This window comes from Paenibacillus sp. FSL H8-0259, assembly GCF_037963255.1.
Lineage (GTDB): Bacteria > Bacillota > Bacilli > Paenibacillales > Paenibacillaceae > Paenibacillus_AQ > Paenibacillus_AQ phytohabitans.
The window spans coordinates 6053369-6168711 of sequence record NZ_CP150147.1 but is presented as its reverse complement, the minus strand read 5'-3'; the positions used below and the strand labels follow the sequence as shown (position 1 = coordinate 6168711).

Sequence of the window (115343 nt, the reverse complement as noted above, 5' to 3'; positions counted from 1 at the left end):
TTGCCAGCCATCAGCCGCAAATTGCCGCCTTCGGGGATCTGATCGGCACTGTCCTGGGAATGGCTATTGAAAAGGTGAGCGGCTGGGTGCAGACATTAATACCCTATTTGCAGGAATTTGGTGCTCAGGCTGCGGCTCTTTGGCCGGACATCCAAAACATAGCCGGGCAGATTTACGAGGTCGGTAAAGCGATTGTGGAGTGGGAGCCATTCATTCCGATTGTCTCCGGCATTGCAGCAGCATTGTTGACCTACAAAACGATTATGTTCACGGTGTCCACGGCAACCAAGATTGCGGGATTAGCTACGCAAACCTGGGGCGGGATCACGAAGGCATTCACGGCCGTGCAGACAGCGTTTAATGCGGTCCTTGCCATGAACCCGATTATGCTTGTCGTCTTGGCGCTGGTTGGGCTGGGTGTGGCCCTGGTGGTCGCCTACAAGCGTTCCGATAAGTTCCGGGCCTTCATGGATAAGATGTGGGCGGGGATCAAGACGGCGACGATGGCCACTTTGAATTTCTTCAGGGTTACGATTCCGAAGTACTTTATGATCGCCTTCAATGCAGTCACTTCATTCGTTAAAAAATGGGGGATCACGATTCTGGCCGTCTTGGGTGGACCGTTTACTATGATTGCTCTCCTGGTGTATAAAAATTGGGACAAGATCAGAGCAACCACAGTGTCCATGCTTACAGCGGTGCGGGACAAAGTCCGGGAGATTTGGAACAAGATCACCGACACCATATCCGGCGCGGTAACAAACGTCAGGGGCGTGATTAAGGGGGCCTGGAACAAGGTATTTGATACCACCAACTCCCTCATGACGAAGGTTTGGAATAAGATCACCGGCATATGGGACCAGATTGTCAGTGGGATCAAGGTTAAAGGCGTGAGTCTTTTAACGGCAGTTACTGACCTGTGGGGCAATGTGACGGGGTTCTTTGATGGGATCAACCTTTTCGACATTGGCGAAAACATTATTCAGGGATTAATTAATGGTGTCAGCTCTATGACTTCAACTCTCATTTCTAAAGTTGAATCTATGGGGAAAGATTTTATGAGTTCCGTAAAAAGAACATTTGGATTTAAGGCTACTGCGAATGTTTCTGTAGATACTGATGCGGTTTTAGGTGCAAAACCGGATGGGAGTCATGCCAAGGGGCTTTCGTATGTTCCATGGGATGGATATATCGGAGAACTACACAAAGGGGAACGCGTCCTAACTGCAAAGGAAAACGAAGAGTATTCCAGGTACACGCCTGAGAATGCTCCAGCGCGAACCACTAACAACACGAGCAAAGCAGAAGTGAATCCGGTGATTCATATCAATATACAGGGACAAGCGGATAATCAGACAATTGCCAGCTTGCGGGCGGCGATCCGTGAAGAAATGCAAGATATACTGGAATCCGCATCCCGAATTATGGGAGGGGAACTGAGTGGCGCTAATTGATGGGAAATACATCACGGTAGAAGAAGAGTCTCCAGATTTCCCGGTTGTCGCCACGGAGCAGCCCGTGGAGAAAGGTATTTCCCTGGTGGACCATGTACAGGCGCAGGCCCGCACCATATCCCTGTCGGGTGTGATTTCAGGTCCGGACGCTGCGAAAACCCGGGCCTATCTCATCACGGCCAAGGATAAAGGCCAGATTGTGAAGTATGTCGGACGAAATGCGTTTACTGGCATTATCACCGGATTTTCAACGCCGACAAGTTACAAAACGGCGGACGGCATGACCTTTACGATGGAACTGCGCGAGATACGGATTGCTACATCTTCCTATGTCGATACGCTGCCGCCTCCCATTAAGGCGCAGGCTGCACCGATTGTAAACAGTGGCACCAAGCAGACCAAGGATAAATCCAGCACTGGCAAGCCTAAAGATGGCGCTGCCGCCAAGGATAAGGACAAGGATAAGGTCGAAAAGGTCAAATTCAAGTCCGGCAGCAAGTGGGGGACAGGTAACATCAAATGAGGTGAGTTATGGAATATATTGAAATTGAGAAAGATCTTATCCCCTATCGGTTTGATATCTCCATTGCGTCTGAGATATTTACATTTGAGGTACATTATAATCCAGACTACGATTTCTTCACTGTAGATCTGGAACGCGATGGGGAGGTCCTGGTATACGGGGAAAAGCTGGTTTATGGTCAGACGCTATTTTATGATGTTCAGGATCAGCGTTTTCCGAACCTGCCTATCGTTGTGTGGGATCAGTCGGAACAGAGCAAGGAAGCAACCTGGGAGACGCTCGGTGTGAGCGTCTTTTTGTATGTGTGGGACGGTGAAACAGATGGCTAAAACAAACTTTGGCCGAGTTGCAGAGATCATGACCGGCAATATGTCCTTTGCCCTGAGCAAATATACGATGGAAGGCAACATCCCCTTTGACAATGACGCATTGCCGAACGAATCAGAACTGCGAATTTGGAATTTGGCACAGACTACGATTAATAACATCAAGCGTAACGGGGTGCTGATGGTCAATGCAGGCTATACCGGGGATATTGGCCTGATCCTCCATGGACGCATATCGGTGGTGCGGACGCGCTGGGAGGGCGTAGACAAGGTAACGACAATTAATGTCCTGGATAGCGAGGATCTGAGCAAGCGGGAGGTTACGGAAATCGTCTTCGCCAAAGGAACACTTGCCAGCGCGATCATTAAGCAAATGGCCGGATACATCGGCCTGCCGGTGGCGCAGCTCACACTTAACCAGGATTACCGTTACCAGGCCGGATACACCGCAAAGGGCAAGGTCACCGACATTATTACGGAGGTCTGCAAGGACTGCGGCACATCCTGCTATATCAATCAAGGCAAGCTCTATGTCCGCAACTTGCGCAGCGGCGCGGATGCGGTCTTTGCGCTGTCTCCGGCAACTGGGCTGATCGGCAGCCCGGAATACTTCGAGGATAACGGAATCAAGGGATACAAGATTCAGGCGCAGCTGCAGCGCCGGATTACCACGGCTTCGGTGATTAATCTAACCTGCCGGGAGTGGTCCGGTAAGCTGCACGTCCGCAGCGGGAGCCATAAGTTTTCAAACACAGGTGATTTCATTACAGAGGTGGAGGCGATCATGTGAGTAAAACAGACCCGGCCGGAGCGCTGGCCCGCATATTGGATCGAGATAAGGCAAAGCAGTCGGACAGTATCAACGTCGCGCTTCCCTGCAAGGTGATCAGCTTTGATCCTGTGACACTGACGGCCTCTGTGCAGCCTTTGCTTAAACTGTCCGGATCCGAACCGGCGCAGATCCTGTCTGTACCTGTCACCGGGCAAAAGATGAAATTTGAATTGGATATCGGCCAGGGTCCCCAAGAGTTTGAAACGGTCATGCGCCCGGCACTAGAACAGGGCGACACCGTATATGTTGTTTTCGCCGATGCTGAGATTAAAAACACACTGACCGGGCAGATCGCGGCTCCGGACACGAGCAGACGGCATAGCCGGATGGATGCGGTAATCGTGGGGGTGATGCCATGCAGTCTTTAAAATTGGATGATTCTGGTGATCTGATATTTTTAAGTGGGGAGCTGCAACTGATAACTGGCCCGGATGAGATTGCCCAATGTTGTGAGTTGGCTTTAGGCACCAACAAGGGCGAGTGGATACTAGATCCGGATATGGGTATTGATTTTGCCCGGATCACCGGCAAGGGAGTCACAGAAGAAGAGATCCGCGACGAGCTGACGTCGGGGGTGCTGCAAGAGCCACGCATCCAAACCGTGGACACTGTGAACGTCACCTTTGACCGACAGCGCCGTACAGCCACAGCAAACTTTACGGCGATGGCAGTCAACGGGGATGTTATTAAAATCGAGGGGGTAGATACCGTTGTTGGATAGCACAGGCTTTAAGAGGATGCGATTTGACGACCTTTTTGCGCAAATGGAAGATAAGGCCAAAGAGGCATTCGGGGATACGGTTAATACCTCTGTTCGGTCACCGCTGGGAATCATCCTTCGGATATTCGCTTGGTTTCTTGCCATCATCTGGAGTACAGCCGAGGACGTATACAATAGTGGATACATCCCGACGGCCACGGGAAACAACCTGGACCGGCTAGGGCCGCAGGTCGGGATATCCCGCACTCTGGCGCAATGGGCTACTGGTGAGGTGAGAATAACCGGTACGCCTGGATATGTCGTGCCTGCGGGCTTCCGGGCGGCAACGGCCTCCGGGGTTGTATTTGAGACACTAACCGATGTGACGCTGATTGGCGGTTCCGGCTCGGTGGCCGTCGAGGCACTGGAAGCTGGCTCCGGCGGCAATTGGGGAGCTGGGATGATTACCGTTGTTGTCAATCCCGTGCCGGACGTTTTCAGCGTGACCAATGCTGCACCCACCAGCGGAGGACGTGAGAAGGAGACGGACGCCGAGTTCCGCAACCGTTTTGACCAGTCTGTCGCCGGTGGTGGCGCGGCGTCGGTGGATGCGCTGCGCGGTGCGCTGCTGCGGATGCCCTCCGTACGTGCAGCAACAATCATTGAAAATACCCGCATGACGGCAGACAGCGCCGGACGGCCTCCGAAGTCTTTTGAGGCGTATGTATTGGGCGGTGACGAGCAGGAGATTGCACAAACCATTCTGACAACCAAGAGCGGCGGTATCGAGCCACACGGAGTAATCAGCAAACAGGTGGAGGATCTAAGCGGCCAGATTCATACCATCAAATTCTCCCGTGCCGCCGAAGTTGCTATTAAAGTATCGGTTGCTGTTTATAAAAATGATCGGTATCCGGCTGACGGTGATGAGCAGGTGAGAAGTGCAATTATCCGGTATATTGGCGGGACAGATGCGGCCGGTTCTTACTATAACGGCCTATCCATGGGAAGCCCCGTAGTATATACGCGATTAATCAGCGCGGTATACAGCGTTGAGGGCGTTGAGGATGTGGTGTTAACCGTCGGCAAGGTAGCGGGCCTCCAAGGAAGTAGCAACGTGGATATCCAGCCTTATGAGGTCGCACAGACCACAGCGGCACATATTGAGGTGGTAAGTGATGTTTAGCCTTAAAGATATGCTGAGACGTTTTGCCGATACCTACAACAAAAGTCCGAATAGCAACTTGGGCAAACTTATCGGCATCCTTCACGGAGAGCTGGCGGCGCTAGATGATACCTTTACTCATATCCGCGAGTGGCGCAGCATCGACAATGCTCAGGGTACGACGTTGGACCGCATTGGAACTAACGTCGTGCAGCCGCGCGGGGCTGCCACGGATGAAGTGTACCGAGTGCTGCTTAAATCCAAAATCGCCCGTAACTTGTCCAAAACGGATATCAATACGATTATCACGGTACTGGCAATAGCTCTGGATTGTGATTATAGCGATATAAAGATTCAGGAGAAATATTCGGACCCGCTGGAGCCGGAGCCTGCAGCAATAAATTTGATTCGTGTGCCGGTCAGGCGGCTGAATGAGGTCGGGATGTCACCGCTCCAGTTTGCACGCATTATACAAAAAACGGTAGCGGCTGGCGTTAGGGTGGCTCAGATCGAGCTGGCCGGAACGTTCGCGCTGTCTTCGCAATATGCTGTCCTTGAAACAAGCCCTCTGGGGTTAGGGAACCCGGAGATGACAACCGGCGGCGAGCTGGGAGAGGTATATGTACCAGGTAATGATTATCCGTTACCGATATAGGAGGGATTAGCTTGGCAGATTTTAATGAGCAATTACCAGATTGGCAAGAGGCAGGGATCGAGCCGCCGCCATCCAAAAAGACCGCGGGCTGGCAAGTCAATGATAAACCACCTGCCGGTTGGCTTAACTGGTTGTTCAACCGCACTTATAAAGTACTTGCAGAGATCCGCAGTGTGTTCTCAGCCCATGCCGGAGATAATACCCGGCACCTTACAGCTGCCGAACGTACAACCTGGAACGCAAAGGAAACACCTGGGGGAGCACAGACTAAGGCTGACGCAGCAGAGGCAGCAGCAAAAGCGGCATCTATCCCATTGGCACAAAAGGGTGCTGCGGGTGGTGTGGCGTCATTGAATGCAGAATCAGAGGTAGTTGCCAATGGAGCTATCTACGGACACCATTATATGAATGATTTGGGGAGGTTTTCATTCTCGAATGTTAACCAAAAAATAGATATATTTGTAACTGGTAATGTGATAGGGTATCTCGATATTAGTATTAGCGGCACATGGTACGATGATAATGCAGTAGGTAATTTGACTAAGCGAATTAGCATACACACACAATCAAGTTCAATTATTGATTATCAAGATAGCGAGTATATTAATGTCAATGGTCGTATAAGAGGGAAATTAAGCATATCAGACCTTGAATGGAGTTCAGTTGCCGGAAAATGGAAGGTTTCAATTGAATCACGGTCAGCAGATGCTAATACATTTTCAGTTTTTGTGGAAGGCACAAGCCCACACGATACTATGCCTATTTTTGTGCTGGGTCAACTTTACACAGGTGCCGCCACAACGCTACCCTTGGCAGTACAGGTTATACCGGATGATACAGTTACTAAAAGTGGTCAGCAGATTGAAACGACAGCGGGCGCTCAAGCACGGGCAAATTCCGCCCGGGACGAAGCTAAGGCGGCATCTATACCCATTGAACAACGTGGAGCGCCCTGGGGGGTGGGGGCATTAGATGGGGATGCCCGAATGCCAGTAGTAAATATGCCCGCAGATATTCGTCAGCATTACGTCACTACATTACCGGGAGCCGGGTGGTACCGTATTGCACAGAGTCCTCTATTTATTGCTCATACCTACGGGAAATTCGTAGTGGACTGGAGCCAATCCGGGTATCACGGTATTGCAGAATTCAGCGCTGGTGTCATGTACGGATCAGGGCCAACTATTACTCAGACGCTATTTTCTAATTTTTCAGAAGCTACAGGAATTACTGCAGCCAGAATTGTTACGACACCTAATTATATTGATAGTCGCGCATACCTGGAAGTCTACAGCACTGGACAATTAAGTTTTATACTGAATGTATTTATGTATGATTCTACAAGCTGGGAATTTGTAGATTGGCAAACAGGACCGGGGACGGTTCCGGATGGATACTTCGCTCATACGTTAAGCTTTGCGCCAGGCATCGCAACTGAAGGGATAATCAGTTCTTCAGGAGCTGTCATGGATGGACCGTTGCAACACAATTTCAATTCTGTTCGGAAATATTACGATGTTGCTAATGTTGACATGGGCGATAACGTTCAAGGCATGTTGAAGATCACACTGCCCCATTCCTGGTCCAATACAATGCTCAGATTGAAAATTGAAGGACTGATCCACAGCACTAATCCACTAGCAGTAGGAGAGCCGTCTGCATTTGAACTGCTATTAACAGGTTATACCTATGCTCCACAAACGGCGTGGTTAAGTACTAGTGCCACGATAGCGGGGGCTGCTCCGTTTAAAGAATCAAACTCGGTTAGATTTGCTCATGACGGAAATAAGTGCTGTATTTTAATCGGGTTCCCTGAAACGATTTGGGGATATCCTAAAATCACTCTGTCGGAAGTAGTTGCGGGTTACACCAATATTAATGGCTGGGCTCATGGATGGGATATGAGCTTCCTGCCGTCTTATGTGGGGGCTGGAATAACTGAAACTGCGGTCCCCGTATTTAACAAAGGAACAAGTGTAGAACTGCATTCAGGAAGAACCTTGGCCGAAGTGGTACAAGGCTCTTTGGCTTTCGCCGTAACTACCGGTACTGCTCCAGCATTGGCCGCCTCGATTACTCCGGCACCAGCAGCACTGTCCGCCGGGCTGCGGGTATCTATCAAAGCTCATGTAGCCACAACGGGGCCAGTCACGCTTAATCTGAACGGGCTAGGAGCGAAATCCATTAAAAAGCCAAACGGGAATAACCCTCCGTTGGTACAGGGCGGCGTGTACACGGTCATTTATGACGGTTCAGTTTTTACGTTACAGGGTGAAGGAGGTGAGTATGGAACAGCAGGAGCTGCGCAAACACTTACAGGATACACGGTGGGAAGAGAAGCGGGATTAGAAAATGGAGTGATTCCATTAAAAACCTCGCAGAACGGCGATGCTGGCAGCTCTCCGAATCATCATTGGCCAAAACGGACAGTGGTTAATCCTTCTGGATCTCCGGGGGATTTGTTTGTCGGCCCGGTTGATCCTAATGATCCGATCCCTACAGCATTTGTGGGTGACATGTGGATTAGAGTAAATGACCCGGACTTTAATTCTGCCAACATCCCCGAGGATATAAACATCTTTGGACTACAGGGAGGCATCCCTCGCCGGGGTGTTTATACTAATGCGGTATCTGCGGGATGGGATGGAAATCAATTGTTTGTCCGTATCCCCGGAGGGGTTTACCAGAACAACAGTGGACAAGGAACGCCTGAAATTGTTCTCAGCGCTGCCCAAGCCCGCGCAGACGGCAATATCGTACCAAGTAATATCCGGGCTGGAGTGTGGGTGTATGGTGTGGCAGGTGCGTTAGTAGACCGACCCAAACATACAAGTTCAAGCGGTATGTATGGAACCTCTCTTAACACAGGTGGTGCGCCTTTTCAGCCGGATTATGCTACTTTTTATTTTGAGACAGATACCCAGCAAGTAGGCGGGTCCACTATCTCATTTTTAGGTAGTGTGTTCTCTTTATTGATTATGCGAAGTAAGAGTTATGGGACAATAACTACTGGTCTTCAGGCCACCGAGTTTACTAGTCAAGGATTTTATACGAATTTATCCAGCCATCTATCAGGTAATATATTGCCTGGAGGCAGTTGGACAGCTTACAAATTAAATTAACGGGAGGAACGTATAATGCAAATCGGTATGAAAATCTATTATGACAAAGCAACCGGCAATGTAATCCACAATACAGGAGAGTATGTCGGCCGGGGCTATGTGGAGACCACAGAAGACCAGGACTTTGCGAGCATCAAAGAGTTGGCCCAGCGGGTCCGGGAGACAGTCGGCGTGCTCAAACTCCAATACGGCCAGTACTCCCGCGAGTTTGCTCAGTGTGACAGCTACCGGGTTAATCCAGACAGCGGCACCCTTGAATTTACGTATCCTGGCCCGCAGCCTAACCCGTTAGAGGGGCGTTTGGAAGCAGTGGAGGCCGGAGCCGCAGACACCGCGCAGCAGCTTGCGGACACATTGGCACGGCTCAATACGACCGAGGCACAGTTGCAGGATGCGCAACTCGCGCTGACAGAAACCTATGAAGAGTTGCAGGTAAGCCGCCAGGAGTCAGCAGATACGCAGCTTGCACTTACGGAGCTGTACGAGCTGGTGGTGGCAGGACAACAACCTGCAGAGGGAGGTGAACAAGACAATGGCTAAAGTTTATGCAAGCTTGATCCGAAAGAACCTCAAGACGCTGGATCAGGTACCGGAGGGTATCCGGCCGGATGTTGCTGCTCTGCTGGAAGTTGAATAGATATTACCTGATGCGCCCATAGAGGCGCTTTTATTTTGCCCTCGGAGCTGCTTCGGGGGCTTTTTTATACAGGGGGAGAAGGGAGCGGGGGAATGCTCAATCATATCAAGCAATTATCAACAATTATATATACGGCTGCTGTAGGCTCCGGGAGCCGCGAAGTAGCAACGGGGGGAGTTACAGCTATGGCGGGGCTACTGGCGACGATTACCGGGATGCTGGGAGGTTGGGATAAGGGGCTGCTGGTGCTTATCGTCTTAATGGTGGGCGATTATGGTACTGGCGTACTTGGAGCGATTAAGACAAAAACCGTGAGTAGTGATGTGATGTTTTGGGGAGGCATCCGCAAAGCGGTAGTGCTGTTTGTTGTGGGGTTGTCTTCACTTATGGATGACTGGATACAGCCGGGCGCGCCGATCTTCCGGACGGCTGCCATTTACTTTTACGCCGGACGCGAAGGTTTGTCTGTCGTTGAAAATCTCGGGGTGCTGGGGATACCTTTGCCGCAGGGAATTAAAGATTTTCTTCTGCAGCTCAGCGAAGACAAGTCCAAAAACAACCCGGCTAAGCCGGATCATCCGGATAATAATCAATCAGCATAGGAGGGATACAGGTGTCACTAACTTTAGAGCAAGTAAAGCTTAAATCAGATTCCAAGCTGCCCGGGCTGCAGCCGGTTATAGCGGCTGGAATGATTGCGCTGATTACAGGCTGCTATAACCGCGGCGTACAGATTATCATCACTCAGGGTTTACGTACGTATGCCGAGCAAGACAACCTTTACGCCAAGGGAAGGACCGCGAAGCAGCTTGCCGCCGTGGGGCTATCCAAGGTAACGCCGCAACCTAAAGAGGACGTTGTGACCAATGCCCGGGGCGGATACAGTAATCATAATTTTGGATATGCGTTTGATTTTGCATTGCTGCTGCCGGACGGTCGCACCGTGTGCTGGGATACACTGCGGGACGACGACAAGGACAGCTTGCCGGATTGGTCCGAAGTGGTGGAAGAGGCCAAGAAGCTAGGCTTTGAGTGGGGCGGTGACTGGCGGACGTTTAAGGACATGCCACACCTGCAGATGGTGTTCGGACTCACTACAACGCAGCTGCGGGGCGGCAAGAAACCGGCAGTATCTTTGATAGCGAAGGCATTTGCCGTAGTTGATAAATATATGGAGGCGATCGAAGAAATGACAGCACAGGAAAAGAAAGAATTTGAAACGATGCAGCTGCTTATTAAGGCACATGCTGAAGTAACCGTTGGTTTGTCCAATCGGATCACGGAATTGGAGAATGCGGCTAAACTTCCTTTAATCCCTAAGTGGGCGCTGTCCGCCTGTGAGGCAGCGAAGGCAGCGGGCTATCTGGACACCACGGCAAACGGCAGCTATGACTTTTACCGGATGATTACGATCATGGATCGGATTGGGCTGTTTAAGAAGGGAGCGAAGTAATCATGAAAAGCAAAGTGGACTGGAAGGCAAAGCTTGCAAGTCGGAAGTTTTGGGCGCTGGTCGCCGCGTTGGCTACATCGATTCTCGGAGCCGTAGGGGCTTCGGATGATACAGCGGTCAAGATTACAGGGATCATTGCGGCGGTGGGAGCCTGCGCCGTGTACATGCTGGCAGAGGCAATCACAGATGCAAGCAATTCCAATAAAGAGTAAATCCGAAAACGCTAAAAATATCATTTACAAAATGCACCATTGATAGTAATCTGAAGTTGTCCGAAAGCATCGGCAAAAGCCCGTCAACCTTAACTGGTGGATGGGCTTTTTTTGCGTTTCGAGGCATATAGCTATTGCCAAAAAATTGCTCTCGAAGTTATAATACAAACAATTGTTCTTATATTGGGGGTGTAGATTTGCTTGAGGATACACCGCGCAAGTTGCTACGGATTATGTATCAATTTAAGGGACACTTTCGCCGGATGCCTACAATGACAGAATTAGCACGGCTGAGTGGCCGAAGAACGGGAGCGATCAAGGCGGGTATGCTACAACTGGTCGAACGTCATTATATTGAATGGGACGAGAAACAGCCAGTGGAAACCGCCGTTGTAATTGAGGCTTGGGAAAGGGACGTGAAATATAAAGAACAGACAGAGACAGGTGCAAACAAGTCACAGCATACACCTGTTGTGTGGAACACAGAGTACTGGACACATTATTAGAGTGCAAATATTTATCTATTTTGCCGATAACTATTATAGTAAAATATATTTTATAATAATTGTCTCTGCTGGAGGGGAAGATGAGAAAAAAATTATTTATTTTTATGATATTTGTATTGATTTTAACTGCCTGTTCTAGCTCGAAAAGTGGTATGGCCGGTGACTGGGTGAGAAATGATGATTCTCAGTTTAAAGGTATGAAAGTTACCCTGGAGAAACTAGATAATGGCGATTACCGGGGAAAAGTGACCAAAGCAGATGAAAAAGGAATCTTTACTCAAGGGAATGTTAAATGGCGCGATGTGATAAAAGTGAAGGAAAACGAGTATGATCTGTATGATTTAGGGGACGCTGGTCAGTGGTATGAAATGACCTTAACCTATAATCCTGAAGATGATACTTTATCGCTTCAGTCATTTGATAACCAAGGGGAAGAGGGTTCCACACAAGTTTGGAATAGGGAATAAAGCCTTTCTGTTGAGTAGATGCATAAAAACAAGTCGTACCGTTAAATCAGCGGTACGGCTTGTTTTTATTGTGCGTCTTTACACAACATTCGTTCATTGACGTTTTTCTAACCCTAAGGCTTCCTTAAGACCGCTCTGGAGAATCTGAGAAAAGTTCAAACCGGCCTCGTCCGCAGCTTCGCGCAACCACTTTGGCAGCGTGCAATTCTTAGTTACAGACTTATTCGCTGCTTCGTCGCGAAATGGAGGCATATACACATCAATAAAAATAATCTTGTCTGATGGATCTTCTAAATTAATTTGATCAGGGTCCGAAGGAATTGGAGGTGTTTCTCCTTTGTCTTCTAGTTCCAGCATTAAATCGACTAATGTATCTTTTGCATCTCTGACAGCTGTTTGGATGTCAGGTGCAAGTATTGCTGTTCCCGGAAAATCAGGAAAGTAAAGTCCAAACCCTCTGTCTTCGCCTTGTTCAGCAACTACAGGGTAAATATAACGATGCACAAGGTTTGCCAAAACGTTCACACTCCTTTATTTTATCTATCACTTGTGGGAGGGGATAGGGGAAAACCCCGGGGTTAAAACTCAACCCCGGAAGTTCGTTCGATGCTTTTTAGAGTTCCTTTCGGAATAACCTGTCCTTGAGCGTGGACGCTTATGTCGGCGTATCGCGTAGGGTCTGTACGGTGTATGTACCGTTGATGGCTTCCACGTCCGCCGTGATTAGGTGAAGGTATGAATCCGGCGTCTTTCAAGGCTTTAAGCATTTCCCTTACTGTAACTTGTTTTCCCAATCGCTCCCCTCCCTTCTGAATTGATTATAACACGCATTATAATGCGTGTCAATAATTATATACGCATTATAATGCGTGTTACTATAATTGTTCTATATTCATCGCTTCTACCCATTCTTCTACCATCATGAAAAACCTTAATGATATCTATAGAACCTTATACGTGCTACAATGTGCAATTGAAAGCTAATAGAACCTAATAAACACCTGTGAAACCCATGTGTTCCGCACTCGTAATGCGCTGGTCGGTTGATGAATAAAGATTGTTATTGAAAGATAACAAAATGCAAAATGAGTCTCAGGAAATCCCTGAACGGTTCTTTTTCTTTTTCTAGTATAGGTAGATATTATATGTGTACCATTTTGTACTATAGTAGAGTCTATCTAAGACTTTTTGGAATCTATGAACTTAAAATATAGTCTTTAACTGACAATACGTTCTTAAACTAACCGGCAGAATATTGCAACAAGTGAGGTTAAGCGTTGACTAAAATAGGTTGAGTATAGGAAACTTGTGTAAAAGTAAAATTAAGTAAAAGTGATTATAATTCTAAAACAATTCATTTTTGGAGGTAAGCATGCCGGATAAATACGTGCTAACGATTAAAAACAAATATCATATCCAATCTGTAATTGATGCATCGACCCAGAAGAATGTGATAGATCCGTTAGTGCAACATATCTCCAAATGGGCTGGGGAATTTCTAAACGGAATTTACCTATCAGGTTCTAGGGTTAAAGGTACCGCGATCAAGCTGTCTTCAGACCTTGATTTGTTTATTTCGCTAAAATCAACAACAGATATTACTCTCAAGGAGATTTACGATTCGCTGTATAATTATATTGACTCTGCGGGATATAAAGCGCGAAAACAAAATGTTTCGATTGGTGTGAACATTTCTGGAATGCAAATCGATTTGTGTCCAGCTAAGAAGAGACCTGGAAACACAAATGACCACAGTCTTTACATCAACAAAAGGGATACATGGACTCAAACTAATATAATTGAACATATTAACAAGGTGCAGAATTCTGGTAGGATATCAGAGATTGTAATGTTGAAGATTTGGCGTAAGCTACACAAACTAGAATTCCCGTCGATCTATTTGGAATTAACCGTTATTGAAGCGTTAAGAGGCAAGAATAAAAACACTCCCGCAAACAACTTTTTATTATTATTGGAATATCTGGGGGATGAATTCATAGGAAAAAAGGTCATTGACCCTGCGAATACAAACAATATCATTTCCGAAGACTTATATAAATATGAGAAAGAAGCTATTCAGAAAAAGGCGAGAGAAAGCCGTTCTCAGAAATACTGGAAATACATAATTTGGTAGGAGGTGAATTATGACTAATAAAGTGAATATGAAAGAACTGTTTCTTGAAATGCAGCAAGAAATGCTTATGAGACTACGTTTAATACGAAAGCATGTTACACATGCCCCAACCAAAGGAGATGCGGTTGAATTAAGTTGGATTGAGTTTCTTGGGACTTATTTACCGAACCGATATTGTGTAGACAAAGCCTTTATTGTGGATAATACTGGTGCACGCAGTGATCAGATTGATCTTGTCATTTACGACCAACAGTACTCACCCTTTGTCTTTTGCCATGCTGGTATTAAGTACATACCTGCAGAGAGTGTATATGCAATTTTTGAAGTAAAGCAAACACTAAACAAACAGCACATCGAGTATGCGGCTGAGAAAGCAGAGTCTGTCCGAGCGCTCAAGCGTACGTCCGTACCTATTGTTCACGCTGGTGGGACTTATCCACCAAGACCGGTTTTCGACATCGTGGCGGGCATAATTACCACATCTTCCGACTGGACTCCACCATTCGGAAAGCCGTTTCAGGAAGTGACTGAAGCGTTAAAGCCGTGGCAACGACTCAACATCGGCTGTGCATTAGACAGCGGTTCATTTCTCTTAAAACCGGATGGGACATTTGATACCAGTTCAAGTGAAGAAACATTGATTTTCTTTTTTATTAAATTGTTTACTCAACTACAAAACCTAGGGACCGCTCCTGCTATGGATATTGATTTATATAGTCAAGCACTTGACTCAATTTAACAAACTAATCGATGTTGGAACATTATTATGCTAACGAATTTGTAAACGAACTGAACGAAACGGATATAAATATATATCTTGAAAACACTGTGTTAATCATCGTTTAGGAACATAATTTAACATAGATTAACCTTTCCCCAAGCTCAGTTGGATAGAGTTGATTGAACAGGAAATAAACCCTGGATTTCTCCAGGATTTATTGGTCACAAATTTGGTCACTAACTCTTTATAATTCAGTTTATTCCATAATAGCTAATCCCAATAATATCAATGATTAGTGAATAGAGTTTAATGCATTTATCCCTTTCCCCTATATCAGTTGGTTAGAGCGGTCGGCTCATAACCGATTGGTCACAGGTTCGAGTCCTGTAGGGCCCACTTCACTAAAACCCTTACCCTGTAAGGGTTTTTTGCTGTTTATAGAGTCGGCGGAGCGAATAGGCTTGAGTGGGGTAAGGTCATAATTTTGAGATGCTAACGGAATAGCTAACGGAGACTTATATTCCACAGGTTCAAGCTTTAAACTCGATTTTTACATCATATTTATTTTGGTTATCCTGCGTGATTTCAGAATCGCCGCCTTTATGGGTAAGCCGCTTTAAAGTAAGCCACTTTATATCCTCAGCATGGCCTTCCTTAAGAAAAAAAGTATAGGAAAATCAATCTATGGTGCGCGGTTCGTGCGGTCAACGATTTGAATTAAGAGCATACATAAAATAACCCTGTCGCAAAAAAGACGCCGGGGAAGGCACCCGTCGTCTTCCCTTGTTAATCCAAGTATCAGTGCGCTCTCCGTTATCCTTAACCTTGAGCGGCATCCGTGTTCATGTAGTTGATTGCCCACATATGGCCGTCCAAGTCCTCGAAGGCCCAATGATACATGAATCCATAGTCCTCAGGCTCTTCGTACGATTTCCCGCCCAAGGAGACCGCAGTATTCACGATTTCATCCACCTTTTCTCGGCTCTCGAAGGTGAGTGCGATCGTCATTTGCGCATACTTTTCCGTATCAACGGTTTCCTTCTGCGTGAGCGACTTTAATAGTTCTTTGGTGAGCAGCATGATCTGCAGGTTGTCGCCGATCACGATGGCTACCGAATTCTCATTATCGGGGAATTGCGGGTTGAGCTCGAATCCGAGTCCGGTGAAGAACGCCTTCGACTGTTCTACGTTGTTTACAGGCAGATTGAAGCTCGTGAATGTGGACATTAATACCATTTTTAACACCTCATCTTCAAAATGGTTTGTTGTCATTGATGCCTTCGTTTATTTAGACGAAAGCCAATCCGGGAATTCATCGGTCTACTTGATTCCTGCCACTCCTGTATTATTGTAAAATGCAAACCCAGTATATCAACGAACTTCTCAACATACCAGAGTTACACGTAAGCCAGATTCTGCTTGTTAATCACAATGAGCCATCTGTCGGTCTTCAAGAGGAAATCCTATCTGCATGTACCGGCGATCCGTTTGTTCTGTACGACTTGTCATGCCGGATTCGGATAGACCTGCGAATTTGTGGGACACAAATAACGCTACAGCTCAACAGCCGAAAATTTTTTAGTGGGGAGAATTAGCCATGTCCAATGAGCATTCCGTAAGTCATCTAAGAGATATTTCAGGCAAAGAAATGAGTTCAGTGGTATTCATTAGTATCATCCTACATTAGGACAGATATAATAATATGGTGTTGGAGATTTCGTTAAGAGGAGAAGATAACGAAGGGCCAGAGGCGGCTATGTTTAGCAGTGGAAATGGATTAACTGTGTGGCAGCTGCCCTAAAGAACTTGCTATGAGGTGAACCTATGAAGCGAGAAAAGCCAGTAGATGCGTTTCAATCGGTATATTTTATTACTGATCGGTGGGATGGGCCAAAATCCGGATTTGCTGATTATAAATGATCAATGTGACAATTATGTCATGCTGAATGGAAGATTGTAAGGTCAATCGATTGGGAAATAATTATGTCCCCCGTATACTGGAAATAAAAAGCTTCCATTATCGAAAGGGGACTATCCACTGGTGACTGACATTATTAAAGCAATCATTCTTGGCATAATCGAAGGTTTAACTGAGTTTCTACCGGTATCATCTACCGGACATCTTATTTTAGCAGGTGATTTGCTTAGCTTTGAGGGAGAAGCTGCAATCACTTTTAAGATTGTTATACAGCTGGGTGCAGTAATGGCGGTTTTAATTCTTTACTGGAAAAGGTATTTGGAGATTGGGTCTAATATGGTTAGAATGGATTTCTCCAAAAGTAAAGGATTAAACATCATTCATATGATATTAGCTATGTTGCCTGCATTAATCCTGTATCTCCTCTTCAAGGATACTATAAAAAGCCGTTTATTCGGCCCGACTCCTGTCGTGATCGGTCTAGTAGTCGGGGGCTTGTTGATGATCATCGCTGCACGGAATAGGCGGACAGAAACCGCTGATACGATGGATGGAATTAGCTATAAACAAGCCTTCGGAATCGGTCTGTTCCAATGCCTGGCGTTGTGGCCGGGATTCTCAAGATCGGGTTCGACGATTTCAGGCGGCCTTTTGCTAGGCACTAGCCAAAAAGCCGCCGCAGATTTTACATTTCTTATTTCCGTCCCTGTCATGTTTGGTGCAAGCTTGTTGGATTTGTATGATAGCCGTGATTTGTTGAATTCTGACGATTTACTTCTAATGTTAATTGGCTTTGCGGCATCCTTTATAGTGGCAATGATTGCCGTAGTGACTTTTATCAAACTGATTAAACGTCTTCGCTTGGAATGGTTTGCCCTCTATCGGTTTGTATTAGCAGCTCTCTTCTATTTCATCGTCATACATTAATTAGTTCCATTTAGTTGTTAAGGATCTAATGTGAGTTTTCTGGAGAAGGTTCAAATTTTCACAATGTATTTTTGTTTAAAAATGCGATACACTGGACTCACACAAGATTGTGATTGCTAACTGAAGGAATTTTACAGCAGCGGAAAATCACATCTTCTTATCTATTTGGGAGGTGTCTTTTTGGAAGACGTAATTAATTTTGTCCAAACCTTCAAAGGTCTAGAGGCGCGGATTAATGAATTCATTAACGAGGATTCGTCTCTGGAATATGTGGAGGGATCTGAAGAAGTAGTGGCTGGAGGAGCTTACGCCTGGTCTAAATTAAAACCCGCTGAAATAAATAAGCAAGATCACATTGACTCTGATTATATGGAATTAGCAGATGAGGTCAGAAAAGTTTTGAAAAATGAACACAGCCCCCATATTGAAAAATTTGAACGGAGTTGCGCCTTAGTTTTAAACTATATTCGGCAAGACACTTTGCTCTGGGTTCCTGGTTTGAAAAATGTGATTGAAAATATAAAATCCGAATTGGATTTACAGCAGTTTTTCATGGAAGTGACACGATAGTCTGTTATATTGAGGCCCGTCAACCGTAATCCGTTGGCGGGCACTTTTCTTTCGTGGCAAGTCTAACCTGCATTACCAGGCATAAACCCCATTTACATCGAGAAACTCCCCGTTATACCGCTTACCATCCGTTGCGTAGCCGACAATAATAGCTGCACCGTCTGCTTTGGATTTGCCGCCCTCGGCATTGCCGTTCAAATCCGTCTTGGTGAAGCCGGGAGTTACGGCGAATACTTGAGTATTGCTGTCCTTGCATTCAATCGCCATGGCCACGGTCATTGCATTGTTGGAGGTTTTGGAGGCATTATAGTCAAAAGCATTAAGCGCATATGCAGAGCTCTGCATGAAGTGAAGTGAAGCCATATCGGTCGATACGTTCACAATGGTTCCTTCATTCTTTTGGATTAAAGGGAACAGCTGTTGATTCAGGCGGAACGTTCCGAAGAAATTCACTTCAAAGGCATTGCGCAAATCGGCCTCCTGGGTTGCACTGAATGAGCTCGAGAAGGCTCCCGGCATGCCGGCATTATTAATTAAAAGCTTCAGATCAGCGTAATTGGCCTGAATGCTGCCGGCTGCTTGTTCAATACTCTCTTGATTAGTCATATCAATTTGCACAAACTCTGCGTTTAATCCCTGGTTTCTTAGTTCGGAAGCTGCGGCTTCCCCCCGTTCAACACTGCGTGCACCAAGCAACACCTTCCAGCCGGCTTCACCGAGTTGTCTCGCAATTTCAAATCCAATTCCTTTATTGGCGCCTGTTACAAAAGCGGTTCTGTTCATCGTAATCCTTCTTTCTGTGTGATATGGTCTAGCAACAATTCAAAGCTTATTATGCTACACTAAGTGTAGGTCAACATAAATATTTGGGAGTGAACCGGAATGTTTACGATGTTTACGATAGGACAAGTCGCCAAAAAAGTTGGGGTGGGCATAGGGGCGATCCGCTTCTATGAACGAAAAGGACTTCTGGATGCAGTAGCCCGCAATGAGCAGAACAACCGACTGTATACCGAGCAGGAAATTACCTGGCTGATCTTCCTTAGATGTCTGCGTGAAACGGGAATGAGTGTGGAGGAGATCAAGAAGTATCATGATATGGTCAAAGCCGGCACGGCTACCTTACCGGAGCGGATTACGCTTATTCAGAATCAGAAGAAACAGCTACTGGATGATATAGAAGCGAAAAAAGCACAGCTCATACATCTGGAGCATAAGCTGGAGCGGTATTATGCCGGGGAGAATTATTAATAGATAATATTCTGGCGCGGTTCTCTATGGATTCAAAATGTATGTCATGGTCCCCGTCTATCATTATATGGTAGTATTTAGTAAATGGAGGGGCTTAGATGAAATTAATGAAGAGATTGGGTTTGTGGTTACCGATTCTGTCTGTAGCGGTATGTATGATTAATCTGTCAGGACAAGATGATAAAAACCTGCTGCTTTTTTTGACCGGTCCTTTACTGTTATGGCTTAACCCTCAGCTGACAGATCTGCATTACACCATGGACAATGAACTTCTGTTCCAGTTTATACTATACGGAATTCACTTCTTCTTCTGGCTGGGGTTTGGATTATTGTTCGATTGGTTATTAGCGCGCAGAAGAGCGAAGTAGAGTTCCGAAGTTCTAAGAATGACTTCAGGGAGAAGTTGACTTCACATTCCATTTACTGGGTAATAACTTGTAAAAGGAGCGTGAGGCTATGAATATCGCAGACTGGAGCATTATGGATTGGTTCTCGCGGCTGGTGGGAATAGGAATTATCTACTCGGCTGTGCAGCTGGCCTTCTCCCGAAAAGGGGTCAAGATTCGAACCCGGAGGCCTTTCCGGGAAACTATGGAGTCTACAGCTACGCCAGGCCAGCAAACGGTTCTTCGGGTGGGCGGAGTCTTCGGGATCTTTCTGGGTCTTGCGGTTGTCATTTATGGAACGAGGATTTTTGATGTGCTGTTTCCATGGATGTAGCCCAATCCTTGCCGTCCGGTGAAGTCCAAAGGGCATGGCCAATGCGGATTTCCCAAGAATAATGCTCCTTATCCTGAATTTCAGCAGCGTCCCAGGACAAACTGTTCCATGTACCGGCGGTAGGGGCAGTTATAGCATTCCAGTGCCGCCCGTAATCTTGGGTCACGAAAAACAGGAAAAACGAAGTGTTTCCGCCCTGTGCATTCTGTATCTCCGTGTGATCCGGAATCATGATTCCATAGGATGTTGAGCTGAAAAAAACAGGCGGTGCAGGATCGAACATGGAAGAGGCGTATTGATCAGGCACTTCAAGCTTCTCTTGGGTCCAGTGCGCTCCGCCATCTCCGGTTGTGTACAGCCGCTGGGTCCCTGGCTGCGGAGTGTTGATGGTTAGCCAGCCGTTATCCGCACTACTGAATGTAAATGCTCCAACCGGTCCGGACGGTAAGGTTCCATTCTCCGAATCACTGAGCTTATCCCAGGTCTTGCCGCTATCGGCCGTCTGGTAGATCGCATTATCAGCTCTGAACATCCCGGAACCGGCCGAAGTGACCTTCCAACCGTGCACCTCATCCAAATTATATTGATAAGTCTGAATGTTCTCTGTAGACACAGAAGCACCTGTATCAGCGGCTTGTGCGGGCATCGGATTAAATGTGAACCCCCAAAGACCAGCTGCAAGTTGCAGCAATAACCAAACACTTCTTAGAATTTCCACTACAAACACCTCCCTTGTCCATAGTAAGGGATGGGAGCTGGATATAAGTTACAGAAACATGATGAAACGATTAAAAAATATATAACCAGAGGAGAGTGGAGAAAGAGTGGCAATGAGTGAAGCAGAGGATAACAACCGTGAACTGGAGAAGCGGGTTGCTGCGCTGGAGAAACGGATTGCTGTGATGGAGAACTATAACCCGCCCCCGCAGTCCACCAAAAAGGTAGTCTGGATCATGCTTGCGGTAATACTCGGAATCTCCCTGGCAATGGCGGGTATCGGGATTATCCAGTTTGTCAGCAGCGGCTAGTCGTTATTCTTGTCATTAATCAGCAGAGAAGTGCAGACCAGCGCTACAATAAGCATGATGCCCATTGCGATCATTTGAAAGATATTATTATAGGGATCTGAGAACGTTATGTATTCGAATACGACCTTGGATAGTAAATAGTAAAGAATACTCAATAGGCTTAGAAAGACTAGAGCGGCTACGATCCATTTCTTGATTGTCCTGATAGTGATAGAATCACTCCGTCCGCGGGGATAATAAATTGCAGTTACTCCCATTATTGTACAATATGGTAGCACAAGAGAAAACTGAAAATTGCAGTCCCCTGACCCTTTGCCCATAATCAGAACCTGTTCAGCCTGATTTAAGGTTGGTTTAAGCAACGGTGAGTATAGTGTATATATACCCCCTGATAGAAACCTTAGACCCTGCCGGATATTGGCGGGGTCACTTCTTTATAGGGTGAAAGGTTATGGACTGAGCCAGCTCTCTATATGCTGATTATTCTTCACGGAGGTTTAATCGTACTCCTTGGGTTCCTGCAGTAAGATGGAGAAGGTCTGCGTTTCGTGGTCCACTTCAATGGTCTCAATGCCGACAAAATCCGGAATTTCGGGATGAACTGCATCTACGCTGTAATCCGGATGGGTCAGCAATAATTGAATGACTTTTATGGCTTCCATGTCGCTCCCCTTTACGGTTGAAATGTAACCATGCATAGAGGTACATCTGTTGTTCTAATGTCTATGCCGGTATTATCCCCGCAGCGCTTAGCGAATATGTCTATGGATTAATTTTCTGTCTTCGTTTCTTTCCATTACGGCCATCAATTGCCCCTGGAAAATCCGCCGCTGGATCTGGTCAATTCGCTGCAGAGCCAGCTCCACAGGAACCTGGAAGGTACTGGCAAGCTCAGGCACGGCATCCTCACGCAGTTCAGGCAGTGTCCGTGCAGAAATCATGGAATAGGGCATGGCGGCATAGAGAATAAACCGCTCCGATTCATCCTCCTGCGCCTGCGTGAACTGTTCAGGCATCAGAGTATGCTTGCCGGCATGGCGGAGCAGATGACACAGCTCATGGAGGAACTCCAGCCGCTGCAGTTCGGGAGGAAGCCTGTTGTCGATAAACATGCTGTACATTCCAGCGCTGGCCTCAATGCTCTTGCTTCGGACATCCAGATAATGAATCCAGATATTCAGCCGCTCGGCTATGTATTCAATGGATATGTCGGACGGCTGGCGGACACCGATGCGCTGATATAAATCCTCTGTCCATTTCTCCAACGCAGTCATCTGATAATAGGATTGCATAATCAATCACCTCAATATAAGATCGTATGTTCGTATTAAAGGTCAAAAGAAAAGCCCTGAAGGGCTAAGCAATCAGCACACTCAATAGTCAGCAGCTGAATGGATATGGAACGGGTGTTCCTATGTATGTAAGCATAAAGCAATCAGGCGCGAATATCAAGTGTTTTTCCCAAGGTGGGGTGTGCGCCCTGACTCAGCATCTGGACCATATTCTGGGCATCCGTCTGTGCCTGATCTTTGGCAATACTCATGACCTGTAATCCCGCAGCCTGCAATAAAGACGACTGGTTCATGACAACCGATAGTGCAGCAATATCCATTTGTGTTCCTCCTCCAAGATTTTTTGAAGCAGCGCATCCACCTTTTATATCGACCGAATAGGGCTTGGCCGTTAGGTGAATGGCATTTCTTTGCCAATTGGCCCATGCCACCGGTTAGATTTCCACATATTCTGTGCTGTATTCAATATTCAAGAGGAGGAATTAAATTATGGGAGCAGAGTATGGTTGCGGTTGTGGAAATAACGTCGGTGGAGTTAATCAGGGTCCTCCGATTGTTCCGGTTGTAAGCCCTTGGACTTCGACTGGTGCGATTCTGGTTCTGTTCATTCTGCTGGTTATTATCACTAAAGCCTGTTTGTTCTAGAACCGCATTGAACAAGTGCTGCCCTGTCTGGCCTGAGGCCGGATGGGGCTATTTCTTTTTTTTGCGTGCCGCCGGACCGATCTGGCGTTTGATTCTGCCTGTATGCTCATCCGTTTCAATGATATACAACTCCTTGACTGTACCTGCAAGTGCAAACCATTCCTGTAAGGCTTCAGCCTCGGACATAGGGCCGTACAGCCTTTTCCCCCGATAACAGATATAGAACACTCCCTGCTCTCCGTCTATGGAATAATATCCCACCCTATTTTACGCTTTATTTGGGTGAAATTGCATAAAGAACTGTCGTTCGCATAACAGGCATGCAAATGTCCTTATATGACGGAGAGGAGAGCGGCTAATATGCGATCTGTTTCTTATCAGCAATCATTTGCGGTAGCGGTAGCCGGAGCATTCAGGCATTCTGCCTATTTGAACATGAACTCTACGCGGGTACCGTCTGCGAAGTCCTCCAGCTGATTGCCGACCCAGCTTCCAGCTCCGCGGTTATCGCTGGGAGTTATGTATTCAATATCAGCGCCGGCTCCACCTTCCGCACACATCGCCATCGGCCATTCGTCGCGGTCATAACCTTTTTTGGTGGGTACGCCCTTCAGGGATTCCTTACGGTTCTCTTCGGCTTCATTCCGGTCAATCGTGCAGATGGGGGACTCCCCGTTCTCAATCGCTTCCTGAATATGTCTGGCGGTCTCCGGATAGCGGCCCGATGGGAATTCCAGCCGGACAACCTCCGAATTGTCAGAAGACGGCGTCTGGGACGGAAGCTGACCATTCTCCCCGAAGTAGTAAGCAGCCAGGCTGAGCAGAACAACAATAATGAGACTGGTGATGAATTTTTTGGCTTTCATATCTGCTCCTTAAAAGTTTTGTTAGCATAGCTTCCAATGATAAGCTCCGGCAAAACTCGCTTCGGAAGCATACGCTTAAGTATTGTGGGCGCATGAAGCCTGCGCTCACAATAGTATAGCGTATGACTGCGGGATTGGAACAGACGTAATTCTTGTCTATCCGCCGTTCTGATGTTACATAATTCGCCATAAAATGTACAAACAGATGGAAAAGGATGGTGGATAAAGTGGAACAGCGTGTACTCAGAGATCTGCTGGATTCCGCGTCACGGCTGGTAGGGGATGTACAATGGCAGGCCGCCTTCCGCAGTGTGCTGATGAGTCCTGCGGATGCGGAGCTGGCCCTGCCGGCGCGTAAATTGCTGAACACCTTATACTGGCTGCAGGGGCAAGGCGTGATCAGCGGACAGCATGATTATCTGGAGAGCCCGGATGAATTCAGCGTGAAGCTGAAGAATACCGGCGGGAGCTATGCGGGACTTCACGGCTATGAAATGGGTGCCATCAGCAACCAGACGGAGCAGCAAATCAGCAGCCAGCGGCAGGCCGTCACAGACAGTGCGGTCCGCTGGCATCAGGCCGGGGGAATCGTGACGATGAGCTATCATGCCAATCTGCCGGGAACCGCTCCGGCCTGGGCGAATGTCTCGATGAGCCTCGGCGAAGCAGATTTCAACAAATATATTACTCCGGGAACCGTCCAATACACAGCAATGATTGCAGAGCTGGACAAAGTAGCCGTGTATCTCAAAAAGCTGAAGGATGCTGGTGTACCTGTGCTCTGGAGACCTTACCATGAGATGAACGGCGGCTGGTTCTGGTGGGGGCAGAAGTCTTCCTTCAGCACCCTCTGGGAGATTATGTTCGAGCGGTATACCGTATATCACAAGCTGCAGAATCTGCTGTGGGTGTGGAGTCCGAATGCGAAGAATCAGTGGTGTGACGAACCTGCGAAATATTACCCGGGCAGCGGAAGAGTAGATGTGCTGGCACTGGATATCTATGACGCGGACTTCAAGGGGAGCCATCATGACAGCCTCTGGGATCTGGGGCGCGGCAAGCTGATCGCCATTGGCGAGAATGGGGAGCTTCCTCCGGCAGCCCTGCTGGCTGGTTCCCAGAACAAATGGAGCTACCAGATGACCTGGGGCAAGCTGCTGTATGAGAAGAACAGTGATGCGGTGATCAAAGCTTTTATGAAGGATAATTTCGTGTTCACGAGAGACGAATATGCAGCAAAGGCGGCAGCAATGGATCCATCACCGGGCGGTATTCCTAAGCCGGGCTTGTATGGCCAGTACTATAATAATATTACGCTCAGCGGTACGCCCGCCCTCACCCGGACGGATGCCAACATCAACTTCATCTGGAGACAGGCAGCCCCTGATCCGGCTATTGGTGCAGATTTGTTCTCGGTAAGATGGAGCGGCAGGCTAAGTGCGGTGTACAGTGAGACTTACACCATCTATACTTCTTCGGATGATGGCATCCGGGTGTGGATCGACGGCAAGCTGATTATTGACAGCTGGATGAAGCAGAGCGGGCAGGAACGGCAAGGCAGTGTGAAGCTGATTGCGGGTAAGCTGCATGAGCTGAAGGTGGAGTATTACGAGAACCAGGGGGATGCGCGGGCCGTGCTGATGTGGGAGAGCCCCAGCCAGGTCAAAGGCGTAATTCCGGCAGGGGCTTTGTATCTTCCTTAACAGTAAGGCCTTAGGTCAGATTTGTTCGCGGTAGCTGATGTTGTTGGCGACTTTTTCGTTGCGGACGGCTTGTCGCAGCACGTCTTTTACGGTCTGAACCTTGCGGATTTTGCGGAAAGGAAGCTGCGGCGACGAGGCGTCATCCGAGAGGATCGTAAGCGTTCCAATGCCTAATATACGGTCGGGAATCGACTGCGTGACGGAAAAATCATTGACCCGCAGCAGCTCGATTTCTTCGACATCCTTGCCGATCAGTCCGCTCTTCACCATAATCCGCTGGGTTGTAATTGTGTATCTGGTGGTATTGAGTCCAATAAGCCCCTTGAGCCGGTCGGATATGCCCGCAGGCTTACCCTGCCACAGCTCGGTTTCTGTGCTTGTTCCGGAGACCCGGCCTGCCGCCGGACGGCGTGTTGCTGCCGGAGCGTTATTATCCTCTGTACCTGCTCCGCATTCTCCGCAGAATTTGGCGCCTTGCTTATATTCCGCACCACAGGCTGTGCAATAAGGCATAAGATATCTTCCTCTCGTATAACGGATAATTTGATTATAGTATAACAAGAATTCCCAGTCACTACCGGGTTCTTCTTGTGTTTCTTTCTGTGAATACGCTTTATCTCAGGAAAATGTTTCATCCCGGCCGATTTTACATTAATTTCATTTGCACTTAACAAAATTCGATATTATTCTGTTAAGTGGAGGGATATAAATATGAGACGATTTTTATTTGCAGGATTACTTATGATGGTTGTAGTCCTAAGTGCCTGCAGCAATGACAGCGCAGAACCTGCTTCGCAGGAAGTAGTGCAGGATACAGTTCAGAGCTTTTACAATGAAATGTCAAAATTCGATGAAATGGGTAAATCCTCGCTGGAAAATTTCAACACCACCTTAACTTCTTATTCAACCGGAGAGGCAACCGAGAAGGAGCTGCAGAAGGCCGTAGACGAGTTCCAGGATACAGCCTCCGATATTGCCGATCAGGTGAGTGATGTGAAGATTTCCAAGAGCCTGCCGGACACCATCCAGACGCTGCTCAGAGATTCAATTATTGCTTTTAAAAGTGCCTATTCCATTAAAGAGCAGGCCTCCAAAAGCGCGGTTTCTCCCGATGTAACTGCCGAGGAATTCAATGCAATGAACCAGCAGGCGGATGTAGCGATGCTGTACGGCATCTCCAAGCTGAATGAAGCCAGAGCGGCCGCCGGACTGATTGACCCGGAAGAGAGCACAGAAGGTCTAATTGTGGACCCGTCAGAAGCGGACGCGGCTGCGAAGACGGATACGGGAGCTGCAACGACAGAGAGCACGGCAGGAAACACGGCCAATTAAAAAGTATTCATCCCCGTTTAGTGCCTGAGTAATTACCAGAATGAATTCAAGCTAGCCCCACTGCTGTGGGGTTATTTTGTTGTGCCGGCGGAGTCCGGTATGGTTCCTTCCAGGTCTTGGTGCTTACATATATTTCTGCTTGCTTAAAAAGCCGGATCACGGATATAATACAAACATACGTTCGGTTGATGAGCGGACAACGTATTGCGGTATTGTATACAGACCATAGATTGGGGGAGCGGCAATGGGCAAAAAGCTGGAGGGCAATAACCTGTGGGACAGCAACCGGACAGTACTGCCGGAGCAGATGCGCGTAATCAGTAGAGGTGAACGGGAGACGTGGCAAAGCGTCAGGCCGGTTCCGGATGAGCACAAGCTGGAGGAGATTGAGCATACGCTGGCTTTGTCGCTGCGGAGTCATGTACGGGTAACGGTAGTGTTGTTTGACCCTCTTGAGCACAAGCTGCTTAGCGGATTTGTGACCTCCATTCACACCCACTCGCGCGAATTCAAGCTGCAGTGGGCGGAGGAATGGAAGTGGCTGAACGTGGATGATATTGTGGACGCCTATATCGTCTGAGGGTGCAGGCGAAGCTGGCCGGAGCGGACGGAGCGGTTAATTTCTCCCGGCGGTTTCCGTCTTTTCATAAGCAATCAGCGTGACTCCGGGATTCCCGGTCATCCGGGCGATGGCCGACTCGGCCTCGCGGATCACCTCAACAACATCCTCCTGATCGCTAAGTGCGGCTACCTTATAGCTGTCACTGTGAATATCCATGGTTGTCCACCTTTCCATGCGGGATTAAGGATTAACGGTACTCCATGTTAGTGTGGCCTGTGGGGCAGCAATTCATCCTTGTTGGCTCCTGTTTACGCTAAGCTGGATCAAGCCTCATTAAAGCCCTCAGGATTGCCTGGGGGCTTATTTCGTATGCTTCAGGGAGCCTGGCAAACTTGGGCGGATGCAGGGGGGAAAGTGTACATGCAACATTGTACAAGGGGGCATTTACTATACCAGGGGGTGAGTATATGCTGACTTTGGATCAAGTGAAGAGTAAATCGGCAGGGTGGCTGGGCAATCTGCATCCGGTGCTGCTGGCGGGTGCTACAGAGCTCATCCGGCGGAGTTATGCCAGAGGGATTCCGATCCTCATTACCCAGGGAATGCGCACCATTGCCGAGCAGAATGCACTATACGCGCAGGGAAGAACGAAGAAAGGCGCTATTGTAACCAATGCCAAGGGCGGGAACAGCTATCACAATTACGGGCTGGCAATTGATTTCGCACTGCTGCTGCCGGATGGCAAAAGCGTATCCTGGGATATGAAGCGTGACGGAGACGGGGATAAGGTAGCGGACTGGCAGGAGGTTGCGCAAGAGGCCAAGAAGCTCGGTTTCGAGTGGGGCGGGGACTGGAGTTCCTTCAAGGACTACTCTCATTTGCAGATGACCTTCGGACTAACCACTGCTGAGCTCCGGGCCGGTAAGCACCCCACCGTTCAGCAGGTGAAGGACGCATTAAGCCGGATTAACGGAGGTGACCCAGAGGTGAATACTGAGGTTAAAGTAAATATCACATTGAACGGACAGAAGCTCACGACCGGCGTGCTGGATAACGTCACCACGTACGCTCCGGTACGCACCATTGCCGAAGCGCTTGGAGCCAAAGTGACCTATGATGCGCTCAGCAAGACCGTGAACATCATAAAGGAATAATCTGCGTTGCATAGATGATGTGCCGTGTGGGGAAATTATCAGCGATAAACCACAACCACAGAGGAGGCATACCATCTTGAACAAGCTGATTACAAGCCTTGCATGCGGCACAGTACTTTCCATGAGTCTGCTCGGAGCCGGTTACACATCTGCTGCGGCTGGCACGACAGGAATGGGCGGAACGGCACCCGTTACCAACAGCACAACATCGGATACCCGGATGGGCACAATGGGTAACATGGGTGACATGGATGGCCGGAGCACACAAATGATGAACGGCCGGGGCAATACCATGATGAACCAGACGACAGGCACCATGCATAAGAATGAGACGATCATGAAGGATAAAATCCGTACCGGAGACAACAGCTCCGTCTCTCCGCTGAACAACACTACACCAACCGGCATCTACCGGGCACAAAGCACCACAGGCGATAACGATAACGGCTCTAACTGGGGCTGGCTCGGCCTGCTCGGACTTCTGGGGCTAGTCGGTATGCGCAGCAGAAGCGGCGAGCGCGAACGCCACTAGACGGGTTAGTAACTGCAAAGGGCCCGCATCAGTTTCGGCTGATCGGGCTGTTTGTCTGTATACAGGAAAATTTAATGGCAATTATTTATTGCGTATCCCCATAATACGTGATATTATATTTCTTGTCGCGTTAACCACGCACACAACATGCCGGGGTGGCGGAACAGGCAGACGCACAGGACTTAAAATCCTGCGGTACGTGAGTACCGTACGGGTTCGACCCCCGTCCTCGGCATCCATAGTAACGATGAAAGGGCCATTCAGTTGAATGAGCCCTTTTTTTGTACCCCGGTTAAAAAAGGATATTGTAAATAAAAGATCGAATTAATTAGGTGACGAAATTTGTCCATCAATAAGCTGTACAGAGGAAACCAATTAGAGACTATTAAGCTGGAGACGTTATTTAAGCTTTGTGATACTTTTGAATGTAAGCTGTCGGAGTTAATTGAGTATGTACCAGGAGAATAGATGGTTGAAAGAGCACTCGGGAGAGTGTCTTTTTTAATGGAGCCATTCCTGTGATGAATTAATTTGAGGTTTAAATGAAAAAGCACCTTCTTTATACTGGGGGACGTTCCGCCAAAGAACAATTCCAGCACGGCATTCCATTGGTCATTGTCAATCCGCATCCCCCTCCCAAGGTGACATCAACAACAATTTACCTTAGGAGGGGATTTTGTTGCAGCCGCAGTCTTTAACGGATTGGATGAAGCCCGCAATTGATGGGCGGTTTAATGGTTGCCTCAGTTCCTGTATGCGGTGGGTAATTTCTTTCTCGCTTGTCCGAACCAGTCTACCAGCTTATCGGTCAAGCCGATCCGCAGTTCGTTTGAAAACAGATGATCCAGCTTATGGTAGTGCCTCTCCGCTTCTTGGTGCCTTCCGCTTGCCGTATACAGCTTTATCAGCGCAAGTCCATCTTCTTCGTTATACGGTTCGACCTCCTGAATCCGTTCATACATCGCCAGCGCTTCCTCCTGCATTATGGCTTTCTCATAGAATCGGGCTAATGAACGGGCATTCTGATACCATAGCTTCCGTAGTCTTTCACGTTCGTCCTCCACCCACCCATAACCAATTTCCGGTAAATAGTCCCCTTCATAAAGCGAAATCAACCGCCGCAGCTCGGAATGACTATCGGTCAAATTTACGCCACTCAACTGCCGCAGGCCGTTTTCCCATTCATCAACGTCAATCCGAATGCGGCTTGTGTCGAGTATGTAGCCTTCTTGAATCGTAGTATTTTGAATGGGAGCATCGATGCCCATTTGCTTCAAGCACTTTCTAATGTGATAAATCGATGTGTACAATTGATTCGCCGCCTGCTTCACATCAAGCTCCGGCCACAGCAGTTCCAAAAGTGTCTCCTTGAGGACGATATTGCCGCGTTGGTGCAGCAGGTAAGCAAACAGAGCCTGCGTTTTTGCCGTGCGCCATTTCGGTATTTCCGGAGACCCGCCGCTGCTCTGAAAACGGAGAGACCGAAAACATAGAATGCGGGAAGGCGCTGTTGAGCGCACATCTTCCTTATGCATTCTTTTTTGCATCAGCCGCTGTATCGTTTGATCCAAACGTGCTTGATGCAACGGTTTAAGCAAATAATCGACCGCATTCAGCGTAAAAGCTTGGACAGCATACTCGCTATATGCCGTTATAAATACAATATCAGCTTCCGGACAAGCCTCGTGAGCCAGCTCTACCGCTTTGATTCCCGATATTTCCGGCAAGTGAATATCGAAAAATACGACATCCGGCTGAAGTTCCGGCATTCGCATAATAGCCTCGCGCGCATTCCCGAACGAGCCGACTACCGAAATACCGGGATATCCCGATAGCATCCGCCGAATCTGGTTTAACACCAGCGCTTCGTCATCCACCAGCATGATCTTCATGTATTTCACACTCCATAACATGTATGCATTGTTTTTTTGGCAAGATTCGACCTGTTACACCAATATTATCGGAATTTTGACAATGGATGATTAGAACTGTCCGAGCAGCCGTTGAGCGAAAACAGCATGCAAAGCAGTTGTAGAGATTCTGTAAAGATCCTTTTGTTATGATCACACCTGTCGAAAGAAAGTAGATTATATCAAGATATAGGATCAAGGGGCTTGAAGTCTCTTTGGGCAGGGGGGAGTATAAGCGGAATAGAAAAAGAACGGTTGTTGTACTCCAGCGTGTGCAGAAGCGCCCGAGTTAGAAGGGATAGACAAACTTTGTCAAGAAGAAAGGAGAACCCTGCTTAACTGAAAGAAATCTGCAATTATAGATTTTCTATAGGCTTTCGTTAGCAGGTATACACAAAATATGAAATTAAAAAATCGAAGAATGTTATCGGTTCTAATTGCAATTGCTATGGTATTGACGATGATGCCTTTTCATCCATTAGTAGTAAAAGCCGCTGCAACATCAACAATTGATCTTGGTACTCCTGTTAGTGTAACCGAAACCACCTATCAGCTGTCCAATGCTACATTTGGAAGCACAGGTGCCCTGAATGGAGCAGGGGGATACTTTACTGTGGCAGTAAATAATGGCTCTATTACTGTCGGAGCTATTCCAAGTGGTATCACCGAGTTGATTAATGGCATAAAAATCAGCGGCATTGTGACTGACAAATCTACATCTGTAAATAGAGTGTTCAATTTTTCAAATGGGAATACGTATGAAGATATTCGGACTGTTATTCAAAACTTGACATTTACAAAAGCTGTGGGGCAAACCCAGAGCGTAACAGTAAATGTAGCGCCAGGGGCACCATTGACCGATGGGAAGACATCTGTGCGTACCTATAATGGCCGCCATTTTGTATATGTGCAGAGACAGGCTGCTACCCTGACTTTTAAAGATGCTGTGACGATTGCAACAAATAATAACGGACATCTTGTAGAACCAAACGCAAATAATCCTCAAGATGTTTTTGCGATTGCTAGTATGTTTAAAGAATTTAAAACTCTCTTTGGAGGGAATTGGAACTTTCTAACCTTTATAGGCGCTACTAAAACTACAGCACCTAATTGGAACACTTCTAGTTATAGCGCTACAAGATATGTATCTAACAGCCAGTCAACAGGTCTTGATACCTCGAAAGAGTTTGTTGCTAATGGAGCGTATGACCATCTTACACTTCTGCTAGACACGACAAGTAATAAAATAGGTTACTTAGCTGTAAATAATACACACGGCAGCAGCAGCGGATATTTTGATCCGGGAGTTATTGTCGAATATAATTCCGGTGTCATTAGCAACAATATCACTGCCACAAAAAATATTGGGATTTCAGAGCTGGGAGGCAGCGTGGGAATCAGCGGTGTCGCCAAAGTTGGTGAAACGTTGACTGCGGACTTATCGGGAATCACTTATTCACCTGACACGTCAGCCAATGTGCCGACTTACCAATGGTACCGGAACGGAGTCGCTATCACGAATGCGACGGGTTCAAGCTACACGTTAACCGCTGAAGACTTCGGCGCAGAGATCACCGTGACGGTAACCGCTGACGATACACATGCTACAGGAAGCGTGACGAGCGCGGCAACGGGGGCGGTAGCGGCAGCGGACGGCGACGAGGCACCGGCAGCACCGGTAGAAGTTAGCAAAACAGTAACGAGCATTACAATGCAAGCCGTCACTGGTCAGGAATACAGCATCGACGGCGGAGTGACGTGGCAAGATAGTTCGACGTTCACCGGGCTCATGCCAGGAACGGACTATACAATTGTAACCCGTGTGAAAGCGACAGCGACGCAGTTGGCGTCTGCTATCAGCACAGGAACAGTGATTCGTACAGTAGCTTACAACGCGGGCTTGGAAGATTTGAAGCTGTCTAGCAGCACGTTGAGCCCGGCATTTGCGGCAGACACCACAAACTATACGACAAGTGTGCCGAACAGCGTGAGCGACACGACAGTGACGGCAACGGTATATGATGCTGTTTATTCTACGGTGACAGCGAGCGTGTACAATAGCGAAGGCATATTGGTACAAGGTCCGATTAACTTGACAAGTGGCGTCGCTTCCGATTCATTGCCGCTCAGCGTTGGCATCAACACGATCAAGGTGGTCGTAGCGGCGCAGGACGGCACCACGCAGACGTACATCATAACGGTGACGCGCGCCCCTAGTGGTGGCTCCGGCACGAACGGAGGTCCTGCACCTTCAGCTACTCCTGCTCCGGTATCGGGCGTGAAAACAACCGTAAACAATGAGGACAGTGGCTTCGCAACTGGCACAACGGCAAACAACGTAACGACCGTTGTGATTGATCAATATAAACTATCAGCTATTCTCTCTACAGGCAACGGACAGCAATTGAATGTGCTTGTGCCTGGCGACGGTGAGGTCAAGGTTGCAGGTTTGACCGCAGCAACCCTGAAGCAGTTGTCCGATACCGGCTCCACGCTGAATATCGAGAACCAGCTTGCTATTTATCCGATTCCAAGTAAACAAATGGATCTGGGTTCGATCATTAAACAATGGAACGGTGCGCCGCTTGGCGAAATTGCAGTCGATATTGATATCAAGAAATCGTCTGACGCATTGAAAGCCGCAGCGAAAGCTCAGGCAACCAAAGGCGGCTACGATCTGCTCGTTGATCCGGTCGATCTGTCGCTTAATTTCACTTACCAAGGTCAAACCGTTAAGCCAGATCAACTGACGGGCTACGCGCCCCGCTATATCGCATTGCCTGAAGGCATTGATCCGAACAAAATTACGACTGGCGTCATTGTTAATCCGGACGGTACCGTGTTCCATGTGCCGACAGTCGTAACGAAAATCAACAACCGTTACTTTGCAATGATCAACGACCTGCGCAGCCAGGGCAGCTACTCGGTCATCTGGAATCCGCAAAATTTCGATGACGTGAAGAGCCACTGGGCACAAGCGAGCATCAACAATATTGCAGCCAGACTGCAGCTTGAAGGTACAGGCAACAATACCTTCTCCCCGAATCGCAGTATTGACCGTTCGGAATTTGCCACGATTGTGGCAAGTGGACTGGGCTTAATGCGCCAAGGTGTAGTGGGTACGCCGTATAATGACATAACACCGTTGATTTGGTACCACGATGCCGTAACAATTGCCAGCCAGTTCGGCATTATCAAAGGCTTTGCAGACGGTGGGTTCCACGGCAGCGAACAGATTACAAGAGAGCAAGGCATCGCTATGATCGCCCGCTCCCTGCATATCGTTCAGCCGCAAGAGGCGCTGAGCGCACTACAAATCAATCAGATTCTGGCTCCTTACAGCGATATGGACCAAATCTCCGGGTATGCCCGGGAGTCCGCAGCCCAACTGATTAAGGCTGGTATCCTGCAAGGGACCGGCGGACAGCAGTTGAACCCGAAGGCGGCCATGACGCGGGCGGAAACAACGGCTATGGTTGAAAGATTGCTGAAAACTACGAAGTTGATCGACTAGTATTAAGGATTAAGAGGGGGCTGACAGCCTCCTCTTTTTTTGTGTCTCACAACACAGGCTAATGTGCCAATCCCCCGATTTATGAAACAAGGGATTCCCGCTGTTCTTGTCGAATTATGAAAGCTGCCGGATGTGTGCTTAGCATGTTCAAGCATTTGGCAGAACTGAACGGCGAAACGTTGGGAGTGAGCCCTGTATGATTTGGATAAAAAACAAAACCGCCCTGAAGTATGCTGTGATGTTCATCCTGTTTCTCTCGATACTTCTCGGTGTCCGGTGGATTTGGTCCGGTTTTTTTCTTACGCCTGAACATCCTCGTGCGGTTCAAGGCGTGCTCGATCTGCGCGGCTGGGACTTCGCGAGCTCCCGTTCCATTACACTGAATGGCGAGTGGGATTTTTATCCGGAAGCATTCGTCACGCATGAAAACAAGGATTGGATATCCCTGGACAAGCGTAATATCATGGTTCCGGGAGATTGGCGAAGTGCTTTACCGGCAGGCTCAAAGTCGTCGTTCGGTTACGGTACGTACCGGCTGCGCATTCTGATTGACCCTTTGCCGCAACAGTCCTTCAAATTCTGGATTCAGGAAATTCAAGCCTCTTCCGTTGTTGAATTCAATGGTCAGATAGCAGGAGTCGGCCAACCGGCTGAGCAAGCGAATACATATAAGCCCCGCCGGATTTCTTATACCCCGCTTTATAAGGCAAATGGGGTGAATGAGATCGAGCTGCTTGTACGCGTGGCCAATTTTGATAATCCGTTTAATGGCGGCATTGTCAGAGCCATCCGATTCGGGGCGGATACGGCCATCAATACTGAACGATGGATCTCCATTGGCTTTCAGATTGTGACCTTCGTGTTACTGATGTTTCTTGGCTTGTACGCCGTGATGCTATACCTGTTCAGTTGGCAAAAAGGGTTGCTTGCCTTTTTCATGCTGCTTTTGACCGCCGGGCTTACAATTGTGTCTGATAACGACAGCCTGCTGCTGGTAGGTATGCCTTTCATCAACTATGCATGGGCACTGAAAATTAAGATGCTCTCGTACACGTTGGTCCCCTTTTTTTTCCTGCTGATTACCAGAATATTTGTCAAGCTCCGTACAAACACGGTTTTGTTCCGTACGTACGCCATTGTTCTGGCTTTGTATTCAGGATTTGTGTTGGTCATGCCGCCTCCGCTCATTTACTATTTAATCGAATTTAAATTATTCAGGCTGCTTTATTGGTTTCCAATGGCCTGGGTTATCTATCTGATTGGCAAACTTATAGCCAGAAATCAGCCAGGTGCCCCCTTCCTGCTGCTTGCCACTATGAGTATATTATCCAGCTCCGCATGGGGATTAATTAATGCTCACTTGGAAGTAATAAACATTTATTTCCCGTTTGACGTGCTGGTGGCTATCATCAGTTTTTCCGCTTACTGGTTTAAGCAGTACTTCCGTAATTCCCAAGAAAACGCCAAACTAAATGAGCAGTTAAGAGTGGCAGACAAGCAGAAGGACGATTTTCTGGCGAACACATCCCATGAATTGCGAAATCCCTTGCACGGGATGCTAAATATGGCGCAAACCGTCCTTGACAGCGAAAAACATTCGTTGAGCGGCGAGAGTGTTCAAAATTTGGAGCTGGTGATAACAGTCGGCCGGCGCATGTCGTTTATGTTAAATGACCTGCTTGATTTGACTCGTCTCAAGGAGGGGAACATCCGCCTGCATGTGCAGACCGTTCAGGTGCAGGCGGTCGCTTCCGGCGTATTCGACATGCTTCGCTTCATGACTGATAGTAAACCGATCCGGCTGGTTAATGAGGTTCCGAACGAGTTTCCTCCTGTGATGGCAGACGAAAACCGGCTCATTCAAATTTTGTTTAATCTCGTTCACAATGCAATCAAATTTACCAACGAGGGAACTGTCGCCATCCGGGTGACCGCACAAGACGGGAAGGCGTACATTAGCGTTGCGGATACGGGCGTCGGCATGGACGAAGAAATGCTGCAAAGAATCTTCAACCCTTACGAGCAAGGGGACTCTGGCATTACGGCGTCGCCCGGGGGCGGTATCGGACTGGGCCTCGGCATTTGCAAGCAGTTAGTAGAGCTGCACGGCGAAACGTTGGAAGTGACATCTGCCTCTACCCAAGGTTCGGTATTCACCTTTGCTTTGGCGCTGTCCGATTCGCCCGTTCAACGGGAAGCGGATTTTGCAGCCGGCCTGCCGCCTGTCTATGAGGAAACCGCCGCCGCTGCCGACTTGAACATCCGTTACGGTATGGATGACGATTCTGCTGTTGTGGGGAGATCGGTGCGTCCTTCGGTATTGGCTGTGGACGATGATCCGCTCAACTTGAAAATACTGGAGAACATTCTGACTGGGGAATCTTTCGACATCATTTCGGTTACGAGCGGAAATGATGCCTTGTCTCATCTGAGTACGAGAGTATGGGATCTTGTTATTACTGACGTCATGATGCCTCATATGTCGGGGTACGAGTTAACGAGAGCGATTCGTGAGCGCTATTCGAGCTCGGAACTGCCCGTTCTGCTTCTGACCGCGCGCAACAAGCCTGAGGATATCGCCGCCGGTTTTTTGGCAGGGGCTAACGATTACATTGTGAAGCCTGTGGATGCGATGGAGTTAAAGGTTCGGGTACGGGCATTAACGGATTTGAACCGTTCCGTGCGCGAACGTCTGCGTATGGAAGCAGCGTGGTTGCAGGCGCAAATACAACCGCACTTTTTATTCAACACCCTCAATGCGATAGCTGCGCTTAGCGACATCAATCTGAACAGAATGCATCTACTGCTTGACGAGTTCAGTAATTATCTACGGGCCAGTTTCAACTTTCAAAATTCCGAGCTGCTTGTTCCGCTTGGACAGGAGCTCGCTCTCGTACGTTCTTATTTATATATAGAGAATGAACGGTTCGAAGGCAGGCTGAATACAGTTTGGGAAGTCGAAGCGAACATGGAGCTAAGGCTTCCCCCGCTTTCCATTCAACCACTTGTCGAAAATGCAGTGCGGCACGGCATCATGAGTCGTTCGTCGGGCGGAATGATTCATATTCACATCGCCCAATATGAGGATCGTACAGAAGTAACCGTTGCCGATAACGGCGTGGGAATGGATACAAAAACGCTGCAACAACTATTCGACAAACGTTCGAACCAAAGGCAGGGAGTTGGTTTATTCAATATTAATCAACGGTTGAAACAATTATATGGGAAAGGGCTACACATTCAGAGTGATCCGGGTCAAGGGACGATAGTCGCCTTTGCTGTGCCGAATCATGTGGTGAACCGCCTGAATTAGCGGCTCGCCGATGCGCATCGGCAAAAAAAGCATCTTGGAAAATAACAATGAAATTCAGCTGGATTAGATACAAGCTTCAATGCTTAGTTCCTATAAAAAAAGGGGCTGTCCCAAAAGCCATGAAATGGCTGCTTGGGACAGCTCTTTATTTTGGAGGCGTGCCCAGAGGCACGCATTATCTAGTAGTGCAAGTCCAACCAAGAGAGGGGTCCAAGCCACTATTGTAGCTAGGATGCTTGCGCATGGCGAAATCTTTATTCCTTTATATTCAAAAGGCTCATGGGATAATAAAAGTAAAGCCATTAGTCCATGCTCACCTTTGTCACCATACGAATCATCAGGATCTTCATAGGCAATTTCTCGACACTCTACTGATAAATCATTATGCACTGTGATATCCATAAATCTCAAGATAAAGAGGACGGCTTATTCTGTGAATTCAGAATAAGCCGTCCTCTTTTTGATACATGTACTTGTTTTTACCACGAAAAACTGGTTTTTCAGTGGCCTCTAGATTCTATCATTTATTCAAGATGATCAGCCATCAGCGCAGGGGTTCCGATGTCAGCATCAGCTGAGTTGTCTCACATCACCATACTGTCTACTCCACATGACCCGTCGATTGACGGAAAACCGGCATGGTCTTCACATGCGTAACCAGTGGAGGTCTGCCGGGATTTTCGATTTTGGAAAGGAGCATCTCGGCGGCAAGGAAGCCCATTTCGGATCGGTGGATATGAACGGTGGTCAAGTGGGGTTCCACGATTCGCGACTCCGGGGAATTATCGAATCCGCAGACCCTAACCTCACCAGGAATTTGAATATTTAGGTCCTTTAAGATACGAATGACATTAATAGCGATGAAGTCATTGGCGCATACGAACGCGGGTGGAAGATTAGTCATGCTTGCTAGTCGCTGCTTAAGCCACTTATAGTCATCGATATGCCGGTCGTCTTCGAGAATGCAGAAGGATTCATCAAGATCAATCCGGGCGGCATACATGGCTTTGGTGAACCCGTCCCAACGCTCGTTGAAGCTCATGCAATGGCGGGAATCGCCGATAAACCCGATCTCCGTAATTCCTTCATCAATGAGCTTCTTCGTTAGACTGAAAGTACTGTGAATGTTCTCCATCAGCAGTAGATCTGCCTTCATCTCAGAAAACGTCAGTTCTGCTGAAGCGTCAATGAATAAGGTCGGGATCCCGAATGACGTAATAAACTCCGAGTAGCTCTTGTCGAACAATTCGATACAGACAATGCCATCTACTTTACTTTTGTCGAAATTGACAGGAAGAGCCGACGAATCGAGTTCATTCTCTCGAACGATATGTATCGACAAATTAAAGCCTTCGGAGCTGATTTTTTGTTCGAGGCCGCTTAGCAGTGATGTGCCAAAATGTGAATTGTTCGGCATATTTGCTGTAAGCAGGGCAATATTACCGGTTCTTTTGGCAGGTGTGACTTCTTGTTCGAACAAGGCGAACTGCTTGTAATTCATATCGATAGCTTTCCTAACCACTTTGCTGCGTGTCTCATCCGGTATAGAGGGATTATTATTTAATGCTTTGGATACCGTATTCCTAGAAAGTCCAAGCGAATCGGCTATATCTTGAATGGTTACTTTTTCTTTGTTCAAAGATAATGGCTCCTTTAGCAGAAGTAATGCGTTCTCGACCAAAATAATCGTAGTACAAATTAATGTAATTGTCAACTTAATTGTTACAAATGAACAATTGGATTAAAAGTAAAAAGAAAGATTAATAAGGTTTTTATTTTGTGCAAAAGTAAACAAATGAACAAGAGGAATGGACGGTGTTCATTCACTTTGTTATGGCTTTTTCGTAAGAGAAAACTATCATTTCGTTGTTGAAAGCTGAAAAATCAATGAATAATCGTTATTAAAATGAAATTGTGTTTTTGTTGGTGTGCATATGTTTACTTTTATAGTCATAAAAATTCTTGACGAAGTAATCGTGATGTTGTAAGTTAAATTTATTAAGCCGTTGGCAGTACTTAATGGAAGCACTTACTTTCGTGCAATAAGTATCCAAAATCACATTTATTTTTTACAAATGAGTATTAAAGGAAGGAGACCTTGCAACAAACTTCTGGAATCACACAAAATAAAAGACCGGAAGCCCGGAATCGTACAGGACTTATGGAGAAACTTACATTATAATGCATACCGTCGGAGCGTGAGTTCATGCTGTAGCAGGCCATGCTCCAACTACTATTATTATTATTCTGGAGGAGTGGGAGAAACATGAATTATACAGAGAAGTTCCGTCCGCAGTATCATTATTCGCCACAAAAAAACTGGATGAATGATCCGAACGGACTGGTGTATTACGAGAATGAGTACCACCTCTTTTATCAGCACACTCCGTTCGCAAGCCAACCCGATTTCGGGAGAATGCATTGGGGGCATGCGGTAAGCTCCGATCTGGTCCATTGGGAGGAGCTTGAACCATCCTTGCCGCCAGGTGAGGACGGTGCAATTTTCTCTGGAAGCGCGATAGTCGATACACAGAACACAAGTGGTTTTTTTGATGAGGACGGGTCAGGGCTTGTGGCGATCTATACGAATAACGACAACAAGGTGCAACCAGGTAAGCCGCAGGTTCAAAGCATCGCCTACAGCATAGACAAGGGACGGACTTGGACGAAATATGAAGGGAACCCGGTCTTGTTTCCGGAGACGACGCTTGATTTCCGCGATCCGAAGGTATTCTGGCATGATGATACATCCAATTGGATTATGACTCTGGCTGTTCAAGACCGTGTGGAATTCTACACTTCTCCAAATTTGAAGGAATGGACATTTGCTAGTGCATTTGGCGCTGACGTCATCGGAACACATCGTGGCGTTTATGAATGTCCGGATCTATTCTCGATTCATGTCGATGGTGATCCCAATCAGAAGAAGTGGGTGCTCATTCTAAGTGTGGGCGATTGTAATGGAGTGAACCCGAATGAGCCTGAACCACCGGCAGGGGGCTCCGGTATGATGTACTTCGTCGGTAGCTTCGATGGTAAGACATTTACACCGGACGAGCCTATTCTTTCGATTCATGATGTGAAATGGATTGATTTCGGGTCTGATTTCTATGCGGCCGTCACCTGGAGCGATATACCGGAAGGAGACGGCCGCAAACTCTGGATCGGTTGGATGAACAACTGGCGGTATGCCGGGACGCTTCCGACTGACAAGTGGCGGGGAAATGCATCCATTCCACGAGAGCTGAAGTTGAGAACCTATCGGGAAGGCCTTCGTCTGGTGCAAGAACCGGTAGAAGAATTGAGAAGGATAGGTTCACCGCTTATGGCTCTGGAGAATGTAACCTTGGTTCCGGGTACGAATCCGCTGGCGGACATCACCATTGATAAAGCGGAATTGATCGCGGAATTCGAAATTGGAACCGCAACGGAGTTCGGAATGAAGGTTAGAAAGTCTGCAGATGAAGAAACGGTGGTCGGGTACGATACCCTAAACATGGAGTTGTTTGTCGATCGCACGAAATCAGGCACTACGAATTTCCATCCGGACTTCGCAGCTAAGCACCAGGCACCGCTGCTGCCTGTTGATAACCGTGTACGCATGTCAATCTTCATGGATTGGTCGTCGATTGAAGTGTTCGGTGGTGAGGGTACAGCGGTCATCTCGGACATGATTTTCCCCGCTTCCGCAAGCAACGGACTTGAGCTTTACACGGTAGGCGGAAACGCAAAGCTGGTGTCGCTTCAAATCAATGAGCTGGGAAGCATATGGAGAGATGAGATCAAGGAGGAAGCACATGCGTATCGGGGCAATTGAAGCAGGCGGAACAAAGTTTGTATGTGGTGTCGGGAATGAATTAGGGGAGATTGAGGATCGGGTTCATTTTCCAACGCGGCGACCCGAAGAGACGATGGAGAATGTCATCGCCTACTTCCGGGATAAGAGAGTCGATAGCATAGGGATCGGATCGTTTGGTCCGATCGACCTCGAACACTCCAGTCCGACTTACGGTTATGTGACGACAACGCCAAAACCTGGCTGGTCCGGATATAATTTCGTGGGTACGCTAAAATCGGTCTTCGATGTTCAGGTCGGTTGTGATACGGACGTCAATGCTGCCGCGTTGGGCGAAGCCACATGGGGTGCAGCACAAGGATTGAACAGTTGTGTCTACTATACGATCGGGACTGGCGTAGGAGTCGGCGTTTATACCGAAGGTAACCTGGTACATGGACTTGTTCATCCAGAGGGTGGACATATCCTCACAAGGCGGCATCCGAACGATGATTTTGGTGGCAATTGTCCCTATCATGGCGATTGTCTGGAAGGAATGGCGGCAGGCCCGGCGCTGGAAGCCAGGTGGAAGGCTAAGGGCGATACACTGCCGGAAGACCACCCGGCATGGGAGATGGAGGCGTTCTACATTGCGCAGGCCATATCGAATGTCATCCTGACGTTATCCCCTAAGAAAGTCATTCTCGGCGGGGGCGTGATGAAGCAAGTCCAGTTATTCCCGATGATCCGAGCGCAGGTGGGCAGCATTCTCAATGGATACGTGAGTGCCAAGCCTATTGTATCGGATATCGAACATTATATTGTCGCCCCTATGCTCGGCGATAATGCCGGCTTGTGTGGGGCATTAGCACTTGGGATAAGAGCGTTAGGATCACACACAACGGTACAAAAATAAGCGGGAGTTTAGAGTATTTAAAGGCTCAATCCCAAAGTCAGTACATTCGATCAAACCAAGCAATAATTAGAAATCCATTATCAAAGGTCATTTCACACAACGTGTGCACAGATAGTAGTGCGCACGTTGTTTCGATTAAAAATTCTTTGTTACGGAGTTAAGAATCAGATTGATGGACAATACATAACTTCTGTCAACGGTAATGCATCTTTTAATGAAAGGAAGCATTTATAACATGACAGACTAGAGCTTATTGAAAGCGGATTAAAGCTATACGACAGAATATCCAATAAACGATATAGAATTCAAATACAATGAAAAGAAGATCGATGAGGTCAATGAACGGCTGCTCTGAATGCGGACGGAAATGAAGAAACCAAATATAATTAAAGGATGGGAGCATTTATCAATGAAAATGGATGATGATAAATTACATCAGTATTATTTGGAACTAAATGGTCCGAATTCCAGAGAATAGAACTCCTCTCCAACATGCATTCACACCCTATTGGCATCAAGGGATTATGTAAAAAAGAAATTTGATGTTTTTGATGAAATTCAGGTATGTAATATTGGGATTGGAACTGGAGGTTGGGACGACTACCTTGGATATTGGCTTAAGGGAGGCCTTCGATATTGTAACCCTAATTGGGTCCGCAATTAATGAAACCGGGGACTTCGAGAAATGCTTGGATTCATGCTTTTGTTTAATTAAGCCTGGAGGACATTTGATGTTTATGGCAGGTTTAAAATATACGCCCTTTGAAATGTTGGAAGAATATATAAGTCATACTAAATATCAAATTATGCAAAACGATTTATACGAAGCCTTTCCTGAATATCCGTTTTTCATCAGCAAAATCAGAAAATGATATATGGAGAAAGACCATTTTCTGCTTCGTTATTAATTGTATTCTATCTGGTTTTTGTAAGTGACGGCAGCGAAGCGAAGCACCAACGATGCCGTGACATAATTTTACGAAAAAAAAAGCACTAGGATGAAGAACAACGCCAACCATTTCATTCTTTATAAAAACATTCCTCAAGCGCCTATTCGGCGCTTTTTCTTTGTAGGAGCTGTCATCATTTCGCTCACTTTCGTCTGTCTTCATAATAAAAAGCAGGCAAACACTTAGAAATAACTCTAAGCGTTTGCCTGCTTTCCTGCATGAATTTTAACAGATCATAACCGGCATGCGGAGCAGCGAAATAAGAATCATAAAAGGCGATTTTTAAAGAGACATTTCTCATTTAAGATTGCTTGTATATATTCCGGTAAACTTGCGGGGAGGTTTCGATAGCTTCTCTAAAGACCTTAATAAAATAACTAGTGCTTGAAAATCCAACATTCTCCGCTATTTCATAGATAGGTAAGTCAGTGGCAACCAAAAGGTTCTTTGCGGCTGATATCCTGCTCATTTTAATATACTCATTTGGTTTCATCCCCATAATTTTCTGAAAAAGCCGTATGAAATAATACAGACTGTATCCAGACAGTTCCGCCATATGTTCCGAAGTCCAATGGAAACCAGGTTTGTCGTGAATTTTATCTGCTATTCCGTGAATAACTTCTTTTTGATCAAGGGTATTGTTCTGTTTTAGCGACTCCGAATTTTTTAACAGAAATAACAACAGCTCGTAGACCAGTGCCGACAGGTGTGGTTCATTACCTGTTCTGAACGTGTCCATTAATTCAAACATTGATGAGAATATCCGTTGTACTTGTTGAATGCCTGCGAATCTAAAGATTGTTGTGCTATCGAGTTTCCACATGGATAGTAGCGGATCCACAGCATTGAAATGCACAAAACAAATTTCCCAAGGATCGTCTTCATCAGTTCCGTATTGTTGCTCCGCTCGCGGAGGATACAAAAACCCACACCCTCCAGTTAATTCAAGTCGCTCTCCTTCATGAATAACAAATCCCTTCCCCCTAAGCACGAGATGAAGGTTATATTGAGCCAAAAAACCACTTTCCCGGTTCTCGCGATGGGTGGGGAATTCGTAATAATGCCCAATGACTACCGGATACATCAAATGATGTTTGAACGTAGGTGGTGGAATAAAAACATTTCTTTTCATAAGTGGCCTCTTTCGCAATTTTTTTATATATTATAAAGCAAAGATGTATTATTTACAATTAATTAAAGAGTGAATAGAATGAGTATATGAAATGTATTTAGCAAATAATTTTTATTTAATAAAAACAGGAGGATTGTATGACGCATATAAACAACAATGGAATGCCTCGTCTGGATAAGTGTGGCGACGCTTACAGACTGATCGTTAACGAAAGACCCTTTATATCCCTGGCTGGAGAAGTTCACAATTCAAGCTCGTCCAGTCTCGAATATATGAACAAAAATGTCTGGGAGCGCCTAGTTTATTTTAATTGTAACACTGCTGTGATACCGGTTAGTTGGGAGCTCATCGAGCCGTTAGAAGGAACATTTGATTTCACACTGGTTCAAGGTTTAATTGAAGGCGCCAGGAAACATAATCTGAAGCTTGTTTTCATTTGGTTCGGAATGTGGAAGAACTCTCATTCGACGTATGTGCCAGCTTGGGTCAAGCGCGACACACTCCGCTTTCCAAGGGTTCAGTCGGCGAATGGAAAAAAATTGCCGATTGTATCTTGTCATTCCGAAGAGGCACTCCAAGCCGACAGTAAAGCTTTTGCCGAATTAATGCGGTTCATACGTCAAATTGACAGTACGGAACAAACGGTAATCATGATCCAAGTAGAAAATGAAGTTGGATTTCTCGGTACAGCACGTGATTGTTCGCCTCAGGCAGACAAATTGTTTGAAGAAAACGTGCCTGCTGAGTTGATTCAGTATCTTAAGGATCACGCCGAGCATTTAAATGCTTTCCTTAAAAAGCATTGGGACAGCGAGGGGACTGATCTGCTTGGGTGGACACAGCTTTTTGGATCTGCTGCTGAGGAAATCTTCACTGCTTGGCATATGTCCCGTTTTATTGATCAGGTTGCTGCGGCAGGAAAGGCAGAATATCATCTTCCAATGTTCGTCAATGTATGGCTGAAGCAATACGAAGAGCAGGATCCGGGGCAATACCCTACCGGAGGGCCAAACCAGAATGTAATCGATATTTGGAAGGCCGGTGGCCCGCATATCGATATTATCGCTCCGGACATATATCTTAACGAGTTTGCACAAGTCTGTGAAATCTATGACCGCCCTGACAATCCATTATTTATACCTGAGACACGCCGGGATAGTGTAACAGCAGCAAACGTCTTTTATGCTATTGGGGAGCATCAGGCGTTGGGATATACACCTTTTGGTATTGAAACAATGGATAACGGAGTTGATCCATGGAGCGCGGGATTTTTACCCCCAAATCATTTTATGGTCATGGAGAGCACTGGAGTGGGGCCGTTATTGTCTAAGAGTTATGAATTACTGCATCATATGACGCCGGTGATTACACAGTATTACGGTACCCGGCAAATGCGGGGTATCCTGCAGGATACAGCCTATCCGTCAGCGGTTCGCCTTGGTGGATACCGTTTTCAACTGCGGTTTAAGAACCGTTTGAACAGTGAATCTGCACCAGCTGGCGGTTTAATTATCGCGGTTTCTGATCATGATTACATCATTGCGGGGCATGGATTTTCCGTGGAATTTACATCCATGGAGCCGGGAAAGAGTGCAGAATTTATCTCTATCGATGAGGGCTGGTATGAAGACGGAAACTGGGTACCTGGAAGAAGACTTAATGGTGATGAATATCGCGTATCTTTAGGCAGCGAGCCACAAGTGTTAAAAGTATCTTTGTATTCTCATTGAGAAATTTACGCCGCGCCCTCCCGGGCGCGCTTTATAAGATCGTTTAAGGAGAGGTTAAAATGGACAAAAAAACGTTAGCCAGTCACATTGTTGAAAAAGTTGGTGGTGAAAATAATGTAATTGACCTTACCCACTGTGCAACTCGTCTTCGTTTTCGCTTGAAAGATGAAAAAAACACAAATAAAGAAGAAATTAAAAAGTTGCAAGGAATTATGAGCGTTGTCGAAAGCGGAGGTGAGTTCCAGGTCGTGGTTGGCAGCCATGTCGAAGAGGTCTATAAGGAGATTATGGAAAATACGTCAATCGGACGGAGCGGTCAAGAATCTACTGAGAATACGAAAACGAAAATGAGATCCTTGGATGGTTTATTTAATTTGATTTCAGGAACCTTTACTCCGCTGCTGCCGGTGATCGTTGGATCCGGTATGCTAAAAGCGCTTATTATCATTTTGACCAAGCTAGGATGGTTAACGGAACAAGATGGCGCCTATGCAATTTTAAGCGCTGCAGGAAACGCTGTCTTTTACTTCTTGCCTATACTTGTAGCTGTAACCCTTGCGATTAAACTGAAAGCCAATCCTTATGTGGCTGCGGCCATCGGTGCAGCTTTAATGGAACCGAATTTTACGGCACTAAGCCAAGCTGGTGACCGGAGCGACTTCTTCGGAATTCCTGTCATTCTAGTGACATATTCTTCACAGGTTTTTCCGGTCTTTATCTCGATTTTTGTTTTCGCTTATCTTGAACGTTGGCTGAAGAAGGTTATTCACAAAAATCTCAGTTTGTTTTTAGTCCCAATGTTGTCTATCGGTATCTTAGTACCAGTCACTGCACTTGTTTTTGGGCCGTTTGGTGTATACGTAGGTGATGGTATTGCTTCTGTTATCACCTTCTTGATGAATACAAGTGGACTGCTAAGTGGTGCAGTCATTGGTGCAGGCTTTACATTTATGGTTGTCTTGGGTTTACATTGGGGGCTATTCCCAATTGTTCTTGCAAACATTGCTGCAAACGGTTACGATAACATGTTGGCGATGTCAGCTGCAGCGAATATGGCACAAATCGGTCTTGCCATTGGAGTTTATTTGAAAACGAAAAACCGCGATCTGAAACAAACTGCAGGACCCGCTGCACTTTCGGGCATTTTAGCTGGTGTAACGGAACCAATTGTGTACGGGATAATGCTCCGGTACAAGCGAACCGTACCATATATCATTATCGCTGGCGCTGTAGGGGGTGCGATCAATGGATTCTTTGGCGCTCGTATGCATGGTTTCGTGCTGACCAACATTTTCGCTTTATCTGCATTTTCTCCAATCATTCCAATCGTCATCTCGTTCCTTATTACAATTATATTGGCAGCAGCGCTAGTATTGGTTTTCGGATATGAGAAAAGCGAAAAGCTTCAGGATAACCAAGAAGTCCTTTCTGAAGTGAAAACAGCAGAACCGATGCTTAGCCCACTTAATGGGAACATCTTATCTTTATCTAAAGTACCTGATGAGGCTTTTGCATCGGAAGCAATGGGTAAGGGAATTGCTATTCAACCAACTGAGGGGAAACTGTACTCACCCGTAACAGGTGTTGTCAGCCGATTGTTTCCTACACTGCACGCCGTTTTGATTACAACAGAGTCCGGAGCTGAGTTGCTAATTCATGTAGGTTTGAATACGGTCAAGTTGAAGGGGCTGCATTTTAAAGCCGCTGTGCAAGAACAGGCGAAAGTGGCTTTAGGTGACTTATTGTTAGAATTTGATATTAACGCCATTGAAGAGGCTGGGTATTCAGTTATCACTCCGATTGTAGTTACGAATTCTGGTGACTTTAGCGAAATAAAAGTCTTAAAGGAAGAGGGGCATATTGACAAAGGAACACCAGTGCTTTTCGTTCGCCGCTAGAACATTCATAACAGAGAGGTTTGATATATGAGTCTTCAATTTCCAGAAGGATTCTTGTGGGGAGGTGCGGTTGCCGCCTATAAAGAGGACACCTTCAATGATCATGCTCCAAGTGGAGGGTTTATAAGGGTTTTTTCGAAAAATCTTGGTTTTTGAAACAGCTTGGGAGAGAACTTTTTAACGAGTTCTCTCCTTTTTCCGGAGGAGAGAACGAGGAGGAGATCGCATGACTCTCATGAAATATGGAGGGCAGTGCGATCTTTTTTAGTTAAAAGACCAAAACACCACTCATTGTTGATGCTGAAGATACTTTGGAACTGTATTCCAAGTGAGAATAAATGTTGGCTGTTGTAGAATAGTTGCTGTATCCCAGCCATTCCTGAATTACTTTCATACTGACTCCATTAGCGAGTAAGAGGCTTGCACAACTATGACGCAGATCGTGATAGCGAATGTGACGTAAACCATTTTTTTAAGAGATCTAGTTAAGTTTTGTGTGATAAAGCCCGGTTAACTCGTTGTCCCAACTTGTCCAGCTAGATATACTTCTCGTAATCAGTGCAGTAGTATTTACCACATATGGCTTTAATGAGAGCTTGAAGCTCACGAATACGCAGCAGTAATTCCTCGAAGGCTGGTACAAGACGCAAAACCATAATAAACTCCAATTCAGCAGTTGCTTACATAAGAAAAGGAAGCTGAGTAACTTCTTCGCACAAAATAATGGTATACTTCGCACTTGGGAAAATCAAGGAGGTATCGGCGTATAGAAATTCAATTTCCTAATTTTTGAAAATTTTTAATAGACTTTATTAAATGATCTATTTATAATAAAAAACGTCGAGACATATAAACGTTTACGTAATCGTTTGCTTGAACCAATTTATTAGTAGAAAGGTCAGATGCTATTGATTCTTTCCGTGCCGTTCCAACGAAACGATAATCTGGATTGTCTGGAAAACTCTTATGCTTCTATTGGCAGATACTACGGAAGGGGCTACGAATGCGCTCTGGCAAATTCTTGGTCTTTCCGGTACGAGCGTCATCCTGGCCAATCTATCGGAGAGTGCCTTCAAACCGAGAATAATTTCAGCTTTTCCATGCTTGAGCAATACCATGGTGTGCGTGCTCACGTTCATTCGTGCCCCATAAACGATGCAGTAACTTTGCTTCAGGAGGAGCTTCGTGCTGGAAAACCGTCGGTTATAGAGTTGAAATCTAGCTGTATACCTTGGGATACGAATTACACTCGCCATGAAACTCCCTATGAACACGCTATCATTGCAACAGGCTGGGATTCCTTGACTCAAAGCTTTATTTGCACAGACAGTTGGTATGGATGTGAGAGGGAGAAGATATCAGTTAAAGAATGGGTCGGGGAGCGTATTCCGGTTACGACCTTTATGATTAGCGGAAAAGAAGCTGTTCCGGATGTTCGTGATTTGCTCAACAAATCGCTCAACCACTTTGAGAGGGGAAGTGGAGAAAACCATCCTTTTTCAGCTATGAAAAAATTAGCCGAGGATATTCGCAGTTTGGATTTGAAAGCAGAATTTAACGGTTATCGTCCGTTGCTGCCACCCTATGGTCCGCCTATCTCTAATCATCTTTATACGATAAGCAACAATCGGAAGAAATTCAGCGTATATCTTGGCTACTTGTCTGAACAAGAATGGCATGGTAGAAACGCGCTTAAAGAAATTGCAAGTGATTTCAAAGTTTTGGCTGAAAAATGGAAAATAATAACTGGTGTGTTTTATAAAGCTTTTTTCACTGGTGCGGAAGAATCTGGTCTGTTGAAACGCATCAGCCTGAAAGTGCAAGAAACTGCCGATCTGGAAGAGCGATTATACAATCTGATTACAGGAGTGCTGCAGTATGCTCCAGACGTTACACGGCAAAAGCCTCAGCAGAGACCAACTCTCAATAATTGTGAAACGTTCGAACTGGCACCGTGGTTCAATAATACAGCATTCGGCTCAATAATCGGCGGCCATCAGGCAGATTTTACGGGTACCGGAGATTTTTTTTTGAGCGAAGACATACCGGGTGATAGATGTATCCAAGCGGGAGTAGTGGAATTTTTATTTCCGGAAGCAGACGGGTTTAAGCCCGACAACATCTCCTGTCGCGGACAAATGATTCCTGTTCATTTTGAAAAGCCAATCGTGGGTTTTCTGTCAATTCTGGGGTGCGGAGAGTGGGGATGTCCTTTTGAAAGCTTAATCGTTCATTACGAGGATATGGATTCTGAACAGATTTCCGTTAAAGTTACCGACTGGGAAGCGACAAAACCGATGTTCGGCGAGTCCTCTATTTACTCAGGCCGTTGCGCCAAAAACGAAAATGGTGTTATCCAGCCACTTAATCATAAGGTATTCATTTATGATTACCATTTCAAATTGACCAAACTTAAGAAAATTCAGTACATCGAACTGCCTGATTGTTCGAACTTGCATCTATTCGCTCTTTCAGCAGGCTATTAACTCTTTTAAAGGAAGTTAAGAAGATGAGAAAAATACTGCCGCTACATTTATCTACAGGTATAACTAATGATTGCTGGCATGTCTATCGGCTTGCCCCTTTAATGACGAAAGAGCATTTCAAGCCATGGTTTATGGAAAGGTTTATTGAACTTGAAATGGGTTTTAGTCTCGGCGCTCCGATTGATCAATTCTGGGTCCAATACTACCGACTGGAATATTACGATATGAATTGGTTTTACGGTCGTATGCTGGATACAGTTACGGTGATGCCCGGTAAAGGCGAGTTTTGTTCGTTTACAAAGGATGCTATCGACAGAAACAACTATGTGTTGATCGCCTGCGATCATTTTTATCTGAAGCAAACGCCGTATTATCTGAGAGAACATGTGATCCATGAGTTTTTGATATGCGGTTATGACAGCTTGCGCCGCGTATGGCACGTACTGATTCTGCTTAATGATAATTGGTCGATACTCGAGATTCCTTTTGAACAGCTGGAAACCAGCTTTGAGTTTGCCCTTAAGCAGGTTCGGGATGATCGCAAAGCTTATAGATGGCTGGGAAGATTTGAAATGCCTTATACTCTTATTCGTTTAAAATCACCATCTGCACAGCCTGTGCGCTTATACAAAATCTATGAATCGATAGAAAACAGTCTAGTTGGTGCAGAGAGGAAAATCAAGGAAAGAACGCTGGCCGGAGGAGAACTCCAGTGTCTGGAATGGACTGGGATTTCTATTTATAAAGGGTTTGCCGAACTTGCCCGGACGATTCTTTACGAGCATCCATCCTTATTGATGGACAAGCATATCCTTCTCGGTATGAAAAAATTTGTTGAGAATAAAAGCGGTTTCTTGATTCGGCTTCGTTATTTGCAGAACCTAACTCTTATTGAGACGAACGATCGTTTGCTTGAACAAGCGGCTTTGGTAGTCGATTACCTGAACGAGGCCTACTTCTGGATGTCGAAATATAATTTTTCAGGCTTGAAACATCATCTGGATCGTATGATTGAGATGCTGCTTAGGGCAGAAGCTTTAGATGTCCAAGTGCTGCAAGAAGCGCTTGAAGTGGTGGGAATCGGACTGGATTCACAATTTGGGGAAACGGCAGGTTCATTATATGAGGGTTGAGGATTGCAAGATTGCAAAATGGGCGCAGGAGCTTGGTACGCCTCTTTATTTATACGACGAAGAAGTCCTACACGATCGTTACCATCAATTGAGGATGTCTTTACATCCATCCGTAGATATTGGACTTTCACTGAAAGCGAACAACAACATAAGTTTGGCTGCGCGGCTTCGCAGGTGGGGGAGCTGCGTTGAGGTTGCCTCTATGGGAGAACTGCATTTGGCGCGTTTGGCTGGATTTCCGCCGGAGCGGATCATTTTCTCCGGTCCGGGAAAGACGGCAGAAGAGCTCGAAAATGCCTTGGAATACGGAATTTATTGCATCAATGCAGAATCGTTTGACGAGGTTGATCGGATCGCAGCGCTGGCAGCGGAGAGGAAGTTTACCGCCGGCATTGGAATTCGGATCAATCCCAATATGAGTATTGTGAATACGGCGATTCGAATGGGAGGCCTACCCAGACAGTTTGGGATTGATGAATCTTCGCTTACTGCAATGGTCAAGAAGCTTAAATGCATGCCTAACATTAGCTTCAAGGGTATTCATATATACTCAGGAACCCAAATTTTAGACAGCAATCAGATCATCAAAGCATTTAATTATACAATAAACCTTGCTAAGGAATTACAGATAGAGCACGGTTTGAACTTCGAGTTCATTGATCTGGGAGGAGGATTCGGAGTTCCCTACTTCTCACATGAGAAAGAATTGGACATTGAGCATGTCTGCAGAGAAACAAATAAATTGGTAGCGGAGTACCTCCAACATTCTCCCAAAACACGTTTTATGATTGAAACCGGACGGTTTCTGCTTGCAGAGTCAGGAGCTTATGTAGCGCGTGTGTTGTACGTAAAGGAATCTAAGGGCGAAAAGTTCCTCATCCTCGACGGCGGAATGCACCATCATGTCAGCTCAACCTTCAGAGGAAGGACTATGAGAAACAACTTTCCGGTCCGGCTCGTGAGAAGTAATGGTACCCCTGCACAAGGAAACCTGGAAAGAGTAAACCTTGTCGGACCTCTATGTACACCGGAGGATTGCTTGGCTAAGGATATCGAATTGCCAGAAGCTAACGCAGGGGATTATATTATGCTGTTGAAGTCAGGCGCGTACGGATTGTCTTATAGTCCCTTGCAATTTTTAGGCCATCCTACACCCCTAGAGGCATTAGTGGCTAATGGAAAACTTTCTGTCATCCGAGAGCGGGGTGATGTCTCAGATCTGCTTCGCCATCAATATTTACCGAAGGATATATAAGGGAGCGATATATTGTGGACGTGAAATTAGAAGAAAACATTACAGCAATTGTGGGCAGTTTGTTGAAAATTACTGAAGTCGTTGATCCAGATGCGGATCTTGCATCAATAGGCCTCGACTCTATGAGCGCTGTCGGCTTAGTTGTTGAATTGGAAGCGATATTTAATATTGCATTCGAAGATGAGGAACTATTATTGAAGCACTTTGACACGGTCAGAAAAATAGTTGCTAAGGTGGAAGAAAAGAGAGCGCTTGCAGAATGAAGTCGCCATTCAGCATATTTCGTTTTCACGAAGAGCAGAAGGATGTGCACTGGCTCTATAACATTAATCAGGAGCAGGAATGGAACGACAGCCGCGTGTTTCCATCTATGCAGGATCATAGTCAGATGGAGTTGGTCATTCAACAGGAGCAACAGATGATTTTCTTGTCGAGGCGCGACGACACCCTCTTGTTTCGCCATAATCCGGATGAACGTTTCATCTCATATCTGGAAGGGCACGGCATTGAGATTCCCGTGATTCGCCAAATCAGCGGCACCAGTTCACTACCTTGGTCTGACATGCGATATGGGAGAGAGTCGTTACTTGTTCCCTATATTGTAAATGAGGCTATCTGCGCGGAAGCATACCGTAATGATATTAGCATATATGGTTCCGATCCTTTGCTGGTCAAGCATATTAACGACAAATTCCAGACGAGGCGTTTAGCTGCAGAAATTGGTTTTAACTTGACTAAAGGGGATTTTTGTACAAGCGAGGAGGAATTAATTCAGAAATACCGCATGCTGCGAAAGCAAGGATTTGAGAAAACGGTATTGAAGGTCCCGTTCGGATCGTCTGGCAAAGGAATGCGGATCATCAAAGATGAAACCTCATTCACCCATATGCTCCAATTTATTGGAAGGCGCAGGAAAGATTTTGAGCTTTTGCTGGAAGGGTGGCATCCGATAAAAAGATCAATGAACTGCCAGCTTTTGATTGAAGCTGGACATGTCACATTACTGGGCATAACTGAGCAGAAAATAGATGAGTACGGTATTTATTTGGGGAGCGATTATGCACCAATCTACGAAAACGCTGTGCTGGAGAGCTATACTGACAGCATGCTGAAGCTGGGAAACCATCTGATGGAAATGGGTTATTCGGGCATTGCCGGTGTTGACTCCATCATAGACGATAAAGACGAACTCATTCCTGTAATCGAGATCAATGCAAGGTTCACCCAAGTGACGTACTTGTTGCCTCTGGTTTGGAGGCTTCGGCAACAGCATCGCTATATTATAAGTCGTTTCATCCGCGGGGAAAGCACGGTAACTTACGGGTTCGATGAGATTTGCGCAGCCATGACCCGAATTGCAAGCCGCGATTCCTTTCTGATTTACAATTTTTCCAAAACCGCTGATGCAAACAAAACCGTTTACCGCATTTTCTTTTTAGTATACGGTAATGACCTTGAAACGGTCGAACGGACAATGAACGGATTGGAGCGATTTTCGTTCTCTTAAGACTATTCGGATATAGGGAGAGAAAACCTTGGAGAAATGTTTACACGAGTTTTTTGAAGAGCAGGCGCTCAGAACGCCAGAGTCAGTCGCTTTAATTGATGAGGAACAAGAGCTTACCTATGGGGAATTAAACAATAGAGCCAATAAAGTTGCCGTTCTCCTTCGGGACAAAGGCATCGGGCCGGAAGACGTCGTTGCCATTTATATGGAGCGCTCCATAGAGGCGATTGTTTGTATCCTTGGCATACTGAAATCTGGAGGTGCTTATTTGCCCGTTGACAAGGCAATCCCGGAGGAAAGGGCAATCTTCATGATTCGGGATAGTGGTGCAAGTATTGTAATGGCGAATTTGTCTTCCAGTATAGTATTGAACCAGTTACGCGGAACGCTGGGAATTCTTATGACGGATTCAATCGATTGGTCCTCAGAAGAAATGCAGTCAAGGTTTTTATGCAAACCTGAAAATTTAGCATACGTTATTTATACGTCTGGGTCTACGGGGAAGCCGAAGGGCGTGATGATCGAGCATAGGGCTATTTCCAATACGATAGCCTGGAGAAAAGAATATTACAAGCTCAACGAATCAGATTACGTTCTTCAGTTTGCATCGCTATCTTTCGACAGCTCTGTGGAAGACCTATTCACGGGGCTGGCATCCGGAGCAGTCTTGGTTCTTCTCCGGCAGAGCATGAGGAACGATCTGCATTATGTCCGGAACGTATTGACAAGTCGCCAGATTACTCACTTGCTTGTGGTACCCAGCTTATACAAGGTACTGTTGGAGGAATGCCCGGATGCTGTACAAAGCTTGAAGAAGGTGACAGTTGCAGGAGAAGGTTTTTCCAGGTCGCTTGTGAAGAAGCATTATCAAGTTGTGCCTCAAGCCGATCTATTCAATGAATACGGGCCTACGGAAAATAGCGTATGTACAACGGTATACAAATTTAGCGGTTCGGATAATGAAGTGAAAATAGGTCTTCCCATCCCTAACGTCGAGGTACATATCGTCACTGATACTATGGAACCTTGTCCTACAGGCTACGAAGGAGAACTCTTGGTGTCCGGTGCAGGCTTGGCCCGAGGTTATTTGCATCAGGCTGAACTGACAGCACAAAAATTTATCAGGCATCCGGCGTACCCAGGGAAAAGGCTTTATCGAACGGGTGATCTTGTGAATGTTGATATAGACGGCCAGCTTGTTTATCTGGGCCGAATCGATAGGCAGGTAAAGTTGAGAGGGCATCGGGTCGAATTAGGTGAAATTGAGTACCAACTAACACAAGTGAGTGGTGTGTACGATGCGGTGGCGAACCTCGTTCATATCCGGGAAAAACCCTCACTGTGTGTGTACTACGTTTCTGACGGGACGATTGATGAAGGGGCAATTCATTCGCATCTATCCAGTACATTACCCGAATATATGGTCCCTGCATTTCTGATAAGGATCGAGCGGATCCCTCTAACATTCAATGGTAAAACGGACTTCGCTGCGCTCCCGAATCCCATACAGGTAGCTGACAAAGACAATACAATGTACCTTGAAGCAGGTAGTCAGCCCGTTGCTAACCGGATTTTTGAAATTCTTAATGAAATACAGGATCAAGGCGCTGGATATTCAGAGCATACGGTAGGCATGGGTGCCTTGGCCGAGTTAGGACTCGATTCGCTTGATTTCATGCGTCTTTTAGTCAGAGTCGAGACCGAGTTCGGACTTGAAATAGAAAGCGCAGATTGGGAAAAAATGAAATCCTCGACGGTAGGACAGTTTTCCGAGTATGTGGCCAATCGTAGTCTCGGTAGGGTGAACTTATGAAGACAGGGATGGGCAAGCTGCTGCGAAATCGATTTATGATTGGGATTTTGTTATCAATAACTTTTTTGCAGCTTGGGATTTGGGTCAGAAACTTTGCGGTTTTGATGTTTGTTATGGAGAAGACGAATGGAAGCGCATTAGCCGTATCCTTAATATCTGTTGCTGAATTTGCGCCTATATTTATTTTTTCCTTTATAGGAGGCGTATGGGCAGACCGATGGAAACCCAAAAAAACGATGGTCTGGTGCGATATAGGCAGTGCGATTTCGGTTGCGTTTGTTCTGCTGGCCTTGCTGCTTGGTACATGGAAGGTCATTTTTTTAGCAACGCTGGTCTCATCAATTTTGTCACAATTCTCTCAGCCATCGAGTATGAAATTGTTTAAGAAGCATGTGCCGGAGGATCAACTTCAATCTGGAATGTCCATGTTCCAGTCTGTGATTGCTGTCTTTACGTTACTCGGACCGGTACTGGGAACGCTATGTTATTATCAATTCGGCATATCGGTTTCTATCGGTCTGGTTTCAGTTTGTTTCCTTCTATCGGCTACGGTCTTATCTTTGCTGCCAGCAGACGTTAATATCGACAATATGAAACATTCGAATAGCATCAGGACTGAAATGGCTCAAGGCTTGCATTATATTAAGGATAGACAAATATTACTTATATTAGGAACGTGCTTTTGTTTTACCGGACTTGGCATCGGGTTTATCCAGCCTTTGGGCATCTTTCTCATTACGGATAGACTCGGATTGCCGAAGGAATATTTACAGTGGATGCTCTCTTTGAACGGTATGGGAATGATTCTCGGAGGAGCCTTAACGGTAGTGTTGAGCAAATTCATGCAGGCCCGCTCTCTACTTGCTGTCGGTTTGGCGGTCAATGCGCTGTGTATGGTGATTTCAGGTCTATCGACGTTTATGTGGCTTACACTCTTAGCTCAATTTTTCATAGGTATGGTTACACCTGGCTTTCAGGTAGCGGTTCAAACTTTGATATTGAAAAATACAGAGCAAGCTTATATCGGTCGAGTAAATGGCCTACTGTCTCCTCTCTTTATGGGTTCGATGCTGATAACGATGAGCATGTCAGGATGGCTTAAGGATCAGTTGTCAGTTATGGTGATGTACCTGTTAGCCGGTGCATTTTTTGGAGTTGGACTTTTGATTACTGCACCTTTGTTCCGGAAGACAACCTTGGCAGAGGCGAAAGGGATGAATATCCTCTAAGGTGTCCTCTACCAATATACAGTGAAGGGAATTTTGCGGATGGAAAACAAACAAGGATTAATCAGCCATTGGTCTTTTGACGAAGCAAGTGGAAAGGAAGCGTTAGATCACGTTACCGGAATCAGTGATAAGATTGAGTATGTGTTAAACGAAGCGCGCTATAACGATTCGCATGACCCTCAGAGGAGAAAAGGAATCAGCGGAAATGCGCTGATGTTTGACGGTTATTCCAATTGGATCGCTCGTCCGGCGGAGAAAATGGTTATCCTGCAGGACGCTCTTACCATAGAGGCATGGGTGGCGCCCCGTACTTATGAAAGAGGCATAGAATCAAGGCTTTCGCCCATCGTTAATCAACATGACCGCGAGAAGAATGAAGGGTTTATCTTGGGAATCTTACGTTATGGACAATGGTCTATGCAAGTAGGATTAAATAATGAATGGGTTGAGATTTGGGCGGATGGACATGAACTTCTCCTGAATCAATGGTCTCATATTGTTGCAACCTTTGACAGCAGGAATGCCGTGATGAAGCTATATCTGAATGGTGAAGAGGTAGCGACCAAATCAATTGTTGCTAACACCATAATTACACCATGCAACAGGGATTTAATGATTGCCAAGAATAACAAGGGCTTCCTATTAGGCGATACACCATATGTGCTCAACATGTACAGTGGCATGATTGACGAATTGAAAATGTACAATAGAGCTCTTGCGGCAGAGGAAGTGAGACAGTCTTACCAGGAATATGTGACTCCTTACGGAGGTGCGATTCCAGCGATTCCGTACGATGATATTAAACTGGACCGCTGCTTGCTTGCCAACGACAGGCACCGTCCGCAATACCATCTCAGTCCACCGCAGCATTGGATGAATGAGCCGCACGCACCTATCTATTTTAATGGGCAATATCATTTGTTCTATCAGCATGATCCGCATGGGCCATATTTGCATACTATCCATTGGGGACATTGGGTTAGCAATGACTTGGCGCATTGGCGGGATCTTCCATGGGCACTTGCTCCGGAGGAGAATGGCCTGGACCCAGATGGCGTTTGGTCTGGGAGTTCCGCTTATGACGAGAACGGTGTTCCGGCGCTGTTCTATACTGCCGGTGACGACAGCGCCACTCCGAACCAACGGGTAGGGCTGGCGCGAAGTACTTTTATAAAAGACGGTGATAACGATCTGGTCCGTTGGGAGAAACACCCCGTTCCTGTCATCGTTCAAGAGAAAGGACAGGGCTATTATGGCGACTTCCGAGATCCTTTCGTCTGGAAAGACGGAGACACTTGGTATTTGCTGATCGGTTCAGGCACCGACGGCCAGGGTGGATCGCTACTCGCTTATACGTCAAAGGACATGATTCAATGGAAGTACAAAGGCCCCTTTTATATAAGCGATCCTAAGAAATACCCATTTCTCGGTAGTATGTGGGAATTGCCTGTATTTCTTCCGCTTGGTCAGGACAAAACTGGAATAGAAAAACATATTTTGCTTATTAGCCCTCTGGGACCTGAAGCAGACGTTGAAGTTTTTTACTGGATAGGTACTTTCAATAAAGTTGCCATGCGATTTACTCCAGATCATGAAGAACCGCAGTTGATCGATCTGGGTGATTTCCATTTCACGGGTCCTAGCGGTATGGTTGATCCAAAGACGGGACGTAAGCTCATATTTACCATTGCCCAGGGAGTCAGAACTTCAGAGATTAATTATTATTCCGGATATGCCCACAATGCAGGAATCCCCCTTAGCATCTTCCTTCGCGAGGACGGGCGGCTTGGAATAATGCCTATCGAAGAACTGGAACTGCTTCGCAGAAGACAACTCATATTAATTGAAGATAAACCATTAGACGAAGCCAATAATCTATTAAAAGATATCAAAGGCGATATGCTGGAGATACGGGTAGAATTAGAGGCGGGAGCGTGCACACAGTTGGGAATAAAACTTCGCCGCTCCCCCGGTGGTGAAGAAGAAACGTTACTCTATTATGACAGGAAGGAAGCGGCTTTGATCGTGGACAGAAACAAATCATCGCTTGACCCATTGGCTGATTGGGATAGAGGTGTTCAAGGCGGAACTCTGGAGCTGGACGGCGAGAATCTGAAGCTGCAAATTTATTTGGACCGTTCTATGGTAGAGGCTTACGCCAACGAATTGAAAAGCTTGACGACTCGCGTTTATCCGAGCCGTAAGGATGCTCTTGGTATACAGATCTGGGGCGCCGGTACCCTAACGGTAAAATCGCTGGAGGTCTGGGAAATGAAACCTGCGTTTGAGAGCTAGACACTTTAAGGGCTGAATTTTACAAGCTTACAACAATCCTAGAATAGAAACTGCGGCAGCAAGGGGCAAGAAAATACAGTTTGATTTATTTCTCTTACAGTAGACAGTTGAAATATATCTGCTACTGTAAGGGGACTTTTTCAAGACTTATCGAAAAATCACTCGAGGGTCATAATATTTGACAAAACCTTGTAGTGAAAATATATTATATAGTAAGTAATCGTTTACTTCAATGACGCTAAGGAATTACGATTGAAGTATCGGGATGCTTAATGCGAAATAAGATAGGTGTAATTCAGATGACTGAGAAAAAGAATGTCAGCATTAAAGATGTAGCTCTCAGGGCTAATGTATCAACGGCTACGGTTTCACACGTCATTAACGGGACACGCTTTGTGTCCAATGAGACGAAACAAAAGGTGCATTTTGCAATGAATGAGTTGAACTTCCGAATCAATTCGGTAGCTCGATCATTACGCAGCCGCAGGTCGTATATTATCGCATTTCTTGCTCCACTCCTTGCTTCTGAAACTTCAAATTTTTATTTCATGTCCGTAGCAGCCGGAGTTCAAAGCGTATTGAAACAAAGGGGCTATCATCTTATCTTGAGTGATTCCAGTGACAATATTGAAGTGGAAGACAAAGAGATCGGTATGTTTGATTCACAAATGATTGACGGACTGATTCTAGCTCCAGCCAGTAGAGAATGCGATTACGAAAAATTGTTTGGTGATTATCCTGTAGTTTATATTGATAGGGTCCCTGATCATTGTGAAAGAGATTCCGTACTTATTGACAACAAGATTGCAAGTATGAACGCAATACAAAAGATTCTAGACAAAGGGCACCAAAGAATTGCCTTTTTATCCGGTCCACTTTCAGTAACGACAACGATTGAACGGTATGAAGGTTATTCTGAAACACTAATAAACGCAGGTCTGGAACTGGATGATTCATTGATTTGTTTTGACGATGTGAGTTTTGAGAATGGGTATAGCAAGGTGGGGGATTTGTTAGAGAAGAATCCAACAGCAATTTTTATAACGGATAATGTGATGGCAATGGGAGCAATGGCGTATTTGCAAGAACATTCAATTCGTATACCGGACGAGTTGGCCGTTGTTGGATTCGATGATGTTCAATGGACCAAAGTCACTCATCCTCCGTTAACCGTTATTCAACAACCGTCATTTCAACTTGGTGTGAAAACAGCTGAGGTCATACTGCAGAGAATTGAAGATGACACTTTAGTAAAGAAAGAACATCGCTTAAAAGCGAATTTAATAGTCAGACAATCGCTCTGACTTTTTTTATAAGTTAAGTAAACGATTACGCAAACGATTTCTTTATTTTTAATATTTTGTAAGCGGTATCATTATATTTATTTGCTTGAATCCAAGCTGAGAGGTGGTGATGCCTGCCGCATTGTATTTATAGATTTACAGTGCCTTAAGGGAGGGGATTCAAAGTATATTACCAAGTAGGAAGAAGAATGAAATGAAAAAATAAGGAGGTAATTATGTGGGGAAAAAAGTAAAATCAATTAGGATATTGGTTATTGTGCTTGCCGCTTTGTTAATGATGCCATATGGGATCACTATACCAAAAGCCGAAGCTGCAACTTCTAAAATTGCAGAATGGAGCTTTAATGAAGGAAGCGGGAAAACGACAAAAGAAAACATCAGCAATTCAAATGATTCTATTAATTATATTTTCAATAATGCGGTTTACAAACCTTCCAATGACCCGTTATGGCGTAATGACGGGATATCTGACAAAGCCCTGCTATTTGACGGGTACTCGAATTGGGTGACACACTCACCGATCACCACTCCTTCTCAGAGTATGACGATTGAAGCCTGGGTTGCTCCCAGAGCCTATGAATGGGGTGACAATGGTACTCTCTCAGCAATCGTTAATCAGCACGATAAACCAGGTAAACAAGGTTTTGTCCTTGGAATGTTCCGGCATGGAACCTGGTCTTTTCAAATTGGCTCGGGTGGGCAATGGTATGAGGTTTGGTCTTATGAACCTCTACCCAGATATGAATGGTCTCATCTCGTAGCTACTGTTGACGGAGCTGCGGGTACTATGAAGTTGTTCCTTAACGGTCGTCAAGTGGGTAAGAGCAGTATTCCTGCAAATTCCACAATCACATCGTCAGGGAATCAGCTATTCATCGGAAAAAACAACCAAAGCACTCAACTTGCTGTATTTCCTTTGCATATGTTTAACGGACTCATTGATGAAGTGAAAATATACAACGGAGCCTTTACAAATGCTGAAGCGGAAAACTCCTATCAGAGCTACATGTCAGCCCTTGGAGGAAACCTGCCGACACCAAACCTTAGTTTTGACAGAAATGTCTACGATGGAGACCGCTATCGCCCTATTTATCATGCTATTGCACCAGGGCATTGGATGAATGAACCCCACGCACCGCTATATTATAATGGACAATACCATTTATTCTATCAGAATAACCAGCATGGACCCTATTGGCATAATATACAGTGGGGCCACTGGGTCAGCGAAGACATGGTACACTGGAGAAACTTGCAGCCTGCCTTGTCACCTGAATTGTTCCAGGTAGATCCCGATGGTGACTGGAGTGGAAGCGCAGTTATTGATGATGCAGGGAATCCTACTCTTTTCTTCACTGCCGGCAATGATTCAAGAGCGTACCTTAACAGCAACCAGAACGTAGGAGTTGCCCGTAGTACGGTTCAGACGGATGGCGATAACGATTTGAAGAAATGGGTAAAAGAGCCGAAGCTGGCTGTTGCCCAGCAATACGGGAAATTCGGAGAATTCAGAGACCCGTATGTGTTCAAAGAGGGTTCAACCTGGTTTATGCTGGTAGGAACGGGTTATGATGGGCAGGGTGGATCTGCAGCAGTCTATTCCACAACAGACTCTAATCTGATGAATTGGACCTATCGCGGCCCAATCTATCAAACCAATCCGTCAACATATCCGGAGTTAGGCGGCGTATGGGAAATGCCGGTTATGATGTCTCTGGGAAACGGCAAGCATTTATTGGCTATTAGCCCGGTCGGAAGCGGAGCGAATGTGGAGGTGTATTATTGGATTGGTACTTGGAATGCTTCTACGGCGAAGTTCACACCTGATGATCCCAAGCCTCAATTAATGGATTTTGGAGATTTTCATTTTACAGGTCCAAGCGGCTTTAAAGATCCGCAGTCAGGACGTAATATTATGTTCACCATTGCTCAAGGGGAAAGGAACTCTCAGGAAGAGTCCGATGCAGGTTGGGCACATAATGCCGGTCTGCCGGTAGAACTTTCGCTTCGCCCGGATGGCAAATTGGGGATTAATCCCATCTCCGAGCTGCAGTCCTTAAGAGGCCAGCAACTTGTAAATATTACAACAGATACGAGTTTTGCTTCAGCCAATGCTGCCCTTTCTTCCATTCAAAGCGATACGGTGGAGATTGAAATGGAATTGAGCCGCGGTTCTGCTGATAGTGTAGGAATCAAAGTTCGAAAATCTCCTAACAACGAAGAAGAGACATTAATTTATTACAAAAACAGTACTAAAGAATATGGTGTCGACCGAACAAAGACGATTGCCGGTCAAAATAAGGGTATCCAAAAAGGTACTATAGATATCGGCAGTGAGAATGTCAAACTACACGTATATTTGGATAAATCCATGGTTGAATCTTACTTGAATGGACTTAAATCTATTACTACGCGTACTTATTCTACCAGAGCGGATGCCAAAGGTCTTCAATTGTGGGGAGATGCAAACACCAGCTCAATCGTTGTTAAGTCACTTAAGGTTTGGGCAATGAATTCTGCATATAACCCAGTGGCAGTCAGTGGTGTGAGCTTGAGTCCTGCAAATCTGGAGGTAGCCGTAGGCGGCAAAAAAACGCTTAATGCTACAATTGCACCGGCAAGCGCTACGAACAAAGATGTAATATGGACTTCCAGCAACACCTCAGTCGCGCCGGTAGTTAACGGAGTGGTTACTGGTAAATCCGTCGGGACTGCAACCATTACGGCCCAAACAAGAGACGGCGCCAAAACAGCTTCACGCTTAGTTACTGTTATTGCGGCGCCAGCTGGGAAAGTTTCAAACAGCGGCTTTGAAAACGGTAACTTAGAGGGTTGGATCATAGAAAGCGGTACAGCCTTTACTAATGCGGGGGTTACAAATGCAGCGGTATTCGGAAACAACCAACCGTATAATCATGAGGGTAATTACCACCTATCCGGGCAATTAAGCGGTGGGAATGCTGCCACCGGAGTATTAAAGTCTAAGGATTTTACACTCGGAGGCAACGGCCAGGTTAGCTTCCTGATCGGCGGAGGGTCTGATATTGATAAATTATATGTGTCCTTTGTACGTGCTTCAGACGGGAAAGAGCTCTTCAGGTCAAGCGGACCGGGAAGCTATTGGAACTGGCCGAGCACCAAGGGCGTTACGGAAGGGTACACCAAGAGATACTGGGATGCTACCCAATATATAGGTACATCCATGTATATCAAAATAGTCGATGAACGAACGGATGAGTGGGGCCATATTAATATTGATGATTTTAATGTCCCGGTTCAAGGTGGAACTGTTGATGCAGAAGCACCGACAGCACCTAAGAACCTTGCAGCGACCGGGACCACATCGAATTCCATATCCCTTAGCTGGACGGCATCCACAGATAACGTAGGGGTAACCGGCTACGTAATTTATCGGAATGGAGTTCAGGCAGGGACGAGTACGACAGCCGCTTTTACAGATAGCGGGCTGGAAGCAGCTACGGCTTATCTCTATACGGTCAAAGCAAAGGATGAGGCGGGAAATCTCTCCGCAGCAAGCAACAGCGTGACAGCAACCACCCAGGCTGCGGTGGTAACTGGCAGTTTGACAAACCATGACTTTGAGAGCGGTAACCTTAACGGCTGGACAATTGTAAGTGGTAATGCGTTCAGCGATGCGGATGTTGCGGAGGATACGAGCTGGGGATGGGGAGGACCGTTTAATCAAAGTGGCAAGTACCATCTTTGGGGGTTCAAGGATGGGGGAGATTCTCAGGTAGGTGTACTGAAGTCTGCTACATTTACCCTCGGTGGCAGCGGATCTATCGATTTTCTGATCGGCGGAGGGAATGATATCAATCATTTATATGTCGCTTTGGTTCAGGCATCGGACGGCACTGAACTGATAAAAGCGACAGGCAACAGCAATGAGGCTTACAGTCGTATTACTTGGAATGCAGCTGCTTATATTGGAAAGGAATGCTATATCAAGATTGTCGACAGTGCTACTGGAGGTTTCGGCCATATCAATGTGGACGATGTGAACGTTCCGGTCAGCAGTGGAGCTGCTGACACCGAAGCTCCGGCAGCTCCGATGAATCTGGCAGCAACCGGCACAACTAAGGATTCTGTATCCCTGGGGTGGACGATTTCAACAGATAATATAGGAGTAACTGGATACTTGGTTTACCGGAATGGAGTACAGGTAGCTACTAGTACAACAGCAACCTATACAGATAGCGGACTGACAACCAATACACCCTATGTCTATACGGTCAAAGCAAAGGATGCTGCGGGAAATATCTCGGCAGCAAGCAACAGTGTCACAGCAACCACCCAAGCTGCACAGGAGACTGGCAGTTTGACTAACCACGACTTTGAGGGCGGAAATCTGAGCGGATGGATTATTGTAAGTGGTAATGCGTTCAGTGATGCGGATGTTGCAGCGGATACGAGCTGGGGATGGGGAGGGCCCTTTAATCAAAGCGGTGCGTATCATCTCTGGGGGTTTAAGGATGGCGGTGATTCTCAGGTAGGGGTGCTGAAATCTGTGTCATTTACCCTTGGCGGTAATGGAACGATTGATTTTCTGATCGGCGGAGGGAACGATATCAATAATTTATACATTGCTTTGGTCCGGGCGTCGGATGGCACTGAGCTGCTAAAAGCGACAGGCAATAGCGATGAGGCTTATAGCCGCATTACTTGGGAGGCTGCTTCTTTTGTAGGGACTGATTGCTATATTAAAATTGTCGACAATGCTACTGGAGGTTTCGGCCATATTAATGTGGATGATGTGAACGTGCCGGTACTTGTGAATTAGAATTAAAAAAGCAGCTCATGGGTTAATTTCTATGCAACGATAAACTACTAGAGTTTTTAACGTGTAAGGGTGTTCCATAAGCAGATATATTAAACAGAACACATCTTCGGTTATTGGAGATGTGTTCTGTTCTGTATGAAGTTCACCAAATTGGAAACGTTTCAAAATAAATATTGAAACGTTTCCAATTTGGTGCTATTATAATTTTCATAGAGAGTTTGGGGGTGTTAAATGACAAGTATTAAAGATGTAGCTAACTTAGCCGGCGTTGCTGTAGGTACCGTGTCCAGAGTCATTAATAACTCCGGCGCTGTAAAACCCAAGACACGTAAAAAAGTAGAGGAAGCCATACAAGAACTGAATTATTTTCCTAATGAAGTGGCCCGGAATTTCAAGATGCAAAAATCCAAGATGGTAGCGTTGCTGCTCCCGAGCATCTGGAACCCATTCTTCTCAGAATTGGCTTATTACATTGAGGATGAACTGGACCGGGAAGGCTTCAAGCTTATGCTGTGCAACAGCGGTGGCAAACCTGAGAAGGAGCTGTATTATCTGGATATGCTCCGGCAGAACAAAGTGGCTGGTATTGTTGGCATAACTTATAACGATATCGAGAATAATGTCAGCAATGACATTCCTATTGTGAGCATTGACCGGCACTTCAACAAGAAGATCACCTGTGTAACATCGGATAATTATGAAGGTGGCCGATTGGCGTTAAGGGAGCTTGTGAAAGCGGGAGCCCGGAAACCGGCTTTTATGGGAAGTGTCACTTCCGTATTCAGCGAAACCATGAACCGGAGGCAAGGATTCATTCATGAGGCTGAGGCTTTAGGAATCGATTATGTAATCTACGAAAAGCCGGATCCCATCGTGGATAAGAATGCCTATATTAACGAGTTCATCAACAAGCATGGCGATGTTGATGGCATTTTTGCCATTACTGATATGTTGGCTGCCCACTATATAGACAGCGCACGCAGGCAGGGGATTCGTATTCCAGAAGATGTGAAGGTTATCGGTTATGACGGGATTCAGGATAATCCCTATTTTCATCCGATCTTATCAACGATCCGGCAGCCGGTAGAAGAGATGGCACGGATGACAATCAGACTTCTCTATAACAAGATTGAAGGCTTACCTTTAGAAAGCCAAGTGTATCGCATACCTGTTATATTCAAGCAAGGAGAAACAACATGATCCATGAGGATCGGAAAACTTCAGCGCATCCTGTATAATTATCTACAAACTGATGTTTTTCAAGATAAATTGGAAACGTTTCAAAACGACAATGTAAATTTTATTTAAGATTAGACAACGAATAACATCACACATCCGGTTAATCCGGGCTACAGGTCTTCCAAACGATGTTTTTCAAGATAAATTGGAAACGTTTCAAATATGATTACTTTTTTTGAAAGGGAGAATAATCGTGAATTCTACAACCAGCGGGGTGGATCATTCCATCATCAAACCAAAACGCAAAACATGGAGCAGGTTCAAACGAGACTACGAACTGTATCTGTTTTTATTGCCGATCATTATTCTTTACCTCGTTTTTAAGTATTATCCGATGTACGGGGTGCAAATTGCTTTTAAGGACTTCTCACCAAGTCAAGGGATCTGGGGTAGTGAATGGGTAGGCTTTCAGCACTTTAAAGATTTTTTCAATTCCTATAACTTCTGGACTATCATCACGAATACGCTCTCACTTAGTTTCCTTTCGTTGTTGTTTGGTTTCCCGGCTCCAATCATCATCGCCATTATGCTGAATCAGATGCTGGGTAAGACATACAAGAAATTTGTACAGACCGTGATTTATGCTCCGCACTTTATATCTACCGTTGTGCTGGTCGGTATGCTAAATGTTTTTCTGTCTCCAAATAGTGGGATTGTAAATCACTTCATCACCTGGCTCGGTGGAGATCCCATTCTGTTTATGGCCGATGCAGGCTGGTTCCGTCCTCTGTATATTTTATCTGGGATATGGCAGGAGACAGGCTTCGCCACCATTATTTACCTTGCTGCCCTGGCCGGTGTTAATCCTGAACTTCATGAGGCGGCCATTGTGGATGGAGCGAGCAAATGGAAGCGCGTTTGGTATGTGGATATCCCAAGCATTTTACCGACAATTGTTATCCTGCTGATCCTGGCACTAGGCAATATAATGAGCATCGGTTTTGAGAAAGCGTTCCTGATGCAGAGTGATTTAAATTATGCCACTTCCAATATCATTCCTACCTATGTGTATGAAATGGGGATTCAGAAGGCTCAATATAGCTTTTCTACAGCGGTCGGCCTGTTCAATTCCCTTATTAATATTATTTTGATCTTCACAGTTAACAGGATTGCCAAAAAAATGACAGAAACCAGTTTGTGGTAAGGGGGAGTTTAGTTTGAACCAATTAACAAAGAGAAAGAGCAGTGGGGATGTATGGTTTGACATTATCAACTACATTTTGTTGACCATCATTATGTTGCTTATATTATACCCGTTGTATTTTGTTCTGGTAGCATCATTCAGTGACCCCAATTATATCTACTCAGGTGAGGTCTGGCTGTTCCCGAAAGGCTTTACTCTGGATGGTTATGAGCGAATCTTCAGTGATTCCTCCATATGGATCGGATATGGGAATTCAATACTTTATGCAACAGTGGGAACGTTAATTGGAGTAGCTGTGACGGTATTCGCTGCTTATCCGTTAGCTCGTAAGGATCTGGCTGGAAAATCTATAATTATGTGGTTTTTGCTGGTCACGATGTTCTTTAGCGGGGGGCTAATCCCAACCTACTTGCTGATCAAGGATCTTCACATGCTGAATTCGATGTGGGCACTGGTCATTCCCGGGGCTGGCGGAGTATTCAACGTCATCATCGTAAGAACCTTCTTTCAGTCCTCCATACCAGATGAGATGTGGGAAGCGGCTTCCATTGACGGATGCTCCAACACCAGATTTTTCTGGAGTATCGTACTGCCTTTATCCAAATCCATTCTAGCAGTAATGGTGCTGTACCATGTGGTCGGATTCTGGAACGGATTCTTCGACGCATTGATTTACCTGAATGATGGGAACAAATATCCATTACAATTAGTGCTTCGCAACATCCTTGTTCAGAATCAGGTCAGTTCGGGCATGATGATCGATGTGGAATCTTATGCAGCCAAGATGCGCGTTACAGAACTGATTAAATACGGTGTCATCATGGTATCCAGTCTGCCGTTGCTGATTTTGTATCCGTTCCTGCAGAAGTACTTTGTTAAAGGCGTGATGATCGGCTCAATTAAGGGATGATACTAGGCAGGGTCTTGAAAGGGGGGATGTCCGAAATCGGATGAAACTGAAAACATTATATGATTTTCGCTTGTAAACAAAATAAGGGGAGGTTATGTACTAATGAAATCTGTATTCAAAGGTGCGGGAATTGTAATGTTGGCTGGTGCGTTCGCAATAAGCGGATGCTCAGGAAATGGTAACGGGGCAAACAATCAAGCAGGTAATAATCAGAATCAGGAGACGAATTTCAATCAAACGGGTCTTCCGATTGTTAACAAAACAGTGTCTTTAAGGATGGTGTCTCCGAAAGCCTCATTGGCACCGGAGTTCTCAGAAATGGAAATTTTCAAACGTCTGGAAAAGGAAACTAACGTTAAAATTAACTGGGAAAATATTCCTGACACGGATTATACAGAAAAGAAAAATCTGCTGCTCGCGAGCGGCGATTTACCCGATGCCTTTTATACAGCCGGATTCACTGATTACGAGTTAATTAATTATGGTAAAGATGGAACGCTTATTCCGCTTGAGGATTTAATTGATCAGTATGCGCCTAATTTGAAAGCGCTTCTGGAACGACGCCCTGATATCAAATCATCGATTACAGCACCAGATGGACATATCTATGGGCTGCCATCCTTTGAAGAGAATAACCTGGGGACCAATCCATTCTTCCACGTCATCAATAAAGCATGGCTTGATAAGCTGGGACTGAAGGTACCACAGACATTGGATGAATATACAGAAGCTCTGCTGGCCTTCAAAACACAGGATCCGAATGGTAATGGGAAGCAGGATGAAATTCCGCTAAGCTTCAGACACATGCAGTGGTGCTCGGATATTGCCGGATTGTTCGCCGCTTTCGGACTTCCTGATAACCTGGAGCATCGGATTGTCCGTGACGGCAAGGTAATTTTCACAGCTACACAGCCTGAATACAAGGAAGCACTGAATTATTTCCATGAAAAATGGTATAAACAGGGACTGATCGATCCTGAGTCCTTCACTCAGGATGATGCACAGTATCTGGCCAAAGGTAAAACAACGGATGAAACGCTGGGATCTTATGTCTGGTGGGAAGTTGAAGAAGTTGTCGGAACCGAGCGGGCCAAGGATTATGTTTTACTGTCCCCGTTGAAAGGACCGAATGGTGATCAAAGTATTGGTCGTTCCAATGGCGGAGGCCCGGGACGTGGATCTTTTGTAATCACTAAAGCGAACAGCAATCCGGAAATCACTATGCGTTGGGTAGATCAGCAATTTGAGCCCTACATGACTGCTCAAATTCACTGGGGCCCACTGGATGTCGTCTACAAGAAGGATGAAACCGGGAAATTGGTGAACTTGCCACTTCCTGAAGGAACCTCTGCAGGTGAATTCCGTCAACAAGTTGCTCCTGGATCGGGCGCACCTGGTGTCATTACATTTGATGAATTCGGAAAAATTGTAGATATGGAGCCTCGTGCTCAGCAGCGTGCTAAGGATTTGGAGCAATACTACAATCCTTATATGGAAAAGGAAAACTATCCGAGTATCTTCTTTGAGCCAGAGGAATTGGATAAAATCAATAAAATTGAGCCTGAACTGATTAAGTATGTAAATACCCAAAGAGGAAGATTCATTGTGGACGGCGGTGCGGATGAGGCTTGGGACAACTATCTTAAGACGCTGGACAAGATGGGCCTGAATGAACTTATGGAGATCTATCAAAAGGGACTAGATCGTTATAATGCAAATCTAAAAAAATAAATATATAGAAGTTAGGTGGGGAGAAACTGTGCTTGATGTTATCGCTATAGGCGAAGTATTGATAGATTTTACGCCAGCAGGCCGTTCAACTGGGGGAAAAGAACAGTTTGAATGCAACCCAGGAGGCGCTCCGGCTAACGTAGCTGCTGCATTGTCCCGCCTGGGCGCCAAGTCGGCACTGATCAGCAAAGTTGGGGAAGATCAATTCGGTTCATTACTGTATAGCACGCTGCTTGAAAATGGTGTTGATGTAGCCGGCGTTTCAGTTACGAATGAAGCAAGTACAACGCTGGCTTTTGTACATCTGGATGACCAAGGTGACAGATCCTTCAGTTTCTTCCGGAAACCGGGAGCAGACACCTTTCTGCGCTCGGAGGATATCCCATTAGAAAGGATCAAAGCCTGTCAGGCGCTACATTTTGGTTCGTTGTCCATGACCCATGAACCTGCCCGTACGGCAACCCGAACGGCAGTCCGCAAGGCCAAGGAAGCAGGGGTGCTGCTCTCATTCGATCCGAATATCCGGTTTGCATTATGGGAGAGTAAGGAGGAAGCCAGACAGAATATTCTTTGGGGTATGAATTATGCCGATATCCTGAAAATCTCGGAAGAAGAGCTTGCTTTTGTAACAGGCAACAGCGATCTTGAAAAAGGCGCACAAGAGCTCCAGCAGCAATATGACATCGGACTCCTCGTCGTCACTTTAGCGGAAAAGGGCTGCTATTACCGGTTGGCTAGTCTGGATGGTTATGTGCCGGGCTTTAAGGTAAAGGCTATCGATACGACTGGAGCAGGCGATGCTTTTCTAGGCTGTTTGTTATACAGACTTCTGGAGAGCGGAAGTTCTCTGCAGGATCTGACCAGCCAACAAATCACCAGCATGCTGACTTTTGCTAATGCCGGCGGAGCGTTAGTTACAACACGGAAAGGGGCTCTTGGGTCTATGCCTACGACAGAAGAAATTAACCAGATGATAGAGTCCAGTAAAGAGAGTAATGCCGATCGCTTCAGACCGGGCTTTCATTTCTCACCTCCTTCCAATTGGGCGAATGATCCAAACGGATTAGTCTACTTTGAGGGAAGCTATCATCTATTCTATCAATATCATCCTTACAGTAGTAAATGGGGACCCATGCACTGGGGGCATGCTATTAGTGAAGACCTGGTTCACTGGGTACACGCACCTGTGGCTCTATTCCCGGATGAGCATGGGGCCATATTTTCTGGCTGCTGTGTAGTGGATTGGAATAATAGCAGCGGTTTATTCGAAGATTCGCACGGACTCGTTGCCATCTTTACCCATGCAGATACCCATCCGGAGACGGGGCAGCCGCGCCAGCGGCAGAGCCTGGCTTACAGCAGTGATAAAGGAGTAACCTGGGAGAAATACGCGGGTAATCCAGTGCTTTCCGAGGAGGGGATAGTGGACTTCCGGGACCCTAAGGTGTTCTGGCATCCGCAAAGTAAGCGGTGGATTATGGTGATTGTCGCTGGAGATCATGCCCTGTTCTACGCATCCGAGAATTTACGTGAATGGTCGCTGACTGGTGAATTCGGCAGAGAAGAAGGGTCACATGACGGTGTCTGGGAATGCCCTGACTTGTTTCAATTACCGGTGGATGATACCGGGCGTTCGAAATGGGTGCTGATCATCAGCATCGGAGATAATCCCAATTGTCCAGAAGGATCGCGTACGCAATATTTTATTGGAGAGTTCGATGGAAAGACGTTCATCAATGACAATCCTGCAGATCATATACTGTGGTTGGACTATGGAAGAGATAATTATGCGGGAGTTACCTGGTCCGATATTCCGGAGCAGGATGGACGCCGCGTAATCATCGGATGGATGAGTAACTGGAAATATGCTAACGAGACACCTACCGGCTCCTGGAGAGGGGCAATGACTTTGCCCCGCACCTTGTCCTTGACCAGTAAGGATGGAAGTATCGTGCTGTGCCAAATGCCTGTCCGGGAAATAGAACAGCTGCGTAATGAATCAATGAGCTGGAACAATGTCACGGTTACGTCGGAGACTCCTTTTATACAGCAGATGAAGAGTGAACTGATAGAGATTGAAGTAGAGATTAATATCCAATCCGGGGATGAGGTATCTATCCATCTGCAATCTGGCGGAGAGAGCGGAATTATAATCGGATATGATCCTGCTAAGGAATGGCTGTTCACCGACCGTTCCAAAAGCGGTCAGACTGATTTCCACCCGGCATTCGCAAGCCGTCACGGTGCCAGCTTGGCCGCTACGAATGGGAAGCTTAATCTGCACATCTGGCTGGATCGTAATGCAGTTGAAGTTTATGCGGATAATGGCCTGGTGGTGCTGACCGATCAGATTTTCCCGGACGCTCCAATTGAGAATATTCAGGTAAGCACAGGAGCAGGACAGGTTGTCCTGAATTCGCTTCAAATCCATACGCTGAAGTCCATTCAAATTCCGAGTGTTAGAACACGGCAGACTTCAGGGAGGAATGAGGCATGAGCAGCCAAGCTGTCAACCGGGGACTAATGAGGTATTGGGCCTTTGATGAGGGAACCGGAGCAAGTGCTCTGGAGAGCGTAACCGGAACTCTGCATGATGTACACTACGTATTTAACAATGCGGAGTTTACCGACCCTTGTACTCCGCTGTGGAGACAGGGAGTGTTGGGAAATGGCCTCTTCTTCGATGGTTACTCAACATATATCGCCCATCCTGTCCACGGGGAAGAGCATAACGGAGAGCCGGAATTTCTATCAGCTCTCAGCATTGGGGTTTGGGTTGCCCCGCGGACGTATGAATGGGGATATGAAAGCAAGCTCGCAGCTATCGTGAACCAGCACAATATGGATAATAAACAGGGCTTCCTGCTTGGCATGTTCCGTCACGGCTCCTGGTCCTTCCAAATCGGACTTGAGGGAGGAGAATGGGCAGAGATCTGGTCGCCGGACGGCTGTGAATTGCCGAAGAACGAGTGGTCTTATCTAAATGCTGTATTCGATGGCGACGATGGGGAAATGAAGCTGTTTCTCAACGGTAGAGTAATCGCTTCGTCTGCTGTGCCCCGCGGTTCCCGTATAGCCGCAGCGGACACGGATCTGCTTATTGGCAAGAACAATCACAGCAGTAAGCTTATCGAAGTGTTCAACCTTCATATGTTCGGCGGGATCATGGATGAGTTGAAGATTTATAACCGGGCCTTGAGCAATGAGGAGGCTGCCGCTTCTTATCAGGAAGTGTTGGATTCCGCACATGGAGGCGTCCGGCCGAAGTTGAACTATGACGACATCAAGCTGGATCGTACACCTCTGCTGACGGACCGGCACAGACCGCAGTATCATGTCAGCCCGCCGGCACATTGGATGAACGAGCCTCATGCGCCAATATATTTTGAAGGGCAGTATCATTTGTTCTATCAGCACAACCCGCAAGGACCGTACTTTCACCATATCCATTGGGGACATTGGGTAAGTGAAGATCTGGTACATTGGCGTGATCTTCCCGTGGCCCTGTCACCAGAGAAGGATCAGCTTGCACCGGACGGAATCTGGTCGGGAAGCGCGGCCTATGACGCGGACGGACTTCCTGCCTTGTTCTTTACAGCAGGTAATGACAGTGCTTCGCCGAATCAGAGTGTGGCGCTTGCCCGTAGCACTTACCCGCAGGATGGAGACCCGGAGCTGATAACGTGGATTAAACATCCGGAGCCGCTTATCGTTCAGAAGCAGGGAATGGGCGCATTCGGAGACTTCCGTGATCCGTTCGTATGGAAGGATGAAGAGGGCTGGTATGCCCTGGTCGGGTCGGGAATTGAAGGTGAAGGCGGGGCAGCGCTGGCATTTGCCTCAGAGGATATGCTGAATTGGATATACAAGGGCCCATTCTTTGAAGCGGATATTCAGAAGTTTCCTTATCTCGGGCCCATCTGGGAGCTTCCTGTACTACTTCCCTTAGGCACTGACAAGCAGGGGGACAACAAGCATCTACTGCTGGTTAGTCCTGTGGGAAAAGGTGCCGATGTTGAGGTCTTCTATTGGATCGGGCAGCTTGATCAGGATAAGCTTTCCTTTATCCCGGATCAGGAAGAACCGCAATTGATAGATGTCGGTGATTTTCATTTCACCGGTCCGAGCGGTATGGTGGATCCGAAGACCGGCCGGAATATTGTCTTTACAATTGCTCAGGGCGACCGTACATCCGAAATGGAATACAAATCGGGTTGGGCGCATAACGGAGGTTTGCCATTAAGCGTGTATTTAAGAGATGACGGGCGATTGGGCATCGAGCCGATTCAGGAGCTGCAATCGCTGCGGGGCGAGAAACGGTTATCGATCTGGGACAAGTCATTGGCTGAAGCTAATGTCCTGCTGGGGGATGTACAAGGCGACATGCTTGAGATTCAACTGGAATTGGAACCGGGCAATGCCGGACAACTCGGAATCAAGGTCCGGTGTACACCGGATGGAGAAGAAGAAACCCTGCTGTATTACGATTTCAATGAAGCTAAGCTCCTGGTCGACCGCACGAAAACAACACTGCATCCGGGTGAAAAGTGTAGGGGGATTCAAGGGGGCAAGCTGGAATTGTTAGGAGAGAATCTGAAGCTGCATATCTATGTGGACCGCTCCATGGTCGAAGCGTATGCCAACGGGTTGAAAAGCCTGACGACCCGGGTATATCCAAGCCGTAAGGATGCATTAGGGCTTGAGCTCTGGGGAGACGGTAAGCCATTGGTGAAGTCTATGGAAATATGGGATATGCAATCTATATGGTAACGTGAGCGCCTAGGCGCTCCTTACTATACCCGATGGGTAATGTAACTAACACTTAAGCCACTTAGCACTCCTCTTGATGGAAGCGCTTCATTCACACCTCTCTTACTTCATGACTATGCATCCTTGTATACGGAGAGTCATTTCAAAATTACGTATGAATGATTTCATGAATAAGAAATGATGAAGGAGGCTCGTTGATGAGAGAAGTCAAAAGAAACAAAGCATGGATCTCCAGAATGGTTGCAGGGGTGATGGTTCTTCAGCTTGTAGCTCCCGGAATCTCGGCTGCAGCCGAAGCTGGAGTGGGTACCCGGGAGGCGTTCACCCCTAAGGCTGACACAGGATTATCGGTTACGGATGCGGTCTATCCTATTCCTAAGGCTGACGAGGGGTTGTCAGTTACGGATACAGTCTACCAAATCCAGAATCCGGGATTTGAAACCGGGGATATGATGGGCTGGACAGTTGTCAATGGTGAAGCGTTCGGTCCGGACAGTGTATCGGACGAAACCACTTGGTGGGCGGAACAAATCCCGTACAATCAGGAAGGTGCTTATCATCTAAACGGCTGGAAGAATGATGAGGCTGCGACCGGCGTGCTTCGTTCCAGCACTTTCGAGCTGGGCGGCAGCGGCTGGGTCAGCTTCAAGCTAGGTGGCGCGAAAAATCCAAACACAGCCTATGTAAATATCGTGGAAGCCCAGACAGGTCAAGTGATTGCCCGCTACGGCAATAGCGCTTTTGCGGACGTTGGTTTCCCGAATCCCTCACAGGGCCTGCGGCTTGCCAATATGGAGCAATATAAGGCAGATCTTTCCGAATATCTAGGCAAGAAGCTGTATGTGGAGATCGTCGATAATGCAACTGCGGACTGGGGAGTGGTATTTGCGGATGCGCTCTTCATGTACCATGAATCCGAGCCTGCGGAAGGCATTGTTGCCACGGATATTAAGCCGGATATTGAATTAACCAGTCCCTATGAAGTCGATAATCCAGGTTTTGAAACCGGGGATATGTCAGGCTGGACGGTTGTCAGAGGACAAGCGTTCGGTCAGGACAGTGTATCGGACGAAGCCACCTGGTGGGCGGAACAAATTCCGTACAACCAGGAAGGGGCCTTTCATTTAAACGGCTGGAAGCATGACGAGGCTGCGACCGGTGTGCTTCGTTCCAGTACCTTCGAGCTGAGCGGCAGCGGCTGGATCAGCTTCAAGCTTGGCGGCGCCAAAAATCCTAATAAGGCCTATATAAATGTCGTGGAGGCTGAATCGGGACAAGTGATTGCCCGGTATGGCAATAGCGCCTTCGCTGACGTGGGTTTCCCAAATCCCGCACAGGGCTTACGGCTTGCCAATATGGAGCAATATAAGGCGGATCTTTCCGGATATTTGGGCAAAAAGCTCTATGTGGAGATCGTCGATAATGCAACCACGGATTGGGGCGTGATCTTTGCGGACGCCTTCTTCATGTACCATGAAGCTGAGCCGGCTGAAGGAATTGCCGCCACGGATATCAAGCCGGATTTCAAACGCTATCAAATTGAGAATCCCAGCTTTGAAACCGGGAACTTAACAGGCTGGACGGTTGAAGAAGGAGAAGCGTTTGGTCCGAACAGCGTGTCGGATGAAACCACCTTTTGGGTTGAACAAATCCCGTATAACCAGGAAGGCACTTATCATTTAAACGGGTTGAAGTATAACGAGACTGCGACAGGTAAGCTTCGTTCCAGTACGTTCGAGCTGGGCGGAACAGGCTGGATTACCTTCAGACTGGGCGGAGGCAAGCATACGGATCAAGTGTACGTGAACGTCATTAATGCCGATACAGGGGACATGATCGCCAGGTACGGCAACACCGAATTTAACGAGTCCGGGTTCCCGGATCCGGCACAGGGCCTGAGACTCGCGAATATGGAGCAATATAAAGCTGATCTCTCCAAGTATATCGGCAAGAAGCTATATGTGGAGATCGTCGATAATGGGTACGCGGATTGGGGAGTAATCTTTGCGGACGCCTTCCACACCTTCAATGAACTCGTACCGGAAGAAGGAGTCATGGCAGATAACATTATGCCGACTGAAATCCAGAATCCCGGCTTTGAAACCGGAAACTTAGAGAGCTGGACCGCCCAGGATAACGCTTTTCAAGTGAGCAATGATGCCCAGGCTGGTAAAGAAGGTAACTATTATGCCAAGTCCTCCTTGGAAGGACAGGGCTCGATTACCTCCAATATCTTTACGCTTCGCGGGACCGGGACGATTAACTTCACTGTTTTAGACATCATTAATCCGCAGGAAGCCTACGTGGCATTATATGATGCCGGCACTAACACGCTGCTTGAGAAGACCGGGAACGTCAGTGCGAATGAGCAGATATCCTGGAAAATGCAGAAGCACTACAATAAGAGGCTTTATATCAAGGTTATCGATCAATCCAATCAAGCCCGTATTTCCGTTGACGCTTTTCGAGCGAATAATACGGGAACCATTTTCTACATGAGCCTTGATGAAGGCGCAGGAAAAAAGGCGCTTGAGGAAGTAAGCAATCTTGAGCATGATGTAAACTATGTATTTAATGACGCCAGATACATGGACTCCAAAGATCCAAGATGGACTCTGCGCGGAGTAAAAGGCGGGGCCTTGCTATTCGATGGATACTCAAATGATATTGAGATCGACGCAAAGGATACCGTTCCTGTAAGTGACGCGTTAACGCTTGAAGCCTGGGTTGCCCCGCGCAGCTACGAATGGGGAGACGGAAACAAGCTGTCTGCTATCGTGAACCAGTCCGATCAGGATAAGACGGAAGGATTCGCTTTGGGGATGTACCGCCACGGTACATGGTCAATGCAGGTCGGAATCGGCGGACAGTGGATTCAGGTATGGGTCAAGGACCATCCTCTTGAGAAATACAAATGGAATTACGTTGCAGCTACGTTCGACAAAAAGGACGGAATTATTAAATTATATCTAAATGGTCAGGAAGTAGCTTCTCAGGAAACTCCTGTCAACGTTCCGGTTACACATTCTACGGAAAAGCTGATTATCGGAAAAAACAATAGATCTGCAGAGTTTGCAGGATTGTTCTCCTACAATATGTTCAGCGGACTTATCGATGAAGTGAAACTGCAGAACAAAGCGCTTACGGGGCAAGAGATTCTTGCTGAATACGAGAATGTGAAGGCGCTTCACGGCGGGATGGTTCCAGAAATTCCGAATGGTGACATTGACGAGGATCCTAGTGTATTTGACGGTGATCAGCACCGTCCACAGTACCATGCGATGCCTCCGCAAAACTGGATGAATGAAGCGCATGCACCAATTTATTATAACGGCCAGTATCATTTATTTTATCAGCATAACCCGCAAGGTCCGTTCTGGCATCAAATCCACTGGGGACATTGGGTGAGTGACGATATGGTGCATTGGAAGAATGTGAGGCCTGCACTTGCGCCGGAAGCAGGTACTCTTGACCCGGATGGTGCATGGTCTGGCAGCGCAGCTTATGACCGTGACGGCAATCCCGTGCTTTTCTATACTGCCGGCAATGACGCTTTGTCACCCAATCAAAGAACAGGCCTGGCGACTCCGGCAGATCTGTCGGACCCTAATTTGGAGCAATGGGTGAAATATCCTGAGCCGGTGACGGAGCAGAACGGAAACGGTATCCATAATGAGTTCCGCGACCCTTTTGTATGGTATGACCAAGAGACAGATAAGTGGTATCAGCTGGTGACATCCGGCCTTCAAGACTTCAGCAGTGGTACAGCACTGGTGTATGTATCTGACGATATGTACAACTGGGAGTATAAGGGGCCTTTATACGTTAGTGACAGAAATCTTTATCCGGAGCTCGGTACGGTATGGGAACTGCCGGTATTATTGCCGCTGGGTGAGGATAGTACAGGACAACAAAAATACATTTTCATGGTTAATCCCCATGAGAAGCCGGAGCAGGTTCCTCCAGCTGATGATGTGCTAAGAGATGTTGAAGTCTTTTACTGGATTGGAACCTGGGATAGAGATAACTTCAAGTTTATACCTGATCAGGACGCACCCACCAAAATGGATGTGGGAGACGGATATTTAACCGCCGAGAGCGGGATGGTTACACCAGACGGAAGAACGGTCGTATACTCCATGGTGCAAAATGTAAGAACGCCGCAGGCTGAATATCAGGCTGGATGGGCTCATAATCTGGCACTGCCCGTTTCCCTGAGCCTGGATGAACACGATGAACTTCGCATTGAGCCCATTGAAGAATTGCAGAGTCTCCGGGGAGATAAGGTAGTTGATTTCACGGACGAAAATTTGGCTGCCGCCAATCAATTAATCCATAATGTCAAAGGTGACATGCTGGAGATTGTGATGGAAATTGATCCGGGTGAAGCCCAGAAATTCGGTCTCAAAGTGCGTCGCTCCGATAACGGCCAGGAGGAAACACTGATTTACTATGACAAGACGAACGGGACCTTCAATGTGGACCGGACCAAGAGCAGCATTGATCCGGATGTACGCGTAGACGGGATTCAAGGCGGGGCCGTGGATCTGGACGGAGAGAATCTGAAGCTGCATATTTTCCTTGACCGTTCGGTTGTTGAAGCCTTTGCCAATGATAAGAAAAAGCTGACAACCAGAGTCTATGTAGGCCGATACGATTCCTTGGGCTTGCAGGTTTGGGCTGACAACGATATTACGGTCAAGTCCATGGAAGTATGGAATATGAATGCATTGACGGGTGAACCGGCTGCTCCGGTCGATGTGCCTGACAACTGGGACAACTCGGTGTATACCGATATTACGGAGCTGCCAAACCATGATTTTGCTACAGGAGACCTAACAGGCTGGATTACTGAAGGAGACGCCTTCCAGGATGTTCATGTGACCGATGCCAAGTTCTTCTGGGACACGATCTACTTCAATCCGTCGCATAAAATTCCGGGCGGCTATCATTTATGGGGCTTCAACGAAGAAGCCGGAGGTGACAGCTTAACGGGAACGCTGAAATCACAGAATTTCGTGCTTGGCGGGAACGGCAAGCTCAATTTCCTGGTTAGCGGCGGGCGTGATATCGATAAGCTGTATGTTACGCTAGTCCGGGCATCGGACGGCAAAGAGCTGTTTAAAGAGACTGCCACGAATTATGAGGAGTATCAGCGTAAGATCTGGGATGCTTCGCAGTATATCGGCGAGGAGCTCTACATTAAGGTAGTCGACCAATCTACAGGCGGGTTCGGACATATTAATGTCGATGATTTCAATGTACCGGTTAAGGTGCAGAATGCGGTGAATCCGAATAACCCAACTGACCCAACTGACCCAACTGACCCTGCCGGTCCACCTGACCCAACCGGTCCAAGTGAACCAGCCAACCCGACTGACACAGCCGTTCCAAGCAGTCCTCCGGGTAAACCGGTGGTTCCGGCAAGCAAGCCGGAGAGTCAGAATAGCCTGTTATTCGAGTTGGGAAAAGGCGAGCGACAGGTACTATTCCCTGCGACTCTGGCAGCCAATGACGGTAAGAATGCGCTGAAGATCAAGCATGCAGATGTGGAGATTGAAGTTCCCGCAGAAGTATTGAAGGATTTACAGGCAATGGTTACGGGCAGTGAGCTTGGGCAGGCGAAGATCTCTTTTGAAATGGAACCTTTAACTTCAGAGCAGAGCAAAGAGCGGGTTGGGCAAATTGGACAAAGAAATCAGGCAGCCATTTCAGTGGCTGGAGAGATCTACGAATTCAAATTGTCTATTGTAAAGCCCGACGGAACGAAGCTGACGCTTGAGAAGTTCTCCAAACCCATCACAATCAGATTGGGCTCACAGGAGGATTCCCGCCAAGATATAACGGGCATTTATTACATCCCAGATGACGGCAGTCTGGAATATATGGGTGGAACCTATGCAGACGGTAAATGGACGGCAAAGGTGAGTCATTTCAGCAAGTATGCCGTCCTTACTTATGATAAATCCTTTGAAGATGTGAATGCCTCTTATTGGGCCTATGACGTAATCAAAAGGATGGCAGCAAAGCAAATTGTCCTGGGTGTGAGTGAGACGGATTTCGCACCAAAGCAAAAGGTCAGCAGAGCGGAGTTCGCTTCCCTGATCACCCGGGCACTTGGAATAACAGGGACGAGCTTAACCGCATTCAAGGATGTAGAACCTGAGCATTGGTATGCATCTTCTATTGCCGCAGCATACGAAGCGGGGATTGTAACGGGAAGAAGCACAGATACCTTTGCACCTGAGGAAACGATAAGCCGTGAAGAAATGGCATCCATGATCTACAAGGCGTATCTGTTCCATACAGGACAGAATCCTGTCTTCGGTCAAAGGAGTAGTTTCAATGATGCCGGTACGATTAGTGCATGGGCTGCAGATGCAGTGGCTGCCTCACAGGAACTCGGATTAGTTACCGGGCGCGGCAACCAGTTATTCATGCCACATGAAACGGTAAATCGTGCGGAAAGCGCGCAAATCATCTCGCTGTTGCTGGATAAAGTCAATAAATAATGGCTAAGGGAAAGCCGGGGAGGCAAGGTGATGTCCGCCTTCGCCATGACTCCGGCTTTCTCTACGGTTATACCGAGTATCATCATACTCAAGAAGGATGGAGGAATTACTAATGAAAGAATTTTTTTATCGTCCGGACAACGCTTGGGTAGGGGATGTCATCCCTTATTATGAAGACGGAGAGTTTAAGCTATTTTATTTGCACGGGTGGAGAGACAACTACCGGGAAGGTCTCGATCATGGCTGGCATTTGCTTGGCACGAAAGATTTCGTGAATTACAGGGAAGATGGAGCTTGCAAAATTGAAGGCGGGACTGGCCACATCCTCAAGGTGGATGATGTCTATCATATGTTCTATTGTATTTTTCCTGATGGAAAACAGTTTGCCTGTCATGCCGTCAGTAAGGATATGCAAACATGGGAGCCGATTCCTGAAGACACTTTTGGTCCGGATGGCGAAATTTATGAGCTGGCGGACTGGCGTGATCCCTTTGTATTCTGGAATGAAGAAGAAGGCCAATACTGGATGCTGATCGCTGCCCTGGCGAAAGGACCGACAAGCCGGAAAGGCTGCACCGGTCTGCTGTCGTCCAAGGATCTCAAGCATTGGGAATACCGGGAGCCGCTCTATGCACCGAACCTGCATGTAGGCGCGCATGAGTGCCCGGACTTGTTCCGGATGGGAGACTGGTGGTACCTGATCTACTCTTCATATACAGGGCGTTTCGGCACCTTTTACCGGATGAGCCGTACCTTGAACGGACCGTGGATTACACCGCAGGAAGAAGCCTTTGATGGACGGGCTTATTATGCGGCCAAGTCAGTATCGGATGGACAGAAACGTTATCTGTTCGGCTGGAATCCGACGAAGGATGACGATCTGTTCGGCTGGAACCCGCCCAAAGCTCCAGGCAAAGACTATGACACCTGGGATTGGGGCGGCAATATGATTGTGCATGAAATTATACAACGCCAAGACGGAACGCTAGGCGTGAACGTCCCCGAAAGCGTTGATTCTGCTTTTGCCAAGCAGGTGCCTGTGGACTTCCATGGAGTCGCCGGAGACTGGTCGATCACGGACGATGTGCTGCTTTGTGAATCTCCTTATGCTTTTGCAGGTTGTATCACACAGGAGGAGCTTCCCGATCAGTGCAAGATTTCTACAGCCGTTCGTTTCTCGGGGGCGACCCAGGGTCTGGGGTTCATGCTTCGGGCCGGAGAAAGTCTTGATTTTGCCTACTATATCACGCTGGAGCCCCAGCGCAGCCGAATTACCTTCCGTGGGCCAATTATGCAATCTGAAGAGGGAGGTAAAACCTTCCCTTATGATGTGGAGCTGGAACGTCCGCTGAAGCTGCTGCCGGAACAGGAATATGAGCTGAAGGTATTTATTGACGGCACGATTTGCGAAATTTATATCGGCGGGGACGTGGCGATGAGTGTCAGAATGTACGACATTCAGCAAGGAAAGCTTGCCGTATTCGTTAGCCAGGGTACAGCAGAGTTTAAAAAGGTCAAGATAGAAACTCTCTAAGAGCTTTCGGAATAAGAATATATTATACAAAGTCTATTTGGTTACATAGGGCGCCCTGGCGCCCTTTACCCCTTAGTTAAGAATGTGGAGCCGGCGCTTGCGTAAGACTATGAGACAGAAGGGCAGCTTTTATCCTCCATTGCATACCCTCATGATATCGCTCCTACTCTAAAGGTACAAATAGATGTACTAGGTTCATTTATATTGCCTTCTTTGCAAATGGATCACTTGAGCTTATGATGGTTTCAAGGCTAATAACTAGATACAAGCATTGTTATATAATTAGCAAGCTAATGATTATTGCAACCTCATCCCTAAAGGAGACCCATTGAATGAATACTACGCTTGAACTGCTACACAATCATACCTCCGTTCGTTCTTATACCCGTCAACCCCTGACAGACGAACAACGGGATGCAATCTTTAAGGCGGCGAATCAGACTTCATCTTTCAGCCTTCTGCAGGCTGTTTCCATCATTAGAATCACCGATCCGGATCTGCGTAAAAAGGTGATGCAGCTCTGTGTCAATCAGCCTTATATTGAAGAAGCGGCTGAGTTTTGGATTTTCTGCTCTGACTTCAACCGGAATCATCAAATTGCCCCGGATGTTGATATTGAGTATATTGAATTTCTTCTGATCGGTTCACTGGACGCCGGTCTGATGGCTCAAAATGCCTTAACCGCAGCAGAATCCATGGGACTTGGCGGCGTATTTATAGGCGGGGTTAAAGCTAATATCAAAGAGTTAACGGAACTATTGAACCTACCTAAGTATGTGATTCCATTGGTGGGACTATGTATCGGTGTTCCGGCTGGAGATAAGCCTGCACTGAAGCCGCGGTTACCCCAATCCATGGTATTGCTTGAAAACCAATATCAGCCACTCGATAAAAAGCAATTAGCCGCTTATGATGAAACGATGCTGAAGTATTATGAGGGCCGTCCCGTTAAAGCTCCGTTCACCGTGAAAAAAGTAAAAGGATGGAGTGAGCATATACAGGATCATCTCGAAAGAAGTATTCTGCCAGAAATGCTGGAATATTTAAATAAGCAAGGATATGCCAATAAGTAAAAGGCCATCAAGTGATGTGGCGCCTGCTTTTAAGATAGCTTTTTAAGCAGATGGAGAGGAGCTTGTTGTAAGTTCTACTCGCGAATTTACTTAGCAGGCTAAATAGAATCATGAACGGATACTTGGGAGGAATCAAATGAAGTTTGGAATTATAGGTGCAGGGCCAATCGGGTCAAACATCTCTAGGAAATTAGTTGAGAATGGGCATGATGTGAAGATTGCAGATGCTCGCGGGCTTGAACATTTGGAAGGTAAAAAACTTACAGGAACATCGGTGAGTGTCGAAGAGGTAATTACAAATATTGATGTTCTAATCATATCGATCCCTTTCCACGCACTGCCTGGCATTCGTAAAGTTGTAGATAAAGCTGGAGAGGGAGTTGTTGTGGTTGACACTTCAAATTATTATCCTCAAATAAGCGGTATAATTGAAGAAATTGAGATCGGGATGGTTGAAAGTGTCTGGGTTTCAAATCAATTAGGCAGACCCATTATTAAAGCCTTCAACAATTTATTAGCCTATACTTTAGAACATGGCGGAACTCCAGAGGGCGGTAGTGGACGTATTGCCACAGCGGTTGCCGGTAATGATCTGCAGCAAAAGCAAAAAGTTATGAGTATAGTAAATGAACTTGGCTTTGATCCGGTAGATAGTGGTTCTCTAAATGAATCTTGGAGACAGCAGCCAGGAACTCCGGCATACTGCACAGAACTAACCAAAGAGGAATTATCCTCTGCATTAAAAAAAGCAAATAAACAAAAGGCTCCATTCCTAAGGGACAAAGTGATAGAGAACCTGTCAACAGCTGCAGGAAGATATTCACATGAAGATATTGTTAATTTAAACAGAGAAATATATAGTTAAATTAAGTATTCCAATAGCAGCTCCGTTTGCCCTCCGTCCCCGGCATTAGTATAACAAGGGTATCAGCTCATTTTGAGCTGGGACCCTTGTTTGTTTTTAAGTGCTTTGGCTAACATGTTGTTTTGTTTATGGCGTATCTTTTTGTAAAGATTCGTTGTTGACAATCACTAACTTCCCCCGGAACCTCCCGGTTTCATAATGATCATGTGCTTCGGATATTCCTTGTACAGTAAACGGGAAAATTTCATCCACATGGACTTTAAGCTTATTCTCGCGGACCTGCCGGATAATGGAGGCCAGATCACTTCGGCTAGGCTCGATATAGGCAAACTTGGCTTCGATGCCGCGGATTTTAGGGTGAGCAGCAATCGACGGATCTACGAGAGAAATTAGCCTGCCGTTGTCCCGCAGAATCAGGATGTTCTTCTGTTCGGTTGCTCCTATTCCTGTATCTGAATCTATAGCTGCGTCTCTCACCATATCCAGCACGACATCTACTGTATCGGCTGCTTCTGCAAAATCAGTCGTCGTGTAGTCAATGACTTCGTCTGCCCCAAGGTTCAGCACGAATTCGTGATTATACGCTCGGGCTGTGGCAATGACGTAGGCGCCATGTTGTTTGGCCATTTGAACGGCCAGATGTCCCACGCCGCCTGCGCCTGCATGAATCAGAATCCGCTGGCCGGATTCCAGCTTGCCATACTGGAATAAGGATTGCCAGGCCGACAGAGCAGAGGCCGGCAGGGCGGCAGCTTCCTGGAAGGGAAGCCCGGGCGGAAGGACAACGGCTGAGTTCTCTTCCAGAGCTACGAGGTCTGCGTAACCGCCGCCCAATCTGGAGAGTCCCATGACGCGGTCACCAACCTTAAGCTGTGACACATTCCTTCCTGTTTCCCTCACTATTCCGGCTACTTCAACGCCCAGCACATGCGGGAACCGGACCTGCATCACCTGCTTGAATGCGCCTGAGCGGACCAGCTGGTCTGCGGAGCTTGCAGTTGTGGCATACACCTCGATAAGCACCTGGGTATCGGTAATGGCGGGGGAAGTGAGAGCCATTTGGGTGAACACTCCGGGATTTCCGTAATTTTGGATAACAATAGCATTCATGACAGAAGCCTCCGATCTCTATGTTTGAACATCTGTTGATTTACGAATAGACGTTCAATATAATGATCGTACCAATGCTGTGTGGCTGCATCAATTGCTGAAATTCCTGAATCCGTTCAGTACTGTACAGAATCGGGAGAAATGTTCAATCAAGAGAACGGGGCCAAGAAGGAGCTGCTTATGGACAGACGGATACGTAAATCGCGGGAAGCTATTATCGAGGCCTTTATCCTGCTGATTGCAGAGAAGAACTTTGAACAAATCACGATAAACGAAATTGCTGAGCGGGCCGATGTAAGCCGGGGCACCGTTTATTTGCATTATACCGACAAATACGATTTGCTGGATCAGTGTATCAGAACCCATTTTGTCCAGTTGATTGACAGCTGTCTGCCGTGCGGCGAGCAGGCGCTTTTCCCGACGGAGGCAGCTCTGCTCTACACGTTCCAGTACCTGGATCAGCATGCATCCTTCTATGCCGCGGCACTGGCCAACAAAGGGGTTCCTGCGTTCAGAAACCGTCTGCAGGCCGTACTGCTGCGGGGGTTCGACAAACAGATGGATATGAGCGGGATTAACCAGAAGATGAATAAGGGAATACTGGTGCAATTTCTGGCGGTGGCGATGACCGGTATGATTGAACAGCTGGTTACCCGGGCTACCCCGTATTCCGCAGCAGAGCTGGCAGAACAAGTGTGGGCGCTGATGGAACGCAATCAGATGGTGCCGCAGCCACAGCCTACAGTTTGACCATGAGCGGTCAGAACTCAGGTCTTCCTTGTAAGACAATCAGAGGGAACAAGGTTTCTGTTCATAGAGATAGAATAATCGAGCCGGAGGGGCATAGGCCTCTCCGGCTCGATTTATGCATGTGTAAGCTCGCTCCTACACCGGGACGCAGGGCATAATCGCCTCAGCACTTACAGATCCGGGTAATCTTCTACCTCAATAATCTTATAGCTTATTCCTGCGTTAGCCGCGACGGATCACGGAACTCAGCACCCGGATGGTGATCGGGCAGGCGGGAGGCACCTTTTCCGAATAGACGCTCCCTGAAGGTGCCTTCCTCATATTCCTCTTTAAAAATACCCCGGCGCTGCAATACCGGGACGACCAGCTCGATGAAGTCCTCATAGGAAGCAGGCAGAATGTAAGGCTCCAGATTGAAGCCGTCGAGGTCTGTCTCTTCGATCCAGTATTGCATTTTGTCGGCTACTTCTTCGGGCGTGCCAATCACCGTCAAGCCGCGGAAGCCTTTCTCCAGGAAATCTTCTGTTACCTCACGGACAGTCTTTTTCGTCTTGCTGTGCTTGGTGAACCGGTCGGTATGGGTCTGACCCATCTCGGTGTGGATATTCTCGAAATAGGAATCGGGATCGAGCCGGGTCAGGTCGATGCCTGTGACATTGGCATAGCTGGACAGCGTAGCTTCTGTACTCTGATAGGAGAGGTACTCCGCATGCTTGCGCTCGGCTTCCTCCCTGGTCCGCCCGACGACGACCGACAGACCCGTGAATACTTTAACGGCCGAAGGGTCGCGGCCATATTCGGCAGCTCTGCGGCGGATGTCGCTGATCTGATCCCGCAGCACTTCAACGGTCGGTGCTTTCAGGAAGATGCCCTCGGCATGCTTGGCAGCGAAGGCGCGGCCCCGGTTCGAGCTGCCCGCCTGAAAGATAACCGGTGTCCGCTGCGGGGAAGGCTCGGTCCCGTGATAGCCGGTAAGCTTGAAGTATTTGCCTTCATGAACGATTTTGTGCACTTTGGCCGGGTCAGTGAATACGCGGTTCTCACGGTCGATCAGCACGGCATCATCCTCCCAGCTGCCCTCGAACAGCTTGTAGCTGAGACTCATATATTCGTCCGCCATATCATAACGCTCGTCATGGGGCAGGAACAGATCCTCGCGTCCGAACAGGTCAGCAGCAGACTTGTTGCTTGTGGTCACGACATTCCAGCCAATCCGGCCGTTTGTAACATGGTCAAGCGAGGAGAAGCGCCGCGCATTCGAGTAGGGGGCTTCGTAGCTGGTCGAGGTCGTCATCGTGAATGCCAGATTCTTGGTAACCATGGCGAGCGCGGGAATAAGCATCATCGGGTCATTTCCGGGCAAGCCGGTTGCCTCCCGGAAGGCCATCTCCGTCCGCTGCTTCGGGTAGCCGTACGTATCGGCGAAGAACATGAAGTCGAACTTTCCTCTCTCAAGCAGCTGGGCGATGTTCTTCCAGTACTCGATCTTGCTGTAATGGACGCGCTGTTGGTCAGGATGTGCCCAGATCCCCTGGGTAAGATGGTTGACACTGTTGACCTCGAATACGCCGAGATGGATCTTTTTCATGTTAATTCCTGCCTTTCTTGGTGATGGGGTTGGAGGATGGCTCTAAATTAAATGGCATGCGGCCAAATGGCCCTCGGCCGCTTCCCTCTGGACCGGTGTCTCGGTGCGGCACCGGTCCATGGCGTACGGACAGCGGGTATGGAAGGCGCAGCCGGAGGGCGGGTCCAGCGGTGAAGGAAGGTCGCCCTCCAGAATGATGCGCTGGCGCCGTGCTGCCGGGTCCGGTACGGGAACAGCCGAGAGCAGGACTTGTGTGTAAGGATGGAGCGGGTTCGCGAACAGGCTGTCCGTATCCGCCTCCTCAACCAGCTTGCCAAGATACATAATCCCGATGCGGTCGGAGATGTGCCGGACGACAGCAATGTCGTGGGCGATGAACAGATAAGTGAGCTTCAGCTCGGCCTGCAGCCGGCGCATCAGGTTAATGATCTGAGATTGGATAATGACATCAAGTGCGGATACGGGCTCGTCACAGATGACGATCCGCGGATTAAGGATAAGCGCGCGGGCAAGTCCAATCCGCTGCCGTTGTCCGCCGGACAGCTCGTGGGGCAGCCGGTAATAGTGCTCCATCTGCAAGCCAACCGTGTGGAGCATCTCCATCGCATGCAGGGTCCGTTCCTTTGGCGTACCGATGCGGTGAATGGCCAGTGCCTCCTCCAGCGCCTGGCCGATAATCTGGCGGGGATTCAGAGAGGAGAAGGGGTCCTGGAACACCATCTGCAGCTCACGGCGGTAGGTCTGAAACGCTTTGCGCGGCTGCTTGAACAGGTCGACCCCCTGATAGAACGCTTCTCCGTCTGTAGGCTCTGTCAATCGGAGCAGCGACTTGCCCAGCGTGCTCTTGCCGCAGCCGGATTCCCCGACCAGTCCGTACGTCTCTCCTTCCCGGAGGTCAAAGGAGACACCGTCGACAGCCTTGACGACGGACTGGCGGAAGCCTGCCTGATTGGCGGCGGAATAATATTTCTTCAGGCCGTTGACCCGCATAAGAGGCTCGACCGCTAATTCCCTGTGTTTTATCGTTGTCGTTATCATCTGTCAGACCTCCATTCCACTCAGCTTACCGGCATGCCAGCATCTGACCAGGGTATCGCCGCCCGGCAGCGCGGCAAGCTCAGGCATAACGGTCCGGCACTTGTCGTCCGCATAGGAGCAGCGCGGCGCGAACCGGCAGCCTTGCGGAATCTGATCAAGGGAGGGGACACTTCCCGGAACGGCAGCCAGCTCTTGTGAGCGGTCTCCGTCCAGACGGGGAACCGATTGCATCAGCCCGATCGTGTAAGGATGAAGAGGCTTCTCGAACAGGGTACGGACGTCGCCGCTCTCGACCACCTGGCCAAGGTACATGACGACGACCCGGCTGCATGCTTCGGCCACGACGCCTAGGTCATGTGTGATGAGCATGACGCTCATGCCCATCCTGCGGTTAAGGTCTAAGATCAGCTCCAGAATCTGCGCTTGAATGGTTACGTCCAGTGCAGTCGTCGGCTCATCGGCAATGAGCAGCTGCGGCTCGCAGGCAAGAGCGATGGCAATCATAACGCGTTGGCGCATGCCGCCGGAGAGTTGATGGGGATATTCGCGTGCTCTCCGTTCGGGAGCAGGAATACCGGTTAGCCGCAGCAGCCCGATGGCCTTCGTCCAGGCTTCTTTTTTGCCAATGGGCCGGTGCAGCCGCAGCGTCTCGACGATCTGCTCTCCAATGGTGTGAACCGGATTCAGAGAGCTGAGCGGGTCCTGAAAGATCATAGAAATTTCATTGCCGCGGACACTGCGCATCTGTTTAGGGGTGAGCTTAAGCAGATCAATGCCGTTGTAGCGAATCTCCCCTTCGTATTCTGCGAGCCTTTTCTCGTCGAATAGCCGCAGTACGGACTGGGCAGTGGCGCTTTTGCCGCACCCGGATTCCCCAACGATTCCTACGACCTCTCCTTTGCCCACCTCGAACGATACCCCGTCCACTGCGGGTACCCGGCCGCGTTCCGTATGGAGCTGAGTCTTAAGCTCCCTAATCTGCAGAAGCGGCTCATCCGCCGCAGCGGAACCCGCTTGAAACGGAACGGGACGCTGTTTCAGCGGTTGGACCAAGCGTTTGGTCAACGAACGGCGGGCATGGGGATCGAGCAGATCCCGGAGGCCGTCGCCAAACAGGTTCATCGCGAGCACGACGAGGACAAGCGCAAGGCCGGGAAAGAGGGTCATCCATGACGAGTTGTAAATATACAGCTTGCCGTCCGACAGCAGGTTCCCGAGACTTGGCGTAGGAGCGGGAATGCCTGCACCAAGGAAGCTGAGCGCCGCCTCCACGATAATTGCCTCGGCAAAGATGAAGGAGCCTTGAACAATAAGCGTGGACAGGGTGCCGGGCAGAATATGCTTCCAGATAATCCGGTTGTGTGACGCGCCCAAGGTATGCATGGCTTCAATATAGGTCGTCTCCTTGGCAGTCAGCACCGAGGAACGGACGATCCGGGCAATGGAAGGGACGAAGACGATGATCAGGCAGAGGATCAGATTGCCGACGCTCGGCCCTAGCGCGGCCATCATTGCTATCGCCAGCAGCACGGCCGGAAAAGCGAATAGACCATCCATCACGCGCATCAGAATCTGATCCAGCCATTTGAAATAGCCGGCGTACAGGCCAATGACGAGACCGATTGCCGACGAACCAAGCGCGACCGCGAAGCCGACTTCGGCCGACATCCGCGTTCCGTATACGACCCGCGTCAGCAGGTCGCGGCCAAAGTTGTCCGTACCGAACGGATATACGGCGCTTGGAGCCTTAAGACGGTTGACGACGTCGATGGCGTAGGGATCGCGGCTTGCGATCCAGGGCGCGAACAGCGAAACGGCAGCGACCAGTGCAATGAGCACACTGCCGGTAACAGCGGCCTTGTTGACCAAGAATCTCCGCACGAATAGTTTGCGGTTCTCCCGCTTCAGGCGGAGCCTGCGGGCAGCCAATTCATCCGCCTTTATGTCCAATAGGGGCATTAGCAATAGTTCTCCTTTCCCTCCGTTATTTGAGTCTGACCCTCGGATCGACGATCGTGCAGAGCAGATCCACGACGAGATTGACCATTACATAAGCGAAGGCGACGAACAGGATAACCCCTTGGATAACCGCGTAATCCCTTCGCTGTACCGAGTTGACAAGCAATTGTCCCATACCGGGGATATTAAAAATGGATTCAATGACGGCTGCTCCGGCAAGCAGAGCACCAAATGATCCGCCAATCACCGTCAATATCGGCAGCAGCGCGTTGCGCAGGACGTGACGGTATACGATGCCCTGCTCGCTGACGCCTTTGGCAAGCGCCGTTTTGACGAAGCCTTCGTTCAGCACTTCAAGCATCGAGGAGCGGGTAACTCTTGCCAGCAAGGCGGCCTGGACAATGCCGAGCGAGAGGGCCGGGAGGATCAGATACTTCAGGTGTGTAATCAGGCCGTCAGAGAGCGGCTTGTAACCGGACACGGGAAGCCACTTAAGTTGTACGGAAAAAAGCAGCACCGTGAACATGCTGAGTACGAACCCGGGAACCGTGATGCCAAACAGCGAAAATCCTGTCAACGCCTTGTCCGCAAGCTCGCCTCTTCTGGAGGCTGCACGAACACCGAAGGGAACCGCGATGACAATGGCGATAAGCTCTGCCAGCACGGCAAGCGAGAAGGTCGGGCCCAGATGCTCGGCAAGCGCTGTGCGGACCGGCTGCCTCATGAAGAAGGAGTCGCCAAGCTCGCCTTGCAGCGTATGTCCGATCCACCGCAGATATTGCGGGAGAAGAGGCAGGTTCAGACCCATTTGCTCCCGCAGCGCCTCAATCGTTTCCGGACTGGCGCCATCGCCAAGCATGACGGCAGCCGGATCACCGGGAATCAGATAGATGATGAGGAAGACGATCACGGACAGGACGAAGAAAACAGGAATCATGGCCAGCAGCCGTCTTGTGATGTAAAATGCCAAGAATGGCGCCTCCTTCCAGGCGGGTAATGAAGGACAAGGGCCGCATGCAATCCCTGGGGGATTCATGCGGCTCCTGTTTGCTTTATTTGGACAATTTCGTATTGGCCAGGTTTGGATAACCTGCCAGCGTGGTCAATCCTGTCAGCTTGTCACGTGTTGCGCTCTGGGAGTAGGTGTCACCGATCTTGACGGCGGCGAGATATTCCCACTCGTACTGCTGCAGCGCATCGTTGGCTGTCTTGATCTCCTCCGGTGTGGAGGCTGCGGTCAGCTGCTTGGTCAGCTCAGCGAGCTTAGCATCTTCAGCGAAGCCGTAGGTCGGATTCAGGTAGAGCAGCTGGGAAGGGGTGGACGGCATGGTGAACAGTCCAACATAGATGTCCCAGGCGTTCGGGTCAGCGCGTTTTTTCAGCAGGGTTGCGAAGTCGTTGATATCCAGCTTGGTCTTCACACCGATGGCTTCCAGTTCCTTCTGGAGGACGATTGTTGCGTTATAGAAGGAGCCGCCGAGCTCTTTGGTCGTAAGCAGGGTTACTTCCTGGCCGCTGTAGCCGGCTTCTTGAAGCAGCTGCTTCGCCTTATCCGGATTCTTCTGATTATAGTTCTCCTTGCCGGCTTCGCTGTACCAGGTCGTATTCTCCGGATACATGTAGCTCGGGTTAAGGCGGTACAAGTCCGGAGAATTCACTGTTCCAAGCAGAATCTCATCGGCGTCCAGCACGGCGGCTACCGCTTCGCGGTATTTGATGTTCGAGAACAGCGGAGACTTCTTATTGAACACCAGGTTGATATCCGATCCGAGGTTCTTGTTCACCGTCACACCTGCAAGGCCTTCAACCTGCGGCAGATTGTCTAGAGTAACATCAACGTAATCGTAAGTGCCCGCGAGGAACGAAGAGAAGCGTGTCGCGCTGTCTGTGACGATATCGAAATAGATATCCTGGAGATAGGCTTCTTTCTTGCCGGAGAGACCGGAAGCGGGGGTGTCGATGGATTGATAGTCATCGAACTTCGCAACATGTACGTACTGGTCCTGCTTCCATTCAACGAGCTTGAACGGGCCGGTACCGATGTATTCCTTCACGCCGTCCGGTCCGGCTGCCTCTACGATTTCCTTAGGTAAGATCGCGGCATTGTTAAGCACATGGCTTAATTGAGAGATAATGTCGTTGCGGGGCTCGCTCAGCGCAAGCTCGACGGTGTAATCATCTTTTATCGTAAACTCTGATTCTCCCAGCGAGGCTTGCGCACGGCCGGTCAGTGACTTCCAGCGGTTGAGGGAAGCGGTGACATCCTCCGCCTTCAGCTCTTTGCCGTTGTGGAACTTGACACCCTGACGCAGATGGAAGGTATACGTCTTGCCGTCCTCGCTCAGATCGTAGGATTCGGCCAGCATCGGAACCGGGTTGAAGTTGGCATCGAAGGCAAACAGCCCTTCAAAAATATTCAGCGTTACATAAACATTGGTATTAAGCGACAAGTGCGGATCCAGCGTCGGCACCTGCTGGGCGAGCGGGAAGCGCAGCTCTGAAGCCAGGTTCTCCGGGGCCGGCTCAGCCGTTCCGGGAGCGCTGGCATCCGCGCCTGAGGCTGCATTGTTATTGCCGTTGCCCGAAGAGCAGCCGTATACGGCGAGCAGCGAGACAAGCAGCAGTACTAGAATGGAATGGCGGTATAGCTTATTCATCTGGTTTCTCCCCTTAGTCTGGTGTCTAAACTTTATTAATCCAATTAGTATAATCGGATTTAATATATTAAAATTAAATATATATGATTTTATTAAAGATGTATATTGAATCCTTTTAATGGATGCGATCAATAAAACTAAAGTCTGAGGGGATTACGGCTAGGAATCCCAGTCCAGCAGCTTGTCCGCCGCCCGTACGAACAACCGGACACCGGTTTCCAGTGCGGATTCATCGAAAGTGAATTTCGGATGGTGATGGGGGTATACAATGCCTTTATCCGGATTGCCGGCGCCGATGTTGACGAACGTGCCGGGTACCTTCTGCTGATAGGCGGAGAAATCCTCACCGCTCATGCCTGGAGGTGTATGGATGACGGCATTCTGCCCGACCAGCTCACCCGCAGCTTCTTCAAGGATCCGGGTGAGCGCTTCATCGTTAACGACCGGCTCATAGCCGAGGACGTAATCGAATTCAAACTCAGCACCATGCGCCGCCGTAATGCCCTGCACAATGCGCAGTAATTGTTCATGCGCCTCCCGGCGGACCTGCTCTCCGAAGCTGCGGACAGTGCCTTTGAGAATGGCCGTGTCCGGTATAACATTGTGAGATGCTCCGGCAGTGAACTGAGTTACAGAGACAACTAACCGGTCCAGGGGATTCGTGTAGCGGGAGACAATATGCTGTACGTTCGCCACGATCTGGGCGCCGACCGCGATGGTGTCGACAGCCCGGTGCGGGAAGCCGGCATGGCCGCCGTAGCCTTTGATGAATATGGTGAAATTGTCTGGTGAAGCGGCCATATCGCCGTAGGCTATGCCAATCTGCCCGACCGGCAGCTGGGAGGCCAGGTGTTCGCCAAATACCCAATCTACACCGTCCATCACCCCCGCCTCAACCAGCTCAATGGCACCGCCCGGCGGCAGCTCCTCGGCATGCTGGAAGATGAAGCGGATCTCGCCGTGCAGCTTGTCCCGCCGCTCTGTAAGCAGCCGGGCCGCAGCCAGCAGCATGGCTGTATGGCCATCATGGCCACACGCGTGCATGACGCCCGGTTTGCCCGAAGCGAACTCGAACTCATTCTCCTCCAGAATCGGCAGGGCGTCCATATCTGCACGCAGAGCAAGAATCTTGCCCGGCTTGGCGCCGGTCAGCCGTGCGACGACGCTGGTCGGCGTCGGGTGGCTGAGCTCAAGGCCGCCGAAGCTTGCGAGAGTGTCAGTAACGAAGCGGGCGGTGTTCTCCTCCTGAAAGGAGAGCTCGGGATGGCGGTGGAGATGCCGCCGCCAGGCAACGAGCTGCTCCGCCAGACCCTCCGGCCATTCTTCGCGGTTATTCGTTTGCTCTGTCATAGGAACGACCCCTCTCTGTCCGGGTACGGACACTGCTTATTCTCTCTCATAGGCCTGCAGGGCGTTTACGCGGTGGGCCATTGCGGAGCCGGCTTTGAGCACGGTGGCCACAAGGGTTGTCTCGGCCAGCTCTTCTATGGTAATGCCTGCCTCCTTGGCGCGGCGGGTGAAGATTTCGATGGAATACGCGCTGCCTTCGACGAGCGCGGCTCCGACCGCAATCAGCAGCTTCTCTTTCTCCGGGATACTTCCGCCGCGCAGTGAAATCTGCAGGAATTCGTGGAACCCGTTGTAAAGGTCCCCGTTCACGTCCTCAAGCTTGTCAGCCAGTTCAATATTGGAGAGCGGGAAGAGATCGGCGTCCGTGCTGCCCTGGAACGCCTTCAGCGCGTTCGAAGCGTTGAAGAAGGCGGAGTGGGCTTTGACGGCAGCGGCGACAGTCACCGATTCGAAGATTTCTTCGAAAGTGGTTTGCTCGGATTTGGACTTGCCGATATGGGCTTCGATGCAGTAAGGGCATCCGGTGACATGCGATACGGCAACTGCAATCAGCTCCTTAGTCTTCACACTCAGCACTCCGGCTGCAAGAGCCTGCTTGTTGAATTCACCGAATGCCTTGAAGCCTTCGGGAGAGTATGCGAACAGCTTGGCGGAGAAACTCGGGGTGTGGCGGGTGTACAGGCTGTTGTTGCTTTCCGGAACTGAGCTGCTTGGGTTATTCATAATAGAGGCCTCACTTTTTATGATATTTTTTAATTCATTGTAATCCGCTTGGATTATTTAACGGCTTGTCTGCTATAATAGGGGAAAAGAAACGAGTTGTATAATTGAAATATATAAAGCTTCGGTTTATAAATAGTAAATCGTTGTGATTGGGAGGTGTGACGCGCTTGGAAATTCGACTTATCAAAACCTTTCAAACCATCGTGAAGCTTGGCAATTTTCAACGGGCGGCGGAGGCGCTGCAGTACTCACAGCCCACCATTACGATTCAGATCAAAAAACTGGAGGAAGAGCTTGGTGTCAAGCTGTTTGAGCGGGGCAAGACCATTACACTGACAACGGCGGGCCGCCTGTTCCATGAGAGAGCAGGGTCGCTGCTGCAGGAATACGATGATCTGAACGTAGCGCTGGCTGATTTCATTCAGGGGGAGACCGGCCTTATCCGTGTCGGCGCTTCTGAGCCGTCGGCCAGCAAACGCCTGCCGGACATCCTGGCATCCTTCACCCGGCAGAAGACGAAGGTGCAGACCAAGGTGACGATCGGTACAACGAGGGAGCTAGCCGGCATGCTGCTGGAGGACAGGCTTGACCTGGTCTTGTGCAACCAGCCAGAGCCGAACCTGGAGCTGGAGTTCTACCCGCTGCTCAAGGAGACCTTCAAGCTGATCGTGCCGGATGATCATCCGCTGGCCGGGCGGGAGGACCTTCATCTTAAAGACCTGAAGGATGAGAAATTCCTGTTCACCCCCGGCTCCTGCGCCTTCCGCATCCGGATTGAAGAGATGATTACCAAGCATATAGGCAAGCTGCGCCAGAGCAGTATAGAAGTAGCGGGCATTACCGTGATCAAATACTTCGTCCAATCGAAGCTGGGCATTGCGCTTGCGCCGGAAGTGGCGGTAATGCCGCCGATCCCGGGTACAGTGGTGAAGGATGTAGCCGATCTGATGGAGGGGCCTTCCCTTGGAATTCTGACCCGCCGTAATCAGGCTTCCATGAGCCGGATCAGCCAAGGGCTGGTAGAGGAGATCAAACGGATGTATGCCTGAAACAGCTTTGCCCCGGGCGGGTGCAATCCTTGCATTCGCCCGGGGCTTTTCTGCGAAAAGGGGCGGACTTTACTATTTCTAATTGCCGGATTCACTTCTTTCTATTGTACATTCGCCTTGGCATCGGATATCCTCTGTACTTATAGATATTCATATTCTATTAACAAACGGATCATAGAGCAGGAAGGAATGAGTTCTCAGGTGAAAAAAATCCATCTAGGCATCTTCGACATCAACACGCTGAATCAGATGACTCAGGGCTTGTGGGCACATCCGGATAATCAGTCCTACCGGTATAAGGAGCTGAATTTCTGGATTGAGCTGGCCCAGCTTCTGGAGCGGGGGTTGTTCGACTTCATGTTCTTTGCCGATTCATACGGCTATCCCAATCATAAGAGGGAGCTCACCTACCGGGAGGCGGTGTATGCGCCAGCCAACGACCCGATGCTCCTGATCCCCGCGCTGGCTGCGGCGACTAAACATCTGGCCTTCGTGACTACGGCATCTCCCGTGTATGAGCTGCCTTTCCCGAATGCCCGCCGGTTCTCGACACTGGATCATCTCACCAATGGCCGGATCGGCTGGAACGTGGTTGCCACGGGAGGGATCAGCGGGGCGGAGGCCTTCGGCCGAAGCGGTATTCTGCCGCACGACGAGCGCTATGAGCAGGCGGAGGAATTCATGGAAGTCAGCTACAAGCTGCTGGAGGGCAGCTGGGAAGATGATGCGGTTACCGGTGACAAGCTCAGCCGCCGCTATGCCGATTCTTCCAAGGTGCATATCGTCAAGCATGAAGGGCGTTACTTCCAGATGACCGCAGCCCACTCAAGCGAACCGTCGGTTCAGCGGACACCGGTTCTCTTCCAGGCGGGCAGCTCGGACCGTGGACGGGATTTCGCAGCCAAACATGCGGAAGGCGTCTTCCTCAAAGCCCCTACCGCCGAGGCACTGCGCGCACAAGTGCAGGATATCCGCCGGCGGGCAGCAGCCTATGGGAGAGGCCCGGAGCAGATCAAGATCTTCACCGGCTTGTCCGCCGTCGTCGGACGGACGAAGGAGGAGGCGCAGCGGAAGCTGGAATCCTACCGGAGTTATGCCAGCGAGGAAGCGGCACTGCTCACCTATGAGACCTCGACGGGCATCGACCTTACAGCCCTTGACCCTGATGCGCCGTTCACCAATTTGCAGACAGAGCAAGGCCGTACCCATACGGAAAGATACACGAAGCACAGCGGCTTCATTCCTACGGTGCAGGACGTCATCGACAACTTCTCGGCCAAGGAATTCCGGGGAATTACTGTGGCGGGCACAGCAGAAGAGATCGCGGACCAAATGCAGTATTGGGTGGAGGAGACGGGAGTGGACGGCTTCAACTTAGAACGTTACGTCCTGCCCGGAGGACACCGCGACTTCGTCGAGCAGGTTGTGCCTGTGCTGCAGCAGCGGGGGATATTCCGGGAGCGGTATGAGGAAACGACGCTCCGTGAGCGGCTGTTCGGAAAGGGAGCCACGCGCCTGGCGGGTGCACATCCGGGGGCAGCCTTCCGTAGGCTGGAGGAATAGAGCTTAGCATTGAACAAGAGCCATGATGGAGAGCCCGTCCGGTTATTTTAATACGGCAAACGGCTCTGCGTGAATTTCTATATACAGATATAAATGTTACTTGATTTGAATATCAGGCCCAGACCTTATAGGTTTGGGCTTTTTAAGAGTGACCAGATGTGTGTTGTTACGTTCCGTGTTGTGCCTGTGAATTGAAAAAAGAGCACGGTTTTTTTGAAGTATTGCTTAGGCAGAAACAATAGAATGGAATTATGACGAAAGGATAATGGAGTTTTAGGGGGAGAACAGGTGTTTAATCTCGGTCAGGCCATACCATTGGAAGATAGAGCGAACGATCTGATAACGGTGGGCGAACTGCTAGTTGATATGATCTCCAACGATTACGGCGGGGCTTTAGAAGGTGGCGGATATACCAGATATTTTGGCGGGTCGCCTTCCAATATTGCCATTAATGTCAAGAAGCTGGGCATCCGGTCGCAGGTTGCTTCGGCGGTGGGGAGAGACAGTCTCGGGACGTTTCTGGTAAATGAATTGCAAAGTGCAGGAATGAATACAAGCGGAGTCCAGCGGGTGGACGAATCTACCAGCATGGTAGTGATCACGAAGAGTAAGGAGACGCCCGTTATGCTTAACAGTTTTTCGTGCAGAACAATAGGGATCGACTTGTAATATTGTAGGATTTTATAACGATAAAAAAATCCGCGTGAATCATGGATTATTCCTTTCACTCTATCCTCTGATATAGGATAGGAAACAGAGGGGCCGATTAATGAGGTACCTTCAAATGTTTGATTGTTAAAAATAATAATAAGGATGAATTTTTCAAGAATGCCGACTTCTTAATTAATGGAAATTCATATGGCTTACTCGCATAGAAATTCAATTGCGCAAATAATTTTTGTTTTTGGTTCTCGTAAAGAGGATTAAAAAACGGATGATTTGAGGATTCATATACTATTTTTCCGTTTATCGGGGCGCTCCCGGAGCAAGTGATTGATCAGCATGGAAAAGTGGATGGAATCATAAATAATGCAGGTATTATTCATCCGTTTTTGAAAGTCAATGAATTGGAATACGATAAAATCAAGTTAGTTATGGATATCAATTTTTATGGGACACTTTATATGGTAAAATCATTTCTTCCTTATCTGTTGAAAAGACCAGTTGTGCATATTGCCAATGTATCCAGTATGGGAGGATTTCTTCCGGTCCCCGGTCAAACCATTTATGGCGCATCCAAGGCTGCTGTGAAACTTTTGACAGAGGGTCTTCGGGCTGAACTTAAAGATACAAATGTGAAAGTAACCCTTGTTTTTCCTGGAGGAGTAAGCACAAACAATTATGATAAATTCCGGATTGGATGTTGCAGATAATAAGGAGATAAGTAAGGAACAATTTTCCCGATTGTTAACGCCTAAAGAAGCTGCCAAAATTATTGTGAAAGGAATTGAAAATGACCAGATTCGAGTTTTGGCGGGCAAGGATTCCAAAATAATGGATAAACTCTATCGTTTGAGTCCTAGAAGAGCGTCAGATCTTATTGCTGATAAAATGAAGGATTTGATCTAGGAGAAGCTCAGCGTTCCCATTTACAGTGAAATGGAAAAGAGATTGCTACTTTAGTGCAATACTTTATATAAGCTTATGTTTGTAAACCCTATTAACCATTTCTGAAGATACAAACATGATGCTAAAAAGTAGAAGCAAGATAATGGGTACCATAAACATACCAAATTGGCTTGCAATAAACCCCATTAATAAAGGTATCAATGTAGAACCTGTATAAGCACTTGCCATTTCAAGTCCAATTACACTCGAAGAAGCTTTTTCCCCAAACCGTTCCGGTGTGGCATGAACAATACTCGGATAGATTGGCGCTCCACCTAGTCCCACAATGAGCAATGCTCCTGCAGCAACCCAATGTGGAACCGGTAAAATAAGAATTAGAAGTCCGACACAGCCAACTAACCCACCGTATCGTATCAGCCTTTTACTGGATAATTTAGTCGAAAGAAATCCGGAAAAAATACGCCCTATAATGATTCCAATATAAAATAGAGAAGAAAAGGCTGCTGCTGTGCCAGGAGTAATTCCTTTGCTTTCAATAAAAAAGGATGCCATCCATAGACCAGCGGCTGTTTCCGAACCATTGTAACAAAGCATGGAGACCATGGACATTCGCACACCCCTGATTCGTAAGGCTTCTCTGTTACTGATGAGTGTCTTCTCGTCTCCTTCTTCTATCTTACCGTTCTCAAAAACCTTCCATAAAGACAGCGATCCCAATAATATTAGTACTATGATAGTAAGTACTATCCCTATAGTAAGGTATCCCATGCGCCAGTTATTTCCATTATCCAGTGAAAATGACATTACAATAGGTCCCGTCATTGCTCCAATCCCCCAGAAACAATGCAACCAGCTCATATGCCTGGCCTTAAAATGTAGCGCTACATAGTTACTTAATGCTGCATCTACAGAACCAGCACCTAATCCCAAAGGAATCGCCAGAAGTATAAAGAATAAGAACTCGTTTGAGAAGTAAAATCCGAATAAGGAAATCGTTGTTAATAGAATGCTGAACAATGTTACCTTTCCAGTGCCAAGCCTATGCAACAATCTGCTTGCAAATAAACTGGATACAACCGTACAGAATGAAACCGTTAACGATATATAACCTGCCATTTCTGTTGTGGCACCAATATCAAGTTTCATAATAGACCATGCACTTCCAAGCAAGGCGTCAGGCAATCCGAGACCTATGAATGCCAGGTAAATAATAATCAGCAATAACGTAACCATCTCTAATCTCTCCTCAATTTGTATACACTTTGCAATAGCATTATAACAATATAAATCTATCTTAAATAGCAATAATAAATTAATAAATAACACTATTTTGATGTCCTCGTAAGGGTAAGAGCCTTTATCTAGGAGCAGCGAGCTTTGAATAGCAAGAACAAACGAGTCTGAAGACAGAGGGGTTCGTGGAGAAAGCAATTTCATGAAAATGGATGATTGACATTCTGGCGCGGCCGACTACAATAAGGTTATATTCCTTACACGGACTGTTACTGGGCGAACCAGGCATGACCGATTTCGATTACTCAACCTGTAATCGTTTTCGGTCATTTTTATTTTGCAGGGGGGTGAGTATGTATGAAGGTGATTAAGAAAGTGAACAACAACGTGGTGGCGGGCTGCTCATCGTGCCTATGATGCTGGCAGCGGTGATCAACACTGTGTTTCCGCAGTTCTTTCAGATAGGTGATCCCACAATGGCTCTATTACAATTTAAAATGGTTAGGTAGCATTATCTTTCTGTACTTCGTTCTCTTGGCCACCAAACTTTTCTTGCATGTATCCTGCACTAACCTGGATACTCTTGATTGGGTCGTTATCCACCCAATTTTTATGAGTTTCTAATATAACACCTTCTACTCCGTTTTTTATAGCAATTGCTGAGAGAGTATCCAGATCCATATTTCCATATCCTAATTCAGTAGCATTTTCTTTCAGAATGGGTGTCATATAGGGACCTGATTTGGTATGTCCGCGGTCATTGATATGCCATAATTTCATTCGGCTGCCCAGTTTTTCCATCAAAGCCGGAACATTAGCCCCGCCATCGGCCATCCAGTAACTATCAAACTCGAAATTAACATATGCAGGATCTGTTTTTTCAATAATAATGTCGTAAGCTGTTTTATCGGGGGTTACCTTTTGCAGTTCAACATTATGATTATGATATAAAAGATGTATCCCTTCTTCAGAAAGGGCTTTTCCTGCCTGGTTCAGACTTTGAACAAGTTCTTCCACGTCATCTAAACTACTATAATCAAATTTGTACATACCGGTAATAACTACTGTATCTGTACCGAATTTTTTCGCTTCAACGGCTATCGCTTTTGCATCCTTCTCAATGCTCCCCAGATTACTATGTAGGCTTACGACCTTCAGTCCGCTTTCCTTAATCAGCTTAGGCCAATCAAGCTTGCCGCCATTGCCAATAGGCATTCCTGAGAACTTTGTCATTAGTTTTACAAGAATGGAAGACTTGTGAATCATAAAATCATTTAATTCGATAGAATCATAACCTGCATTTTTAATATTAAGTAATGTTTGTAAAGCATTATCATAATTATTACTCATTGTTCCTATCATAATCTGTTGAACTGCAGTTGTTATATGCTGTGAATTATTCCGGCCCTTACTTTTTACAATATTGCTTTGCTCCGTTTTGTGTGATTTGACAATTTTATTAATGCGGATTTTTTCTTTGATTTCATACCCGGCAACAAGAATTATTATGAGACTAATACACGCAATGATTACTTTTAGTACCTTTTTTCTGTTTTTTTTCAATTTGTACATCTCCGTTTCATTGACTTATTTCATGAGTACTTTACAATAATATCAACATCTGTCTATTTTACAACCGACAGATTCTTCGGAAATGTCGAATACAATGGAGGCCTTATGTCAGAAAAAAATAATGTCAACCAGAGGGTGATGCTAACGAAACGCTTGGTTGGCGAAGCTTTATTAAAAATGTTAAAGACGCGTAATATTAATAAAATATCCATACGGGAACTATGCCAGGTTGCAGGAATTAATCGCACTACATTTTATAATCACTATGGAAGTCAATATGATGTGTTAAATGAAATCGCTGAGACATACATACAAAATACTTCATTTACTGTTATCAAAGATCTTGCAGCAGGTATAAATATCGATGAATGTCTGACTGGAATACTACAATACATAAAAGACAATCTTGAATTTATAAAACTTGTAATAGATATGGAGAATTATGATCTAATCTCCCGCATCACTATCTCACTGCCGCAGTTTGATCAAATGGTCATTAAACATTTACCGGAAAAATTGGATTTGAAGGAAAAGAAGGCAATTGCCTCGTATGTCCAGTATGGAACAGTAAGACTTCTTAAAGAATGGATTCTCACAGATTGTTTAGAGTCACCGGAAGAAGAAGTGAAATTAATTCTGAAAATGGCTGGAAGAACGATTGGTAACGGATAACCGCCTGCAATAATCAGAGCCATGCTGATTCTGAAGAGACAATCTACGAGATATTCCAAGGGATAGTTGACATGCCATGAATGAATCCCACAGATCTCCAGTTGTGGTGTTTGAATATATACAAAAATCTTCCAGATGGTTGGATATTCAGATATAGAGCATTTTTCAAGGATGTTCGAAAAGCTCGTGGGCTGCAAACCCAGAGATTTCAGGAAAAACAAACTAAGTGTTTGATTTGAAAATAAATGCCTGCGGGTTCAGCAGAATTGACATCAATTTTGCGCGGTACGCAATTGGACAAGAACTAAAGTATTTAGTTTTGTGTTTAAGGGCGTAACGCGCATTTTTTGTCTCACTGAACTAAGTTTGGAGTTGCTTTCTGCTGTATGCTCATCCTTTCACTTCTAGGAGCAGCTTGTGCAGCAAGGCAATATCATTTTGGACTGATTGATGGGCATGTTCTGAAATCAGCCGGACGGAGAATTTTTTAGAATCGGGAATGTTTGATAATTCAGAATCGCCATTTTCAATCAAAAGCTTTCTTCTATTCAGCCGTTCAATGGCATCTTCGATCAAATAAGCAAGCTTCCTGCTGTCAACCTTATCCAGAAAAAAGAGGGAGGAGTACAGGGAAGTGAAATTTGTTAAGTTTTGAAATGCGGAATAGATTTCTTCCACCAGTATTTCACGGCCCTTTTCTGTAATTCCATAGGTCGTTTTCTCGGGACGGTTGTCGGTCTGCTCAACCTTGATTTTTTGAATAAGTCCTTTTTTTAAAAGAACCTCAAAATTATAATAAAGGGTTCCATCGTTGATCGGAAATGAATTATCGAGAGGCTTTAGAACTTGCTTCTTCAGATCGTAAGGATGATGCTCCCCCTCGCTCAGGATACCAAGGATAAATATTTGAAGCGACATAAGACTCCTCCTAGAATATATATGAAAAGAGCCGTCTGCCGTAAAGGGCATTCGGCTCTTTCTATTTTACATGAAGAGCGGCTGAGGTGCATCACCGGGGCTTAATTTAGTGTACGGCTTGAAATGGTGGATTACAGTATTCAAAGCAAGCGCTGAAACCATGATAAGGCTAAGACCTAACAGCAGTACAGCAGAACGCCCTCCGCCGAATAGCAAATTGTAGTCCAACTGAACGGTATAAAACATTACGGAAATATGGCTAATGGCTTTATAAAATCCTGGCATCATAACCTGTGGCACCACCGATCCATTGGCGATGGTCTGAATCAGCAAGAACGGTAGATTTAGCATCATGCCTGCCTGTCCAAAGAGGAGGCAGAAAATGCTGGTGAACTGAATGGCTGCGAATAATTCGAGAGCGTGCAACAGCCACAAATGAACAAACGTACCAGCTCCATATCCGTGTATGGCGAAATAAATGCTAAGCCCGATCAAGGGGACGATAAGAGAAATTATAGCATTGGTACCTTGCAGCGAAAGGAAGGCTTTCCATTTTCCAAGCTTACCCTTTAATTGGTTCAATGCACCGATTGCCATCATGGAGTATATCATAGCCCCGACATAAGAGGACATCGTCAGAAACATTGGAGCCATTTGATTATGCATCCCGGCTGGCTGAGGATTGGAATCTATTACATTGGCCTGGACTTTGTTAACAATGCCTGCGGCCATCTCCTTGGCCTGCACCTCCGACATCTTCATATTTTGCAGTACACCTTCAATGCCGCTTGTTTGCAGCTGGGTACTGATTTTTTCTGTGATCTGCGTTACTACATTTTGTACTGTGCTGTTGGTGGTAGCTGGATTGGATTGGTTGATATAATAATCCAGTTGAACTTGCTGGTCCGGAGCAGAGAGCTTCTGTGTAAAATCCTGAGGGATGTGCATGATCAGATGAATGTCCCGGTCTTCAAGCTTTTGCTGAGCCGTCTTTAGATCGGTATCCGTCTGCACCTGAAACGGCAGCTCCTGCTCAAGCTGCTTCGCAAATTCCATCCCGTACTGCTTATCTTCATTTACAATTGCCACCGAGAGATTGCCGATGTTCTTCGGAACCGCACTATAACCGGAAGTGAAGACTCCGATCATAATGATTTGGTAAAAAATCATCATAAAAACACCACTCAGAATTGCCTTGTTTTTGAAAAATGATTTCATCGCTCACACCATCCATATACTTTATTTAGAATACTCTATTTAAAGTATATCTTTTCATGGATACTGTCAATAGTTTCGAGAAATAGTGGATTATATTAATATTGAAGAGGTTGTCATATTGTGAAGGGAAGCAGGCAGAATTGAAAATCCTATATTGAAAACAGAAGAGTTAAGTACTATACTGTAAACAACTAAACAGTTAACTTATTAACTTAAAGTGACTTGAACTGACAGTTAAAAGAAAGGAATAAAAAATGGATCAAAACTTAAAAACTCAATTCGTGCATTCGATATTTCAATTAAAGAGGCTACATGGAGCGGGACTCGGAATGGAAACGGGAGGGAACAAGAGTGACATTAACATGACAGAACTTGTTTTAATGAAAGGAATCGCCGACAATTCCACCGATTCCGAAAACAACATCGGTTTGCCCGACGTTCGGGGATACCTGTCAATCTCCAAAGCGGCAGTTTCCCAAATGCTGGGGACACTTGAGAAGAAAGGATATATAAACAGAGACTTAGACAAGAATAATCGTAGAAACCTTGTAGTTACTCTCACCCCCAAAGGACGTGAGATTCTAAAGAACAAGGATAACGAGTTTAACGATAGGCTTGATAAAATCATAACTCATCTCGGAGAAGACGATGTTAAACAAATGATAACGATTGTTAACCGTATGATAGAGTATACAAACAAACTTAATAACGAATAAGACAGGATGAATGAGAGAAGATATTCAAATAAGCAAAAGAAGGGGAAGAGGTTATGAATGCATGAAGAATAAAGAGCGTTGGACGATTTCCGATATTCCCTCCCAGAAAGGCCGCTTGATTCTTGTCACAGGTACAGGGGGGCTAGGTTATATAACCGCTTTAATTCTGGTCCGTGCAGGTGCGGAAGTTATTCTGGCAGGACGAAACAGAAGTAAGGGGGAGGCGGCAATCAAAGAAATTCAGTCAAATGTTGTTTCGGCAAATATACATTTTGAACAGCTTGATCTTGGCGATCTTGCCTCCATAGAAGCTTCCGTAAAACGGATACGCGATAAGTATCCAAGGCTGGATGTCCTTATTAATAATGCCGGAGTGATTATGAATCAGGAACGACAAGTTACAAAGGATGGCTTTGAATTGCAGTTTGGCACAAATTACCTTGGACATTTTGCGTTGACAGCTCATCTTATGCCGCTTTTACGAAAAGGACACAACCCTCGGGTTGTCAATGTCTGTGCCCTTGCCGCCAATAGTGCTGTAATTAATTTTGATGATCTGCAGTCAGAACTCCTTTATAAGCCCATGCCAGTATATGGTCAATCAAAACTGGCTAACTTGATTTTTTCACTTGAGCTTCATCGTCGTAGTATGGCTGAACGGTGGGGAGTTATGAGCATTGCCGTTCATCCGGGCTTATCTCGATCAGATTTGGTTGACAATGGAACAAGAGAAAAAAGCAAGATGCCGCTTGCGCTTCGTCTGTTTGGACCAATAATGTTACAGTCGGCTGAACAAGGGGCTTTGCCAACGCTTTTTGCAGCAACCTCCCCGGAGGCCGTCAGCGGACAGTATTATGGACCGGATGGAGTTAAAGAAACAAGGGGATTCCCAGCACCTGCCAAAATACCGGCTACTGCAAAAGATGTAAATACTGCCATACGATTATGGGAAATCTCCAAACAGTTGACGAATGTGGATTTCGAGAAGATATTATCGGGGATATCCTAAATAAAATCATGCCGGTTACTATTCTGCCAAGGATGCGAGCGCAGTATTATGCAGAAAAAGCGGCCGAGGAGGCCGCTTTATCATTTCTGTAATAGCGCTGCTCATCCAGACTGTATTTGGTTTGTTACATCCTACCAGTCAGCAGTTCCACAAATTTGGTTGCTTCCGCCCCGGTCACGGGCCGATTCGGTGCGAATTGGGTGGCGGAATCACCGTTCAGAATCCCCGCCGCAACGGAGCGCCCAATAGCTTCGGAAGCCCAATGCCCGTTTGGCACGTCTTTGAAGGCTACCGGGTTTGCTACAGAAGAAGCTTGTTTTTGGCCCGTAGTCCGCATAACATTATCAGCGATCATCGCAAGCTGCGCCCGCGTTACGGCCAAATCCGGGTTAAACAGGCCTGCACCGGTTCCTTTCATAATACCGGCCGTCTTATTTTGGCGAATAGCCAGATCCTCAGGCGAATTTACGGTATCCGTGTAAATATCTGTACCGATTACCTCGCTTAGCTTTAGCTGGTCAGCCAATAGCGCAGCCAACTCCGCGCGTGTCACTTGAGCATCCTGCAGTAAAGAGACCGATGTCGCAGCTGGCTTTTTCTGCTCAAATAACCATGCCAACATATTCTTATCATTAAATACGGGTATCCACGAACAGTGTCTGAAATCTCCGTAAAGCTGTTGAGAGGCTAGAAACGCATCATCATAAATAGTTAGCTTGGCCTGGTTGTTGCCTAAACCGGTCAATGCCTCGTAAGTCAGCGTACTCGTCCGGCTATCTGTGATCGGGTCATTTTGTGCATGTACGAGCCATACCGGTACATCCGTCAGGTCCTTCAGTTCCGATTTAAACTTATCTACGGATCCGGTGTAATCAGCTACGGCGTCTTTCGCCGCAACGATAATGGAGCCGGCGAACAGCTCCGGATACTGCGTCAGGAAACGAAGCGCACCGCCGCCGCCGCTGGACACCCCTACGACATAAATGCGGTTCGGGTCTACCTTGCCAGAAACGATAAGCTCCTTGATTAACTCCGCCTGTACCTCAAAGTAATCACGCATCAACGAAAGTTCTTCGGGATTGTTATAGATTTTCCACCCATAGTTTTCTGGGAATTGTACGGCCAGAACGGATGTATCGTAACCAGAATCTGTCCAGGCAACGGCGCCTTTGTTCTCGGTGAGTTGCTTGAGGTTGTCTGTTCCGACCTCTCCGCCGCCGTGCAGCCAAACGATCAGGGGTTGTGGGGCTGTAGATTCGGTCAGTTTAAGTCTGTAGTTCAACTTCTCTCCATTAGTTCCTGTAAACTCCCCAGCGACAAAATCATCGAATGTCCGTGTCTTCACTACCGTCACGGATTCCTTATTAAACGACAACTCGGGGTAACGTCCATTCGTCACGGCAAACGCTGACACCGGACCCCCGGAATATTTAAATGGCTTTACTTTAAGTGATAAAATATTATCCGCCCAACTCAGTTCAACCCCGTCATCCGCATAATCGTTTTGCACAGTCTCGTTATTCTCGTTAACAGGATAACCATCGAAGTTGCCGGTAATTACAAAGTCAGATGCTCTCAAATCGGCATATGAGCCTGCGCTGCTCACCTGCAAATCAAATGATTCAACCATCCTACCCGTATCGCCAATATAAGTATTTGCCGTAATTTGCATAGGTGAAGCCGCTTCGGCTTTCACAGACAGTCCACCGGTCAGTATGGTGCCAACCGCCAAAACAAACGATAACATCAGACCAGTACCTTTTCTCAATTGCATCCTACCTACCTCCAGTTATAAAGTTGTGTTATTTGTACACGAGTCGGATCAAGTCGCTTAAAATGAAAAAAACCTAACTCGAACCGACATAGGAAAAATCCATGTCTGATTCGATTTAGGTTTTGCCCGATTAAGCGGTTACAATCCACATCGTATCTACATACGAAATCATATATATGAACTTTTAAAAAGTCAACAAGTTATTTTTTAATATTTTCAAAATAAAAAAACATATTTTTACATTATCTTTCACTTGAAAACGTTCTCCACCTCTTATATAATAAAAATACAATTTATATTAGGGTTGTAACTGCATTGCAGGCAAAGCCTAAACCAATTCATGCTAGTTTAATTTTAGTTATGGATTCGTTTAGGCTTTTTTTGTCCGTAAAAAAATATAAAGTGGGCGAACTCATGAGGATAAAAAAAGTATTTAATAATAATGTTGCATTGGTTGAAGGACCAAATCGATCTGAGATCATTGTTATTGGAAAGGGACTAGCCTATCAGAAAACTCCAGGTGAAGATATAGATCCATTAAAAATAGAGAAGACTTTCGTGATGGAGACCAAAGAGTTATCTGAACGGCTATCTACATTACTGAGTGAGATTCCTCCAAAGCATCTGGAATTGACAGATCAAATTATTCGTTATGCAGCAAAGGATTTAAGCACGACCTTTAGTAATAATATCTACCTGGCTCTGACAGATCATATTAGCTACGCAATTACGCGCACCATACAGGGGTTGAGCCTTAAAAATGCACTGCTATGGGAGATACAGAAATTTTATCCGAAAGAATTTCATGCTGCAACGCATGCATTACATTTAATTGAAAAGGAAACTGGAATTAAACTGCCTGTAGATGAAGCTGGATTTATCGCAATGCATTTCGTGAATGGGCAGCAAGATGGTCAGGAAATGGAACAGACCTTGTTAGTTACCCAGATGGTTCAAGGAATTCTTAATATAGTAACACTTCACTATGGGATAGAGCTGGATGAGAATTCGTTAAATTACAGCCGCTTTGTGACCCACTTGAAATATTTTTCTTATCGCACCATGCGTCATGAATCGATTCCTTCTGAGGATGATGAACTTTACCAACAAGTCGTTACCAAATATCCTGAAGCTTTTGCCTGTAGTGAGAAGGTAAGATTCTATTTACGGGAAGAGTTTCAAGTTGAAACAACCGAAGGTGAAATGGTCTATTTTATGCTTCATATTAGGCGAGTGACCAGCAGAGATTAACCTATTACAATAAAGAACAGGGTTGTTACCATTAGTTGGGCAAAGCCTGGATACGTGATAAGTGTACTGTTTTTCAGTGTGCTTTATCACCTATTCAGGCTTTTTTATTTCATAAAACCAGCCAGAATGAGATCAAAAGGAGCGAGCACAAATGAAATACGAAAGATTAGCCAAAGATATCGTGCAAAATATCGGCGGAGAAGAGAATGTTAACAATCTTGTCCATTGTGCAACACGGTTAAGATTTAATCTCAAAGACAATCAGCTACCGGATAAGGAGAAGCTGAAAAGCTTAGCTGGGGTTTTGAGTGTCGTAGAAAGTGGCGGTCAATTCCAAGTGGTAATTGGAAATGACGTTGCTCACGTGTATCAAGAAATTATGAGAATCAGCAAATTAGGGGCAGGAAATTCTGCTTCCGCAGATGCAGATCAACCCAAGGAGAAGATCATGTCCAGAATTTTCGCAGTAATTTCTGGAAGTCTTTCTCCCCTATTGCCTGCAATGGCTGGAGCGGGGATACTTAAAGCTTTTTTAACCTTATTCACAAACTTTGAATGGCTATCTGCGGATAGTGGAACCTACCTCATTCTGGCAGCAGCAGCAAATGCCGTTTTCTATTTCTTGCCTATATTCTTGGGCATTTCTGCATCGTTCAAATTCGGGGCAAATCCATATGTAGGTGGAGTTATTGGTGCAGCTTTAATGGAACCGAACTTTACGGGATTATTGGCGAATGGAGACACCTCTTCTTTTCTTGGCATTCCTGTAGTCTTAATGGATTATTCATCAACGGTCTTTCCGGTATTCGTATCCATTTGGATTTTCTCTTATGTGGAGAAATACTTAAAGAAAATCATTCATAAAGAGCTCCAGACGTTCATGGTTCCGTTGTTGTCTTTAGTCATTCTTGTGCCGCTTGCTGCGATAGTCTTCGGTCCGTTTGGAGTATATCTCGGAAACGCGATCGCAGATGCTATCAATTACCTCATGGGAGTTAGCGGGCTGTTAACAGGTGCTGTAATTGGCGGGTTAATCTTCTTCCTAGTTGTGTTTGGGCTCCATTGGGGAATTATTCCGATCGTGCTGGCAAATCTTACGAATGGAACCGATCCAATCCTTGCGATGTGGGCAGCATCTAACTTTGCAATGGCAGGGGTGGCACTGGCTGTCTTCCTTAAATCCAAAGAAAAGACTTTGAAATCACTGGCTGGTTCCTCTACATTAAGTCTGTTGTTAGCCGGGGTCTCTGAGCCCACTGTTTATGGTATATTGCTGCGTTACAAGCGCACAATCCCCTATGTTATTATTGCCGGAGCTGTCGGCGGGGCAATTAATGGCGGTTTCAATACGTATGCTACAGCATTTGTCTTCCAGAATATTTTCTCGATCGGTGCATTTGAACCGGTGGGTTACTATTTAATCGGGATTGTCGCCGCTATGGGAATTGGTTTGATTCTAACGCTTCTTTTCGGGTACCAAGATAAAAAAACTGTTGCAGTGACTGAAGCAACTCCTGCTGTAGAAGTGAAGCCTATTCAACCGGAGGCAAGTGCCAATTCTTCTAATCATTCATCTGTCTTGAAGAAAGAGGTGCTTCTCAGCCCGTTAACAGGGGAAGTGAAATCCTTGACTGAAGTTCCCGATCCTGCTTTTGCAGAAGGTGCTATGGGAAAAGGAATAGCTATTGTTCCGAGTGTTGGCCAAGCCGTATCTCCAGTGAATGGAACCGTTGGTACCATTCTCAAATCAGGCCATGCTGTAATTCTACGGTCCGAGAATGGAGCAGAAATATTGATTCATATTGGAATCAACACCGTTCAATTAAAAGGGAAATATTTCACCCCTCGGGTTAAAGCAGGGGATCAGGTGCGAAAAGGGGATCTACTGATTGAATTTGAGCTTGAAAAGATCAGGGAAGCTGGTTACAATCCGATCACTCCAATCATTATCTCAAATACTGCTGAATACTTGGATGTAATTGAAACAACAAGCTCATCGGTTACAGCCCAAGATAAGTTGCTGACTCTTGTGGTCTAAGCAGAACTGGCTAGAAAGGAGACTCACTTTGAAATCCAACACAAACAGTTTTCCAGAAAATTTCTTATGGGGCGGCGCAGTAGCGGCCAACCAGGTAGAGGGCGCTTTTTTAGAGGATGGAAAAGGTTTGTCCACAGCAGATGTAATGCCACGTGGCATTACAGGGCCGATCATGGAGATTCCTGAAGGTGAATATCCTTCTCATGAAGCTATCGATTTTTACCACCGGTATAAAGAAGACATCGCAATGTTCGCAGAAATGGGCTTTCGCTGTTTTCGGACTTCAGTTGCATGGACACGTATTTTTCCAGAGGGAGATGAAGAGATTCCTAATGAAGAGGGCATCCGCTTCTATGAAGGCTTGATAGATGAGTTGCTCAAATACAATATAGAACCTGTCATTACGATCTCTCATTATGAAATGCCTTTAGGATTGGCCAAGAAGTATGGAGGTTGGAGAAGCCGTAAGACCATTGAATGCTATGAACGGTATGCCAAGGTTCTATTTGAGAGATTAAAAGGGAAAGTCAAGTATTGGATGACTTTTAATGAAATTAATATTCTGGCCCATTATCCGTTCACAGGTGGTGGAATTATCCTCCGGGAAGGAGAGAATAAGAAACAGGTTCAATATCAGGCGGCACACCATCAGTTCATAGCAAGTGCACTCGCCGTAAAGGCTTGTCATGAAATTATACCTGATGCCCAAATCGGCTGTATGTTGGCTTATATTCCCGCATATCCGTTGACGAGTGCACCGGAGGATGTCTTTGCCGCCCTGCAAGGTGAAAGGGAAATCCTGATGTTTGGCGATGTACAGGCCAGAGGAGGTTATCCATCCTATGCAGCGCAATTTTTCAAGGAGAATGAAGTGGTACTTGAAAAAGAACCCGGGGATGATCTTATTCTGAAAAGCTACCCTGTTGATTTTATTGGCTTCAGTTACTATATGAGCCGTGCTGTGAGTGCAGATCCGGAGGGGAAAGAGACTACAGCGGGTAATTTGTTCGGTGGTGTCAAAAATCCATATTTGCCTTCATCGCAATGGGGGTGGCAGATTGATCCGCTGGGTCTAAGAATTGCTCTTAATCTATTATATGACCGTTATCAGAAGCCGTTATTTATTGTAGAGAATGGTCTGGGTGCAGCAGACAATCTAGAAGCTGACGATACGATTAATGATGATTATCGGATCAATTATTTGCGGGAGCATCTCTTGGAGGTCTCGAAGGCTATTCAGGATGGTGTCGATTTAATCGGATACACCAGCTGGGGACCGATTGACTTGATCAGTGCATCTACCGGAGAAATGAAAAAGAGGTATGGTTACATTTATGTAGATAAAGACAATGATGGTAAAGGAACCCTTAGAAGAATAAAGAAGAAAAGCTTTGCCTGGTACAAGAAGGTAATTGCTTCTAACGGGTCTGACTTAGACTA

Annotated in this window: 98 protein-coding genes, 2 tRNA genes and 2 pseudogenes (2 of these 102 running past the window's edge); 72 read left to right on the top strand and 30 right to left on the bottom strand. The window is 47.0% G+C overall.

The window, feature by feature from the left end; all coding sequences use genetic code 11:
- The 16 genes from NSU01_RS26445 to NSU01_RS26370 all read left to right on the top strand — a co-directional run.
- On the top strand, positions 1 to 1454 hold the 3' portion of the coding sequence (locus tag NSU01_RS26445) for a phage tail tape measure protein (RefSeq protein ID WP_076243930.1). The gene continues 1075 nt to the left of window position 1, outside the view; only the last 1454 of its 2529 coding nucleotides appear in the window; the start codon falls outside the window, past its left edge; it ends in the stop codon at positions 1452 to 1454.
- On the top strand, positions 1441 to 1977 hold the full coding sequence (locus tag NSU01_RS26440; protein ID WP_076243927.1) for a phage baseplate protein: 537 nt from the start codon (positions 1441 to 1443) through the stop codon (positions 1975 to 1977). The genes NSU01_RS26445 and NSU01_RS26440 overlap by 14 nt, the downstream gene beginning before the upstream one ends.
- 8 nt (positions 1978 to 1985) lie before the next feature.
- Positions 1986 to 2306, top strand: a complete 321-nt coding sequence (locus tag NSU01_RS26435; RefSeq protein ID WP_076243924.1) for a hypothetical protein — start codon at positions 1986 to 1988, stop codon at positions 2304 to 2306.
- Positions 2299 to 3093, top strand: a complete 795-nt coding sequence (locus NSU01_RS26430) for a hypothetical protein (protein WP_076243921.1) — start codon at positions 2299 to 2301, stop codon at positions 3091 to 3093. The genes NSU01_RS26435 and NSU01_RS26430 overlap by 8 nt, the downstream gene beginning before the upstream one ends.
- On the top strand, positions 3090 to 3503 hold the full coding sequence (locus NSU01_RS26425; protein WP_076243918.1) for a Gp138 family membrane-puncturing spike protein: 414 nt from the start codon (positions 3090 to 3092) through the stop codon (positions 3501 to 3503). The genes NSU01_RS26430 and NSU01_RS26425 overlap by 4 nt, the downstream gene beginning before the upstream one ends.
- Positions 3491 to 3856, top strand: coding sequence for a DUF2634 domain-containing protein (locus NSU01_RS26420; protein ID WP_076243915.1), 366 nt, complete (start codon positions 3491 to 3493; stop codon positions 3854 to 3856). The genes NSU01_RS26425 and NSU01_RS26420 overlap by 13 nt, the downstream gene beginning before the upstream one ends.
- Positions 3846 to 5021, top strand: coding sequence for a baseplate J/gp47 family protein (locus NSU01_RS26415; protein ID WP_076243912.1), 1176 nt, complete (start codon positions 3846 to 3848; stop codon positions 5019 to 5021). The genes NSU01_RS26420 and NSU01_RS26415 overlap by 11 nt, the downstream gene beginning before the upstream one ends.
- Entirely contained in the window at positions 5014 to 5655 is a 642-nt protein-coding gene (locus NSU01_RS26410) for a hypothetical protein (RefSeq protein WP_076243909.1), read from the top strand. The genes NSU01_RS26415 and NSU01_RS26410 overlap by 8 nt, the downstream gene beginning before the upstream one ends.
- 11 nt (positions 5656 to 5666) lie before the next feature.
- A complete protein-coding gene (locus tag NSU01_RS26405) occupies positions 5667 to 8777 on the top strand; it encodes a hypothetical protein (protein ID WP_076243906.1) in 3111 nt (1036 codons plus the stop codon).
- Positions 8778 to 8792: 15 nt separating this feature from the next.
- Positions 8793 to 9317 carry a hypothetical protein gene (locus NSU01_RS26400; protein WP_076243903.1) on the top strand — a complete coding sequence of 175 codons (525 nt, stop codon included), beginning with the start codon at positions 8793 to 8795 and terminating at the stop codon, positions 9315 to 9317.
- On the top strand, positions 9310 to 9414 hold the full coding sequence (locus NSU01_RS26395; RefSeq protein WP_218639447.1) for a CD1375 family protein: 105 nt from the start codon (positions 9310 to 9312) through the stop codon (positions 9412 to 9414). Before NSU01_RS26400 ends, NSU01_RS26395 begins: the two co-directional genes overlap by 8 nt.
- Before the next feature lie 92 nt (positions 9415 to 9506).
- Positions 9507 to 10016 (top strand): phage holin family protein, encoded by a 510-nt coding sequence (locus NSU01_RS26390; protein WP_083705509.1) that lies wholly within the window; start codon positions 9507 to 9509, stop codon positions 10014 to 10016.
- 11 nt (positions 10017 to 10027) lie between these two features.
- Positions 10028 to 10867 (top strand): M15 family metallopeptidase, encoded by an 840-nt coding sequence (locus NSU01_RS26385; RefSeq protein WP_256703852.1) that lies wholly within the window; start codon positions 10028 to 10030, stop codon positions 10865 to 10867.
- Positions 10868 to 10869: 2 nt separating this feature from the next.
- Complete coding sequence (locus NSU01_RS26380) at positions 10870 to 11079, top strand: hypothetical protein (protein WP_076243898.1); 210 nt, start codon at positions 10870 to 10872, stop codon at positions 11077 to 11079.
- A 272-nt stretch (positions 11080 to 11351) separates the two neighbouring features.
- The gene (locus tag NSU01_RS26375; protein WP_144026076.1) at positions 11352 to 11585 is read left to right on the top strand and encodes a hypothetical protein; all 234 of its coding nucleotides are present in this window, start codon (positions 11352 to 11354) and stop codon (positions 11583 to 11585) included.
- 80 nt (positions 11586 to 11665) lie between these two features.
- Positions 11666 to 12052, top strand: a complete 387-nt coding sequence (locus NSU01_RS26370; RefSeq protein ID WP_076243892.1) for a hypothetical protein — start codon at positions 11666 to 11668, stop codon at positions 12050 to 12052.
- Between the two features lie 93 nt (positions 12053 to 12145).
- Here NSU01_RS26370 and NSU01_RS26365 read toward each other — a convergent pair whose 3' ends face one another.
- Positions 12146 to 12568 carry a type II toxin-antitoxin system HicB family antitoxin gene (locus NSU01_RS26365; RefSeq protein WP_083705508.1) on the bottom strand — a complete coding sequence of 141 codons (423 nt, stop codon included), beginning with the start codon at positions 12566 to 12568 and terminating at the stop codon, positions 12146 to 12148.
- A gap of 62 nt (positions 12569 to 12630) precedes the next feature.
- The gene (locus NSU01_RS26360) at positions 12631 to 12819 is read right to left on the bottom strand and encodes a type II toxin-antitoxin system HicA family toxin (RefSeq protein ID WP_256703862.1); all 189 of its coding nucleotides are present in this window, start codon (positions 12817 to 12819) and stop codon (positions 12631 to 12633) included.
- Positions 12820 to 13424: 605 nt separating this feature from the next.
- Between NSU01_RS26360 and NSU01_RS26355 the strand changes: the two genes are divergently transcribed.
- The 3 genes from NSU01_RS26355 to NSU01_RS26345 all read left to right on the top strand — a co-directional run bounded on the left by NSU01_RS26355 (position 13425) and on the right by NSU01_RS26345 (position 15303).
- Positions 13425 to 14186: a nucleotidyltransferase domain-containing protein gene (locus NSU01_RS26355; protein ID WP_076243887.1), complete on the top strand. Its 762-nt coding sequence runs from the start codon at positions 13425 to 13427 to the stop codon at positions 14184 to 14186.
- A 10-nt stretch (positions 14187 to 14196) separates the two neighbouring features.
- Entirely contained in the window at positions 14197 to 14925 is a 729-nt protein-coding gene (locus tag NSU01_RS26350) for a DUF6602 domain-containing protein (protein ID WP_076243885.1), read from the top strand.
- A 314-nt stretch (positions 14926 to 15239) separates the two neighbouring features.
- Positions 15240 to 15303 (top strand) — tRNA-Met (locus tag NSU01_RS26345).
- 423 nt (positions 15304 to 15726) lie between these two features.
- Here NSU01_RS26345 and NSU01_RS26340 read toward each other — a convergent pair.
- The gene (locus tag NSU01_RS26340) at positions 15727 to 16143 is read right to left on the bottom strand and encodes a VOC family protein (RefSeq protein WP_076243882.1); all 417 of its coding nucleotides are present in this window, start codon (positions 16141 to 16143) and stop codon (positions 15727 to 15729) included.
- An 805-nt stretch (positions 16144 to 16948) separates the two neighbouring features.
- Between NSU01_RS26340 and NSU01_RS26335 the strand changes: the two genes are divergently transcribed.
- Positions 16949 to 17752, top strand: coding sequence for an undecaprenyl-diphosphate phosphatase (locus tag NSU01_RS26335; protein ID WP_076243879.1), 804 nt, complete (start codon positions 16949 to 16951; stop codon positions 17750 to 17752).
- Between the two features lie 180 nt (positions 17753 to 17932).
- The gene (locus NSU01_RS26330) at positions 17933 to 18322 is read left to right on the top strand and encodes a hypothetical protein (RefSeq protein WP_076243876.1); all 390 of its coding nucleotides are present in this window, start codon (positions 17933 to 17935) and stop codon (positions 18320 to 18322) included.
- 72 nt (positions 18323 to 18394) lie between these two features.
- Here NSU01_RS26330 and NSU01_RS26325 read toward each other — a convergent pair whose 3' ends face one another.
- A complete protein-coding gene (locus NSU01_RS26325; RefSeq protein ID WP_076243873.1) occupies positions 18395 to 19105 on the bottom strand; it encodes an SDR family NAD(P)-dependent oxidoreductase in 711 nt (236 codons plus the stop codon).
- Between the two features lie 99 nt (positions 19106 to 19204).
- Between NSU01_RS26325 and NSU01_RS26320 the strand changes: the two genes are divergently transcribed.
- The 3 genes from NSU01_RS26320 (at position 19205) to NSU01_RS26310 (ending at position 20293) form a co-directional block, all read left to right on the top strand.
- The gene (locus NSU01_RS26320; RefSeq protein ID WP_256703851.1) at positions 19205 to 19573 is read left to right on the top strand and encodes a MerR family transcriptional regulator; all 369 of its coding nucleotides are present in this window, start codon (positions 19205 to 19207) and stop codon (positions 19571 to 19573) included.
- A 98-nt stretch (positions 19574 to 19671) separates the two neighbouring features.
- Positions 19672 to 19941: a hypothetical protein gene (locus NSU01_RS26315; RefSeq protein ID WP_076243871.1), complete on the top strand. Its 270-nt coding sequence runs from the start codon at positions 19672 to 19674 to the stop codon at positions 19939 to 19941.
- Between the two features lie 88 nt (positions 19942 to 20029).
- The gene (locus NSU01_RS26310) at positions 20030 to 20293 is read left to right on the top strand and encodes a hypothetical protein (RefSeq protein WP_144026075.1); all 264 of its coding nucleotides are present in this window, start codon (positions 20030 to 20032) and stop codon (positions 20291 to 20293) included.
- Here the strand turns inward: NSU01_RS26310 and NSU01_RS26305 are convergent.
- Positions 20247 to 21011: a hypothetical protein gene (locus NSU01_RS26305; protein WP_144026074.1), complete on the bottom strand. Its 765-nt coding sequence runs from the start codon at positions 21009 to 21011 to the stop codon at positions 20247 to 20249. The two genes, NSU01_RS26310 and NSU01_RS26305, sit on opposite strands and share 47 nt — an antisense overlap.
- A gap of 112 nt (positions 21012 to 21123) precedes the next feature.
- Here NSU01_RS26305 and NSU01_RS26300 point away from each other — a divergent pair, with 112 nt between their 5' ends.
- Positions 21124 to 21321, top strand: coding sequence for a hypothetical protein (locus tag NSU01_RS26300; RefSeq protein ID WP_076243865.1), 198 nt, complete (start codon positions 21124 to 21126; stop codon positions 21319 to 21321).
- Positions 21322 to 21818: 497 nt separating this feature from the next.
- Here NSU01_RS26300 and NSU01_RS26295 read toward each other — a convergent pair whose 3' ends face one another.
- From NSU01_RS26295 to NSU01_RS26285, 3 genes are all read right to left on the bottom strand, one after another.
- Positions 21819 to 21983, bottom strand: coding sequence for a hypothetical protein (locus NSU01_RS26295; RefSeq protein ID WP_156118709.1), 165 nt, complete (start codon positions 21981 to 21983; stop codon positions 21819 to 21821).
- An 87-nt stretch (positions 21984 to 22070) separates the two neighbouring features.
- Positions 22071 to 22613 carry an ImmA/IrrE family metallo-endopeptidase gene (locus tag NSU01_RS26290; RefSeq protein WP_042139306.1) on the bottom strand — a complete coding sequence of 181 codons (543 nt, stop codon included), beginning with the start codon at positions 22611 to 22613 and terminating at the stop codon, positions 22071 to 22073.
- Between the two features lie 143 nt (positions 22614 to 22756).
- Positions 22757 to 22933 carry a YjfB family protein gene (locus NSU01_RS26285; RefSeq protein ID WP_076243860.1) on the bottom strand — a complete coding sequence of 59 codons (177 nt, stop codon included), beginning with the start codon at positions 22931 to 22933 and terminating at the stop codon, positions 22757 to 22759.
- 169 nt (positions 22934 to 23102) lie between these two features.
- Here NSU01_RS26285 and NSU01_RS26280 point away from each other — a divergent pair, with 169 nt between their 5' ends.
- Positions 23103 to 23258, top strand: a complete 156-nt coding sequence (locus NSU01_RS26280; RefSeq protein ID WP_155991357.1) for a hypothetical protein — start codon at positions 23103 to 23105, stop codon at positions 23256 to 23258.
- A 48-nt stretch (positions 23259 to 23306) separates the two neighbouring features.
- Here NSU01_RS26280 and NSU01_RS26275 read toward each other — a convergent pair whose 3' ends face one another.
- Together NSU01_RS26275 and NSU01_RS26270 are read right to left on the bottom strand one after the other, a co-directional pair.
- Positions 23307 to 23444, bottom strand: coding sequence for a hypothetical protein (locus NSU01_RS26275; protein WP_156118708.1), 138 nt, complete (start codon positions 23442 to 23444; stop codon positions 23307 to 23309).
- Positions 23445 to 23683: 239 nt separating this feature from the next.
- On the bottom strand, positions 23684 to 24124 hold the full coding sequence (locus NSU01_RS26270) for a NucA/NucB deoxyribonuclease domain-containing protein (protein ID WP_042139305.1): 441 nt from the start codon (positions 24122 to 24124) through the stop codon (positions 23684 to 23686).
- 227 nt (positions 24125 to 24351) lie between these two features.
- On the opposite strand from NSU01_RS26270, the gene NSU01_RS26265 reads away from it, so the two are divergent.
- On the top strand, positions 24352 to 25827 hold the full coding sequence (locus NSU01_RS26265) for a glycosyl hydrolase (protein WP_083705516.1): 1476 nt from the start codon (positions 24352 to 24354) through the stop codon (positions 25825 to 25827).
- Between the two features lie 15 nt (positions 25828 to 25842).
- On the opposite strand, the gene NSU01_RS26260 is transcribed toward NSU01_RS26265, so the two are convergent.
- On the bottom strand, positions 25843 to 26340 hold the full coding sequence (locus tag NSU01_RS26260) for a PH domain-containing protein (RefSeq protein WP_052422036.1): 498 nt from the start codon (positions 26338 to 26340) through the stop codon (positions 25843 to 25845).
- A 198-nt stretch (positions 26341 to 26538) separates the two neighbouring features.
- On the opposite strand from NSU01_RS26260, the gene NSU01_RS26255 reads away from it, so the two are divergent.
- Entirely contained in the window at positions 26539 to 27159 is a 621-nt protein-coding gene (locus NSU01_RS26255) for a hypothetical protein (RefSeq protein ID WP_144026073.1), read from the top strand.
- Positions 27160 to 27403: 244 nt separating this feature from the next.
- The gene (locus NSU01_RS26250; RefSeq protein ID WP_076243855.1) at positions 27404 to 27739 is read left to right on the top strand and encodes a YolD-like family protein; all 336 of its coding nucleotides are present in this window, start codon (positions 27404 to 27406) and stop codon (positions 27737 to 27739) included.
- A gap of 36 nt (positions 27740 to 27775) precedes the next feature.
- On the opposite strand, the gene NSU01_RS26245 is transcribed toward NSU01_RS26250, so the two are convergent.
- Positions 27776 to 27937 carry a hypothetical protein gene (locus NSU01_RS26245; RefSeq protein WP_171719987.1) on the bottom strand — a complete coding sequence of 54 codons (162 nt, stop codon included), beginning with the start codon at positions 27935 to 27937 and terminating at the stop codon, positions 27776 to 27778.
- Positions 27938 to 28188: 251 nt separating this feature from the next.
- On the opposite strand from NSU01_RS26245, the gene NSU01_RS26240 reads away from it, so the two are divergent.
- The 4 genes and pseudogenes from NSU01_RS26240 to NSU01_RS26225 all read left to right on the top strand — a co-directional run.
- Positions 28189 to 28875 (top strand): M15 family metallopeptidase, encoded by a 687-nt coding sequence (locus NSU01_RS26240; RefSeq protein ID WP_076243852.1) that lies wholly within the window; start codon positions 28189 to 28191, stop codon positions 28873 to 28875.
- Positions 28876 to 28951: 76 nt separating this feature from the next.
- The gene (locus NSU01_RS26235; protein WP_052422035.1) at positions 28952 to 29407 is read left to right on the top strand and encodes a WGxxGxxG family protein; all 456 of its coding nucleotides are present in this window, start codon (positions 28952 to 28954) and stop codon (positions 29405 to 29407) included.
- Between the two features lie 149 nt (positions 29408 to 29556).
- Positions 29557 to 29642: transfer RNA gene (locus NSU01_RS26230), tRNA-Leu, on the top strand.
- A gap of 101 nt (positions 29643 to 29743) precedes the next feature.
- Positions 29744 to 29875: pseudogene (locus NSU01_RS26225) on the top strand (helix-turn-helix transcriptional regulator); the annotation flags it as partial.
- A 275-nt stretch (positions 29876 to 30150) separates the two neighbouring features.
- Here the strand turns inward: NSU01_RS26225 and NSU01_RS26220 are convergent.
- Positions 30151 to 31299 (bottom strand): response regulator, encoded by a 1149-nt coding sequence (locus tag NSU01_RS26220; protein ID WP_076243849.1) that lies wholly within the window; start codon positions 31297 to 31299, stop codon positions 30151 to 30153.
- A gap of 1408 nt (positions 31300 to 32707) precedes the next feature.
- On the opposite strand from NSU01_RS26220, the gene NSU01_RS26215 reads away from it, so the two are divergent.
- Together NSU01_RS26215 and NSU01_RS26210 are read left to right on the top strand one after the other, a co-directional pair.
- Complete coding sequence (locus NSU01_RS26215) at positions 32708 to 34831, top strand: S-layer homology domain-containing protein (RefSeq protein ID WP_179093511.1); 2124 nt, start codon at positions 32708 to 32710, stop codon at positions 34829 to 34831.
- A 196-nt stretch (positions 34832 to 35027) separates the two neighbouring features.
- The gene (locus NSU01_RS26210; RefSeq protein WP_076243845.1) at positions 35028 to 38144 is read left to right on the top strand and encodes an ATP-binding protein; all 3117 of its coding nucleotides are present in this window, start codon (positions 35028 to 35030) and stop codon (positions 38142 to 38144) included.
- 601 nt (positions 38145 to 38745) lie between these two features.
- Here NSU01_RS26210 and NSU01_RS26205 read toward each other — a convergent pair.
- Complete coding sequence (locus NSU01_RS26205; protein ID WP_042139124.1) at positions 38746 to 39783, bottom strand: LacI family DNA-binding transcriptional regulator; 1038 nt, start codon at positions 39781 to 39783, stop codon at positions 38746 to 38748.
- A 627-nt stretch (positions 39784 to 40410) separates the two neighbouring features.
- On the opposite strand from NSU01_RS26205, the gene NSU01_RS26200 reads away from it, so the two are divergent.
- The 3 genes from NSU01_RS26200 to NSU01_RS26190 all read left to right on the top strand — a co-directional run bounded on the left by NSU01_RS26200 (position 40411) and on the right by NSU01_RS26190 (position 43707).
- The gene (locus tag NSU01_RS26200) at positions 40411 to 41961 is read left to right on the top strand and encodes a glycoside hydrolase family 32 protein (RefSeq protein WP_076243842.1); all 1551 of its coding nucleotides are present in this window, start codon (positions 40411 to 40413) and stop codon (positions 41959 to 41961) included.
- Positions 41942 to 42835, top strand: coding sequence for an ROK family protein (locus tag NSU01_RS26195; RefSeq protein ID WP_076243839.1), 894 nt, complete (start codon positions 41942 to 41944; stop codon positions 42833 to 42835). Before NSU01_RS26200 ends, NSU01_RS26195 begins: the two co-directional genes overlap by 20 nt.
- 731 nt (positions 42836 to 43566) lie before the next feature.
- Positions 43567 to 43707 (top strand): hypothetical protein, encoded by a 141-nt coding sequence (locus NSU01_RS26190; protein ID WP_339302353.1) that lies wholly within the window; start codon positions 43567 to 43569, stop codon positions 43705 to 43707.
- A 379-nt stretch (positions 43708 to 44086) separates the two neighbouring features.
- Here the strand turns inward: NSU01_RS26190 and NSU01_RS26185 are convergent, their stop codons facing one another.
- On the bottom strand, positions 44087 to 44917 hold the full coding sequence (locus NSU01_RS26185; RefSeq protein ID WP_042139120.1) for an AraC family transcriptional regulator: 831 nt from the start codon (positions 44915 to 44917) through the stop codon (positions 44087 to 44089).
- A 137-nt stretch (positions 44918 to 45054) separates the two neighbouring features.
- Between NSU01_RS26185 and NSU01_RS26180 the strand changes: the two genes are divergently transcribed.
- Together NSU01_RS26180 and NSU01_RS26175 are read left to right on the top strand one after the other, a co-directional pair.
- A complete protein-coding gene (locus NSU01_RS26180; RefSeq protein ID WP_052422008.1) occupies positions 45055 to 46647 on the top strand; it encodes a DUF5597 domain-containing protein in 1593 nt (530 codons plus the stop codon).
- A 59-nt stretch (positions 46648 to 46706) separates the two neighbouring features.
- Positions 46707 to 48545 carry a beta-glucoside-specific PTS transporter subunit IIABC gene (locus NSU01_RS26175; RefSeq protein ID WP_076243837.1) on the top strand — a complete coding sequence of 613 codons (1839 nt, stop codon included), beginning with the start codon at positions 46707 to 46709 and terminating at the stop codon, positions 48543 to 48545.
- 268 nt (positions 48546 to 48813) lie between these two features.
- Here NSU01_RS26175 and NSU01_RS26170 read toward each other — a convergent pair whose 3' ends face one another.
- On the bottom strand, positions 48814 to 48984 hold the full coding sequence (locus NSU01_RS26170) for a tyrosine-type recombinase/integrase (protein WP_231575437.1): 171 nt from the start codon (positions 48982 to 48984) through the stop codon (positions 48814 to 48816).
- A 463-nt stretch (positions 48985 to 49447) separates the two neighbouring features.
- Between NSU01_RS26170 and NSU01_RS26165 the strand changes: the two genes are divergently transcribed.
- The 20 genes from NSU01_RS26165 (at position 49448) to NSU01_RS26070 (ending at position 86146) form a co-directional block, all read left to right on the top strand.
- Positions 49448 to 51031: a hypothetical protein gene (locus NSU01_RS26165; RefSeq protein WP_042139116.1), complete on the top strand. Its 1584-nt coding sequence runs from the start codon at positions 49448 to 49450 to the stop codon at positions 51029 to 51031.
- Positions 51032 to 51054: 23 nt separating this feature from the next.
- A complete protein-coding gene (locus NSU01_RS26160; RefSeq protein ID WP_042139115.1) occupies positions 51055 to 52164 on the top strand; it encodes a hypothetical protein in 1110 nt (369 codons plus the stop codon).
- Positions 52154 to 53419: a diaminopimelate decarboxylase gene (gene lysA, locus NSU01_RS26155; protein ID WP_076243834.1), complete on the top strand. Its 1266-nt coding sequence runs from the start codon at positions 52154 to 52156 to the stop codon at positions 53417 to 53419. The genes NSU01_RS26160 and lysA overlap by 11 nt, the downstream gene beginning before the upstream one ends.
- A 14-nt stretch (positions 53420 to 53433) precedes the next feature.
- On the top strand, positions 53434 to 53682 hold the full coding sequence (locus NSU01_RS26150; protein WP_042139113.1) for an acyl carrier protein: 249 nt from the start codon (positions 53434 to 53436) through the stop codon (positions 53680 to 53682).
- Positions 53679 to 54926, top strand: a complete 1248-nt coding sequence (locus NSU01_RS26145; RefSeq protein ID WP_042139112.1) for an ATP-grasp domain-containing protein — start codon at positions 53679 to 53681, stop codon at positions 54924 to 54926. Before NSU01_RS26150 ends, NSU01_RS26145 begins: the two co-directional genes overlap by 4 nt.
- Positions 54927 to 54954: 28 nt before the next feature.
- Complete coding sequence (locus tag NSU01_RS26140) at positions 54955 to 56739, top strand: amino acid adenylation domain-containing protein (RefSeq protein WP_076243831.1); 1785 nt, start codon at positions 54955 to 54957, stop codon at positions 56737 to 56739.
- Positions 56736 to 57968, top strand: coding sequence for an MFS transporter (locus NSU01_RS26135; protein ID WP_042139110.1), 1233 nt, complete (start codon positions 56736 to 56738; stop codon positions 57966 to 57968). The genes NSU01_RS26140 and NSU01_RS26135 overlap by 4 nt, the downstream gene beginning before the upstream one ends.
- Before the next feature lie 39 nt (positions 57969 to 58007).
- Entirely contained in the window at positions 58008 to 60263 is a 2256-nt protein-coding gene (locus NSU01_RS26130; RefSeq protein ID WP_076243830.1) for a GH32 C-terminal domain-containing protein, read from the top strand.
- A gap of 299 nt (positions 60264 to 60562) precedes the next feature.
- Positions 60563 to 61567, top strand: a complete 1005-nt coding sequence (locus NSU01_RS26125; RefSeq protein WP_042141479.1) for a LacI family DNA-binding transcriptional regulator — start codon at positions 60563 to 60565, stop codon at positions 61565 to 61567.
- A gap of 274 nt (positions 61568 to 61841) precedes the next feature.
- A complete protein-coding gene (locus tag NSU01_RS26120; RefSeq protein ID WP_083705515.1) occupies positions 61842 to 66368 on the top strand; it encodes a GH32 C-terminal domain-containing protein in 4527 nt (1508 codons plus the stop codon).
- Positions 66369 to 66599: 231 nt separating this feature from the next.
- Entirely contained in the window at positions 66600 to 67568 is a 969-nt protein-coding gene (locus tag NSU01_RS26115) for a LacI family DNA-binding transcriptional regulator (RefSeq protein WP_042139107.1), read from the top strand.
- A gap of 232 nt (positions 67569 to 67800) precedes the next feature.
- Positions 67801 to 68751 carry an ABC transporter permease subunit gene (locus NSU01_RS26110; protein WP_042139106.1) on the top strand — a complete coding sequence of 317 codons (951 nt, stop codon included), beginning with the start codon at positions 67801 to 67803 and terminating at the stop codon, positions 68749 to 68751.
- 13 nt (positions 68752 to 68764) lie between these two features.
- On the top strand, positions 68765 to 69661 hold the full coding sequence (locus NSU01_RS26105; RefSeq protein WP_042139105.1) for a carbohydrate ABC transporter permease: 897 nt from the start codon (positions 68765 to 68767) through the stop codon (positions 69659 to 69661).
- A 102-nt stretch (positions 69662 to 69763) separates the two neighbouring features.
- The gene (locus NSU01_RS26100; protein WP_042139104.1) at positions 69764 to 71392 is read left to right on the top strand and encodes an ABC transporter substrate-binding protein; all 1629 of its coding nucleotides are present in this window, start codon (positions 69764 to 69766) and stop codon (positions 71390 to 71392) included.
- Positions 71393 to 71420: 28 nt separating this feature from the next.
- Positions 71421 to 73889 carry a PfkB family carbohydrate kinase gene (locus tag NSU01_RS26095; protein ID WP_076243829.1) on the top strand — a complete coding sequence of 823 codons (2469 nt, stop codon included), beginning with the start codon at positions 71421 to 71423 and terminating at the stop codon, positions 73887 to 73889.
- A complete protein-coding gene (locus tag NSU01_RS26090) occupies positions 73886 to 76162 on the top strand; it encodes a GH32 C-terminal domain-containing protein (RefSeq protein WP_076243828.1) in 2277 nt (758 codons plus the stop codon). The genes NSU01_RS26095 and NSU01_RS26090 overlap by 4 nt, the downstream gene beginning before the upstream one ends.
- A 197-nt stretch (positions 76163 to 76359) precedes the next feature.
- The gene (locus tag NSU01_RS26085) at positions 76360 to 82674 is read left to right on the top strand and encodes a GH32 C-terminal domain-containing protein (protein ID WP_144026072.1); all 6315 of its coding nucleotides are present in this window, start codon (positions 76360 to 76362) and stop codon (positions 82672 to 82674) included.
- 112 nt (positions 82675 to 82786) lie between these two features.
- Complete coding sequence (locus NSU01_RS26080) at positions 82787 to 84208, top strand: glycoside hydrolase family 32 protein (RefSeq protein WP_042139101.1); 1422 nt, start codon at positions 82787 to 82789, stop codon at positions 84206 to 84208.
- A 332-nt stretch (positions 84209 to 84540) separates the two neighbouring features.
- Complete coding sequence (gene nfsA / locus NSU01_RS26075; RefSeq protein ID WP_042139100.1) at positions 84541 to 85281, top strand: oxygen-insensitive NADPH nitroreductase; 741 nt, start codon at positions 84541 to 84543, stop codon at positions 85279 to 85281.
- Positions 85282 to 85417: 136 nt separating this feature from the next.
- Positions 85418 to 86146, top strand: a complete 729-nt coding sequence (locus NSU01_RS26070; protein WP_042139099.1) for an NAD(P)-binding domain-containing protein — start codon at positions 85418 to 85420, stop codon at positions 86144 to 86146.
- Between the two features lie 126 nt (positions 86147 to 86272).
- On the opposite strand, the gene NSU01_RS26065 is transcribed toward NSU01_RS26070, so the two are convergent.
- Positions 86273 to 87256, bottom strand: a complete 984-nt coding sequence (locus NSU01_RS26065) for an NADP-dependent oxidoreductase (RefSeq protein WP_076243827.1) — start codon at positions 87254 to 87256, stop codon at positions 86273 to 86275.
- Between the two features lie 141 nt (positions 87257 to 87397).
- Here NSU01_RS26065 and NSU01_RS26060 point away from each other — a divergent pair, with 141 nt between their 5' ends.
- On the top strand, positions 87398 to 88006 hold the full coding sequence (locus NSU01_RS26060; RefSeq protein WP_231575197.1) for a TetR/AcrR family transcriptional regulator: 609 nt from the start codon (positions 87398 to 87400) through the stop codon (positions 88004 to 88006).
- A gap of 211 nt (positions 88007 to 88217) precedes the next feature.
- On the opposite strand, the gene NSU01_RS26055 is transcribed toward NSU01_RS26060, so the two are convergent.
- The 8 genes and pseudogenes from NSU01_RS26055 to NSU01_RS26020 all read right to left on the bottom strand — a co-directional run bounded on the left by NSU01_RS26055 (position 88218) and on the right by NSU01_RS26020 (position 97321).
- Positions 88218 to 89594, bottom strand: coding sequence for an LLM class flavin-dependent oxidoreductase (locus NSU01_RS26055; protein WP_042139097.1), 1377 nt, complete (start codon positions 89592 to 89594; stop codon positions 88218 to 88220).
- Between the two features lie 42 nt (positions 89595 to 89636).
- Positions 89637 to 90632 (bottom strand): dipeptide ABC transporter ATP-binding protein, encoded by a 996-nt coding sequence (locus NSU01_RS26050; protein ID WP_042139096.1) that lies wholly within the window; start codon positions 90630 to 90632, stop codon positions 89637 to 89639.
- Between the two features lie 3 nt (positions 90633 to 90635).
- Positions 90636 to 91673, bottom strand: coding sequence for an ABC transporter ATP-binding protein (locus NSU01_RS26045; RefSeq protein ID WP_256703861.1), 1038 nt, complete (start codon positions 91671 to 91673; stop codon positions 90636 to 90638).
- Positions 91674 to 91715: 42 nt separating this feature from the next.
- A pseudogene (locus NSU01_RS26040) lies at positions 91716 to 92591 on the bottom strand (ABC transporter permease); the annotation flags it as partial.
- A 25-nt stretch (positions 92592 to 92616) separates the two neighbouring features.
- A complete protein-coding gene (locus NSU01_RS26035) occupies positions 92617 to 93561 on the bottom strand; it encodes an ABC transporter permease (protein ID WP_144026071.1) in 945 nt (314 codons plus the stop codon).
- Positions 93562 to 93643: 82 nt separating this feature from the next.
- Complete coding sequence (locus NSU01_RS26030; protein ID WP_042139094.1) at positions 93644 to 95248, bottom strand: ABC transporter substrate-binding protein; 1605 nt, start codon at positions 95246 to 95248, stop codon at positions 93644 to 93646.
- Between the two features lie 159 nt (positions 95249 to 95407).
- Positions 95408 to 96598: an amidohydrolase gene (locus NSU01_RS26025; protein WP_076243826.1), complete on the bottom strand. Its 1191-nt coding sequence runs from the start codon at positions 96596 to 96598 to the stop codon at positions 95408 to 95410.
- A gap of 36 nt (positions 96599 to 96634) precedes the next feature.
- Positions 96635 to 97321, bottom strand: a complete 687-nt coding sequence (locus NSU01_RS26020) for a carboxymuconolactone decarboxylase family protein (protein ID WP_052422004.1) — start codon at positions 97319 to 97321, stop codon at positions 96635 to 96637.
- A 167-nt stretch (positions 97322 to 97488) separates the two neighbouring features.
- Between NSU01_RS26020 and NSU01_RS26015 the strand changes: the two genes are divergently transcribed.
- The 5 genes from NSU01_RS26015 (at position 97489) to NSU01_RS25995 (ending at position 101502) form a co-directional block, all read left to right on the top strand.
- On the top strand, positions 97489 to 98370 hold the full coding sequence (locus tag NSU01_RS26015) for a LysR family transcriptional regulator (protein WP_042139092.1): 882 nt from the start codon (positions 97489 to 97491) through the stop codon (positions 98368 to 98370).
- A 189-nt stretch (positions 98371 to 98559) separates the two neighbouring features.
- A complete protein-coding gene (locus NSU01_RS26010; protein ID WP_076243825.1) occupies positions 98560 to 99933 on the top strand; it encodes an LLM class flavin-dependent oxidoreductase in 1374 nt (457 codons plus the stop codon).
- Positions 99934 to 100221: 288 nt separating this feature from the next.
- Positions 100222 to 100602: a PfkB family carbohydrate kinase gene (locus tag NSU01_RS26005; protein ID WP_081970112.1), complete on the top strand. Its 381-nt coding sequence runs from the start codon at positions 100222 to 100224 to the stop codon at positions 100600 to 100602.
- Positions 100603 to 100922: 320 nt separating this feature from the next.
- A complete protein-coding gene (locus tag NSU01_RS26000) occupies positions 100923 to 101306 on the top strand; it encodes an SDR family NAD(P)-dependent oxidoreductase (protein WP_052422003.1) in 384 nt (127 codons plus the stop codon).
- Positions 101275 to 101502, top strand: coding sequence for a hypothetical protein (locus NSU01_RS25995; RefSeq protein ID WP_197074273.1), 228 nt, complete (start codon positions 101275 to 101277; stop codon positions 101500 to 101502). Before NSU01_RS26000 ends, NSU01_RS25995 begins: the two co-directional genes overlap by 32 nt.
- 63 nt (positions 101503 to 101565) lie before the next feature.
- On the opposite strand, the gene NSU01_RS25990 is transcribed toward NSU01_RS25995, so the two are convergent.
- Both NSU01_RS25990 and NSU01_RS25985 read right to left on the bottom strand, forming a co-directional pair.
- Positions 101566 to 102735: an MFS transporter gene (locus NSU01_RS25990; RefSeq protein WP_042139089.1), complete on the bottom strand. Its 1170-nt coding sequence runs from the start codon at positions 102733 to 102735 to the stop codon at positions 101566 to 101568.
- A 501-nt stretch (positions 102736 to 103236) separates the two neighbouring features.
- Positions 103237 to 104298, bottom strand: a complete 1062-nt coding sequence (locus tag NSU01_RS25985; RefSeq protein ID WP_197074272.1) for a TIM barrel protein — start codon at positions 104296 to 104298, stop codon at positions 103237 to 103239.
- 114 nt (positions 104299 to 104412) lie between these two features.
- Here NSU01_RS25985 and NSU01_RS25980 point away from each other — a divergent pair, with 114 nt between their 5' ends.
- Positions 104413 to 104979 carry a TetR/AcrR family transcriptional regulator gene (locus NSU01_RS25980; protein WP_052422001.1) on the top strand — a complete coding sequence of 189 codons (567 nt, stop codon included), beginning with the start codon at positions 104413 to 104415 and terminating at the stop codon, positions 104977 to 104979.
- Between the two features lie 390 nt (positions 104980 to 105369).
- Here NSU01_RS25980 and NSU01_RS25975 read toward each other — a convergent pair whose 3' ends face one another.
- Together NSU01_RS25975 and NSU01_RS25970 are read right to left on the bottom strand one after the other, a co-directional pair.
- The gene (locus tag NSU01_RS25975; RefSeq protein WP_042139088.1) at positions 105370 to 105897 is read right to left on the bottom strand and encodes a PadR family transcriptional regulator; all 528 of its coding nucleotides are present in this window, start codon (positions 105895 to 105897) and stop codon (positions 105370 to 105372) included.
- 66 nt (positions 105898 to 105963) lie between these two features.
- The gene (locus NSU01_RS25970; RefSeq protein ID WP_042139283.1) at positions 105964 to 107115 is read right to left on the bottom strand and encodes an ABC transporter permease; all 1152 of its coding nucleotides are present in this window, start codon (positions 107113 to 107115) and stop codon (positions 105964 to 105966) included.
- 254 nt (positions 107116 to 107369) lie between these two features.
- On the opposite strand from NSU01_RS25970, the gene NSU01_RS25965 reads away from it, so the two are divergent.
- Positions 107370 to 107831, top strand: a complete 462-nt coding sequence (locus NSU01_RS25965) for a MarR family transcriptional regulator (protein WP_042139086.1) — start codon at positions 107370 to 107372, stop codon at positions 107829 to 107831.
- 61 nt (positions 107832 to 107892) lie between these two features.
- Complete coding sequence (locus NSU01_RS25960) at positions 107893 to 108840, top strand: oxidoreductase (protein WP_042139085.1); 948 nt, start codon at positions 107893 to 107895, stop codon at positions 108838 to 108840.
- Positions 108841 to 108964: 124 nt separating this feature from the next.
- Here NSU01_RS25960 and NSU01_RS25955 read toward each other — a convergent pair whose 3' ends face one another.
- The gene (locus NSU01_RS25955; RefSeq protein ID WP_042139084.1) at positions 108965 to 110614 is read right to left on the bottom strand and encodes an S-layer homology domain-containing protein; all 1650 of its coding nucleotides are present in this window, start codon (positions 110612 to 110614) and stop codon (positions 108965 to 108967) included.
- Between the two features lie 414 nt (positions 110615 to 111028).
- Between NSU01_RS25955 and NSU01_RS25950 the strand changes: the two genes are divergently transcribed.
- The 3 genes from NSU01_RS25950 to ascB form a co-directional block, all read left to right on the top strand.
- Positions 111029 to 111865: a PRD domain-containing protein gene (locus tag NSU01_RS25950; protein WP_039298791.1), complete on the top strand. Its 837-nt coding sequence runs from the start codon at positions 111029 to 111031 to the stop codon at positions 111863 to 111865.
- A gap of 151 nt (positions 111866 to 112016) precedes the next feature.
- A complete protein-coding gene (locus NSU01_RS25945) occupies positions 112017 to 113903 on the top strand; it encodes a beta-glucoside-specific PTS transporter subunit IIABC (protein ID WP_042139081.1) in 1887 nt (628 codons plus the stop codon).
- A 28-nt stretch (positions 113904 to 113931) separates the two neighbouring features.
- A protein-coding gene (ascB, locus tag NSU01_RS25940; protein ID WP_039298797.1) for a 6-phospho-beta-glucosidase crosses the window boundary here: on the top strand, positions 113932 to 115343 show its 5' portion. Its footprint extends 1 nt past the window's final position; 1412 of the gene's 1413 nt are visible here — the first part of the coding sequence; the start codon lies at positions 113932 to 113934; the stop codon is cut by the window's right edge — 2 of its three bases fall inside, at positions 115342 to 115343.

Coding starts and splice junctions, on each gene's coding strand:
- NSU01_RS26375 (WP_144026076.1), top strand. CDS start 11,352: ATGACAGAATTAGCACGGCTGAGTGGCCGAAGAACGGGAGCGATCAAG.
- NSU01_RS26300 (WP_076243865.1), top strand. CDS start 21,124: ATGAGTGAAGCAGAGGATAACAACCGTGAACTGGAGAAGCGGGTTGCT.
- NSU01_RS26090 (WP_076243828.1), top strand. CDS start 73,886: ATGAGCAGCCAAGCTGTCAACCGGGGACTAATGAGGTATTGGGCCTTT.
- NSU01_RS26060 (WP_231575197.1), top strand. CDS start 87,398: ATGTTCAATCAAGAGAACGGGGCCAAGAAGGAGCTGCTTATGGACAGA.
- NSU01_RS26135 (WP_042139110.1), top strand. CDS start 56,736: ATGAAGACAGGGATGGGCAAGCTGCTGCGAAATCGATTTATGATTGGG.
- NSU01_RS26020 (WP_052422004.1), bottom strand. CDS start 97,321: ATGAATAACCCAAGCAGCTCAGTTCCGGAAAGCAACAACAGCCTGTAC.
- NSU01_RS26185 (WP_042139120.1), bottom strand. CDS start 44,917: ATGAAAAGAAATGTTTTTATTCCACCACCTACGTTCAAACATCATTTG.
- NSU01_RS26435 (WP_076243924.1), top strand. CDS start 1,986: ATGGAATATATTGAAATTGAGAAAGATCTTATCCCCTATCGGTTTGAT.
- NSU01_RS26255 (WP_144026073.1), top strand. CDS start 26,539: ATGAGACGATTTTTATTTGCAGGATTACTTATGATGGTTGTAGTCCTA.
- NSU01_RS26310 (WP_144026075.1), top strand. CDS start 20,030: ATGAATATCGCAGACTGGAGCATTATGGATTGGTTCTCGCGGCTGGTG.
- NSU01_RS25975 (WP_042139088.1), bottom strand. CDS start 105,897: ATGTCGCTTCAAATATTTATCCTTGGTATCCTGAGCGAGGGGGAGCAT.
- NSU01_RS26210 (WP_076243845.1), top strand. CDS start 35,028: ATGATTTGGATAAAAAACAAAACCGCCCTGAAGTATGCTGTGATGTTC.
- lysA (WP_076243834.1), top strand. CDS start 52,154: ATGAGGGTTGAGGATTGCAAGATTGCAAAATGGGCGCAGGAGCTTGGT.
- NSU01_RS26250 (WP_076243855.1), top strand. CDS start 27,404: ATGGGCAAAAAGCTGGAGGGCAATAACCTGTGGGACAGCAACCGGACA.
- NSU01_RS26420 (WP_076243915.1), top strand. CDS start 3,491: ATGCAGTCTTTAAAATTGGATGATTCTGGTGATCTGATATTTTTAAGT.
- NSU01_RS26410 (WP_076243909.1), top strand. CDS start 5,014: ATGTTTAGCCTTAAAGATATGCTGAGACGTTTTGCCGATACCTACAAC.
- NSU01_RS26080 (WP_042139101.1), top strand. CDS start 82,787: ATGAAAGAATTTTTTTATCGTCCGGACAACGCTTGGGTAGGGGATGTC.
- NSU01_RS26350 (WP_076243885.1), top strand. CDS start 14,197: ATGACTAATAAAGTGAATATGAAAGAACTGTTTCTTGAAATGCAGCAA.
- NSU01_RS25955 (WP_042139084.1), bottom strand. CDS start 110,614: ATGCAATTGAGAAAAGGTACTGGTCTGATGTTATCGTTTGTTTTGGCG.
- NSU01_RS26285 (WP_076243860.1), bottom strand. CDS start 22,933: ATGGATATTGCTGCACTATCGGTTGTCATGAACCAGTCGTCTTTATTG.
- NSU01_RS26180 (WP_052422008.1), top strand. CDS start 45,055: ATGACGCATATAAACAACAATGGAATGCCTCGTCTGGATAAGTGTGGC.
- NSU01_RS26125 (WP_042141479.1), top strand. CDS start 60,563: ATGACTGAGAAAAAGAATGTCAGCATTAAAGATGTAGCTCTCAGGGCT.
- NSU01_RS26130 (WP_076243830.1), top strand. CDS start 58,008: ATGGAAAACAAACAAGGATTAATCAGCCATTGGTCTTTTGACGAAGCA.
- NSU01_RS26320 (WP_256703851.1), top strand. CDS start 19,205: ATGTTTACGATGTTTACGATAGGACAAGTCGCCAAAAAAGTTGGGGTG.
- NSU01_RS25965 (WP_042139086.1), top strand. CDS start 107,370: ATGGATCAAAACTTAAAAACTCAATTCGTGCATTCGATATTTCAATTA.
- NSU01_RS25945 (WP_042139081.1), top strand. CDS start 112,017: ATGAAATACGAAAGATTAGCCAAAGATATCGTGCAAAATATCGGCGGA.
- NSU01_RS26290 (WP_042139306.1), bottom strand. CDS start 22,613: ATGCAATCCTATTATCAGATGACTGCGTTGGAGAAATGGACAGAGGAT.
- NSU01_RS26380 (WP_076243898.1), top strand. CDS start 10,870: ATGAAAAGCAAAGTGGACTGGAAGGCAAAGCTTGCAAGTCGGAAGTTT.
- NSU01_RS25990 (WP_042139089.1), bottom strand. CDS start 102,735: ATGGTTACGTTATTGCTGATTATTATTTACCTGGCATTCATAGGTCTC.
- NSU01_RS26325 (WP_076243873.1), bottom strand. CDS start 19,105: ATGAACAGAACCGCTTTTGTAACAGGCGCCAATAAAGGAATTGGATTT.
- NSU01_RS26010 (WP_076243825.1), top strand. CDS start 98,560: ATGAGTTCTCAGGTGAAAAAAATCCATCTAGGCATCTTCGACATCAAC.
- NSU01_RS26315 (WP_076243871.1), top strand. CDS start 19,672: ATGAAATTAATGAAGAGATTGGGTTTGTGGTTACCGATTCTGTCTGTA.
- NSU01_RS26085 (WP_144026072.1), top strand. CDS start 76,360: ATGAGAGAAGTCAAAAGAAACAAAGCATGGATCTCCAGAATGGTTGCA.
- NSU01_RS26240 (WP_076243852.1), top strand. CDS start 28,189: ATGCTGACTTTGGATCAAGTGAAGAGTAAATCGGCAGGGTGGCTGGGC.
- NSU01_RS26270 (WP_042139305.1), bottom strand. CDS start 24,124: ATGAAAGCCAAAAAATTCATCACCAGTCTCATTATTGTTGTTCTGCTC.
- NSU01_RS25980 (WP_052422001.1), top strand. CDS start 104,413: ATGTCAGAAAAAAATAATGTCAACCAGAGGGTGATGCTAACGAAACGC.
- NSU01_RS26360 (WP_256703862.1), bottom strand. CDS start 12,819: ATGCTTAAAGCCTTGAAAGACGCCGGATTCATACCTTCACCTAATCAC.
- NSU01_RS25995 (WP_197074273.1), top strand. CDS start 101,275: ATGATAAATTCCGGATTGGATGTTGCAGATAATAAGGAGATAAGTAAG.
- NSU01_RS26120 (WP_083705515.1), top strand. CDS start 61,842: ATGATGCCATATGGGATCACTATACCAAAAGCCGAAGCTGCAACTTCT.
- NSU01_RS26160 (WP_042139115.1), top strand. CDS start 51,055: ATGAGAAAAATACTGCCGCTACATTTATCTACAGGTATAACTAATGAT.
- NSU01_RS25970 (WP_042139283.1), bottom strand. CDS start 107,115: ATGAAATCATTTTTCAAAAACAAGGCAATTCTGAGTGGTGTTTTTATG.
- NSU01_RS26400 (WP_076243903.1), top strand. CDS start 8,793: ATGCAAATCGGTATGAAAATCTATTATGACAAAGCAACCGGCAATGTA.
- NSU01_RS26025 (WP_076243826.1), bottom strand. CDS start 96,598: ATGACAGAGCAAACGAATAACCGCGAAGAATGGCCGGAGGGTCTGGCG.
- NSU01_RS26175 (WP_076243837.1), top strand. CDS start 46,707: ATGGACAAAAAAACGTTAGCCAGTCACATTGTTGAAAAAGTTGGTGGT.
- NSU01_RS26355 (WP_076243887.1), top strand. CDS start 13,425: ATGCCGGATAAATACGTGCTAACGATTAAAAACAAATATCATATCCAA.
- NSU01_RS26390 (WP_083705509.1), top strand. CDS start 9,507: ATGCTCAATCATATCAAGCAATTATCAACAATTATATATACGGCTGCT.
- NSU01_RS26245 (WP_171719987.1), bottom strand. CDS start 27,937: ATGGATATTCACAGTGACAGCTATAAGGTAGCCGCACTTAGCGATCAG.
- NSU01_RS26115 (WP_042139107.1), top strand. CDS start 66,600: ATGACAAGTATTAAAGATGTAGCTAACTTAGCCGGCGTTGCTGTAGGT.
- NSU01_RS26430 (WP_076243921.1), top strand. CDS start 2,299: ATGGCTAAAACAAACTTTGGCCGAGTTGCAGAGATCATGACCGGCAAT.
- NSU01_RS26280 (WP_155991357.1), top strand. CDS start 23,103: ATGGGAGCAGAGTATGGTTGCGGTTGTGGAAATAACGTCGGTGGAGTT.
- NSU01_RS26050 (WP_042139096.1), bottom strand. CDS start 90,632: ATGATAACGACAACGATAAAACACAGGGAATTAGCGGTCGAGCCTCTT.
- NSU01_RS26030 (WP_042139094.1), bottom strand. CDS start 95,248: ATGAATAAGCTATACCGCCATTCCATTCTAGTACTGCTGCTTGTCTCG.
- NSU01_RS26395 (WP_218639447.1), top strand. CDS start 9,310: ATGGCTAAAGTTTATGCAAGCTTGATCCGAAAGAACCTCAAGACGCTG.
- NSU01_RS26370 (WP_076243892.1), top strand. CDS start 11,666: ATGAGAAAAAAATTATTTATTTTTATGATATTTGTATTGATTTTAACT.
- NSU01_RS26145 (WP_042139112.1), top strand. CDS start 53,679: ATGAAGTCGCCATTCAGCATATTTCGTTTTCACGAAGAGCAGAAGGAT.
- NSU01_RS25960 (WP_042139085.1), top strand. CDS start 107,893: ATGAAGAATAAAGAGCGTTGGACGATTTCCGATATTCCCTCCCAGAAA.
- nfsA (WP_042139100.1), top strand. CDS start 84,541: ATGAATACTACGCTTGAACTGCTACACAATCATACCTCCGTTCGTTCT.
- NSU01_RS26275 (WP_156118708.1), bottom strand. CDS start 23,444: ATGTCCGAGGCTGAAGCCTTACAGGAATGGTTTGCACTTGCAGGTACA.
- NSU01_RS26070 (WP_042139099.1), top strand. CDS start 85,418: ATGAAGTTTGGAATTATAGGTGCAGGGCCAATCGGGTCAAACATCTCT.
- NSU01_RS26055 (WP_042139097.1), bottom strand. CDS start 89,594: ATGAAAAAGATCCATCTCGGCGTATTCGAGGTCAACAGTGTCAACCAT.
- NSU01_RS25950 (WP_039298791.1), top strand. CDS start 111,029: ATGAGGATAAAAAAAGTATTTAATAATAATGTTGCATTGGTTGAAGGA.
- NSU01_RS26165 (WP_042139116.1), top strand. CDS start 49,448: ATGCTATTGATTCTTTCCGTGCCGTTCCAACGAAACGATAATCTGGAT.
- NSU01_RS26065 (WP_076243827.1), bottom strand. CDS start 87,256: ATGAATGCTATTGTTATCCAAAATTACGGAAATCCCGGAGTGTTCACC.
- NSU01_RS26200 (WP_076243842.1), top strand. CDS start 40,411: ATGAATTATACAGAGAAGTTCCGTCCGCAGTATCATTATTCGCCACAA.
- NSU01_RS26340 (WP_076243882.1), bottom strand. CDS start 16,143: ATGGTATTAATGTCCACATTCACGAGCTTCAATCTGCCTGTAAACAAC.
- NSU01_RS26100 (WP_042139104.1), top strand. CDS start 69,764: ATGAAATCTGTATTCAAAGGTGCGGGAATTGTAATGTTGGCTGGTGCG.
- NSU01_RS26260 (WP_052422036.1), bottom strand. CDS start 26,340: ATGCCTTATTGCACAGCCTGTGGTGCGGAATATAAGCAAGGCGCCAAA.
- NSU01_RS26220 (WP_076243849.1), bottom strand. CDS start 31,299: ATGAAGATCATGCTGGTGGATGACGAAGCGCTGGTGTTAAACCAGATT.
- NSU01_RS26195 (WP_076243839.1), top strand. CDS start 41,942: ATGCGTATCGGGGCAATTGAAGCAGGCGGAACAAAGTTTGTATGTGGT.
- NSU01_RS26295 (WP_156118709.1), bottom strand. CDS start 21,983: ATGGAAGCCATAAAAGTCATTCAATTATTGCTGACCCATCCGGATTAC.
- NSU01_RS26190 (WP_339302353.1), top strand. CDS start 43,567: ATGTTTATGGCAGGTTTAAAATATACGCCCTTTGAAATGTTGGAAGAA.